Annotated in this window: 94 protein-coding genes and 2 pseudogenes (1 of these 96 running past the window's edge); 55 read left to right on the forward strand and 41 right to left on the reverse strand. The window is 71.9% G+C overall.

Annotation, left to right across the window (positions count from 1 at the left end; genetic code table 11):
• Positions 1-463: 463 nt before the first annotated feature.
• The 4 genes from ACFWPQ_RS08810 to ACFWPQ_RS08825 all read right to left on the reverse strand — a co-directional run bounded on the left by ACFWPQ_RS08810 (position 464) and on the right by ACFWPQ_RS08825 (position 5,119).
• Positions 464-1,216 (reverse strand): hypothetical protein, encoded by a 753-nt coding sequence (locus tag ACFWPQ_RS08810; RefSeq protein WP_384031398.1) that lies wholly within the window; start codon positions 1,214-1,216, stop codon positions 464-466.
• 11 nt (positions 1,217-1,227) lie between these two features.
• A complete protein-coding gene (locus ACFWPQ_RS08815; protein WP_384031400.1) occupies positions 1,228-1,692 on the reverse strand; it encodes a hypothetical protein in 465 nt (154 codons plus the stop codon).
• Between the two features lie 787 nt (positions 1,693-2,479).
• Positions 2,480-3,325 carry an alpha/beta fold hydrolase gene (locus ACFWPQ_RS08820; protein WP_384031402.1) on the reverse strand — a complete coding sequence of 282 codons (846 nt, stop codon included), beginning with the start codon at positions 3,323-3,325 and terminating at the stop codon, positions 2,480-2,482.
• 1,011 nt (positions 3,326-4,336) lie between these two features.
• Positions 4,337-5,119 (reverse strand): hypothetical protein, encoded by a 783-nt coding sequence (locus tag ACFWPQ_RS08825; RefSeq protein WP_384031404.1) that lies wholly within the window; start codon positions 5,117-5,119, stop codon positions 4,337-4,339.
• 570 nt (positions 5,120-5,689) lie between these two features.
• On the opposite strand from ACFWPQ_RS08825, the gene ACFWPQ_RS08830 reads away from it, so the two are divergent.
• From ACFWPQ_RS08830 to ACFWPQ_RS08880, 11 genes are all read left to right on the forward strand, one after another.
• Complete coding sequence (locus ACFWPQ_RS08830; RefSeq protein WP_384031406.1) at positions 5,690-6,841, forward strand: MFS transporter; 1,152 nt, start codon at positions 5,690-5,692, stop codon at positions 6,839-6,841.
• Between the two features lie 33 nt (positions 6,842-6,874).
• A complete protein-coding gene (locus ACFWPQ_RS08835; RefSeq protein ID WP_384031408.1) occupies positions 6,875-7,669 on the forward strand; it encodes a M15 family metallopeptidase in 795 nt (264 codons plus the stop codon).
• Positions 7,670-7,758: 89 nt separating this feature from the next.
• Positions 7,759-8,913, forward strand: a complete 1,155-nt coding sequence (locus tag ACFWPQ_RS08840; protein WP_384031409.1) for a D-alanine--D-alanine ligase family protein — start codon at positions 7,759-7,761, stop codon at positions 8,911-8,913.
• Between the two features lie 420 nt (positions 8,914-9,333).
• Positions 9,334-10,206, forward strand: a complete 873-nt coding sequence (locus tag ACFWPQ_RS08845; RefSeq protein WP_384031411.1) for a LysR family transcriptional regulator — start codon at positions 9,334-9,336, stop codon at positions 10,204-10,206.
• 271 nt (positions 10,207-10,477) lie between these two features.
• Positions 10,478-11,983: a GMC family oxidoreductase gene (locus ACFWPQ_RS08850; RefSeq protein ID WP_384031413.1), complete on the forward strand. Its 1,506-nt coding sequence runs from the start codon at positions 10,478-10,480 to the stop codon at positions 11,981-11,983.
• A gap of 573 nt (positions 11,984-12,556) precedes the next feature.
• Complete coding sequence (locus tag ACFWPQ_RS08855) at positions 12,557-13,561, forward strand: DUF4331 family protein (RefSeq protein ID WP_384031415.1); 1,005 nt, start codon at positions 12,557-12,559, stop codon at positions 13,559-13,561.
• 165 nt (positions 13,562-13,726) lie between these two features.
• Positions 13,727-14,443, forward strand: coding sequence for a hypothetical protein (locus tag ACFWPQ_RS08860; protein ID WP_384031417.1), 717 nt, complete (start codon positions 13,727-13,729; stop codon positions 14,441-14,443).
• Entirely contained in the window at positions 14,440-15,030 is a 591-nt protein-coding gene (locus ACFWPQ_RS08865) for a cytochrome c oxidase subunit 3 (RefSeq protein ID WP_384031419.1), read from the forward strand. Before ACFWPQ_RS08860 ends, ACFWPQ_RS08865 begins: the two co-directional genes overlap by 4 nt.
• Before the next feature lie 3 nt (positions 15,031-15,033).
• Positions 15,034-15,270: a cytochrome C oxidase subunit IV family protein gene (locus tag ACFWPQ_RS08870; protein ID WP_384031420.1), complete on the forward strand. Its 237-nt coding sequence runs from the start codon at positions 15,034-15,036 to the stop codon at positions 15,268-15,270.
• 274 nt (positions 15,271-15,544) lie between these two features.
• Complete coding sequence (locus ACFWPQ_RS08875) at positions 15,545-16,804, forward strand: MFS transporter (protein WP_384031422.1); 1,260 nt, start codon at positions 15,545-15,547, stop codon at positions 16,802-16,804.
• 82 nt (positions 16,805-16,886) lie between these two features.
• A complete protein-coding gene (locus ACFWPQ_RS08880) occupies positions 16,887-17,447 on the forward strand; it encodes a hypothetical protein (RefSeq protein ID WP_384031424.1) in 561 nt (186 codons plus the stop codon).
• Positions 17,448-17,485: 38 nt separating this feature from the next.
• Here ACFWPQ_RS08880 and ACFWPQ_RS08885 read toward each other — a convergent pair whose 3' ends face one another.
• Positions 17,486-18,115: a response regulator transcription factor gene (locus ACFWPQ_RS08885; protein WP_384031426.1), complete on the reverse strand. Its 630-nt coding sequence runs from the start codon at positions 18,113-18,115 to the stop codon at positions 17,486-17,488.
• 158 nt (positions 18,116-18,273) lie between these two features.
• Positions 18,274-19,545: a PucR family transcriptional regulator gene (locus tag ACFWPQ_RS08890; RefSeq protein ID WP_384031428.1), complete on the reverse strand. Its 1,272-nt coding sequence runs from the start codon at positions 19,543-19,545 to the stop codon at positions 18,274-18,276.
• Positions 19,546-20,037: 492 nt separating this feature from the next.
• Here ACFWPQ_RS08890 and ACFWPQ_RS08895 point away from each other — a divergent pair, with 492 nt between their 5' ends.
• Together ACFWPQ_RS08895 and ACFWPQ_RS08900 are read left to right on the forward strand one after the other, a co-directional pair.
• Complete coding sequence (locus ACFWPQ_RS08895; RefSeq protein ID WP_384031430.1) at positions 20,038-20,916, forward strand: LysR family transcriptional regulator; 879 nt, start codon at positions 20,038-20,040, stop codon at positions 20,914-20,916.
• 367 nt (positions 20,917-21,283) lie between these two features.
• Positions 21,284-22,816 (forward strand): protein kinase, encoded by a 1,533-nt coding sequence (locus ACFWPQ_RS08900; RefSeq protein ID WP_384031432.1) that lies wholly within the window; start codon positions 21,284-21,286, stop codon positions 22,814-22,816.
• Between the two features lie 373 nt (positions 22,817-23,189).
• On the opposite strand, the gene ACFWPQ_RS08905 is transcribed toward ACFWPQ_RS08900, so the two are convergent.
• Together ACFWPQ_RS08905 and ACFWPQ_RS08910 are read right to left on the reverse strand one after the other, a co-directional pair.
• Entirely contained in the window at positions 23,190-23,888 is a 699-nt protein-coding gene (locus tag ACFWPQ_RS08905) for a hypothetical protein (protein WP_384031434.1), read from the reverse strand.
• 230 nt (positions 23,889-24,118) lie between these two features.
• Positions 24,119-24,523 (reverse strand): DUF5994 family protein, encoded by a 405-nt coding sequence (locus tag ACFWPQ_RS08910; RefSeq protein ID WP_384031436.1) that lies wholly within the window; start codon positions 24,521-24,523, stop codon positions 24,119-24,121.
• A 739-nt stretch (positions 24,524-25,262) separates the two neighbouring features.
• On the opposite strand from ACFWPQ_RS08910, the gene ACFWPQ_RS08915 reads away from it, so the two are divergent.
• The 7 genes from ACFWPQ_RS08915 (at position 25,263) to ACFWPQ_RS08945 (ending at position 28,951) form a co-directional block, all read left to right on the forward strand.
• Complete coding sequence (locus ACFWPQ_RS08915; RefSeq protein ID WP_384031438.1) at positions 25,263-25,607, forward strand: hypothetical protein; 345 nt, start codon at positions 25,263-25,265, stop codon at positions 25,605-25,607.
• 509 nt (positions 25,608-26,116) lie between these two features.
• On the forward strand, positions 26,117-26,377 hold the full coding sequence (locus tag ACFWPQ_RS08920) for a hypothetical protein (RefSeq protein WP_384031439.1): 261 nt from the start codon (positions 26,117-26,119) through the stop codon (positions 26,375-26,377).
• Between the two features lie 94 nt (positions 26,378-26,471).
• Entirely contained in the window at positions 26,472-26,777 is a 306-nt protein-coding gene (locus tag ACFWPQ_RS08925; protein ID WP_384031441.1) for a hypothetical protein, read from the forward strand.
• A 284-nt stretch (positions 26,778-27,061) separates the two neighbouring features.
• Positions 27,062-27,496, forward strand: a complete 435-nt coding sequence (locus ACFWPQ_RS08930) for a DUF5994 family protein (RefSeq protein ID WP_384031443.1) — start codon at positions 27,062-27,064, stop codon at positions 27,494-27,496.
• Positions 27,493-27,969 (forward strand): STAS domain-containing protein, encoded by a 477-nt coding sequence (locus tag ACFWPQ_RS08935; RefSeq protein WP_384031445.1) that lies wholly within the window; start codon positions 27,493-27,495, stop codon positions 27,967-27,969. Before ACFWPQ_RS08930 ends, ACFWPQ_RS08935 begins: the two co-directional genes overlap by 4 nt.
• Positions 27,970-28,174: 205 nt before the next feature.
• Positions 28,175-28,513, forward strand: coding sequence for a MerR family transcriptional regulator (locus ACFWPQ_RS08940; RefSeq protein ID WP_384031447.1), 339 nt, complete (start codon positions 28,175-28,177; stop codon positions 28,511-28,513).
• A gap of 231 nt (positions 28,514-28,744) precedes the next feature.
• Positions 28,745-28,951: a cold-shock protein gene (locus tag ACFWPQ_RS08945; protein WP_067116135.1), complete on the forward strand. Its 207-nt coding sequence runs from the start codon at positions 28,745-28,747 to the stop codon at positions 28,949-28,951.
• 88 nt (positions 28,952-29,039) lie between these two features.
• Here the strand turns inward: ACFWPQ_RS08945 and ACFWPQ_RS08950 are convergent, their stop codons facing one another.
• Positions 29,040-29,321: a hypothetical protein gene (locus ACFWPQ_RS08950; protein ID WP_384031944.1), complete on the reverse strand. Its 282-nt coding sequence runs from the start codon at positions 29,319-29,321 to the stop codon at positions 29,040-29,042.
• On the opposite strand from ACFWPQ_RS08950, the gene ACFWPQ_RS08955 reads away from it, so the two are divergent.
• The 3 genes from ACFWPQ_RS08955 (at position 29,242) to ACFWPQ_RS08965 (ending at position 31,724) form a co-directional block, all read left to right on the forward strand.
• Complete coding sequence (locus ACFWPQ_RS08955; protein WP_384031449.1) at positions 29,242-30,777, forward strand: DEAD/DEAH box helicase; 1,536 nt, start codon at positions 29,242-29,244, stop codon at positions 30,775-30,777. The two genes, ACFWPQ_RS08950 and ACFWPQ_RS08955, sit on opposite strands and share 80 nt — an antisense overlap.
• 157 nt (positions 30,778-30,934) lie before the next feature.
• Positions 30,935-31,345: a hypothetical protein gene (locus tag ACFWPQ_RS08960; RefSeq protein ID WP_384031918.1), complete on the forward strand. Its 411-nt coding sequence runs from the start codon at positions 30,935-30,937 to the stop codon at positions 31,343-31,345.
• A gap of 91 nt (positions 31,346-31,436) precedes the next feature.
• The gene (locus ACFWPQ_RS08965) at positions 31,437-31,724 is read left to right on the forward strand and encodes an SCO5918 family protein (RefSeq protein ID WP_384031451.1); all 288 of its coding nucleotides are present in this window, start codon (positions 31,437-31,439) and stop codon (positions 31,722-31,724) included.
• A 160-nt stretch (positions 31,725-31,884) separates the two neighbouring features.
• Here ACFWPQ_RS08965 and ACFWPQ_RS08970 read toward each other — a convergent pair whose 3' ends face one another.
• The 4 genes from ACFWPQ_RS08970 to iolG are packed head-to-tail and all read right to left on the reverse strand — an operon-like array spanning position 31,885 to position 36,081.
• Positions 31,885-32,811, reverse strand: a complete 927-nt coding sequence (locus tag ACFWPQ_RS08970; RefSeq protein WP_384031453.1) for a sugar phosphate isomerase/epimerase family protein — start codon at positions 32,809-32,811, stop codon at positions 31,885-31,887.
• 4 nt (positions 32,812-32,815) lie between these two features.
• A complete protein-coding gene (locus ACFWPQ_RS08975) occupies positions 32,816-34,000 on the reverse strand; it encodes a Gfo/Idh/MocA family protein (protein ID WP_384031455.1) in 1,185 nt (394 codons plus the stop codon).
• Between the two features lie 15 nt (positions 34,001-34,015).
• Positions 34,016-35,065 carry a Gfo/Idh/MocA family protein gene (locus ACFWPQ_RS08980; RefSeq protein WP_384031457.1) on the reverse strand — a complete coding sequence of 350 codons (1,050 nt, stop codon included), beginning with the start codon at positions 35,063-35,065 and terminating at the stop codon, positions 34,016-34,018.
• 17 nt (positions 35,066-35,082) lie between these two features.
• Positions 35,083-36,081, reverse strand: a complete 999-nt coding sequence (iolG, locus tag ACFWPQ_RS08985; RefSeq protein ID WP_384031459.1) for an inositol 2-dehydrogenase — start codon at positions 36,079-36,081, stop codon at positions 35,083-35,085.
• 178 nt (positions 36,082-36,259) lie between these two features.
• On the opposite strand from iolG, the gene ACFWPQ_RS08990 reads away from it, so the two are divergent.
• The gene (locus tag ACFWPQ_RS08990; protein ID WP_384031461.1) at positions 36,260-37,318 is read left to right on the forward strand and encodes a LacI family DNA-binding transcriptional regulator; all 1,059 of its coding nucleotides are present in this window, start codon (positions 36,260-36,262) and stop codon (positions 37,316-37,318) included.
• Positions 37,319-37,381: 63 nt separating this feature from the next.
• Here the strand turns inward: ACFWPQ_RS08990 and ACFWPQ_RS08995 are convergent, their stop codons facing one another.
• From ACFWPQ_RS08995 to ACFWPQ_RS09010, 4 genes are all read right to left on the reverse strand, one after another.
• A complete protein-coding gene (locus ACFWPQ_RS08995; RefSeq protein WP_384031463.1) occupies positions 37,382-38,140 on the reverse strand; it encodes a GntR family transcriptional regulator in 759 nt (252 codons plus the stop codon).
• A gap of 56 nt (positions 38,141-38,196) precedes the next feature.
• A complete protein-coding gene (locus ACFWPQ_RS09000) occupies positions 38,197-38,988 on the reverse strand; it encodes an ATP-binding cassette domain-containing protein (RefSeq protein ID WP_384031465.1) in 792 nt (263 codons plus the stop codon).
• Between the two features lie 2 nt (positions 38,989-38,990).
• A complete protein-coding gene (locus tag ACFWPQ_RS09005; protein ID WP_384031467.1) occupies positions 38,991-40,052 on the reverse strand; it encodes an ABC transporter permease in 1,062 nt (353 codons plus the stop codon).
• A 91-nt stretch (positions 40,053-40,143) separates the two neighbouring features.
• Positions 40,144-41,232 carry a substrate-binding domain-containing protein gene (locus tag ACFWPQ_RS09010; protein ID WP_384031469.1) on the reverse strand — a complete coding sequence of 363 codons (1,089 nt, stop codon included), beginning with the start codon at positions 41,230-41,232 and terminating at the stop codon, positions 40,144-40,146.
• Positions 41,233-42,123: 891 nt separating this feature from the next.
• Here ACFWPQ_RS09010 and ACFWPQ_RS09015 point away from each other — a divergent pair.
• From ACFWPQ_RS09015 to ACFWPQ_RS09030, 4 genes are all read left to right on the forward strand, one after another.
• Positions 42,124-42,729: a flavodoxin family protein gene (locus tag ACFWPQ_RS09015; protein WP_384031471.1), complete on the forward strand. Its 606-nt coding sequence runs from the start codon at positions 42,124-42,126 to the stop codon at positions 42,727-42,729.
• 52 nt (positions 42,730-42,781) lie between these two features.
• Positions 42,782-43,171: a nuclear transport factor 2 family protein gene (locus ACFWPQ_RS09020; protein ID WP_384031473.1), complete on the forward strand. Its 390-nt coding sequence runs from the start codon at positions 42,782-42,784 to the stop codon at positions 43,169-43,171.
• A 31-nt stretch (positions 43,172-43,202) separates the two neighbouring features.
• Positions 43,203-43,904, forward strand: a complete 702-nt coding sequence (locus ACFWPQ_RS09025) for a type 1 glutamine amidotransferase domain-containing protein (RefSeq protein ID WP_384031475.1) — start codon at positions 43,203-43,205, stop codon at positions 43,902-43,904.
• A 221-nt stretch (positions 43,905-44,125) separates the two neighbouring features.
• Positions 44,126-44,998, forward strand: a complete 873-nt coding sequence (locus tag ACFWPQ_RS09030; RefSeq protein ID WP_384031477.1) for a helix-turn-helix domain-containing protein — start codon at positions 44,126-44,128, stop codon at positions 44,996-44,998.
• 227 nt (positions 44,999-45,225) lie between these two features.
• Here the strand turns inward: ACFWPQ_RS09030 and ACFWPQ_RS09035 are convergent, their stop codons facing one another.
• Positions 45,226-45,903 carry an SDR family NAD(P)-dependent oxidoreductase gene (locus ACFWPQ_RS09035; RefSeq protein ID WP_384031479.1) on the reverse strand — a complete coding sequence of 226 codons (678 nt, stop codon included), beginning with the start codon at positions 45,901-45,903 and terminating at the stop codon, positions 45,226-45,228.
• 167 nt (positions 45,904-46,070) lie between these two features.
• Between ACFWPQ_RS09035 and ACFWPQ_RS09040 the strand changes: the two genes are divergently transcribed.
• Positions 46,071-46,769, forward strand: a complete 699-nt coding sequence (locus ACFWPQ_RS09040; protein ID WP_384031481.1) for a TetR/AcrR family transcriptional regulator — start codon at positions 46,071-46,073, stop codon at positions 46,767-46,769.
• Positions 46,770-46,784: 15 nt separating this feature from the next.
• Here the strand turns inward: ACFWPQ_RS09040 and ACFWPQ_RS09045 are convergent, their stop codons facing one another.
• Positions 46,785-47,654, reverse strand: a complete 870-nt coding sequence (locus ACFWPQ_RS09045; RefSeq protein ID WP_384031483.1) for a helix-turn-helix domain-containing protein — start codon at positions 47,652-47,654, stop codon at positions 46,785-46,787.
• Positions 47,655-47,852: 198 nt separating this feature from the next.
• Here ACFWPQ_RS09045 and ACFWPQ_RS09050 point away from each other — a divergent pair, with 198 nt between their 5' ends.
• Entirely contained in the window at positions 47,853-48,869 is a 1,017-nt protein-coding gene (locus ACFWPQ_RS09050; protein WP_384031485.1) for a zinc-dependent alcohol dehydrogenase family protein, read from the forward strand.
• Between the two features lie 967 nt (positions 48,870-49,836).
• On the opposite strand, the gene ACFWPQ_RS09055 is transcribed toward ACFWPQ_RS09050, so the two are convergent.
• The 4 genes from ACFWPQ_RS09055 to ACFWPQ_RS09070 all read right to left on the reverse strand — a co-directional run bounded on the left by ACFWPQ_RS09055 (position 49,837) and on the right by ACFWPQ_RS09070 (position 54,755).
• Positions 49,837-50,508, reverse strand: coding sequence for a TMEM175 family protein (locus tag ACFWPQ_RS09055; protein WP_384031487.1), 672 nt, complete (start codon positions 50,506-50,508; stop codon positions 49,837-49,839).
• Positions 50,509-50,660: 152 nt separating this feature from the next.
• A complete protein-coding gene (locus tag ACFWPQ_RS09060) occupies positions 50,661-51,341 on the reverse strand; it encodes a hypothetical protein (protein WP_384031489.1) in 681 nt (226 codons plus the stop codon).
• Positions 51,334-51,852 carry a SigE family RNA polymerase sigma factor gene (locus ACFWPQ_RS09065; RefSeq protein WP_384031491.1) on the reverse strand — a complete coding sequence of 173 codons (519 nt, stop codon included), beginning with the start codon at positions 51,850-51,852 and terminating at the stop codon, positions 51,334-51,336. Before ACFWPQ_RS09065 ends, ACFWPQ_RS09060 begins: the two co-directional genes overlap by 8 nt.
• Positions 51,853-52,313: 461 nt before the next feature.
• A complete protein-coding gene (locus ACFWPQ_RS09070) occupies positions 52,314-54,755 on the reverse strand; it encodes an N-acetylmuramoyl-L-alanine amidase (protein ID WP_384031493.1) in 2,442 nt (813 codons plus the stop codon).
• A gap of 254 nt (positions 54,756-55,009) precedes the next feature.
• Between ACFWPQ_RS09070 and ACFWPQ_RS09075 the strand changes: the two genes are divergently transcribed.
• Positions 55,010-55,756, forward strand: a complete 747-nt coding sequence (locus tag ACFWPQ_RS09075) for a phosphotransferase family protein (protein WP_384031495.1) — start codon at positions 55,010-55,012, stop codon at positions 55,754-55,756.
• A 153-nt stretch (positions 55,757-55,909) separates the two neighbouring features.
• Here the strand turns inward: ACFWPQ_RS09075 and ACFWPQ_RS09080 are convergent, their stop codons facing one another.
• A complete protein-coding gene (locus ACFWPQ_RS09080) occupies positions 55,910-56,530 on the reverse strand; it encodes a PA14 domain-containing protein (protein ID WP_384031497.1) in 621 nt (206 codons plus the stop codon).
• 32 nt (positions 56,531-56,562) lie between these two features.
• A complete protein-coding gene (locus ACFWPQ_RS09085; protein WP_384031499.1) occupies positions 56,563-57,195 on the reverse strand; it encodes a TetR/AcrR family transcriptional regulator in 633 nt (210 codons plus the stop codon).
• A gap of 286 nt (positions 57,196-57,481) precedes the next feature.
• Between ACFWPQ_RS09085 and ACFWPQ_RS09090 the strand changes: the two genes are divergently transcribed.
• Positions 57,482-58,702, forward strand: a complete 1,221-nt coding sequence (locus ACFWPQ_RS09090) for an oxygenase MpaB family protein (RefSeq protein ID WP_384031501.1) — start codon at positions 57,482-57,484, stop codon at positions 58,700-58,702.
• Between the two features lie 109 nt (positions 58,703-58,811).
• On the forward strand, positions 58,812-60,323 hold the full coding sequence (locus ACFWPQ_RS09095; protein ID WP_384031503.1) for an MFS transporter: 1,512 nt from the start codon (positions 58,812-58,814) through the stop codon (positions 60,321-60,323).
• A 306-nt stretch (positions 60,324-60,629) separates the two neighbouring features.
• Here ACFWPQ_RS09095 and ACFWPQ_RS09100 read toward each other — a convergent pair whose 3' ends face one another.
• Together ACFWPQ_RS09100 and ACFWPQ_RS09105 are read right to left on the reverse strand one after the other, a co-directional pair.
• Positions 60,630-61,592: a CU044_5270 family protein gene (locus ACFWPQ_RS09100; protein ID WP_384031504.1), complete on the reverse strand. Its 963-nt coding sequence runs from the start codon at positions 61,590-61,592 to the stop codon at positions 60,630-60,632.
• Complete coding sequence (locus ACFWPQ_RS09105; RefSeq protein WP_384031506.1) at positions 61,589-62,389, reverse strand: RNA polymerase sigma factor; 801 nt, start codon at positions 62,387-62,389, stop codon at positions 61,589-61,591. The genes ACFWPQ_RS09100 and ACFWPQ_RS09105 overlap by 4 nt, the downstream gene beginning before the upstream one ends.
• Before the next feature lie 358 nt (positions 62,390-62,747).
• Here ACFWPQ_RS09105 and ACFWPQ_RS09110 point away from each other — a divergent pair, with 358 nt between their 5' ends.
• From ACFWPQ_RS09110 to ACFWPQ_RS09135, 6 genes are all read left to right on the forward strand, one after another.
• Positions 62,748-63,854, forward strand: coding sequence for a DUF3500 domain-containing protein (locus tag ACFWPQ_RS09110; RefSeq protein ID WP_384031508.1), 1,107 nt, complete (start codon positions 62,748-62,750; stop codon positions 63,852-63,854).
• On the forward strand, positions 63,854-65,641 hold the full coding sequence (locus ACFWPQ_RS09115; protein WP_384031510.1) for a HupE/UreJ family protein: 1,788 nt from the start codon (positions 63,854-63,856) through the stop codon (positions 65,639-65,641). The genes ACFWPQ_RS09110 and ACFWPQ_RS09115 overlap by 1 nt, the downstream gene beginning before the upstream one ends.
• Positions 65,560-66,318: a class II aldolase/adducin family protein gene (locus ACFWPQ_RS09120; protein ID WP_384031512.1), complete on the forward strand. Its 759-nt coding sequence runs from the start codon at positions 65,560-65,562 to the stop codon at positions 66,316-66,318. The genes ACFWPQ_RS09115 and ACFWPQ_RS09120 overlap by 82 nt, the downstream gene beginning before the upstream one ends.
• 284 nt (positions 66,319-66,602) lie before the next feature.
• Positions 66,603-67,115, forward strand: a complete 513-nt coding sequence (locus tag ACFWPQ_RS09125; protein ID WP_384031514.1) for a gluconokinase — start codon at positions 66,603-66,605, stop codon at positions 67,113-67,115.
• A 124-nt stretch (positions 67,116-67,239) separates the two neighbouring features.
• On the forward strand, positions 67,240-68,184 hold the full coding sequence (locus ACFWPQ_RS09130) for a DUF389 domain-containing protein (protein WP_384031516.1): 945 nt from the start codon (positions 67,240-67,242) through the stop codon (positions 68,182-68,184).
• Between the two features lie 157 nt (positions 68,185-68,341).
• The gene (locus ACFWPQ_RS09135; RefSeq protein ID WP_384031518.1) at positions 68,342-70,204 is read left to right on the forward strand and encodes a glycoside hydrolase family 15 protein; all 1,863 of its coding nucleotides are present in this window, start codon (positions 68,342-68,344) and stop codon (positions 70,202-70,204) included.
• Positions 70,205-70,243: 39 nt separating this feature from the next.
• On the opposite strand, the gene ACFWPQ_RS09140 is transcribed toward ACFWPQ_RS09135, so the two are convergent.
• The 5 genes from ACFWPQ_RS09140 to ACFWPQ_RS09160 all read right to left on the reverse strand — a co-directional run bounded on the left by ACFWPQ_RS09140 (position 70,244) and on the right by ACFWPQ_RS09160 (position 76,477).
• Complete coding sequence (locus tag ACFWPQ_RS09140; RefSeq protein ID WP_384031520.1) at positions 70,244-71,272, reverse strand: cytochrome d ubiquinol oxidase subunit II; 1,029 nt, start codon at positions 71,270-71,272, stop codon at positions 70,244-70,246.
• Positions 71,269-72,714, reverse strand: a complete 1,446-nt coding sequence (locus tag ACFWPQ_RS09145) for a cytochrome ubiquinol oxidase subunit I (protein WP_384031522.1) — start codon at positions 72,712-72,714, stop codon at positions 71,269-71,271. The genes ACFWPQ_RS09140 and ACFWPQ_RS09145 overlap by 4 nt, the downstream gene beginning before the upstream one ends.
• A gap of 53 nt (positions 72,715-72,767) precedes the next feature.
• Positions 72,768-73,562 carry an SDR family oxidoreductase gene (locus ACFWPQ_RS09150; protein ID WP_383702222.1) on the reverse strand — a complete coding sequence of 265 codons (795 nt, stop codon included), beginning with the start codon at positions 73,560-73,562 and terminating at the stop codon, positions 72,768-72,770.
• A gap of 230 nt (positions 73,563-73,792) precedes the next feature.
• Positions 73,793-75,373, reverse strand: a complete 1,581-nt coding sequence (locus ACFWPQ_RS09155; RefSeq protein ID WP_384031524.1) for a GMC oxidoreductase — start codon at positions 75,371-75,373, stop codon at positions 73,793-73,795.
• 117 nt (positions 75,374-75,490) lie between these two features.
• Positions 75,491-76,477 (reverse strand): cyclase family protein, encoded by a 987-nt coding sequence (locus ACFWPQ_RS09160; protein WP_384031526.1) that lies wholly within the window; start codon positions 76,475-76,477, stop codon positions 75,491-75,493.
• A gap of 399 nt (positions 76,478-76,876) precedes the next feature.
• Here ACFWPQ_RS09160 and ACFWPQ_RS09165 point away from each other — a divergent pair, with 399 nt between their 5' ends.
• From ACFWPQ_RS09165 to ACFWPQ_RS09175, 3 genes are read left to right on the forward strand one after another with little or no spacing between them, the layout of a single operon-like run.
• Positions 76,877-77,116 (forward strand): ferredoxin, encoded by a 240-nt coding sequence (locus ACFWPQ_RS09165; protein WP_361297125.1) that lies wholly within the window; start codon positions 76,877-76,879, stop codon positions 77,114-77,116.
• Positions 77,113-78,507 carry an NAD(P)/FAD-dependent oxidoreductase gene (locus ACFWPQ_RS09170; RefSeq protein ID WP_384031528.1) on the forward strand — a complete coding sequence of 465 codons (1,395 nt, stop codon included), beginning with the start codon at positions 77,113-77,115 and terminating at the stop codon, positions 78,505-78,507. The genes ACFWPQ_RS09165 and ACFWPQ_RS09170 overlap by 4 nt, the downstream gene beginning before the upstream one ends.
• 30 nt (positions 78,508-78,537) lie before the next feature.
• The gene (locus ACFWPQ_RS09175; RefSeq protein WP_384031530.1) at positions 78,538-79,758 is read left to right on the forward strand and encodes a cytochrome P450; all 1,221 of its coding nucleotides are present in this window, start codon (positions 78,538-78,540) and stop codon (positions 79,756-79,758) included.
• Here the strand turns inward: ACFWPQ_RS09175 and ACFWPQ_RS09180 are convergent.
• From ACFWPQ_RS09180 to ACFWPQ_RS09195, 4 genes are all read right to left on the reverse strand, one after another.
• The gene (locus ACFWPQ_RS09180; RefSeq protein ID WP_384031531.1) at positions 79,755-82,565 is read right to left on the reverse strand and encodes an AAA family ATPase; all 2,811 of its coding nucleotides are present in this window, start codon (positions 82,563-82,565) and stop codon (positions 79,755-79,757) included. The two genes, ACFWPQ_RS09175 and ACFWPQ_RS09180, sit on opposite strands and share 4 nt — an antisense overlap.
• Positions 82,566-82,652: 87 nt before the next feature.
• Positions 82,653-85,367: an ATP-binding protein gene (locus ACFWPQ_RS09185; RefSeq protein WP_384031533.1), complete on the reverse strand. Its 2,715-nt coding sequence runs from the start codon at positions 85,365-85,367 to the stop codon at positions 82,653-82,655.
• A 142-nt stretch (positions 85,368-85,509) separates the two neighbouring features.
• The gene (locus ACFWPQ_RS09190; protein ID WP_384031535.1) at positions 85,510-86,331 is read right to left on the reverse strand and encodes an SDR family NAD(P)-dependent oxidoreductase; all 822 of its coding nucleotides are present in this window, start codon (positions 86,329-86,331) and stop codon (positions 85,510-85,512) included.
• Positions 86,328-87,140: an alpha/beta hydrolase gene (locus tag ACFWPQ_RS09195; protein ID WP_384031537.1), complete on the reverse strand. Its 813-nt coding sequence runs from the start codon at positions 87,138-87,140 to the stop codon at positions 86,328-86,330. The genes ACFWPQ_RS09190 and ACFWPQ_RS09195 overlap by 4 nt, the downstream gene beginning before the upstream one ends.
• A 302-nt stretch (positions 87,141-87,442) precedes the next feature.
• Here ACFWPQ_RS09195 and ACFWPQ_RS09200 point away from each other — a divergent pair, with 302 nt between their 5' ends.
• From ACFWPQ_RS09200 to ACFWPQ_RS09230, 7 genes are all read left to right on the forward strand, one after another.
• A complete protein-coding gene (locus ACFWPQ_RS09200; protein WP_384031539.1) occupies positions 87,443-87,853 on the forward strand; it encodes a DUF6153 family protein in 411 nt (136 codons plus the stop codon).
• 74 nt (positions 87,854-87,927) lie between these two features.
• Entirely contained in the window at positions 87,928-89,568 is a 1,641-nt protein-coding gene (locus tag ACFWPQ_RS09205) for a multicopper oxidase family protein (RefSeq protein WP_384031541.1), read from the forward strand.
• 213 nt (positions 89,569-89,781) lie between these two features.
• Positions 89,782-90,897 carry a WD40 repeat domain-containing protein gene (locus ACFWPQ_RS09210; protein WP_384031542.1) on the forward strand — a complete coding sequence of 372 codons (1,116 nt, stop codon included), beginning with the start codon at positions 89,782-89,784 and terminating at the stop codon, positions 90,895-90,897.
• A gap of 158 nt (positions 90,898-91,055) precedes the next feature.
• Entirely contained in the window at positions 91,056-94,178 is a 3,123-nt protein-coding gene (locus tag ACFWPQ_RS09215; RefSeq protein ID WP_384031544.1) for an FG-GAP-like repeat-containing protein, read from the forward strand.
• 169 nt (positions 94,179-94,347) lie between these two features.
• A complete protein-coding gene (locus ACFWPQ_RS09220) occupies positions 94,348-97,926 on the forward strand; it encodes a BTAD domain-containing putative transcriptional regulator (RefSeq protein ID WP_384031546.1) in 3,579 nt (1,192 codons plus the stop codon).
• Positions 97,927-98,157: 231 nt separating this feature from the next.
• Complete coding sequence (locus ACFWPQ_RS09225; protein WP_384031548.1) at positions 98,158-100,002, forward strand: serine/threonine-protein kinase; 1,845 nt, start codon at positions 98,158-98,160, stop codon at positions 100,000-100,002.
• On the forward strand, positions 99,999-100,703 hold the full coding sequence (locus ACFWPQ_RS09230; protein ID WP_384031550.1) for a hypothetical protein: 705 nt from the start codon (positions 99,999-100,001) through the stop codon (positions 100,701-100,703). Before ACFWPQ_RS09225 ends, ACFWPQ_RS09230 begins: the two co-directional genes overlap by 4 nt.
• A 9-nt stretch (positions 100,704-100,712) precedes the next feature.
• Here the strand turns inward: ACFWPQ_RS09230 and ACFWPQ_RS09235 are convergent, their stop codons facing one another.
• The 3 genes from ACFWPQ_RS09235 to ACFWPQ_RS09245 form a co-directional block, all read right to left on the reverse strand.
• Positions 100,713-104,225: a BTAD domain-containing putative transcriptional regulator gene (locus ACFWPQ_RS09235; protein WP_384031552.1), complete on the reverse strand. Its 3,513-nt coding sequence runs from the start codon at positions 104,223-104,225 to the stop codon at positions 100,713-100,715.
• Positions 104,226-104,301: 76 nt separating this feature from the next.
• Positions 104,302-104,667: a GtrA family protein gene (locus tag ACFWPQ_RS09240; protein WP_384031920.1), complete on the reverse strand. Its 366-nt coding sequence runs from the start codon at positions 104,665-104,667 to the stop codon at positions 104,302-104,304.
• A 263-nt stretch (positions 104,668-104,930) separates the two neighbouring features.
• Positions 104,931-105,611: a PepSY domain-containing protein gene (locus ACFWPQ_RS09245; protein ID WP_384031554.1), complete on the reverse strand. Its 681-nt coding sequence runs from the start codon at positions 105,609-105,611 to the stop codon at positions 104,931-104,933.
• 136 nt (positions 105,612-105,747) lie between these two features.
• Here ACFWPQ_RS09245 and ACFWPQ_RS09250 point away from each other — a divergent pair, with 136 nt between their 5' ends.
• Both ACFWPQ_RS09250 and ACFWPQ_RS09255 read left to right on the forward strand, forming a co-directional pair.
• Positions 105,748-106,425 carry a response regulator transcription factor gene (locus ACFWPQ_RS09250; protein WP_361305257.1) on the forward strand — a complete coding sequence of 226 codons (678 nt, stop codon included), beginning with the start codon at positions 105,748-105,750 and terminating at the stop codon, positions 106,423-106,425.
• 61 nt (positions 106,426-106,486) lie between these two features.
• Positions 106,487-107,863: a sensor histidine kinase gene (locus tag ACFWPQ_RS09255; RefSeq protein ID WP_384031922.1), complete on the forward strand. Its 1,377-nt coding sequence runs from the start codon at positions 106,487-106,489 to the stop codon at positions 107,861-107,863.
• Between the two features lie 73 nt (positions 107,864-107,936).
• Here ACFWPQ_RS09255 and ACFWPQ_RS09260 read toward each other — a convergent pair whose 3' ends face one another.
• Positions 107,937-108,269, reverse strand: coding sequence for a hypothetical protein (locus ACFWPQ_RS09260; protein WP_384031557.1), 333 nt, complete (start codon positions 108,267-108,269; stop codon positions 107,937-107,939).
• A 110-nt stretch (positions 108,270-108,379) separates the two neighbouring features.
• On the opposite strand from ACFWPQ_RS09260, the gene ACFWPQ_RS09265 reads away from it, so the two are divergent.
• Positions 108,380-111,694: a BTAD domain-containing putative transcriptional regulator gene (locus tag ACFWPQ_RS09265; RefSeq protein ID WP_384031559.1), complete on the forward strand. Its 3,315-nt coding sequence runs from the start codon at positions 108,380-108,382 to the stop codon at positions 111,692-111,694.
• Between the two features lie 70 nt (positions 111,695-111,764).
• Positions 111,765-111,920 carry a hypothetical protein gene (locus ACFWPQ_RS09270; RefSeq protein ID WP_384031946.1) on the forward strand — a complete coding sequence of 52 codons (156 nt, stop codon included), beginning with the start codon at positions 111,765-111,767 and terminating at the stop codon, positions 111,918-111,920.
• 197 nt (positions 111,921-112,117) lie between these two features.
• Here the strand turns inward: ACFWPQ_RS09270 and snpA are convergent.
• Positions 112,118-112,774: pseudogene (gene snpA, locus ACFWPQ_RS09275) on the reverse strand (snapalysin); the annotation flags it as partial.
• A 1,101-nt stretch (positions 112,775-113,875) separates the two neighbouring features.
• On the opposite strand from snpA, the pseudogene ACFWPQ_RS09280 reads away from it, so the two are divergent.
• Together ACFWPQ_RS09280 and ACFWPQ_RS09285 are read left to right on the forward strand one after the other, a co-directional pair.
• A pseudogene (locus tag ACFWPQ_RS09280) lies at positions 113,876-114,274 on the forward strand (carbohydrate binding domain-containing protein); the annotation flags it as partial.
• Between the two features lie 216 nt (positions 114,275-114,490).
• On the forward strand, positions 114,491-114,537 hold the 5' end (the start) of the coding sequence (locus ACFWPQ_RS09285; RefSeq protein WP_384031560.1) for a BTAD domain-containing putative transcriptional regulator. Its footprint extends 742 nt past the window's final position; 47 of the gene's 789 nt are visible here — the first part of the coding sequence; the start codon lies at positions 114,491-114,493; the stop codon falls past the right edge of the window.

Here is a 114,537-nt window from a genome sequence, read left to right on the forward strand (position 1 = left end):
ATATCTCCTTTTCTTTTGGCGTCGGCTGGGTTTTTGTTTTATACCCCCCTGTCCTCCCGCTCCCGTGGGCGCACCCGCCCCCCCCGCCCCGCGCCGGCCGGGGGGGGGGGGCCCCCGGCGCACCGGGGCCCCCCACCCCCTGCATTCCACCACGCGTCCGCCCCTGGACGATGTGCGTCCGTGCCGATCACCCGGACTGGTCCGTTGAGCAAGTCCGCTCCGCAGCCTCCTTGACGGAATGCCGTGCGGTGCGAGGAAGGGCGGGTGAGTAAGCCACGGACCCGGGTACGCATCAAGGCACTGCGTCGCTGGCACGCGCAGTTCTACCCGCCCGGCCTTCCTCGCGCGCAGTCGGGCGACCTCACCTCGCCCGCCGGGACCCGGAGCAGCGGCCCGACAGGGAGCGACCAGGTATTTCTCCAGCGCCGCGGGATGCCCGCACAAGGCAACGGGGCGATCGAAATCAAGTAGCGATTTGCCTTGTTCGGGGCGCGGGCGGATCACGCCGGCGCCTGGGCGCCCTCACCTGCACCAGATCGTAGACGGTATGGCAGTACGGGTCGTGGACGTCCTTGCGCATGCGTTCCAGCTCGCCCAGCAGGAGGACCGGGAGTGCGGCGTGCACCGCTGTCACGCCGACCGTGACGGACCCTTTCTCGTCTTGGAGGGGGAGATCGATGCCGAACGGCGGTGCGTCCTGTGACTCGGGGGTGTCCAGGTAGAGGCGGCACCTTGTCCGGTCCAGGAGGAGGAAGCCGCGCAGGCGCAGTTCTGGGGGGTCTTCCGGCTCTGGAGAGAGGGAGAACGCGGCCGCTGCGGCGTGCAGTGCGTCCGGGACCTTGAAACGCGGCTCGGCGACGAAGGCGTGCACGAGGGTGGATGCGTCGATCACGGGGATCCCGAAGGCGTCGCGCGGTGCCTCCTCGATCTCGTGTTCCGGGCGGTCCGCTGCCACGTCGCGCAGGGCGGCGGCGAGATCTCCTGGGGGGATGTTTCCGCCCTGGGCGTCCGTGAGCGGCACGTCGAAGGCGACGGAGCTGTCGAGCCTCTGCCCGTCCCAGAGGACGACGCGGCCGGCGCCGGGCCGGTCCGGGGAGGTCACCACACCTCGGACGAGCCGGACGTCCGGTCCGAACGTGAAGGCTGTGACACGGCTCAGCATTTCGTGCGCCAGCTGTGCCTGCAGACCGGACAGGCCCGTCTCGTCCCATACCATCGAGTGCTCCGTCATACTCGGTTCAACGCGTCCGGGCATTTGTTGACACCCTGGCAGAACGCCGTGATCACGCCGATCCTGTCGTCGGTGTCGGCGAGCTTGTACTTGTGGTCGCTGGTCTCCCAGTGGTACTGCGCAATGACCTTGACCTTGGCGAGGATGATCCCGAGGCGGTCGTACAGCACAGCGCCGTACACCTTGCGGGTCTTCGTGCTCCCTCGTTCGGGATGCTCGTTCACCGCTGCCTGGATGACTTTCTCGCTGTGGATGTTGTGCGGTCCGGAGAAATGGACCCCGCCGAAGGACCGGTTCCCCTGACGGGTCGGGAAGTAGCGCCCGTCCTTGTCGTGGGCCACGATCTTCACCACGCTCCAGTGGCTGCTCGCGGCATCATCCTCTGCCGCCGTGTCACCTTCGCTGGTATCGGAGTCGGCCGTGGCGACGGCCTTGTCCGTGTCGTCCGCCGTGGCAGGCACACCGCCCGAAGACTCGCCTGGCCCACCCACCCTGGGCGGGCGGTGCGTGTGTGATGTGCAGAGATCAGGGTCGGCGGCGGAGACGTAAGGCGTCCTGGGCCGCTGGACGACACCGGCCGGAGCCGGCGGCGGGATTCGAACCCGCGTTACCCGCTTGGAAGGCGAAGTATCCGCTGCCTGCGCACCTGCACGACGATGACGGTAGCCGACCCGGCCGGTGCCCGGCATCCGGTTTTGGCCATGAGGGCCCGGTGGCCAAGGGGAGCGGAAGTGTCGGCGCGGGGCGTCGCCCTGACAGGCGCAGGCGTGCCAGGCCGCACATCGGGGCGGGGGCAGCGGGCCCTGAGGCGCCGGTAGAGGTCGCGGGCCACGTACACCTCCGGGCCGTTGAAGCCGACGCGGCCGTCGCGGCCGACGATGCCGACGCGGCCGTCGCCGGTGACGCCGGCGAGGAAGGGGAGGTGCTCCTTGCCCGTCCATGCCGTAGCCGCCCGAGCGCGAGATTCCGCGGTGCGGGCACTCGGACATGACGAGCCATTTGCGAACGCGGCGCTTATGCGCCGCGGTCCTGTAAGGGGACGAGGTCACCGCTGAGAGAACGGGAAAGCTCCCGCAGGCATTGGGTCTGCGGGAGCCGTCCGTTGTACTGCCTGCGGCTGCGAGTGCTGCACCGTCCGCTGCGGCAGTAGAGAGTCATCGCGAGTGCCTGTACAGCGGCGAGGAAGGCCATGACACGGCCGCCGGAAGCCCCGTGTCGGTCAAGTGGGCGCCCTGCTACAGGGGTTGATCAGTGCACGGAGTTGGCGGCGGCGACGATGGCACGGTCGACCGCTCCCGGGCTGATCGACGGAACATCGTGGCCCGAGCGGGTGTAGATGATGTGGGCGCCCACTCGGTTGGCCTCGAACTTCTGGGCGGCCGTCGGCACAGCGTGGTCCTCGGTCGAGATGACCGCCCACTTCGGTGTCTTCGCCGGCGGATTCACCGTGGCCTTGTCGGTGAAGGCCGAGAGGGCGACCGGCTCCTGAGTCACCGAGGCGACCTGGATGTCCGACTTCGACAGCCCGTTGCCGTACACAGTCCCGTACTTGTCGGCCTTGAGGTACACGTCGGTGTCGCCGCCGGGCAGGGGAACGGTGCGGAAGTTCTCCGAAACGAGCTGCGACCCGGGGAACTGTCCGATCAGGGAGCCGGCGGTTTCTCCCGCCTTGGGGATGAGAGCCGCCACGTACACGAGGGCCTTGACCTTCGACGTCTCTGCGGCGACCTGGCTGACGACCTCTCCCGCGTAGGAGTGGCCGACCAGTACGACCGGGCCCTTGACGGTCTTGAGCTGTGCCTCGACGTAGGCGCTGTCGAAGGCCAGGCCGCGCAGCGGGGTGTCGATCGCGAGGACCGGGTAGCCGTGGCGTCGCAGGTAGCCGATCTCGCTGTTCCAGCTGGAGGAATCGGCGAACGCCCCGTGGACCAGGACCACCGTCGGCTTCGCGCGGTGCGCCGTCTGCGAGGCGACGGCGTGGTCGTTCGCCTGGGTCGTGACGGCGCTCGCGTTCGTCGCGACCAGCGAGGCCACGACCGCGCCACTCACAAGCCCGGCAGTCGCCAGCGCTTTGATTCGAGCGGTGGACTTCATGTGGTGTTGTTCCTCTCGGGTTGTCGAGCCTGATAGGCAGAGGAAGCGGCGCGGTCCGCAGAGGCAGGGAAACCGTATTTGTTGCGGCCCGCCGCACTTCGCAGAATCGACTATGGCGGCCGCATCGGCGGAAGGCTAATGCCAATTCTGTTTCTTTCCATGTCGATCCGGCATGAGCCGGTGGACTCTCCCGCCGTTCTTCGATATTTCCAGCGCCGAATTTCTGACGCTTGAAGCGGGGAAGGCTGCTGGAAATTGGGCGGCGTCCGCGCTGTCCGGCGCGCTTGATTGCCGGTGTCTGTCCCACTGGTGGGGGTCGTCGCCGTGCTGGCGCTGACCACCGGGACACCTGCTTCCGGAGCGGCGGCCCCCGCGCGGCCTTTCGGAGCGGCGGCCCCCGCCCAGCCTGACTCCGGCTCACCCGCGCCTGATGCCCGGCACAGCGAGCGCGTGATTCCCGGCACCACGGGGGCGGCGGCTCGGAAGGAACTGCCCGCCGAGGTCTCCCGGCGGTTCCACGAGTTCAACGCCTCCCGGCACCAGGGCCCGGTCGGCGTCTACGAGGACGCGCCGTCCGCCACGGATGCCACCACCGACGCCTTGTCCTCCTGGACCGGGAAGTACCACGCCTACGGGGGCGTCCGGCAAGTGCCTCGACGGCACCGCCGATTACACCACCGCGCTCACCCGGCTCCAGATCACGAGCTGCACCAGCGCCGTCAACCAGCGGTGGAACATCCCCGCCTGACCATTCGCCGGGACGGCTTGCCGGAGGCGTGCTCAGGCACCCGGTAAGCCGCCCTGCGTGACGGTCGATGACACCGGACGCAACGCGGCTCCCGTCTCCTGCCTGTCCCTTCCGCCACCCCCTGCTGTCCAGGCGTTCAGGAGCGCGGCCCTCACCGCCTCCTGAGATTCCTCCGACTCCGCCTCTTCACCCGGTGTCGCCGCTCGCTCGTCCATGTTCACCTCTCCGTTGGTCTGTTCGTCTCCGAGGCGCGAAGCCACAGTTCAGTGGGTGGGTGGCGACTCATCCGTCCTGTGAATGGCCGGGGCCGTCCCGACCACGGGTGCGTCGGTGGCGATGGCCTCGGCGAGGCCCAGGAACGTCGTGCGCCCCCACTGGGTCGTGCAGTCGACCGACAGCCCGTCACGTGCGAGCCGCTCGTTGAGCCGCACGATTCTGCCCTGCAGCGCTCGGCGGCTCATCGGTTCCCCGGCTGTGCCGAGCAGCAGGCACAGGTCGTGACAGCACCACGGCCGCGAGGCGGAACCGAGGATGTCGAACAGCACCTGCTGGGAGTGCTGCTGGGGGCGGACAGCGCGAAACGGTGGGGATTCCGCGGCCTGCCGGCGCGGTGAGCGCCGCATGTCCAGCCATCGGCGCTCGGCGGCGATTCTGCCGGCGAGTTCCCTGGGCGGCGAGTCGCGGGGGAGGACATTGGCGGCACCCGCCCGCAGAAGCCGTACGGAATCCGTGTGATCCGGTACGAGTACGACCACGGACGAGATGTTGCTGAGCGCGCGCACGCGTTGCTCCAGACCGTCGCTCCACTGCGAACCGGGTACGTCCAGGACGGTGAGGCGAGGGCCGACCTCGTGCAGCAGGGCGCCGTAAGCCCGCTCGGAGCCCCAGGTGTGCGTCTGGGCGGGCAGTACCCGCTGACTGCGCATGGCGCGGAGCAGTGACGCCGTCTGCTCGCGCTGAAGCGTGAGCACGATGCTCACCGGAAAGGTGACGTCCTCCTCTTCCACGAGACCGATGGGACCTTGGGCGATGCTGAGGTCAGTCATCTTCGGTGTTCGTCCTCCGGGGTTGCAGCGCCCGGGCCTGGGCCTGGAGGCGTTGGCGAAGGCCGGCCTTCTCGGGCGTCGGCGGGTCGCCGGGCGGCAGAGGCGGACCCGGCCCGCCCGCCGATTCTCGGTCAGGTCCAGCCGATACCGCCCATACCGGCTGGGGCCGTTCCGATGCCGGATCGGCATGTCGCCAGTTCGTCGACGCCTCGTCCGCGACCCCTGCCGCGCCGAAGTGTCCGTTCGGCCCCTGCCCAGGTCCCGTTGGTGCCCGATGCGCTACGGCAGCCGTGAACACGTCACCCGGAGCCCTACGTTGGTCCCCGTCGGCCTCCCCCGGTCCCCCTCGGCGGGAGGCCGCCCTGATGCCCGCCGAGTCGCCCGCGGCGTCGGAGCCATGTCGGAGTCATGGAGAGCGCGGCCCCGGCGGTGCGTACCGCACTCCGCCCTTCCCGTACAGAGAGCCGAACAACGATGCTCGAAGAGCTTCATGCCAAGTCCGAGGCAAGGGCCAGGCCGCCCGGCGGGTGGGCCGACGACGCGGTTGTCCGCCGGAGGTCGGCTGTCTTCTTGTCCATCGTCCTCACCACGTTCCTCGTCGCCTCCAGCGCGCCCACTCCGCTCTACCGCGTCTACCAGGCGAGTTGGCACCTCTCCTCCGGCACGGTCACCGTGGTCTACGGCGTGTACTGCCTGAGCGTCCTGGTCGCGCTCCTGACCGTCGGCGCGCTCTCCGACCATGTCGGCCGACGGCCTGTCATCGGCGCCGCGCTCGCCCTCGAAGCACTGTCCATGCTGCTTTTCCTGCAGGCCGGCGGCGTGACCTCGCTGATCCTCGCCCGGACGCTCCAGGGGCTGGCCACAGGTGCCGCGACGAGTGCACTGGGTGCTGCCCTGCTCGACGTGACCAGGCGGTGGGGCCCGCTGTTCGTCAGCATCGCTCCGCTCATCGGCATGGCGTTGGGGACGATCGGCACGAGTCTGCTCATGGACCTGATCCCGGCTCACCTCGGCAGTGTGTACACGCTGCTGTTCAGCGCGCTGGCCGTACAGATGCTGGGTCTGGCCTTCCTTCCGGAATCGAGGCCGCCGAGGCCGGGAGCCTGGCCTTCGCTGCGACCACGGATCCGCGCTCCCCGGTCCAGTCGCCGAGCCCTCCTCGTCACCGCGCCCGTGTTCGTGGCCGTCTGGGCTCTGGGCGGTTTCTATCTGTCCCTCGGGCCCGATCTGGTCCAGGGCATCACAGGATCGGCGTCGTCGACCGCCGACGGCCTGACCGTGTCCCTGCTGACCGCCAGCGCGGTACCCGCCGTGCTGCTGACCCGGCATGCCGACGCCGGCCGAACGGCTCTGGGCGGCTCCCTGTTTCTGACGACGGGGGTGGCCGTCACGCTGCTGGCCGCGCACCGCGACTCCTCCACAGCCCTGTACGTGGGGACCGCGCTGGCCGGTGCGGGATTCGGCCCCGCGTTCCAGGGCGGCGTCCGGCTGGTGACGGCGAACGTCCTCGCGACGGAACGGGCGGGCCTGATGGCCGCCATCTACACCATCACCTATACGTCGATGTGCATTCCGGTACTGGTCACGGGTCTACTCGTCGGCGAATACGGTCTCCTGCACTGCACCCTGTTCTTCGGTGTTTTCGTCATGGTGCTCTCGCTGACACCGTTCGCGGGTCTGGGAAAATTCTCCGCCCATATATCAAGCCCATATATCAAGTAGAGGTAAGGCATAGTGATGATCAATAATGCGCGCATGCGCGTCCCCATGCTGCTGGCATTTCTGGCGGCCGTCCTCGTCACGGTGACGAGCACCTCGGTCACCGCGCAGGCCGCCGACACCGAAAGCAAAGCACCCGCCGATTTCGTGGCGCTCCACGATGTGGCCCCCGCGATTCTGCAGGAGATCCGCTACGCCACGCCTCACAACTTCATCGGCACGCCGATCAACGGCTACGCCGAACCGCTGTGCATCGTCACCGCCCCGACGGCACAGGCCCTGGCGAAGGCCGAGCGCTACTTCCTGACGCAGGGCTACACACTGAAGGTGTACGACTGCTACCGGCCGCAGCGCGCGGTGGACCAGTTCGTCGACTGGGCCCAGGACCTGACCGACCTGAAGATGAAGGACGAGTTCTACCCCCAGGTGGACAAGGCCGACCTCTTCGCCGACGGGTACATCGCGGCGAAGTCGGGGCACAGCCGTGGCAGCACGATCGACCTCACGCTCGTGAAGCTGCCGGTCCACCCGACGCGTCCCTACGTTCCCGGGGAAGAGCTTGAGCCGTGCTACGCGCCGGCGGCGCAGAGGTTCCCGGACAACTCGATCGACATGGGCACCGGGTACGACTGCTTCGACACGCTCGCGCACACCCTCGACCCGCGCATCGTGGGAGTCCAGCACAGCAACAGACTGCTGCTCAAGAACGAGCTCGAGTCTCTCGGATTCGTGAATCTCGCCGAGGAATGGTGGCACTTCACCTTCGCCGCCGAGCCCTACCCGTCCACCTATTTCGACTTCCCCGTCTCCCGGTCCTCGCTGACCGGCTGACCGGACGACCGAGGGCTTCGGTCCACCAGTGTGCGGCGCCGGCCATCCGGTCGGAAGGCCGGCGCCGCACAGCGAAGGAAGCAGAAACCATGACCGAACCATCCACCTCCCCTCCGTCCGGATCACGCCGCAGGCCGCTGGTGGTGCTCCTCTTCGGCGGCCGGAGCTCGGAGCACGGCATTTCCGTCGTGACCGCGGGCGCCGTGCTGCGGGCCATCGACCGGACGAAGTACGACGTCCTGCCGGTCGGCATCACCCAGGACGGGCGCTGGGTCCTGACGGCGGACGATCCCGAGCGCATGGCGATGGTCGACCGGCGGCAGCCCATGGTCGAGCAGCTCACGACTTCGGGCCGGGGCGACATCATCGTCTCCGTCGACCCGACCGACCGGACCGTCGTCCGCAGCGAACGCGGCACGGAGCCCAAGGTCCTCGGCGAAGTGGACGTGGTCTTCCCCGTACTGCACGGACCGTACGGCGAGGACGGCACCGTGCAGGGCCTGCTGGAGCTGTCGGGCATCCCCTACGTCGGAGCGGGCGTTCTCGCCTCGGCGGTCGGCCAGGACAAGGAGTACATGAAGAGGGTGTTCAGCTCGTTCGGCCTGGCGGTCGGGCCGTACCTGGTGATCAGACCCCGTGAGTGGCAGTCCGACGCGGCGGGTGCCCGCGCGAGAATCAGCCGCTTCGCCGACGTGTACGGCTGGCCGCTGTTCGTGAAACCGGCACGCGCAGGCTCTTCGATCGGCATCACCAGGGTCGACGGGCCGCCGGGACTGCAGGACGCGATCGCGGAGGCCCACCGGCACGACGCGAAGATCGTCGTGGAGGCGCTGGTGCAGGGCCGCGAGATCGAGTGCGGCGTGCTCGAGTTCCCCGAGGGACCGCGGGCCAGCGTGCCGGCCGAGATCCCGGCGCCCGAGGCACGTGCGTACTACGACTTCGAGGCGAAGTACCTCGAATCCACCCCCGGAGTGGTGCCCGCGGCGCTGACCGACAGCCAGACCGATGAGGTGCGCCGACTGGCCCTCAAGGCGTTCGAGGCGGCCTCTTGCGAGGGGCTGGTCCGGGCGGACTTCTTCCTCACCGAGGAGGGACGATTCGTGATCAACGAGATCAACACCATGCCCGGCTTCACCCCCGTCTCGATGTACCCGCAGATGTGGCAGGCCAGTGGCATCGAGTACGGCGACCTGGTGGATCTTCTGCTTCAGGCGGCGCTGCGACGGACCACCGGGCTCAGGTGATCCGAGCCGGATCGCTCCGCCGCGTCCCGGGAGGCGTACCCCACGAACCCCGCCTGGCCGTGAAATGAAACTCAGGGGTTTGCGTATTATCGCGCTGAGGCGGAGTGGAATTATTTCACGTCGGTGTCGATTTCCGGCTTCTTGCCGCGGCTCGCCGCCGTCAGAAGCGGAAGGAGAGCCCGCTCGCCTGCAGGTCGGCACCGTCGGTGCGTGGCGGAGAATGCGGGCAGGGCTGTGTTCATGGCAGGGCGACCATCCGCCGATGGGAGGCCGCTTTATGTCAGTCAATCATGGTCATGTATGCCTGGTGGCGCCAATGCCGATTCGCGCAGAAGTCATGCCGGTTGGGCATTACCGAAGCCCAAGACGCCTTTCCGGATCGCAGTTCGACAGGAAAAGCGGCGTGGCTAACATGGCGTCATGGATATCGACCTCCGGCGTCTCCGCTATTTCGTGACGGTTGCCGAAGAGCTCAGTTTTGTGCGTGGTGCCGAACGGCTGAAGATGACCCAGCCCGCACTGAGCCGACAGATCCGTGCCCTGGAGGACGATCTCGGAGCGTCGCTGCTCCAGCGCGGCCCGCTGGGTACGGCGCTCACTCGGGCCGGCGGTCAGCTGCTGGAGGACGCACGGCCGCTGCTGGCGGCATCGCTGGCTCTGCAGCGGCGAGTCCGGCTCGCCAGCCGTGAGGGGCACCACTTCACCATCGGCTTCATGCCAGGGGTCATAGTCACCCCGATCGTCAGGCAGTTCCGGGCGCTGGCGCCGGAGGTCAACGTGCAGGTGCTGCACACGGCGCCCACCGACCAGGTCGACTATCTGCTCGACGGTCGTGTCGATGTCTGCTTCGTCAGGCTGCCGCTGCCGGTCGACACCTTCGAGATCGTTCCGCTGTTCCCCGAGCCGCGGGTTGCTGCTCTCTCCGACGAACATCCGCTGGCACAGGCGCAGACCGTCCACATCACGGAGCTGACGCCGTACCGCTTGCTGCAGGAATCCGCCGACGTACCGGAGTGGCGCGGCACCGACTTCGACGCGGCGGCGGCGCGCGACCGTCCGGAAGCGGAACGGCCCACCTCGATCGAGGAGAGCCTGGAAGCCGTCGCGTCCGGCACCGGGTTCATCGTCGTCCCGGCCGGCCTCGCCGATTTCTACCGTCGCCCCGACATCCGTTACGTCCAGCTCACAGGGGTTGCCCCGCGCATGGTGGCGCTGGCGTACGCCAAGAACCGGAAGATGCCCTCCATCGACCAGTTCGCCAAGATCGTGATTGCGGCGCTCGGTTCGGCATAGCGACGCGCCCATGCGGGGGCAGAACCGTGCTGTCCTGTCGCCATGCCCGGTCGGCATGACGATTCGGGAAATCGGCATTGGCGCGACGAGCCGTGGCCCGCAAAGCTCATTGGCATAAGGAACCCAAGCTGACAGAAAAGGTTTTGACGATGCGTCATCGCGGCTTACTCGTGCGGGTTGCCGGGACAGATGTCCATGCATCTCAGTCCTGCGCCGCAGCGCGACAAAGCCGGAGCTCTCTCGGGTTGACCGGCCCTCGGGCGGGACAGAGATGACTGCCTACGACTATGTGGTCGTCGGTGGCGGAACGGCCGGCTGTGTTCTCGCGGCGCGCCTGTCCGAGGACGCGGCGGCCGAGGTGCTTCTCGTGGAGACCGGCTCGGCGCTCGGGCCGCCGGCCATGCACCTTCCGGTCGGGTTCCCGCTCATCCCGGCCAAGGAGATCCTCTGGTCACGCTGGACGACACCGCAGCCCGGGACGCTGTCGCGCAGTCACCACTGGCCCAGCGGACGGGTCCTCGGAGGATCGAGTTCGATCAACGCGATGATGCACGTCCGCGGCCACCGCGCCGTTTACGACGGATGGGCGGACAACGGCGCGAAGGGCTGGAGCTACCCCGAGCTGCTGCCGTACTTTCGCCGGACGGAGACGGCGATGGGCCGCAACCCCGCCCTGCGCGGTGTCATCGGGCCGGTGTGGGCGGCACCTACGACCCAGCTCGACGACGGGTCGCTGACCTTCCTCGGCGCTCTCACCGAGGCCGGTCACGATCTCACCGACGACATCAACGGTGAACGGCAGCACGGCGCCTTCTGGTGCGACCTGGCAGGGGCGGGCGGCCGTAGGCAGAGCGCCGCGGACGCCTATCTGGTGCCGGTGCTCGACCGGCCCAATCTGCACCTGGCCACGGAGGCGGACGTCAGCCGCCTGGTGATCGAGCACGGACGCTGCACCGGCGTGGAATACACGTCCTTCGGCACCGTGGAACGCGCCGAGGCACGCGGCGAGGTGATAGTGGCGGCCGGGACGGTGGGCTCCGCTCACCTGCTGCTGCTCTCCGGTATCGGTCCCGCGGCGCATCTGCGTGATGTCGGGATTCCGGTGCTGGCCGACCTCCCCGGAGTCGGCGCCAATCTGCACGATCACCTGCAGTGCCCCGTGGTCTTCGAGGCGGGGCGGCAACTGACCACCAGCCATGGTTTCAGTACGGTCGGTGCCCTGGTGCACAGCGGCGCGACAGCCGTTCCGGACGTCCAGCTGATGCTGCTCGACGCTCCGGCGGACATCGCGGACGTCGGGACGCCCGAGTGCGGACACACGGTCGCCTTCGCTCACACGGCGCCCGCGAGCCGGGGAACGGTCCGGCTCAGGAGCCCGAACCCGGGACGGCTGCCGTTGATCGACCCGAACTACCTCGCCGACAGCGCTGACGTGTCCGCCATGCTCGCGGCCCTCGGCGTCGCGCGTGAGATCGGGCGCATGCCCGCCTGGCGTCAGTGGGGTGCTCGGGAGACCGCTCCGGGAAAGGGAGACGACCTCGTCACCTACATCCGCGGGAACGCGGCGACCTTCCACAACCCCGTCGGCACCTGCCGGATCGGGATGGACGACCTCGCTGTCGTCGACCCGGACCTGAGAGTGCACGGCGTCGACGGTCTGCGTGTCGCGGACGCCTCGGTGATGCCGTCCATCCCCAACACCGGAGTGAACGCGACTGTCCTGGCCGTCGCCGAACGGGCTGCCGACACCATCCGACGCGATGCGAAACGGCCCTGAGAGCGCCCGCCGGATGTCCGGAGAAAGGCCGCGCGGCGGCCCCTGAACACGAAGGAACGGTAACGGTGAAGTTCTTGTGGCGCATGGTGGACGAAACGCTCGTCGGTGCAGTGATCTACGCACTCACGTGCAGGCTGCCCCGCACCTTGCCTCGTACGGACGTCACGCGTGCGGACACACAACCACCCCGGACGTCCGCACGGCGGGGCTGAAAGAGCAGCGGCACGGTCCCGTGTGATCCATCCCGAATTCGCGAACCTCGTCAGCCGCCTCACGTGCACGCAAGTGGACTGATGCCGAACCGGCATGCAGGACCAGCGGATAGGCATTGGCGACGAATGACCGCCCCGGGTCAGGATGTTCGACGTGACCCACTTCGACCTCGGGGCGCCCGGCGCAGCGGCGGTAACACACTGCTCGGCGTCGGTCTTGAGCGCCTGAGCGCGCTGGTACCGCAGCAGCTTCCTCGGGTTCGCAGAACCGGACCTCTCGATTGCTGTGCACAAAACAACTGTCAACTCGGCAAGGCATCGCCGTGCCCTGCCCCGCTCTGCCCTCACGGAAGGCCGATCGATGTCCCACCACCAGGATTCAGCTGCCGCGAAACAGGACCCCCGCCTGGACATCAGCGATGTCTACCTGTTCAGGGGACGGACCGGCACCGTCTTCGTCATGAACACCAACCCGGTGTCGGCCGACAAGGGCTTCCACCCCGAGGCGCTGTACGAGTTCCACATCGACACCGACGACGACGCGGTGCAGGACCTGACGTTCCGGTTCAGATTCCTCGCCACCGAGCCGGACGGCCGCCAGGGTTGGGTGCTCGACCGGCTCGCCGGTGCCGAGGCCGCCGACCGCAACGCCTCGGGAGCCCTCGTGGCAACCGGCAGGACGCAGGAGATCGTCACCACGTCGGACGGCGTCAACGTCTTCGTCGGCCGGGCCGGAGACCCGTTCTACCTCGACGGCACCGTCGTCACGGCGGTCCTGACCGCGCTCCGGAACGGCGCGGCGGTGGACCTCGCCGCGTTCGACCCGCAGCGGGCCTCGAACCTGTTCGCCGGCACCAACGTCACCGCCATCGTCCTCGAAGTGCCGGACGAGCTCATCGGATCGGGGACGATCGGCGTGTGGGCCACCACCGCGCTGGACGACCACCACGGCGGCTGGCTGCAGATCAACCGGTGCGCGACACCGCTCGTCAGCACGTTGTTCGACGTCACCGAGGCCGGCTTCGACGACTACAACGCCACTGATCCACGTGATGACCTGGCCAACTACGGAGACCTCGTACGCCGGAAGGTCGCGGGTCTCGTGTCCGCCAACGACACGCACTCCGACCCGGAGGGCTACGGCGCCGCGACACGGGACGTCATCTTCCCGGACGTCCTGCGCTACCAGGTGGGCACCGAAGCCGACTTCGGCGCGAAGGCCCGCAACGGCAGGGGGCTCACCGAGTCCGCTCCCGAGGCGATGTTCGAGATCGTGCTGAACGCTCCCGTCCCCATGGGCCTGGACGCCGGCCACGCCACCGGGATGCTGCGCGCCGTGTTCCCGTATCTGAGCGCACCCGCCTGACGCCGCCAGGACATCGGCCGGACGTCGAACCAGATCCGCGCAACACCCGGCCCGGCGGCCTTCCCGAGGCCGATCGCCGGGCCGGCAGTCCCACCCCTACGTCCTCAGGTCCGTGCAGCGAAGCCCGCTCCGTACCCGTCCCTTCCGGAACCAGGAGATTCCCTCATGTCCCGCCGAATCCTGACCGTCTGCGCGAGCTTCGGTTACCTGTTCATCGGATTGTTCTTCGCCGCCCTGCTGATCGCCCACTGGATACCGCCGATGGCGCCGAGCTGGTCGGCGGAGCGGGTGGCGGCCTTCTATACGGACCACGCCAACTCGATCCGTGCCGGCCTCGTGGTCATGCTCGTCGGTGCCGTGGCGACCGCACCTTTCGTCGCGGCGCTGTCGAGCCTGATCCGGCGTATCGACCCGCGGCTGGAGCCGCTGGCTTCCATCCAACTCGTCTGTGGTGCCGCGAACGTGGCCGCGATCTTCGTACCGGTCCTGATCTTCACCGCGACGGCCTACCGGCCGGACCGCTCGCCCGACATCACGATGGCGCTCAACGACACGGCCTGGATCACCCTGGTCATGAACGCCTTCCCGGCCATCGGGCAGGCCACCGTGGTCGGCGTGGCGATCCTGGCCGACAAGCGCCCGACGCCGCTCCTGCCCCGCTGGGCCGCGTACCTGAACTTCTGGATGGCGTTCCTCTTCCTGCCCAGCATCCTGCTGACCTTCTTCAAGACCGGCCCCTTCGCCTGGAACGGCATCCTCTCGTTCTGGGTCGCGGCCGGCGCCTTCGGTGCCTGGTTCCTCGTCATGACGTTCCTGATGGTGCGGGCCGCGGCCCGGGTGGACGACGACCGGGAGCCGGCCGTCCTGGAATCCGTGGCATGACCGTCACCGCGGCCCGGACCGAGCACCCGGTACCCCAGCACCACCGGCACATCCCCGGTGAGCCCGGTCTCTGGGTCTTCCTGCTCGGCGACATGATCATGTTCTCGGTGTTCTTCGGGTTCGTCGCGGTACTGCACGGCCGGTACCCGAGGATGTTCCGGGCTTCTCAGCAGGCCCTCCATCCGGACCTGGGACTGCTGAACACGCTCCTCCTGCTGACCGCGTCAGCGCTGGTGGCTCGCGGGCTGCGGCAGCTGCGATCCGGCAGACCCACCCGGACACCGCCATGGGCGCTCCTGTGCGCGCTCGGGTTCGCCGCCGTCAAGGCATTCGAATACGCGCTGGTGATTCGCGGTGGACATACACCGAGCAGCAACGACTTCTTCATGTACTACTTCGTGTTCACGGGCATCCACCTGGCCCACCTGGCGATCGGGACGGGCGCGCTGACGGTCCTCATCGTCCTGTCCCGTCGGCCGACCCTGAGCCGGGGCCAACTGCTCGTCGCAGAGGGGGCGGCCGCGTACTGGCACATGGTGGACCTGCTCTGGCTCGTCCTCTTCCCGCTCTTCTACCTGGTGGCGTGAGACATGTGGGTCTTTCCGGTACTCGTCCTGGCCACGCTGTCGAGCTGGCTGCTGGGCATCGAAGGCAGCACGTCGACCCTGATCGGCTGCGCGGTCGTGGCGATCGCGCTGGTCAAGGTACGCCTGGTCGGCCTGCACTTCATGGAGCTGCGCAACGCCCCGGCGGCCCTCCGCGGCGCCTTCGAGGTCTACGTCGTGGCCACGGGCGCCACACTGCTCACGCTCTACCTGATTCTCTGAATTCCCGATACCGGTCCGTCAATGCCGATCCGGTATGGGGGGCGACGATATCGGCATTAGCGATATGCGGCGGATTCCTCGATAATTTTCCCAGCGGCTCCCTTATGGAAGGGAGTTCATGAGCAGCGGAGGTGAGAGATGAAGAAGCAGCACTCCTGGTGAATTCATCGGCCGCTCCGGTTGTCTGTTCGGGTCCGGAGCGGCCGCATATTCCGCGCCATATCCGTCATCGCGAGAAACAGGATCCATCACCTTGCGGGCCCCTCGTCCTTCGGTGCCGGCGCCGCTGCGCCATGCCGCGTTCAGAAAGCTCTGGTCCGCCACCACTCTGGCCGCCCTGGGCGATGCCATCTCCTCGGTGGCCCTGCCGCTGGCCGCCATCGAGGTCCTGGGCGCCGACGCCGTCCAAAGCGCCGTCCTGTCGGCCGTGATCTGGCTCCCGAGCCTGTTCCTGGCCATACCGGCCGGCTCCTTCGCCGACCGTACCGGACACCACCGCAGGCTCCTGGCCGGCGCCAACCTCCTGCGGGTCGCCGCCCTGAGCAGCGTGCCGATCGCAACAGCCTTCGGCCTGCTCTCGCTCGTCCAGCTGGCCGTCATCCTGGCCGTCATCGGCCTGTGCACGGTGCTGTCGAATGTCAGCGAGAGCGGCCTGTTCGCCACCACCCTGCCGTCCGAGCTCTACGTGGCCGGGCAGGCGGCCTCCTACACGGGTCAGACCGCCGCGATCCTGGCCGGACCTTCCATCGGCGGACTTCTGGTCCAACTCGCCGGTGTACCGGCAGCGGTCGGCGTGGACGCGGCCACCGCGGTCACGGCCGCCCTGTTCCTCCTCCGACTGCGCCCGGTGGAGCGCCACCACGAACCCGGCTCCCCGGAGAGCCGCGACCGTCGCCCGGGCTTGGCCTTCATCCGACGAAATCCGCTGATCAGGACGGCCCTGTCGGTCACCGCCACCGGCAACTTCTTCAACATGCTCTTCTTGTCGGTGCTCGTCTGGTACTACGTCCACAAGCTGTCCCTGACCAGCGCCCAGATCGGGTTCGTCTTCAGCGTGCAGGCCATCGGCGGACTCGCCGGCGCTGCCCTGGCATCCCGGCTCGCCCGCCGTATCGGTCTGGGACGGATGCTCCTGGTCGGTTGCGTGCTGTCGCATGCTCCGCTCCTCGTGATCCCGGCCGTCGGCGCCACCGGAAGCCTCGTCTTCGCCCTGGTCCTGGCCTCGACACTGCTGGGCGGCGTCGGTGAGTCCGTTCAGGACATCTCGGTCGGCTCGGTGTTCGCGCTGGTGGTGCCTCCTCACCTCCGGTCACAGACCCGGGGTGCGTACCAGACCGTGAGCTTCGGCCTCCGGCCGCTGGGCTCGGTCGCCGGCGCCCTCATCGCCGCGACCGCGGGAATCCCCGTGGCGCTGTGGGTCGGCGCGATCGGCGGAACCCTTGCCTGCCTCTGGCTTCTTCCCTCACGCCTGCTGTCGTTCCGCGGTCAGGACGACCCGTCCGAGCAGCCGGAAGGCGCCCCCGCTCTCTCGTAATGAGGTAGAGACCCCCAGGGCGGGCGGCATGCCTGACCCGAGTGGGTAAGGTCCCGGCGAGCCGAACGGAGCCGGGGGCGGTATGAGTAGCTCAGTCAGCCAGATCATGGTCGCGATTCTGGGTATCGGCGGCACTCTCGCATCCGCCTTGTTCACGCAGCGCGGCGCCAACCGCGCCAGGGATCGTGAGCTGCAGCATGCGAGACAACTCCAGGCAGATGAGCGCGAATACATCACTCGGCAGACTCAGCTCGAAGCGCGGCGCACCTGCTACGCAGCTCTCAACGCTGGTACTCGCGACTTCGTCAACGTGATGACGAAGCTCGTCCACGCTCTCGACAGGGACGAGGTCACCGAGGAACTGCGGGCAGAACTGGACCGATCACGCCGGGACCATCGCTTGCGTCACGCGGAGGCCCAGATGGTGCTGCCTGACCCTGTCATGGCGGCAGCCAGCACCGCCAACCGTCATTTCGGTGATCTTTACGGCCTGCTGGTGCGGCTCGACAGAGGTATCGCCGAACCGGGAGAGAGCGTCGAAGCCGCCCGGGAGAGCATGAATCGGCTGTGGGACTCCCTATGGGAAATGCGCCACATCATGCGCGTCGACCTCGGGATCACGCCACCCGATCAGGGCTCGTAGACCCGTTTGCACGGGCCATCACGGCTCACCGGGCCGGCTCATATGAGTTTGTTGCGGATGGCGTAGGAGACGGCGTGGACGCGGTTGCGCAGTCCGAGGCGGTTGATGACGCCGTAGAGGATCTTCTTGATGTTGCGTTCGGAGTAGCACATCGTGTCGGCTATCTCGGCGAGGTCCAGGCCCTGCGCGACCAGCCGGAGCACGTCGATCTCCCGTGTGCTCAGACCGGACGGCGTCAGGCCCTTGGGTACCAGCACGTTGCGCTGGAGGCGGTCTGCCTGGTCGAGCAGTTCGCCCTGTACCGCGGACGGCAGCAGCGCTTCGCCGGCGGCGACCGCCAGCACGGCGCGGATCAGGGACTGCGGCTGTGCCTCGGCCCGCCAGAGCACGGCCCGTATGCCGCTGTGGGCCGCGACCGTCAGGTCGGCGTACCAGCCGTCGCTGACGACGAGCACGATCCGGGCCGGAGGCGGCATGGGCAGACCGCGCAGCGCTTCCAGCGTGGAGTTGTCGGCGGTCTGGATCGCGGCCACCACGACGTCCGCCTCCTTCACCGCGGTGAGCGCCACTTTCGGTCCCCGGCTCAGCCCGGCCGCCAGCCCGGCGTGTGTCACCGGGTCCGCGGCGTCCACGGCCACCGATACCGAGGCCGTGGGGAGCCGTCTCATGACGTCGGCGTGCGGTCGCGGGCCTGGTCTGGCCGCATGGTGCGGACGCCTGGTACGCGGCGAGTCGGTGGCTGCCGGACTGACCGGAAGACGCCGGTCCGATTCGACCTGGCGCTGCATCGGCACCGGCCCTGCCGGAGCTTCCAGCGGACGGCTTCTCATCGCTGCTCGCTTTCTGAAGTGAACGTGCCTGTTGGGTCGGCGCCGCTGGATGCAGTCGACAGCCAGTGGGTCCGCACGGAACGCGAGCCGGCCGGTCGGGAGGAGACCTGCGCCCAGAGGACCGCGAGCCACACCAGCGCGCGGTCGCCGTGCCTCTGCAGGTCGAGGCCGGTGAGCTTCTCGATCTGCTTGATCCGGTACAGCAGGGTGTTGCGGTGCAGGTGAAGGGCGGCCGTGGTGGAGGCACTGTCGAACTGGTTCTCGGCCAGGCAGGCGAGGGTCGCCGTCAGTTCGCCGTGGTCCCCGCCTGCCAGCGGGCCGAAGACACGGCGCGTCACCGCGTCGGCGAGTTCGGGAGAGCGCGCCAGGAGCAGCTGAGGCAGGAAATCCTCGGCCCGGACATGCCCACGCCGATGGGACCGCGATGCGACGACGACCAGCAGACGCAGGTTGTCGACGGCGGTCTGGAGGCCGGTCCGCCCGGTCGCCGGGTCCTGCGCCAGGAGCAGGCGTCGGTCGGCCATGAACGAGGACCAGTCGAACGCGAGCCCGGTGAGTCCGGTGACGCGGGCGTCCTCGACGAAGGCCAGGGCCCCGGCGGTGCGCAGGCGGGCCGCCAGCTCGGCGCGCTCGGCGGGGGCGGACGTGTCGAGCAGCACGACGAAGGGCACGTACGGAGGTGTCGGATCGAAGCCGAGCCGAGCGGCACGCTCCTGGTCCTCCACCGTGAGGGGAAGGTGGGCGCAGAGGCGCTCGAAGAGGGTGCGCGCCCGGCGGTCGCCCTGTGCGGACGGCAGGTCGGCCTGGTCCGCGTACGCCTGCGTGAACATCCGGGTGACCATGCCGAGGTAGCTGTCGAGGTGACGCCGCCCCTGGTCGGTCCAGTCCGCCAGGTGTCGGCGTTCCTCCTCGGCGGCCAGGCCGAGCACGGCGTCCCAGAAGGCGCTCGCAGCCCGGTGATGGAGGAGCAGGCCGCCGTCCAACGGCTGCCCGGCGGCGGCGCACTCCCGTGCCTGCTCGTACATCTCGGACAGGACGTACGAGTCCGGCGGTGTGCCCCGCACCATCCAGTGCAGGAGCAGGCCGGCGTGCCGGCGCAGCGCGGCACGAAGAGCGGAGGCCCCGCAGTCGCGCGCCGAGCGCACGTATTCGGGCGTGTGGCGAAGCACGGATTCCATACGCTGGACCACGGCATCGGCGTCGACGTGTTCCAGGACGTCGCGCAAAGCCGCTGTCGCGGCGGCGGCGCGCTCGGATCTGCCGGTCACGGTCATGCTGGACAGGCACGAACCAGGGAGAGAACCGACCGCCGTGCCGTGCCGTCGTGTGCCGCAGCGCTCGGGGTGTGTCCGGTGGACGGCGTGGCCGAGCCCCGGTGCCGGCGTAATCCCATGGTGATTCCTTTCGTGGGGGCGCATCGGCCCCGCAGGCCGGATGCGGGGCCGATGCCCGAAGGCGCGGGTGTGCTCCCGCGAGGAGACGGCCGTGTGACCGCGTCCACGCCTGACGGGCGAAGGGCCAGCCCGTCGCCCCGCGGCTGCTCCCGGTCGGCGGTGTGTGTACCCCGGCCCACGACGGTGGCCGGCTGTCCTCGCGAGCCCGGCGTCCTGCACAACTGCTGTGCCAGCGGCGGGCGTTGTGGCTTGTCCCCTCGGTCCGACCATGGTGGACCGGTCGAGGGGGACCGCGCCAATGCCTATCTGTTCGATTCTGAAGCCGTTTCGGCATATGCCGTGATGGGCGTGGCTACGATGAACCGCATGGACCTCGACATACGCCGGATGCGCTACTTCGTGGCCGTGGCCGAGGAGTGCAGCTTCGTGCGGGCGGCGAGCCGCCTCTACATGACGCAGCCGGCGCTCAGCCGTCAGATCCGTGCGCTGGAGGAGGATCTGGGCGTGGTCCTCTTCCTGCGTGACCGGCAGGGCACCGTACTGACGCGGGCGGGGCACCAGTTGCTGGAGGACGCCCGGCCGATGCTGGCGATGGCACAGGCGGTCCAGCAGCGGGTGCGGACGGCGAGCCGGGAGGTGAACCAGTTCACCATCGGCTTCATGCCGGGTGTCACGGTCACGCCCATCGTGCGGGAGTTCGCCCGGACGGCGCCGCAGCTGGACATCGATGTCGTCCACACCTCGATCACCGACCAGGTCGACTTCCTGCTCGACGGGCGGGTCGACGTCTGCTACGTCCGACTGCCCCTGCCCGAGGGCATGTTCGAGGTGGTCCCGCTCTTCCCGGAGCCCCGTGTGGTGGCGCTGTCCAGTGAGCATCCGTTGGCGGAACTCAAGGCGGTGCACGTCGAGGATCTGCGGGACATGACGCTGCTGCAGGATCCGCGGGACGTACCGGAATGGCGCGGACGTGTCCCGCTCGATCCGGTGGCGCCGCCGGGGGACGCCGGACGCTTCCCGGCGACGATCGAGGAATGCCTGCAGACCGTCGCCTTCGGGTCCGGGTGCTATGTCATGCCGGCCGGGATGGCCGGCTTCTACCGCCGTGACGACGTCGTGTACCTGACGCTGGAGGGCGTCGCACCGCGCATGGTCGCCCTGGCCTACTCCAAGCACCGGACCATGCCCGAACTGCTCCAGTTCGCCGAGCTCTCGCGTCGCATGCTCGGCCCGGGCCCGGACTGACGCCCGGCAGCAGGGCTTGGAGGACCAGCGCACCGAGTGGGCCGTCGACTACGCCGACCTCACACGGTGCGGCCTGACCGGCATCCGTAGGAGCAGCCGGTTGTGATGCGCGGCGTCCCCTGCATGCAGGGGACGCGAACGGAGATCGCGCCACCGGCAAGGCCGTTGTGCCGGTGCCCAAACAATGCAGATCATGTTGGTCCTGTGCACGTTGTGCACGGCTGCGTCACGCGTCGACACTGGCACGCAGGCATCTGCGGTCGCAGGACCCGGCATGCCGGAGGGGTGCCCGGCAAGGTGCCCCCGAGTCCGCCACCTCCTGGTCCGGTCGAATGTCGAACGGCAACTGCGCTGGAGTTCCGCCCTCATGTCAGCACTCGTCACTGTCGGACGTCACCGCCTGCAGCGCCTTTTGGGCTGCGGAGGTTTCGGCATGGTCTGGCTCGCCCATGACGACATACTCGAAGCCCCGATCGCGGTGAAGGTCATGGCGGAGAAGTGGGTGCACCGGCCGGACCTCCGGGAGCGCTTCCTGGACGAGGCCCGGCTGCTGCGCCAGGCCGCGTCGGACCGGGTGGTGCAGGTGTACGACATCGGTGAACTGCCGGACGGACGGCCGTACTTCGTCATGACCTATGCCGACGGCGGCACGCTGGCCGACCGGGTGGCCCAGGGGCCCCTGGCCGTCGACCAGGCGCTGCGGTTCGCGGTGCAGGCCGCACGGGGCGTGGCCGACCTGCACGCGGTCGGCATCGTGCACCGTGACATCAAGCCGTCCAACATCCTGCTCCAGACGGTGTCGGGCGGCCGTGAACGGCTGCTGGTGGCCGATCTCGGCCTGGCCAAGAGTCTGGCGCACGCCTCGGGACTGACGCAGGGCGTGGGATCACCCGGCTACATGGCTCCGGAGCAGGTCCCGGAGGACCGCTTGGTCGATGTCGACGAGCGGGCCGACGTCTACGGCCTGGGCGTACTCACCTACGAGCTGCTGACCGGGAGCCTGCCGGGCTCGTCGGAACAACTCGACTGGCCCGGGCCGCCGCGCCCCCCGGTGCCGGCGGCAGTCCGGCGCGTGACGCGACGCGCCCTCGAGCCCGAGCGGGAGGGGCGCTGGGCGGATGCCGCCGAGTTCGCGGACGCACTCGAAGCCGCCGGTGCCACCACCATCCGCAGCCGCCTGTTCCGAACCGCCGCAATCGGCAAGGGCACCGGCGCCCGGAGAGTGGGGGCCATACTCGCCGGGACCGCAGTCCTCGTGACCGCGGGGTTGGCCACACGCGCGGCCTTCGAAGCGGACTCCGCCGTCGACACGAGGCCTCGCGCGGGGGCCGGCAGCACAGCGGTCGCCGAGCCGTACGCGTCCTCCGCGGCCTCGGCATCACCGTCCCCGCACCGAGACCCCGCGGCGGAGGCTTCTTCGTCTTCATCCGCACGGACCGCCGCGCTGCCGTCATCAAGCCCCTCCGCCGGACTCGGCGCCGAAGTCACGAAGACGACGAAGACGACGGCACCTACGGGCAAGGCGACAGACCCGGACCCGAGCGAGACGGCATCGGCCTCGCCCCAATGGACGACGTTGACCGTGCGACGTGACCAGCAGTTGATGCCGGGCGAGTCCTGGCAGACCAACCGGACGACCATGACGATGCAGACCGACGGCAACCTCGTCATCTACGACGAGGACCACCACCGGCGCTGGTCCTCGGGCACCTCGGGCACGGGATACCGCGCCATCATGCAGGCCGACGGCAATCTCGTCGTCTACGACAAGGACACCTGGGGTGTCTGGAGCTCCGTCACCTCCGGGCACGACGGCGCCTGTCTGTACTTCGGTACCGACGGCGACGTCAGCGTGGTCTACCAGGGCACCACCCTCTGGTCCGCCGGCACCCAGCACTGAGCCGTCGCCGGTCGTCATGGCCCGACGCCGCCGACCCAGGCCCAGCGTTGGGAGCCGGCTTGCGGCATTGCGCTGATCGAGGCCATCACGAACCGCCCGCTTCTGGTCACCACGCGCAAGGAACGGCTGGGCTCCCTGCCTGGCCACCCGGCAGCGATCACGGCCGTAGCGACCGATCACACGAGGTCACGACCACCGACACGGTACGGCTGTGGAATCCTGTCCACGCCGATCGGGCACAGACGGGCGCCTGGCAGGCCCATCCGGAACTCGGCGGCCTGCGGCAGCCCATTCCACAGGAGGGCAGGTCAGCAGATTCACGCGCGACAACAGCCCTGGCTCACCGGGATGTGATCCATGAGGAGGCGGCCGCTCACGTTCCCGGAGCCAGTACCAGAAGGCGGAACGGACCGGGCGGCACGGCAAGTGGCACGGCCGGGAGGGTGTCGTCCCCCGCGTACCGCCAGCCCCAGGACCGCATGGTCTCCACCGTCCTGGCGTCCCGGGCGTCCACCAGCGTGACGCCGAGCGCTGCGCCGTGGCCGGCGAGCAACCGGCGCTGCAGGCGCCGGGCGAGGTTCCAGACCTGGTCCTTGTACTCCCGGCGCACGCGAGGCGGCACCACGATTCCGGAGACGACGAAGAGCCCGCCGGGGGCGGGGCGGCGCAGCAGACTTCCCCCGACGTGTCCGCCGGACCCCGCCCACCACGGACCTGCGCCGGCCGCGGGGAAGCCGTAGGCGTATCCGGTCAGAGCCGTGGTCTCCGCGATCAGCAGCGAGAACCCCGGTCGTCGGGCGTCGGCGGCGAGATGGAGCAGGAAGGTCGCCCGCGCCTGGTTCCACGCCCACTCATCTCCACCGGAGGTCTCCGCGTACAGGTCACCGAGCTCCTCCAGACGGTCCGCGACCTGACCACGGGTCAGCGGACGGACGCGTTCCGCCACCTCGGGCGAGGAGCGGCGCTCCGCCTTCACCGGGTCCGAGGCCGGCAGGCGAGTGCGCGGTCTGCCCCGTGCGGGTTGGAGCGCGGGGAGGGTCAGGGTTATCGGGAGGAACACGTGCGCGGGCATGAGCAACCCTGCCCCGGGCACGGGCGAAGGCCGACCCGGCGTCGTCGATCCCCGAGAACGGCACCGGCGTCGGAGGCGGTGCGCGGCATGCTCTCGGTGCCTCCACGGTACTCCCGGCCAGGCCCGCCCCGGCCAGGCCCGCTCCGGCGCCCCGGCGGTGGCCGGGAACATGGCCGGTGTGTGTGGGGGATCAGGGCGAGAAGGCCGGCGGGATGTCACGAATGCCAGGGTCAGCGCTCCCCGAGGTCGCCCGCCGCGGCCGCCATGAGAGGTTCGGCGGCGTCCTCGGCGGTGTCCGGAGGCACGACCACGAGGTCCCAGCGTCCTCGGCCGGGGGCGAGCAGGACGACGGTGTGCGGGGCGTTCGCCGCCAGGGCCGTGTGCAGTCGTACGACCTGGTTGGAGACGAGTATCCGGCCGGGCGCCGCGGACCACACCGCCCCGTTGACGGTGGCACTGGTGATATGGCCCCACTCGCGCGGCAACCCGGCCAGCAGTCGCGGGAGTTCCACGAGGAGGTCGTAGGAGCGCGGCCACCATGCTCCGTCGATGGACCGGGGCAGGTCGCTGCGGGGCGCCAGCCGCAGGCGGAGGACGGGGTGGGAGGGAAGCGGTGGTTGCAGTGCAGTGGTCATGAGGCTGCTGCCAACTTCCTTGGGCGGATGTGTGGTTGCCGTTGGGCGTGACGCCCGGCGATCCTGTCCGACATCGCCGGGCGCCGGCGCGGTCTGTGTGGCGGAGGTTGGGCCGGCCTACCCGGACGGAGAGCGGGACGAGGGGCACCGGGTGGTGGCTTCGTCGAAGGCGCCGTCGGGTGCGGGAGACGCTTTCACCGAGCGCGTGGCGCAGCGGATCGACGCTCCGGGCCACGTGCTGGAACGGCGCGATGCGGGCAACTCCCGCTCACGGCAGGGCGGTCGGGCCGTACGGAAGGGAGGCGCCGTCGTGGCCTCGGACCCGCGAGGCGGTGTCCGGCGGGGTGGGCGTGAATGGGGCTGGGGCGCATGGAGGGGTCCTCGGCCTCGGCGAAGGCCGCGGGGAGGGATGTGCGGCCGGGGTCACGGACTGCCCCTGGGGATGGGTGGTGTGCTGGTGACGGCCTGTCGGATAGGCACGACGCACCCTCGCTGCGCCTACCGTACTCCTCGGGCCGGAGATCCCCGGATTCCGTTGACCGGCGGCCTTCGGCCGGACGCACTCGGGCCGGTGTCGCGTTGACACGTACCGTCGCCGGACGTTGACTGGCGGGACGGCCGAGGGCCAGGAAGGGCAGGGTCGACCGGGTCTCCGGAAGCCTGAACCAGGCCGTCGGGAAGGCGAAGGGCGCCTTCAGGCGGTGACCCCCCATCGCAGACGGAAGCGGTACACACGACGATGTACGACCAGACACGCGCCCAGCAGCCCCCGGACCGGTCCCCGAGCCCGGGCGGACGCCGCACCACGGGCCCGGAGCCGCTGCTCCCTCCGGAAGAACGGGACGAGATCGTGCGCCGCCTCGGACACGCCGTCAACACCTTCGCGGACACCCCGCGCGAGGCGTTGGAGGAGGCCGAGGGCGCCTTCGACGAAGCCGCCGCCCAGCTGGCGAACGCCCTTTCGGAGATGCGGCGGTTGCTCCGCGCCGACTGGCAGGACCGGGACCCCGAAACGGACTCCGCCGAACTGCGGGGCGCGCTGCGGCAGTACCGGGAGCTCACCCAACGGCTGCTGCGCACATAGGCGGCGGCAGGCTCCCGCCGGAAAACGGTGGGGGTTCACGCCGCCCCTTCCCGGGCATCGCCGATCACCGAGAGGGGCCACGGTGTCTGAATCGATGCACGGGTACGCCCCGGCGTCTGCACAGTACGCCCCGGTGTGTGCACCTTGCTCCCGGCCGAGAGCGGGAGCCGCCCTCGCGAACGGCCTCTGCTGTCGGGCACGGGCCGACCGGCCGGCTCCGTTCGGTCACCGGGGGCGGGCAACCCGTGACGGACCGGACCACTGTCCGGAGCACGGTCCGGAGCACGGTCCGGGCCGCTGTCCGGGCCGTGCTCCGGGCCGCTGTCCGGACCACGGTGCGGTCGGCACGCACGGGCGGTCCTTCCCGGCATACCCTTCAGAAAAGGGGGTCGCTGGGCAACTCGGACGGGCCCGCGTGGAGACCCGCCGCAGCCGCCCCCGCACCGTCTCCCGGCATATCGGGCAGCGATGCCTCCGCGTTCTGCCCCGCCGCCCGCCAGGAGGTCCGTATGGATGACGACCCCTTGCCCTCCGAGAGCCACGCCGAGGTGCGCATCGTCGCGGCGACCCCGGAGGTGGCCCGGCGCGTGGCCGAGGTCCTCCGTCACTGCTTCGCCTCGACCGAGCAGCGCAGCTACCCCGCCGGGGCAGGCGGAGGCACCCGGCTCCATCTCACCCTCGACACCGACCGCACCGCGGGACCCGCACGGTCGTGGCTCGCGTCCACCGAGTCGACGGGGCAGGCGTCGGCACACGCCGATGAGGTGTGACCCGGGTCCGTGCGGCCAGGAGGGCCCCCGCCGTCCCGGCCGTCCCACGCGGCCGTCAGTACTTCGGAGAACGACACCTCGGAGAACGACAGACATGACGAAACTCCGCGAACGCAAGAACAACCGGAAGGCGGTCCTGCGATCCCTGTACGGGGCTGTGGAGGACAACCGCCCCGACGTCAGCGGATCGGCGCTCCGCGCCGAGCTGGGCCTGCCCGACGAGGACCTCTCCGCCGCCTGCGTCTACCTCGCCGACGAGGGCCTGATCAACGTGGAATGGACCTCGCACCGGACCCCGGCCGCCGTGTCGCTGACACACGAGGGCATCCGCCTGATGGAGGAGCGGGAGGAGGAACGGGAAGAGCGAGAGGTGCAGGAGCAGCGGGAGACACAGGAGTAGCGGGAGACACAGGAGTAGCGGGAGAGAACAGGAGCAGCGGGAGAGGCAGGAGCAGCGGGAGACACGGCAGCAGAGAGCCGGCTGAGCCGGCCCCGTCCGCTTCTCCGCGATCAGGAGTAGCCTGGCCGCACCGAGAGCTTTTCGCGCAGCGCGGTCGGCGGTGCCGTTCCCGGCGAGTGACGCGACGGGCGGCCGTTCCCTGGCGCCCGGGACGGGACCGCAGGATGGGAACCAGCCGAACGCCGGGTGCGGGCGCGTCCGCGGCCGACGCACACACGTATCGCATGCCCACGCCCCGACTGACGCTCACCCGGGACATCAGCCACGGCCCGCTGGACGGGGCCTGGTGGCCGCGCTGCGACGTTCTGGAACTCGAACTTCCCTCGCTCGTCGCCGCGTTGGAACCGGACCTGGACGCCGAGGTACGGGTCACCGTCGACCCCGCCGAATGGCCGGGCGCCCCGCACGCGGTCATGGCGCCCGGCCGGGCGATCACCGTGGAGCCGGCTGGTCCCGCAGACGGGGCGCACGTCATCACCCTGGACTGCGGCACCGTGGGACGCTGGGTGCTCCTGGTGGTCCCGCCCGACGAGTCCGTGGGAACGGCCGCCCGGCTGCTGGCCGCGGTCGACGACCCCGAGAACCCGCTGACCGCCGCGCGGATGCTGGCGCTCGCCCGTACCGGCCGCCTCGGGGGCATGCCAGGGAAGACGGGATGAGGGCCGCGTCCGCGGCAGAAGCCGCGGACGGGCAGGCCGTCCCGCCCAGATCCCCCTCAGCGCGCGATCCGTTCGCCGCTCAGGGCGAAGCGCACGCGCTCTTCGAGGAGTGCCGCATCGTCCGCGCGTACGGTGAACTGGACGCGCAGAGCGTCGCACCACTGGTCAGCGCCCTGGCCGAGGTCCGTGCGGCCCGGCCCGGACGGCTCCTGATCATCGTGGACCTGAGCGCGGTCACCTTCGCCGACTGCAGCATTCTGCGGCCGCTGTGCGAGGCGTGGTCCGACTGCCGCGCCCGGGGCGGCTGGATCCGCGTCGTCCACGACAGCCACACGATCGGCCTGGTCTTCCGCTGCACCGGCATGCTCGGCCGTTTTCCCGCCCACGCGAACGCACAGGACGCCTGGGAGGGACGAACGGCCGAGGCGACGGCGTACCGCGCCCGAATCGGGGCCGTCATCGACGGCCGGTGACGGGCGCGGCGGCTCGCCGGGCTCCGCGCGGGAGACCGGCGGACGGACATCGGGTGGACCCGGAAGGAAATCTGTCACGGCGAGGCCACATGTCCGTACCCGCCGGGGATAGGGTTGTGGCACGACGCAGATGGTGCTGATTCCTTCGGAGCACGGGTGCCACGCACCCCTGGGTCCTCCGCACCGCTCCCGGAACGAAGGTGTCATGCCCGCCGAGAACGACCCTGTCGTCGGCAACCTCGACGACGACGACTACCCCGCCTACACCATGGGCCGGGCCGCTGACGTGCTCGGCACCACCCCGGCCTTCCTCAGGGCCGTCGGTGAGACCGGGCTGATCACCCCCCTGCGCTCGGAAGGCGGACACCGCCGGTACTCCCGCCGCCAGTTGCTGGTCGCCGCCCGCGCTCGCGAGCTGGTCGGCCAGGGCACCCCCGTGGAGGCCGCGTGCCGCATCATCTCCCTCGAGGACCAGCTGGACGACGCCCTCCGCCTGAACCGCGAAATACGCCGGAAGCTGCACGAGGGCGACGCGAATATCTAGTTCCGCCGGTGCAGAAATTCCGGTTCCGGCGGGATGAGAACCGCCGGGCGGACGCGAAAGTGGATGGCCGGTTCCTCCCGGGCTGTGTTAGCGTGATAGGCGTTGCAGTTTTGGTTACCAGAGGTTTTTTCTTTGCATAGCTTTCCGGATCTTTCCGGAGGGGTGATCATCGCGGCGACTCGGCCCCGCAAAGTGCGGGGCCCGATTACTGCCCCCCAAGGGAGATTCAATATGGCATCTGGCACCGTGAAGTGGTTCAACGCGGAAAAGGGCTTCGGCTTCATCGAGCAGGATGGCGGCGGCGCCGACGTGTTCGCCCACTACTCGAACATCATCAGCAACGGCGGCTTCCGCGAGCTTCAGGAAGGCCAGAAGGTCAGCTTCGACGTCACGCAGGGCCAGAAGGGCCCGCAGGCCGAGAACATCGTCCCTGCCTGAGGCTGACTGACGCGCAGCGTCGCGAGTCAGTGGCTCGCATCATGTGGCTGGGGCCCGCGCTCCTGGGGTGCGGGCCCCAGCCATTGCGTTACCCGTACACCCCGACACCCTGATATTCGGTTTCCAGGGTTTCCGGGATCTTCGGGATCTCCGGATTGATGACAGCTCCGGCTTCGGTATCGAGAGGCCCGGCGTTCCGTTTTTTCTTCGGCTCATTCTTGTGATTCCTCGTACGGCCGCCCGCCGTCGGACGGAATTCCTCGATACGCCGTATCGAGGAAGGTTCCACTTTGAACCACACCCGTCGCACCAGCGGCACTTCCGGTCGCTCCCGCACGAACCGGAGTGCCGTGAACTCGACAGGCTCCACGCGCGGCAGTCGCTTCCGCCAGCAAGAGGTGGGCCACCAGGGTCCTCGTCCGGGCGTCGGGCGCAAGAACCGCCAGGGGGCGCCCTCCACCGCACGCCGGCAGGAGTTCGCTCTGCCCGTCACCCTGACCGAACCGCTGCCCGCGGTCGAGGCGTTCGCCGAACTGGACATGCCCGTACGACTGCTGGCAGCGCTCCGCGCCGAGGGCGTGACCGTGCCCTTCCCCATCCAGGCGGCCACCCTTCCGAACGCACTCGCGGGCCGGGACGTGCTGGGCCGGGGTCGTACGGGTTCGGGCAAGACGCTCGCCTTCGGCCTGCCGGTGCTGGCCCGCCTCGACGGGCAGCGTGCCCAGCCCCGGCAGCCGCTCGCCCTCGTCCTGGTCCCCACCCGGGAACTGGCCCAGCAGGTCACCGACGCGCTCGCGCCCTACGCCCGCGCCCTGGGGCTGCGGCTCGCCACCGTGGTGGGCGGCATGTCGATGGGCCGTCAGGCGAGTGTCCTGCGCGGCGGGGCCGAGGTCGTCGTCGCGACGCCCGGCCGCCTCAAGGACCTGATCGAGCGGGGGGACTGCCGGCTGGACCGGGTCGCCGTCACCGTTCTCGACGAGGCCGACCAGATGGCGGACATGGGCTTCATGCCGCAGGTGACCACACTGCTCGACCAAGTCCCGTCCGGCGGACAGCGGTTGCTGTTCTCGGCCACCCTGGACGGTGACATCGACCTCCTGGTGCGCCGCTACCTCCACGACCCCGTGGTGCACTCGGTCGACCCGCCGGCGGGCAGCGTCACTACCATGGCGCACCACCTGCTGCACGTGCGCGACGCCGACAAGGGCACCACCGCGACCGAGATCGCCGCCCGCGACGGCCGCGTGATCATGTTCCTGGACACCAAGCACGCGGTCGACCGGCTCACCGAGCACCTGCTGTCCGTCGGTGTGCGCGCCTCGGCCCTGCACGGCGGCAAGTCCCAGCCGCAGCGCAACCGGACGCTCGCCCGGTTCAAGGACGGCCACGTCACGGCCCTGGTGGCCACCAACGTCGCGGCCCGCGGCATCCACATCGACCACCTCGACCTGGTCGTGAACGTCGACCCGCCCGGCGACCACAAGGACTACCTGCACCGCGGTGGCCGTACCGCCCGCGCCGGCGAGTCCGGCACCGTCGTCACCCTCGTCCTGCCCCACCAGCGCCGAGCGGTGGACCGTCTGATGGCCGACGCCGGCATCACCCCGCGTACCGCCAGGATCCGCCCCGGCGAGGCCGAACTGCATGCCATCACCGGCGCGCGGACCCCGTCCGGCGTGCCGGTCACCGTTCCCGCGCCGGTCGCAGGAGAACGCGAGGCCAAGGGATCCGCCGGCCGTGGCCGCCGGGACCGGGCCGCCGGACGGGGCGGGAACGGCCGGGCCGCGACCCGAGCCCGGCGCTCCGCCCCGGGGCCGACCACATAGCCCGGCCACGGGGAACGCGCCCCCGCTCCCGGCAGCCAGGCCGAGACGCCGCCCTCCTGCCCGCCCCGACGAAGAGGAGAAGCCCTTGACGCCGAGTACGCCGATGACGCCGATGACGCCGAGCACGCCGGGTACGCCGATGACACCGATTCCGCCGATGACGCCGGCTCCGCCCCGGGCACACCGGTCGGGCAAGGCCGACGGCACCGGTCTGACCGCCCGCGACGCCATGCTGTACGCCCCCGGGCCGCAGGTCGACGACCACATGGCGGTCGACGTGGCCCTGTCCGTGCTCATCGGGGCCGGCGTCCCGCACCTGCTCCTCCAGGACGAGGACGGGCGGTGCGCGGGACTGGTCACCCGGGCCCAGCTCACGGCGCACCGCGGCGGCTCGTGGTTCAGCGACCGGACCCGGCTGCGGGACATCCCGCTCGACCGCGGACCGTTCACCGCGTCGACGGCCGTACTCGGCGACGCGGAAGCCGCCATGCGGGTACGGATACTGAACGTTTCCCCCGTGGTCGACGACCACGGCTACGCCTTGGGCGTCCTCGCGCTCACCCCCTGACCACCCCGTCCGGCCGCCGACGCTCGTCCGGCCGCCCCAGAGTCGTTCCCAGCGTTCCCCGGCGTTCCCACCCATCTCTGCGGAGGCATTCATGCGCTGTGTCATCGCCCGTTTCCCCTTCGACCTGACCAAGAGCGAGGTCGAGCAGTCGATGGACGGCATCACGCCCGAACCCGTCGCCGGCGTGTCCGTGACCATCGGGGGCCGGATCTACCCCGTGATGCAGGTCGGGGAAGTGATCACCAGGCAGAACCGCCGGGACTTCACGTCGTTCGAGATGCGCCGCGCCCTGACCCGGCTCGGCTTCACCTGCCACGACGCGCCCCCGGTGCAGCCGACCCGGGACGCGCGGTCCGACGAGGACGCGCTCGGCTGGTGACGATTTCCGGGGCCACGGCGATTCCTGTGCCGTTCGCCGGTTGAACGGCCGAGGACCTGGGACCCGGTCTGTGAGCGGGCCGGACTCGTGAACCAGGCGGTGTCGTGGTCCGCTGCCCCGTTCAGTGGTGCATGCCGAGGTGGGACTCGTCCTCCTTCGTTCAGCGCAGGAGGGCGTTGATGAAGTGGGCGGCGTCGGTGACGCCTTCGACGGCGTCCTGGACGGGGTCCTCGTTCTCGATGCTCAGGACGTCGTCGTAGCCGACCTCGGCGAGGGCATCGATGAAGGGGGCCCAGAACTCGGTGCCGTGCCCGTGGCCGACGGTGCGGAAGGTCCATGCGCGCTCGGCGGGGGTGGCGTAGGGGCGGTTGTCGAGGACGCCGGCCAGGGCCAGTTGGTCGGGGCGGTACTCGACGTCCTTGAGGTGGACGTGGTGGACGGCGGGGCCGAGCGCGCGGACGATCGCGGCCGGGTCCATGCGCTGCCAGAACATGTGGCTGGGGTCGACGTTGGCGCCGATGATCGGGCCGACCGCCTCGCGGAGCCGGAGAAGCGTGGGCACGTTGTAGGCCATGTGCAGCGGGTGCAGTTCGAGGGCGATGCGCTCGATGCCGTGGTCGGCGGCGAAGGGGGCGAACTTCTGCCAGAAGGCGATGGTCTCGTCCCACTGGCGGTCGAGGAGCTCGATGTTCTCCGGCGGCCAGGGGTAGAAGATCCAGTTGGTGAGCCGGGAGTTCGGTGACTCGCCGGGGGTGCCCGTCATCGTCACGATCTTGTTGACGCCGAGCTGTTCGGCGAGCCGTACCGCCGCCTCCATGATCTCGACGTGGCGTGCGCCGTGCCGGGGGTGCATCGGCCAGGCCGAGCAGTTCACCGCTCCCATGCGCAGCCCCCGGGAGGCGAGCGCGTCGGTGAACTTCCCGCGCTCGGCCGCGTCGTTGACGAGGGTGAAGACGTCCATGTGCGGGGCGCTCGACTGCCCGCCGGCGGCTATCTCGACGGCGGTGGCGCCGAGGCGGACGGTGAGGTCGAGGGCCTCGTCGAGGGTGAGGTCGGGCACCGAGTCGGTGTAGAGGCACAGTTCCATGGGGTCAGCTCCCGGCGGGGGTCGAGGTGGGGGTGGGGGTCAGTCCGAACAGGCCGCGTCGGCGTACGCCCGATGCGGCGGGTACGTCGAGTTCGGCCAGGCCGGTCACGCCGTGCCGGTGCACGGGGCCGTCGGCGGGCAGCGGGATGTCGACGCTCCGGCCGAGGGCGGCGGAGGTGTAGGCGGCGACGGTGGCTTCCAGGGTGTGCAGGGCGGCGCGTCCGGGGGCCGCGGGCGTCTGGCCGGCGGTGACGGCGTCGGCGAGGTCGGCGACGGTGGCGCGCAGCGCGTCCGCGATCAGCGGCGCGAGTTCCTGGCCCGGGGGGAGGTCGAGGGTCTCGGTGCCGGCGTCGGTGGTCACCTGCAGTGCCTCGAACGGGGCCCAGGGGATGGTGCCGTCGTCGCGGTAGCGCAGCACGATCCGTCCTTTGCTGCCGTTGATCCGGATGCCTCCGGGGCCGAAGCCCCAGCCGATGTTGACGAGGGCGGTGCGGTGAGCCGTTTCCAGGCGGCACAGGGCCAGGCCCTCCACCGCGTCGCCGGGGGTGGCCGCGTCGACGTGGGCCGATACGCGCTCGACGGGTTCGGCGACGAGGTGTTCGGCGAGGTAGACGCCGTGCAGCATGTCCATCAGCACCCCGCCCCCGGCCGCGGCGGGGTCGTGGCGCCACTGGGGGCGGTAGCCGGCGGCGCCGGGTGAGTCGACGACGCCGAGCATGTCGACGGCGACGGTGCGGACCTCTCCGATCGCGCCGTCGTCGATCAGGTTCCGGGCGGCGATGATCTCGGGGAAGAAGAGGTAGTTGTGTACGACGCCGAGCACGACGCCGGCCGCGTCCGCGGCCTCGACCATGGCGGCGGCGTCGGCGGGGGTGGCGGCCAGCGGCTTCTCGCACAGGATGTGCTTGCCCGCGGCCGCCGCGGCGACCACGAGGTCACGGTGCAGATGCTGCGGGGTGCACACGTCGACGACGTCGACGTCCTCGCGGGCGATGAGCGCGAACGCGTCGCTGTGGACCTGCTCGGGTGCCAGGCCCGCGCCGGTCCGGCCGAGTTCGAGCCGTTCGGGGGTGGGGTCGGCGAGGGCCGTGATCGTGAAGCGGTCGGGTAGCGCCAGGTAGGCGGGGACGTGGAAGTTCAGGGCGACATTGCCGCAGCCGACGATGCCGACGCGCAGGGGTGCAGTCATGGTGGGGCCGGCTCCTCAGGGACGTACGGATGGACGTACGGATGTCTCGGCGGTGACCGAGGCGGGCGGTTCGACGGGGTGGCCGAGCGCGGCGGACCGGCGGATCGCGTCCACCACGGCGGCCTGGTCGATCGCGTCGGCGCGGCCGAACAGCGGCGCCGTGCCGTGGGCGACGGCGTGCGAGGCGGCCTCGAACTCGATCCGGTAGGCATCGGTGTTGTCCGGATCGTCGGCGAAGGTCAGCCCGAACGCCCCGTCCGGGTCGACGGGCAGCCGACGGGTCTCGCCCGCGCGCTCCAGCTCGACGTATCCCCGGCGGCACAGCCACGGGTCCGGGACGGTGATCTTCCCTTCGGTGCCGATGACCTCCAGCTCGTCGCGCCTGGGGAAGTCCAGCGCGACGTCGAACTGGGCCAGTACGTCGTCCGGCAGCTCCAGCGTCGCCGCCAGTCGCAGGTCCGCGCCCTGGGCGCCCTCGGCCGGGTCGAGGACACGGGCGGCGTGCACGCGCAGCGGATGCCCGGCGAGCAGCCGGATCGCGCTGACGCAGTAGCAGCCGAGGTCCAGCGAGGCGCCGCCGCCGAGAGCGGTCGTACGACGGATGTCGCCGGGCGGGACGTCGACCGTCAACGCGGCCCGGACATGGGCCAGTCGGCCGATCGCGCCGTCGGCGACGAGCCCCCGGACGAGCTGGGTCTGCGGATGGTGCCGGTACATCAGACCCTCGACGCACAGCCGCCCGGCGGCCTCGGCGGCGTCGAAGCAGCGCGCGGCGTCGGCGGCGTCGAGGGCGAACGGCTTCTCGCACAGCACGTGTTTGCCTGCTTGCAGGGCCTTGATCGTCCACTCGGTGTGCATCGAGACGGGCAGGGGGACGTATACGGCGTCGATGTCGTCGCAGGCGAGCAGGTCGTCGTACGACCCGAAGCTCACGGCCGCACCGATGTCCTCGGCGTAGCGCCGGGCGCGTTCGGCGTCGCGGCCGCCGACGGCGACCAGGTCCGCGTGCGGCGAGGACGCCAGGGCCGCGGCCACCACCCGGCCGATCCCCGCGGTCGAGAGCATTCCCCAGCGGACCGCCTTCATCGGGTGCCCCCGACGGTCACGACTCGTCCGGTGCGCAGGCTCTGCTCGGCCGCGTCGGCCAGCACCAGAGCGGCCCTGCCGTCGTCGAAGCCGGGCCGGGGCGCCGTACCCTTCCCGACCGCTTCGATGAAGTGGTCGAGTTCGGCGCGGTAGGCGGGGGTGTAGCGGTCGAGGAAGAAGTCGAGGTAGGGCGAGGCGGCTTCGGTGCCGTGTGCGCCGTACGAGCGGATGCCGTCGGGACGGAGGTTGTCCACGGAGAGCATGCCGAGCGAGCCGAAGGCTTCCAGGCGCTGGTCGTAACCGTAGGTGCAGCGGCGGCTGTTGGTGATGTGGCAGAGCGCGCCGTCCGCGCCGCGCAGGGTCACCACCGCGCCGTCGATGTCGCCGAGTTCGGCGATGAAGTCGGCGACCAGGTTGCTGCCCATCGCCGAGACCTCGACGACCTCGCCGAGGAAGAAGCGCGCCATGTCGAAGTCGTGGATGGTCATGTCCCGGAACAGGCCGCCGGAAGTCGCGAGGTACTCCGCCGGGGAGGGGGCGGGATCCCGGCTGATGATGACCAGCTGCTCCAGCCGGCCGATCTCGCCGGCCGCGACGCGCTCGCGCACCGCGCGGAACGAGGGGTCGAAACGGCGGTTGAACCCGACCATCACGCGGGACGCGCCGTCGCCGATACGGGCCCGGCACTCGTCGACCTGTGCGAGATCGAGATCGATCGGCTTCTCGCACATCACGCCCTTGCCCGCCGCGACCGCCCGGGTCAGGAGGCCGACGTGGGTGGGGGTCGGCGAGGCGATGACCACCGCGTCGATGTCCGGGTCGGCGAGTACCGCGTCCACATCGCTGCCGGGGACACCACCGAACCGCTCGGCGACCTCCCGCGCGGCGGTCTCCATGGGATCGCAGACCCGGACGAGCTCGGCCTTCGGATGAAGGGCGATCGACTCGGCGTGCACCCGGCCGATGCGTCCGCAGCCGATGAGAGCGATGCGCATGGGACCCTCCTCTTGGATTCCTCTGGATCGGTCTATTGGATTCTCTTGGATCGATCTAAATGCCATGTAGCTGGAATGATGTGGCGCCTGATCCCCGCCGTCAAGAGTTAACTTAGATCGATCTACAATGCTAGAGAGACGGTGCAGCCGGGAGCCTCACCGCAGCCGAGGAGGTCGCATGTCCACCCGAAAGGCGTCCCGCCCCGCCGGTTCGAACGACGACCCGGCGGACGCGGGGACGGGAACGGGCCGGCGGCCGATCCTGCTGGACGTCGCGCGCCGTGCGGGCGTGTCCCGGGCGACGGCCTCGCTGGTCATGCGCGACGCGCCGGGCCCGAGCGCCGAGTCCCGGGAGCGGGTACGGCAGGCCGCCGCCGAACTCGGCTACCGGCCCGACCAGGCCGCCCAGCTGCTCCGGCGCCGCAACAGCCACCTGATCGGCGTGATGTTCAACGCCCAGGAGCCCTTCCACGCCGACCTGATCGAGAACATCTACGCGGCCACCGAAGAACTCGGCTACGACGTGGTGCTCAGTGCCACGGCCCCGAGCCGCGGCGAGCGCCGTGCCGTCGAGGCGCTGATCACCTCCCGCTGCGAGGCGCTGGTGCTGATCGGCGCGCGCGAGGCGTGCACCACCGACTTCGGCATCCGGGTCCCGGTGGTGGAGATCGGCCGCCCGCCCGGTGAGAGCCGGTTCGACGCGGTGCACACCGCCGACGACGAGGGCACCCGCCTGGCGGTCGACCACCTCGTCTCACTGGGGCACGAGGACATCGTCCACGTCGACGGCGGCGAACAGCCGGGCGCCGCGGAACGCCGGACCGGCTACCTGGACGCGATGCGCCACCACGGACTGGGGGGCCGGGCACGCGTGGTGCCCGGCGACTACACCGAGTCGTCCGGCTCGGAGGCGGCACGCACCCTGCTGGCCCACGGCCGGCTGCCCACCGCCGTGGTCGCGGGCAACGACCAGTGCGCCATCGGGCTGCTCGTCGAACTGCGGCACGCCGGGATCGACGTCCCCGGCGAGGTCTCGATCGTGGGGTACGACGACAGCCGGATCGCGCGGCTCGCGCACATCGACCTCACCACCGTACGGCAGGACACCGAGCAGCTCGCCCGGCTCGCCGTCCAGGCGGCCGTCGAACGGCTCGACAGGGAACTGGACGGCGAGGCAAGGGAGTTCAGCCTCGCCCCGCACCTGATGGTGCGCGGATCGACCGGACCGGCCCGCTGACGTACGCGGGTCGGTGACAGCGTCGCGGCAGCCCTGCGCGCGTGGTTCGGCCCGAAGGCTTCGTCACTCCTCGCGCCGGGCGAGGAGCCGGAACTCCCAGGTGCGCCGCTCCGCCGGACAGCAGTGGTGGGCGTGCTCGACCGCTCGCCCCGCCCGGTCGAAGAGCGTGCGCCGCATGGTCACCAGCGCGCTCCCCTCGGCGATACCGAGCAACTCGCCCTCCTGAGCGGTGGCGTTACGTGCTCCGACCGACTGCTGGACGGTGCGCACGGTGATTCCGGCCGCCCGCAGCACCCCGTACAGGCCCGCCGAGGCCAGCCGGTCGTCGTCCAGACGCAATCGGCCGGCGGGCAGATAGTGGCGCAGGTGGGCGACGCACACACCGTCCACGCGCTGCAGCCGCTCCAGCCGCGCGACCGTGCTGCCCTCCGGGACGGCCAGGGCTGCCGCCACCTCGGCGCTGGCCGGAACGTGCTCGTTGCGCAGGACATCGGTGCCTGTCGCCCGCAGGTCGTCGTACAGACCGGCCAGATCCACGGCACCGTCGTCCGGTCTGTCGGCGACGTAGGTGGCCACGCCCCGACGGCGCACCAACACGCCGTCGTCCGCGAGCCGTTGGACCGCCTGCCGGACCGTGACGCGCGACAGACCCGTCTGCTGCGCCAGCTTGATCTCGCTGCACAGCGCGGTGCCCGGGGCGAGGCGACCGTCATCGACGGCATGCCTCAGCTGTTCGGCGAGTTGCTGGTGGAGCGGCCGAGGGCTCGCGCGGTCCAGGTGGAACCCGAGGGCGCTCGCCTCCGGAGCGTGTGTGTCGGACATGGAGCCGTCCTGATGTACGAGGGCCGGGGGTGCGGTGATGAGCGGCCCCGTGCCGGTCAGGCGCCGGCTTCCAGTTGGGCGAGTTCGGCTTCCAGGTCGGCCATCGCCTCGCCGCCGGCCATCAGGTCGGTGATCTCCTCGCGGGTGCGTTCGCCCTTGCGGAAGTCGTCGGCCTTGCGGCCGCGGATGAGGACGGCGAAGTGGTCGCCGACCATCATGGCGTGGCGGACGTTGTGGGTGACGAGGATGACCGCGACGCCCTTGGCGCGGGCCTGCATGACGATCCGCAGGACGTGGGCGGCTTCCTTGACGCCGAGGGCGGCGGTGGGCTCGTCGAGGATGAGGACGTTGGCGCCGAAGTAGACGGCGCGGGCGATGGCGAGGGCCTGGCGTTCGCCGCCGGAGAGGCTGCCGACCAGGCGGTTGCCGTCGGTGACCCGGGTGATGCCGAGGGACTGCATCTCGCGGACCGCGATCTCACCGGCCAGTTTCTTGTCGAAGAGCCTGAACGGTCCGAAGCCCTTCGTGGGTTCGGCTCCCACGAAGAAGCACCGGCCGACGCCCATCAGCGGGAAGGTCCCGCCGAACTGGTGGACGGTGGCGATGCCCCGGGCACTGGCGTCGCGCGGGCTGTCGAACTCCACCGGCTCGCCGTCGACCTCGATGGTGCCGGAGGTCGGCCGGTGGAACCCGGACATGATCTTGATGAGGGTGGACTTGCCGGCGCCGTTGTCGCCGAGCAGGCACAGCACCTGTCCGGCATGCACTTCGAGGGAGATGTCCTCAAGGGCGTTGGTGCCCAGGAACGACTTGCCGATGCTGGTGAGACGGAGCAGAGGCGTGGTCATGATCAAGCCTTCTTCGCGGATCGGGGCTTGTAGGACAGGGCGAGCCGGCGGAACGTGTTGTTCATCAGGACCGCGGCGAGGATGAGGATGCCGAGGATCAGGCTGGCCCAGTCGGAGTTCCAGCCGGTGTAGTAGATGCCCTGGTTGACGATGGCGAAGGTCAGCGTGCCCAGGACGACGCCGACCACGGAGCCGTAGCCGCCGGTGAGCAGCACACCGCCGACGACCACGGCGATGATGGAGTTGAAGACGAAGGACTGGCCGTTGGCGACCTGCGCGCCGTTGTAGAGGATCGTCTGGATCACGCCGACCAGGGCGGCCCCGAAGCCGCTGGCCATGTAGAGGGCGATCTTCACCCTGTTCACGGGGATGCCGGTGGCGCGGGCGCTCTCCGTGTCACCGCCGATCGCGAAGATCCAGTTGCCGTACTTCATGAGCTGCAGCACCACGGCCACCAGGACCGCGATGCCGAGCCACCAGAAGATCGCGACCTCGAACTGACCGGCGACCAGATGCCCGAAGACCGCTTTGGAGAACGGGTCGGGGTTGAGTGGGACGCTGGTGGTGCCGGTCGTGACGCGGGACAGGCCGAGGGTGAGACCGGCCAGGCCGGAGAGCGTGGCCAGGGTGATGACCAGCGAGGGGACGTTGGTGCGGGTGACGAGGAAGCCGTTGAGCAGGCCGGTCAGCAGCCCGAGCCCGAGGGCGCACAGGATGCCGACGATCATGGGGGCGCCCCAGTGGCCGGAGACGATGGCCAGGGTCATCGAGCTGCCGGCGAGCACCGAGCCCACGGACACGTCGAGTTCACCGGCGATCATCAGCAGGCCGACCGGGATGGCGATGATGCCGAGCTCCGCGGCGATGTTCAGCCAGCTCGCGGCGCCCGCGGGGGCCAGGAACTTGGATCCGCCGAAGATCGCGAAGAAGACGAAGACACTGATCGTTCCGATGAGCGCACCCGCCTCGGGGCGGTGCCGAAGCCGGGCCAGCGGGCTCTCGGTTGGCTGCGGCGGGGCGGCCGGTGCCGCCTCGGCCGTCGTACGGGGAAGTGAGGTAGTCATCGGTCTGCTGTCACCTTCGTGAATCTCGGATGGGGGGCAGGGGCGCAGGTGCCGGTACGGCGGGGCGATATCGGCACCCGGCGCGGTGGGTTCAGCGGACGCCGGCCTTGGTGCCCGCGAGCGCCGCGTCGACGTTGTCCTTCGTGATCAGCAAGGGGCCGGTCAGCAGCGGGTTCTGCGGCAGGAGCACGCCGTAGGACAGGTACTGGTAGGCCGCCGACACCGTCTGGAAGCCCTGGAGGTAGGGCTGCTGGTCGATGGCGAACAGCTGCTTGCCGGACTTGATCCGGTCGAGCTGGGTCTGGGAGATGTCGAACGTCCCCAGCTGGACCTTGCTGCCGACGCCTGCCTGCTGGATCGCGGCCGCGGCGCTGTCCGCGTCCGAGACACCGATCGTCACGACCGCGTCGACGGAGGAGTCCTTGAGCAGCGCACCCTTGATCGACTGCGTGACCGCGGAGGGGTTGCCGTTCTGCGAGGCGGGCAGGGCCAGCTCACGGGAGGTGGATCCCTTGCTCTTGGCTCCGTCCTTGATGCCCTTGCAGCGGGCCTCCGTGTTGGCCGCACCGGGCACGCTGTTGACGCACAGGATGTTCTTGGCGCCGGACTCGGCGAACTTGGCGCCGCCGGCCTTGCCGGCCAGGTACTCGTCGGTCCCGATGTACTTGACGGCGCCGACCTTGTCGGCCGCCTCGACGCCCCCGGTGTTGTAGATGAACACCTTGACGCCCTTGGCCACGGCCTGCTTGATCGCCGGGTCCTCGCTCGCCGGAACCCAGTCCGGCACCAGGATCGCCGACGGGTTCTGCGCCAGAGCGGTCAGGACCAGCTTGGCGACGTCGGGGCCGAGATTGTCGTAGTTCGCCGGGCCGAGGAAGGTGACCGAGCCGCCGCCCGCCTTCACCTGCTTCGCCGCGTCGTCCACACCGCGCTTGACGGTGGAGAAGAAGGGGTCGTCGGTCTTGCCGCCGATGACGTAGATGGACACCTTGCCGTTGGTCTTCGCGGTGCCTTGCGCCCCTCCGCTGCTCGCCGTCGCCTGTGCGGTGTCTCCCGTCGCCTTGCCGCTGGCGCAGCCGGTCAGGACGGCGGCGGCCAGGGCGAGCGCACTGACTGCGGGCAGGGCTCTACGGGAGATGCGACGGCCGGGCAGGGCTCGCCGGATCTGAGTGCGTTCCATGTGCGGGGTACTCCTTCGTGGTGCTGAGCAGAGGGGAGCAGAGGGGAGCAGAGGGGAGGGGAGGGCAAGGCCCGCAGGGCCTCGAAGCACGGGTGGGCGACGTGATCCACGGGGGGGGGGAGGAGCGGGCGTGGGTCTACTGCGAGGTGGAAGGGCCGCCGCCTGACCGAAGAACGCCGATTGCCGGAACCGGGGGCTTGGGACGCCCTCGGTCACGAAGCCGGTGTCATCGGAGGCCGGGGCCGCCGGGTCGCCGGGGTGCGCACCCGCCTCTGTGTCGGCGGGGCTTCGGCGGCAGCCGGTCGGCCGCCGGTCGTCGCCCCCCCACCAGGACATGCGCCAGGGCGGTCTCGTGGCCTACCGCTGTTGCGCTGCCGAGGTTCGCCCGGGGGACCGGAGCGTCGGGTGCGGTCGATGGCCATAGGACGCTCCTGAAGGTCAAGGACGGTCGGCCTGCCGGCACGGAAACCCGCGCGTATGCCGCCGCCCATGAGCCTGATCCGACTCACTTGGATCGGTCTCTTAGATCGATCTAAGTAATGCGATGGAGCATGCTTGTGTTTCCGGGAGGTGTCAAGGCTTTGTTCTGAAATGCCGGGCCCGGTCCCGAAGGGCTACGCGACGGCCCATCCGCAGTGACCTCGCAGGCCGGAGAGGGTGGCGACGGCGGCCGGCCGTGGTCGGCGGTCAACTGCGGTGGGCGGTACGGGACGTACGCCCCCGGCGGCTCCCTTCCGCCGCTGCCGGCTCCGCGGCCATGAGGGACGGCATAGCCGTTCACCTCGGACGATCCCGTACGGGGGCACGTTTCCACCCCCTCACAGCGGGCCTTTCCGGTGCCAGGCTGGCAGCCATACCCCCGCAATCCCCTTTTCGAGGAGCACCATCAGCATGTCCGGTTCCGACCGTCCCGCCGTCACTGTCGCCATCGCCTTCCACTCCGGGTACGGCCACACCGCCGTCCTCGCCGAGGCCGTGGCCCGTGGTGCGGCTGGCGCGGGTGCCGAGGTGATCTCCGTCGCCGTGGACGCCATCACCGAGGAGCAGTGGGCGCAGCTGGACGCCGCCGACGCGATCGTCTTCGGCGCGCCCACCTACATGGGCACGGCGTCCGCCGCCTTCCACGCCTTCGCCGAGGCCAGCAGCAAGCGCTGGTACACCCGGACCTGGGCCGACAAGATCGCCGCCGGTTTCACCAACTCCGGTGCCAAGAACGGCGACAAGTCCTCGACCCTCGGCTACTTCTTCACGATGGCCGCCCAGCACGGCATGCACTGGGTCAGCCTCGGCGTGCAGCCGGGCTGGGCCTCCACCGAGGGCAGCGAGGACGACGTCAACCGCCTCGGCTACTTCGTCGGCGCGGGCGCCCAGACCCCGGTCGACGCGGGTCCGGAGGCCGTCCACAAGTCCGACATCGCCACCGCCGAGGGGCTCGGTGCCCGCGTCGCACGGCAGACCGCGTTCTTCCGCGCCGGCCGCGCCGCCCTCGCGGCCTGAGGCCTGAGGCCTGAGCCCTGAGAAACCCCGCAGACACCCTAGGAGCACTCTCATGTCCGACGCCCCGAACATCGCCCTCGTCCGCCGGCTCTACGCCTCCGGCATGGCCCCGGACGTGGTCGGCGAGGTCATCGACCCCGACATCGTCTGGGACATCACCCCCGGATTCCCCTACGGGGGCGTCTACCAGGGCTGGGCGAGCGCCGGCGCCGACTTCTTCGGCCGGCTCGCGCCCGGCTTCACGTTCTTCGGCGCGGTGGCCGAGGAGTTCTACGGCTCCGGCGACCACGTCTTCGTCCGCGGCCACTACCACGCCGTCTCCAAGTCCGGCCAGGAGTCGGACGCACGGTTCATCCACCTGTGGACGGTCGGCGACGGCAGGCTCACCCACCTCGTGCAGGCCGCCGACAGCCACGTCGTCCAGCAGGCCCTGACCGCCTGACCACCCACACCTCATCTCAGGGGAGAACCCCATGGCGAAGATCCTCTTCCTCGTCACCGCCGCCGACCACTGGACCCTGGCCGACGGGTACCGGCAGCCCGCCGGTTTCTGGGCCGAGGAGGCCCTCGGCCCGTACGCGGTCTTCAAGGAGGCCGGCCACGGGATCGCCGCGGCCACCCCGGGCGGTGTCCCGCCGACCGCCGACCCGCTCAGCCTGACCCCCGAGTTCAACGGCGGCGAGGAGGGCGCCGAGCGGATGCGGACCGCACTGAAGGAGGCGACCGAGCTGGCTGACCCGATGCGCATCGAGGACGTGGACGTCGACGACTACGCCGCCGTCTTCGTCCCCGGCGGCTGGGGGCCGATGGAGGACCTGTCCGACGACCCCGAGACCGGCAGGCTGCTCAGCGCCTGGCTCGCCTCCGGCAAGATCGTGTCGCTGGTGTGCCACGGCCCGGCCGCACTGCTGTCCACCGTGGACGCGGAGGGCACGTCCCCGTTCCACGGCTACCGCCTGACCGGGCTGTCCAACTCCGAGGAGATCCAGAACGGCCTCGCCGACCGTGCGAAGTGGCTGCTCCAGGACCGCCTGGTCTCGGACGTGGGCGCGGACTACCGCAAGGGCGAGGAGAACTTCGCCCCCCACATCGAGGCGGACCGCACCCTCCTCACCGGTCAGAACCCGGCCTCGGCCGTCCCCCTCGCCCAGGAAGTCGTCAAGGCGCTGAGCTGACGCCCGGCGCTGTCGCAGAGAGCGACGGGTCACAGACGGCAACGCAAGGAAGAGGCGATACGGATGGACAGCAACGCGACCCTGCCCGGCGTCGAGGCTCCCGTGACGGTCGGTGGTCCGGGGGCAGCGGTTCCAGGGCCGCCGGGGTGCGTTCCGGGGATTTGTCCAGGGACAAAACTCTCCCCCCTCGCGGCCCCCGATTCCGTGCAACGCTGGCAGGCATGAGCAGGGACCCGCATCTGAACGAACTCGGGGAGTTCCTCAAGGCTCGCCGTGCCGAGCTCAGCCCCGCCGAGCTGGGCCTTCCCGACAGCGGTCAGCAGCGGCGGGTACCGGGCCTGCGCCGCGAGGAGGTCGCGGTGCTGGCCGTCGTCAGCACCGACTACTACACCCGGATCGAGCAGGGCCGCCTCCAGCCGTCCGCCCCGCTGCTGGCCGAACTCGCGCGGGTGCTCCGCCTCAACGACGACCAGCGCGCCTATCTCTTCGAACTCGCGGGCAAGACCCTGCCGCCCCGCACCGGCGAGCGGCAGCAGGTGAATCCTCAAGTGCAGCGCATGCTCGACGATCTCACCACCACGCCCGCGTTCGTGATCGGCCGTCGCACCGAGGTCGTGGGCTGGAACCGGTCGGCCGCCGCCCTGTTCGCCGACTTCGGACAGATCCCGGAGCCGGATCGGCTCTACGTCCGGCTGCTGATCACCGATCCCGCCATGCGCCGGCTGTACGCGGACTGGGACGAGGTCACCCGGCTGGCCATCGCACAGCTGCGCATGGAGAACGCCCGCTACCCGGACGACCCGCGGCTCACCGCCCTGGTCGGCGAACTCTCGGCGCGGGACGCCCAGTTCAAGCAGTGGTGGGCCGCCCACGACGTCGCCCTGCGGACGGCGGGCACCAAGCGACTACGCCATCCCGTCGTCGGTGACCTCACCCTCGACTGGCACACCCTGGCCTGCACCACCGACCCCGACCAGCACATCATCGTCTGGACCGCCCCGCCCGACTCCCCGTCCCACGACGGACTGCGGCTCCTGGCGTCCTGGGCCGCCGACCAGAACCTGACGGCGTCCGGCAGCGCCGCCACCCCATAGGGCGTTCTGCCCGGGGGCCTCCTTGCGGCGGGCGTGGAAGCTCATGGGGAGGACCATGATCACGGGAATCCTCGTGGCGGCCAACGGCATGAGCGCGGTCGCGACGTGCAGCCCCCGACAGGATCAGCCGGAGGACGCCGGAGGCCGCGAAGGAACCTGCTCCTCGATCGCGCCGCGGCGCACGCACGCGGGGGCGCGATCGGGGTTCGACGGGACGGCTGGGCCGATCAGCCCTTGAAGACGAGCTCGGCCCGGTCGCGCTTGGTGGTGTGCAGATCCCAGTAGACGGGCGAGATGTCCTCGGGCTGGATCACCGGCGAGCCAGGGATGAGGGCGACGGCGATCGAGACGTCCAGTGCGATGTGGGCGGCCTGGATGCCGGTGCCGTCCAGTTCCTCGTGCAGGTTGACCGCCCAGTTGCGCAGCGCTGCCGCGGCGGCGTTGACGTTGCCGACGACCGGCACGGGGTCGAGGGAGCCGGCGCCCGTGGTGAAGAGCAGAGTGCCGGCGCCGGCCTCGCGCATGGCGGGCAGCACCGCCTTGGTGGCGGCGATCGCCCCGTACAGCTGGAACTCGATCTCGTGCTGCACGTCGGACGGGTCGCTCTCGGCGGGAGTGGTCAGGACGACCGAGCCGAACGTTCCGAGCGGGGAGTACTCCAGGACGTCGATCCGGCCGAACCGTGCGGCGGCGTCCTTGAGGGCCTGGGTGAGGGCGTCGCGGTCCAGTACGTCCGCGGGGAAGGCGGCGGCGGTGATGCCCTCGGCGGTGAGCGTGCCGACGAGGTCGTCGAGCTTTGCGCGGTTGCGGGAGATCAGGGCGACGTCGTAACCCTGGGAGCCGAAGGTGCGGGCGATGGCCAGACCCAGCTGGGGGCCGGCTCCGACAATGGCGATGCTGGTCACAGCGATCCTTTCGTAGAACGCCGTCGAGGAGAGACGGACGGCGTCGAGGAGGCGGGATGATTCGGAAAGGGGTATCCGTTTCATGATTCGGATAGGCCTTTCCGTTTCGATGTGCCCACCGTAGCACAAGAAATGGATAGGGCTTTCCGATTGCTAGACTGTCCGTCATGACCCCCGGCGACCAGCACTCCGACGCCCCCGCTGCCCAGCCTGTGCGCAGTGACGCCGAGCGCAACCGCGGCAGGATCCTCGCCGCTGCGCGCGCCGTGTTCGGACGCGACGGCCTGGGCGCCTCCATGGCCTCGGTGGCCCGCGAGACAGGCGTCGGGATCGCCACCGTCTTCCGGCACTTCCCCACGAAGGAGGCGCTGGTCGCAGCCGTCTTCTCGGACCGGATGGACGCCTACGCCGACGCGGTCGCCACCGCCCTCGACCACCCCGACCCCTGGCACGGTTTCATCGGGTACATCGAGACCGCCTGCGCGATGCAGGCCGCCGACAGCGGTTTCGCCGACGTCCTGACCATGACCTTCCCCACCGCCAAGGCCATGGAGAAGCGCCGGAACGAGGCGTACGAGGGCATGGTGGAACTCATCAGCCGCGCCAAGGCCACGGGCCGTCTGCGCGAGGACTTCGACCCCTCGGATCTGGTCCTGCTGCACATGGCCAACCTCGGCGTCGTCAACGCCTGTGGTGATGCCGCGCCCGACGCCTGGCGACGCGTCGTCGCCCTGATGATCCAGTCCTTCGAGGCCCCGGCCCGAGGCACCCTTCCCGCCTCGCCCGAGCACGACGCCCTCTACAGGGCCATGCTCCGCGCCGCCCCGGTGAGCGGTGCCACGCGGAAGCCGGAGCAGAGCAGCTGACCTCCCGAGCCCCCGTCAGCCGGCGGAGGGCGATGCCGGCAGGTTCTGGTCGGCGGCCCAGGAGGCGAGGATGCGCAGCCGGTCGTGGGTGGCGGAGCCGGGCGCGGCGGTCCAGACGGTCAGGTTCTGGTCCGGGTCGGTGCTGGCGGTGAGGGTGTCCCAGTCCAGGATCAGTTCGCCGACCACGGGATGGTTCAGGGTCTTCGTGCCGACGGTGCGGCCGGCAACTCGACGGTCGCTCCACCACTGGGCGAACTGCTCGTCCCGCATGGACAGTTCACCGACCAGCTCGATCAGTCGCGGATCCTCGGGATACTTCGCCGCCTCCATCCGCAGCTGCGCCACGGAAATCTGCGCGGACGTCTCCCAGTCGGCGTACAGGGTCCGCATGGCCGGATCGGTGAACTGGATCCGGGGATAGTTGCGATGCTTTTCCGGGACCCGGGAGAAATCTGTGACCAGCGCGGCCGCCAGCGCGTTCCAGGCGAGGACGTCGCCACGCCGGCCTTGCACGATGGCCGGGGTGGCGGTGAGGTCGTCCAGAACCCGCTGAAGTCGAGCCTGGACCTTCTGCCTGCCTCGGCGCCGGGTGCGGCTGACGGTCCTGCCCGCGAGCTGGAAGAGGTAGCTCCGCTCGTCGTCGTTCAGGTGGAGCACCCGGGCCAGAACGCCCAGCACGGGCGCGGACGCCTGCATACGGCCCTGCTCAAGGCGCGTGTAGTAGTCGGTGCTGATGCTGGCGAGCTGGGCGACCTCCTCGCGGCGCAGCCCGGCCACCCGGCGGGGCCTGCCGGACTCGGGCAGGCCGACCGTGCGCGGGCTCAGCTCGGCGCGACGCTTCTTGAGAAATTCTCCCAGCTCATTGAGGGGGACGGTGCCGGTCATGCCACCCAGCATGGCATCGATCGCACGCGAGAAAGGGGGAGGAATTCTGCCCAGGATGTTTCCCTCCCCGGATGGATTCCTCCGCTTTTCGAGCCTTCCCGTGCGTGTGAGGCTCGATGTCGGGCCGCTGTTCAAGCCCCCTGAACGCGGCACCTCAGCCCCTCACACCCGAACCCTCGCAGTGAAGGAAAGACCACCATGCGCGGAGCAGTCATCCACGCCCCCGGCGACGTGCGCTTCGAGACCCTGGACGACCCGAGGATCAGCCGCCCCACCGACGCGGTCATCCGCACGGTCGCCACCTGCGTGTGCGGCTCGGATCTGTGGCCGTACCGCGGCCTGGAGCCCATCGGCGACCCGCACCCGATGGGACACGAGTACGTCGGCATCGTCGAGGAGGTCGGCGCCGAGGTGACTCACGTCAAGCCGGGCCAGTTCGTGGTCGGCTCCTTCGCCACCTCGGACAACACCTGTGCGAACTGCCGTAACGGCTGGCAGTCGAGCTGTCTGCACCGGGAGTTCATGAGCACCTGTCAGGCCGACTTCGTCCGCATCCCCAACGCCCACGGCACCCTGGTCGCCACCGACGAGCACCCCTCGGGCGACCTCGTCCCCAGCCTGCTCGCCGTCTCCGACGTGATGGGCACCGGCTGGTACGCCGCCCTCGCCGCCGAGGTCGGGCCGGGCTCGACGGCCGTCGTGGTCGGCGACGGAGCGGTCGGCCTGTGCGGCGTCATCGCCGCCAAGGAACTCGGCGCCGAGCGGATCATCGCGATGAGCCGCCACGAGTCCCGGCAGAAGCTGGCCGCCGAGTTCGGCGCGACCGACATCGTCAGTGAGCGCGGTGAGGACGGCGTCGCCCGGATCAAGGAACTGACCGGCGGCATCGGCGCCGACTCCGTCCTGGAGTGCGTCGGCACCGCCGAGTCCATGCGCCAGGCCCTGCACTCCGCCCGCCCCGGCGGCAACGTCGGCTTCGTCGGTGTCCCGCACGAGGTCGCCGTCGACGGCCAGGAACTGTTCTTCTCCCAGGTCGGCCTCCGCGGCGGCCCGGCACCCGTCCGCCGCTACCTCCCCGATCTCATCGACCGCGTCCTCTCCGGTCGCATCAACCCCGGCAAGGTCTTCGACCTCACCCTCCCCCTGGACCAGGTCGCCGAGGGTTACCAGGCGATGGACGAGCGCCGCGCGATCAAGGCCCTCCTCAAGCCCTGACCGTCGCCACCCCGGTGCCCCCTTTTCGCCCCCGGGCCGCACGCCGGCGCGTGTGCGGCCCGGGCCCGCGCCACACCCGGGGCCCGGCGGCACCACCGCCCCGCTCACGCTCACCCCCGACCCGGGCGACTTCCCCCACACGGAGCGAATCATCGACGTGCCTCGTCGGCCCACCACCTGCGGCGCACCGGATTCCGCCGCGGCCGAGGCGGCGGCCTGGCCTACAACGCCCCTGGGGCAACCTGGCCCTCTACCACCATGACGGCGGCGCCGACCCCGACGCCGGACCGGTCATCCCCGGGCGGGTGGCCGACGGCGCTGCCAGGCACCTCGCCATCGCCACCGAGGTCACCGTCGAAGCCGCCTCCCCTGACGGCCTTTCCTTCCCTCTCCCCTCCAAGAAGGAACACGGCACCTCGTTCGCCCACGGGTCACAGCGTGAGTACCTGTCCGGTGGGCAGGATGCGCACGTCGGTGTCGGGAGCCAGGTCGCGGCAGCGTCCTTGTGGTGCTCGGGATGGTTGCTGTCTTGCTTCACGCGGATCCGGTCGCCGATCGCGCCGGAGGCGGAGGCGGAATGGATCGGGACCGCCGGCCTGGGGCGCAACAGGGCGGTGGGTTCTGCGGCCTGAGCCGGTGGTCAGCAGGAGCCAGAAGGACTGCCCGTCCTCGGCTCCGAGAACAACGGACCCCTTGTTGAACGCGGCGTCGATCCGCGGGTCCTCGGGGCCGGCGCTCTCGTCGTCCTCCCAGAGCCAGGCCGCCTCCAGGGGGAAGGGGGGTCCTGCATGTCGCGGGCCGAGGTCGGGCCATGTGTCGGGCAGCCGGCCGAGTGGCTGGAGACCGCCGTCGCCGGCGGGGCCCAGGCTCGCAGGAAGCCGAGCGTGGTTTCGGCGGGACGCTGATCAGGTGTGTCTGTCACGGCCGCATGCCGGCACGAGGGGGCTGACAGCCCGTCGCGGCCGCCTCATCCCGGATCCGCGCCGCCACGTCGGCGCTTCACCCTGGCGATCTCGCCCGCGATGGGCAGCCAGTAGTAGAGGATGAAGGACGCGATCACGGCCATGCCGGCCGCGGGCAGCAGGGCACCGAGCAGGGTTCCGGTGCCGAGCCAGACGAGGGCGAGCCGGAAACGTCGGCCGATGGCTGTCGCCCCGGCCGCGTCGATGCTGGTGGCGAGCAGCCGACGGTCGTGACAGGCGTACCACCAGATGACGTTGAAGAGAACGGCCGCGAGTTCGAACGTGATGCCGTGCAGGACGACGGCGGTGCGCTGCCCGTGCCCGTCGCGGAGTGCTGCGGCCAGTACGGAGGCCGCGAAGGGCAGGAACGCGACGTCCATGAGCAGCACGGTGTTGAGGAAGAGCACCACCCGGTCGGCGCTGCGGATGTGGTCGAACATGATGTGGTGGTTGGCCCACACCTGCCCGATCAGCATGAAGGTGACCGCGTAGGCCAGGTAGGACGGCCAGAGCGCGGCGAGGCCGTGCAGCAGGTGGCTGGTGTCGTGCGGCGGGTGGATCTCCAGGACGAGCAGTGTGATGGCGATGGCGATGACGGCATCGCTGAACGCGACCACCCGGGCTGGGTGGCGCTCCAGACCGAACGGCTCTCCTGGTTCCTGAACAGGCTCTGTCATCGCCCCAGCCTCTGGCACCGGACGCCACTTCGCGAGCAACCGTGTGGCATTTCTCCGGCGGTGCAGGCCGGCGCGGACCATCGTGAAGGAGGGCCGGCGAACGACGGGCACGGGCCTTCACCTCCTGCAGGACCGGTCAGGGCCGGGCCGGGTCAGCGCCCCGGCGTCCCGCCGGATTCCTGCACCACCGAGAGCCATCGGGTGCCGTACTCGACGACGGTCCGCGCCACGCGCTGATCGACGGTCCCCGTGTACGTCTCGACGGTCCGGCCCTGAGGACCCGCGGACGCGCCCTTCGACGTCAGGCCACAGCCGGAGAGCGCCTCGCGCAGCCGGGAGAGGTCGGTGGTGAGGTCGCTCCGGCCGCCGTACTCGATGTACGTGTGCCGCGCCTTGGCCCCCCGGTCTCCCCGGAAGTCCCGGTCGTAGCTCCACGTGCTGCTCGGTCGCTGCAGAACCTGGTCCACCGACAAGCACCCTCCCACCGACCCGAGGGCCGGGTCGTCGCTCCCGTCCCCGCTCGCCCGCCAGTGCCACTCCTCGTACAACGGCAGCGCCTTGGCTGCCTTGAGCTCTATCACCCCGTTCCTCTGGTACGGGGTGATTCCCACCGCGGCCGACTGCGAGGCGGTCGGCGTCTTCGCCGGACGCGTCTCATGCGTACCGTTCCCCGGCAGGACGGCCCAGGTCACCACCCCCGCCACCGCGACGACGGCCGCGGCCACGGCACCGGACCGCCGACGGGCGAGCCGCCGGTCCCCCCGGGCGCGCAGTTGAGCCGCGGCGGGCATGCGCACCGTGACCTCGTCCAGCAGTTCCTCGACTTCAGCCATGGCTGGCCGCCCCCTCGGCAATGGAAGTGGGATCGCTCTCGGCGAGCCGCTCGCCGAGGATCTTGCGGGCCCGGCTGAGCCGGGTGCGTACGGCGCCGTTGGAGGCGCCGGTCTCCCGCGCGACCTGCTCCACCGGCAGGTCCAGGAGATGGTGCAGGACAACCGCCTGCCGCTGGTCGGGGGTCAGTTCGCGCAGCGCGGCCACCAACGCCACACGGTCGCCCGAGAGTTCGGGCACATCCGGCTGCGGGCCGTGCCGGAAGTGCGCGCGCAGCCTCCCCCTGGCCCGCCGCCATGTACTGATCGCCAGCCGCATCGCCACCGTGCGCACCCACGGCAGTGGATCACCCTCACGCGTGAGCTTCGCCCAGCGCTGCCACGCGCGTACGTACGCCTCCTGCACCGCGTCCTCCGCCTCCCCCAGGTCACCGGTCATCGCATAGACCACGGCAACCATGCGTTTGGCGGTGGCGGAGTAGAACGCGTCGAATTCCTCCGGCTGCGTCGCCATCCCCGTCGTCCCCCGTCCGTCGGGCACGTCCCCGTGCCGCGTACCTGCTCATGTCCAGGACACGCTCGGGGCCGGCGGGATGTTACGCAGGATCCGGACGGATCTGGGGAACGAACGGGCACGTCGTCCCGGCGGAGTCCCTGTCAGGGCATGGCGTTCGGCAGCATCACCGGGGCGCCGCGCCAGATCGATGAGCAGCACTCGCCGCGCCCTGCGTCCCACACGGCGAGGCCTCCGGCCGGGGAAGGTGCGCCGGAGGGCCGCTGCTTTCTCGCCGGGGGGCGGGTTCGTGGTCAGCCGATGTAGCCCTCGATGCCGGCGACGACGTCGGGGGACCTGTTCGCGTTGTGGATGTGGATGGTGCCGTTGGTGTCGACGGGAAGCGGGATGTGCCTGAAGGGAGCCCCTGCCTGCGGACTTCCCGCGGGCAGAGGGCTCCTTCGTGCGGTACGGCCGGCGGTTCAGCCGATGGTGGCGATGCCGTCGGTGGTGACGGTCGGGCGGCCCGCGGTGCCGACCACGACGATCTTCAGGGTGTGCTTGGCGGCGGCCGACCAGGTCTTGGTCCAGATCGCCTGGCGGTAGAGGGTGGTGGAGGACTTCAGGTCCACCGTGGTGACCTTGGTGCCGTCGACGTAGACGTACGCCTGGCCCGAGGTGGAGGCCCGCGAGACGATCCAGGCCACCGAGCGTCCGGTGAAGGTCCAGCTGATCGAGGCCTTGGCGGACGAGGAACCGTAGGAGTACCCGCCCAGGTAGCTGGTGCTGCTCTTGCGCGTCCAGCTGCCGGTCCGCGTGGTGGAGGTCTCCTGGACGATGTTCGGCGTCCGGTGGACGGAGGCGGCGGTGGCGTTGCCGGCCACGTCGTACGCCTTCAGGGCGAACAGGTCCGACGTGCCGGGCTTGGCGCTGGTCGACCAGGAGGTCGCCGTCGGGCCGAAGGTGGCCGAGGACGGCGAGGTCGCCGTGACCTTGGCGAGCGCCGCGTTGTCGGCGGCCTTCCAGGTCACCGTGACCGGGACGGAGGTGGAGCTCACCGTGCCGGTGCGCACCCGCACGCCGGGAGCGGTCGGGAACGTGGGCACGGTGGTGTCGCCGACCAGGGTGACCGAGCCGGACAGGGTGGTCGAACCGCGGACGTGGGTGGCGCGGACCTGGACGGTGTGGCTGCCGGCGGTCACCGGGACCGAGGCGGAGCGGGCGGAGCCGGAGGTGTGGGCCACGGCCTTGCCGTCGACCAGGACGTCGAAGCCGGAGATCACCGCGGACGGCGTGGCGGTCGTCCAGCTCACCGTGGCCGCGCCCTTGGTGTAGTAGCTCGTCCCGGATTTGGCCGCCCCGCCGGACATCCCGGTGACGGAGACCGCGCCGACCGGGCCGGCCGCGTAGGAGCGGATCGTGCTCAGGGCGTTGTAGAGCTGGTTGCCGGGGCAGTCGGTGGCGAAGCCGTTGCGGTGCCCGGAGATCGCGTTGAAGCCGTAGCTCTTGCCCAGGGTGAAGCCGTAGCTGTCGGAGGAGCCCTCGGGCAGGGACGCGGTACCGGTGCCCGGGTTCACGCCGGTCATGCCGAACTTCCAGGCCGCGATACGGGCGATGGAGCCCAGCATCGCCTGGCTCGGCGCGGCCCCGGTGAAGGTGCTGGCCGTGGAGTCGCCGCCGCTGAGGTCGGTGTACGTGCCGATGGCGGCCACGCCCATGCTGTTGGTGTTGAACCCGTAGGTCTGGGCGCCGACGACGGGGAGCGCCATTCCGCCGAAGCGGCCCTCGAAGATGGTCCCGCACTTGTCGACGAGGAAGTTGTACCCCAGGTCGCGCCAGCCCTGGTTGAGGTGCTCGGCGTAGATGCCGCGCACGATCGCCGGGGAGTCGGCGCAGGAGTAGTCGTTGGTGGTGTCCGTGTGGTGGACGAACATCACCTTCACCGCCGAGCCGTACGACGGGTAACCCGATTCCCGCGCGCACTCGTCCGCGCCCCAGCCGGCCCGGGTCACCACGGTGGGCGGCGCCACCGTCGAGACGGTCGCGGACGGCATCGGGTCGGGCGGGGTCGCCGACGCCGACGCGGACGGGCCGGACGAGGAGGTCGTGCAGGACGGGTACGCCTCGGACGTCGTCGGAAGCTGGCTGGGCCAGGTCGTCGGGGACGCGCTCGGCGAGGTCGAGGTGGTGGCGGAGGTGGAGGTCCCGGTGGACGGGGCGGCGGAGGTGGAGTCCGTGGCGGTGGAGGTGGCCGTGGAGGTGTCCGTGGGCGACGCGGAGTCCGTCGCGGTCGGGGTGTCCGAGGCGCCGGTGCCCGTGGTGGCCGGCGCGGTGTCGGCCGGGGCGGAGGTGTCCGTCGTAGCGGTGGTGTCGGTGGCCGCCGGGGAGGCGGTGTCGGTGGCCGTCGCATCCATGGCGTAGTCCGCCAGACCCATGCCGGAGTCCGGTGTCCCGCCGGTAGCGGGCTTGCCCGGGTCGACCAGGTCCACCCGCAGCCCGGCGGGCAACGCGGTCGTCCGGCCCGCGCCGGTCGCGCGGACCTGGATTCCGTTCGACGGCCCCGACCACATCGGGGACATCCCGCCGCGCACACCGGGACGGTTCAGCTCGGCGGCGTCGGGGAGTTCGTCCGGCTGCTGCATCTTCAGCCACCGGGTCCACCGGCCGTCGGCGGCGGAACGGGTCCGCACCTCCACCGTGCCGCGCAGCTCGGCGTGCGCGCCGTTCCAGGTGACGCCGACCATGCTGAACGGAGCCGTGGACCGGGCCCCCAGCGTCCTGAGCGACGCATCGGCTCCGGTCAGGGACAGCGAGTGGACATGCGTCTTGATCGGTCCCTGCGCGGCCGGCGCTCCATGGCCTGGTGAGCCGGCCGTGGCGACGGTCGCCACGGCCACGCCGCCGCCGGCGACGAGTGCCCCCAACGCGACCCACGTCCGCTTCTTCGGACCAGTTCGACGGCGACCGCGCCGAACGCTCTGTTCAGTTCTCATGCCCACCCGGAAGCCCCGTTGTCGTTGTCATCGGCCATCGCGGGGCACAGCCGTCACCGGAGTGCCCTGAGATACCAGCGCACCCGAACGATCAAGCGTCACATTCCCGGACCGGCGTTCGGCCGTGATGTCGCAGGCGACAAAGCCGGCGACGTCGGCGATCGTCCCCGGGATACTGGGTGCCCATGGATGAGGTCGAGGTCGTCGTCGCCCATTCCGAGCGCGCGACTCTGCGCGTCGGCGACGTGTTCCTGAAGGTGGACGCCGATCAGACGCGCATCGACGTCGAGGTCGAGGTGATGTCCCTCGTGCCGGTCCCGACCCCGGAGGTCCTGTGGCGCAAGCCGCCCGTGCTCGCGCTCGCCGCGCTCCCGGGGACGACGCTCGGGAGCCTCGGCGGGCCGTCGACCGGGTCCCCGGCGGCGTGGGCCGCGGCGGGCGCCGCCATCCGGAAGCTGCACGACGCGCCCCTGCCGCCGCGGCAGGGCCGGGCCGGGCGGAGTGTCGTCGCGCTGGCGGCGGAACTCGACGACGAGTGCGAGTTGCTCGTGACGAACGGTGTCCTGCCCGCCGACCTGGTCACCCGCAACCGCCAGGTCGCCGAGGCCGCGCTCCGGTCGTGGACTCCGGCGTTCACGCACGGCGACCTGCAGATCGCGCACGTCTTCGTCGACGGCGACGAGGTCACCGGCATCATCGACTGGTCCGAGGCGGGCCAGGGTGATGCCCTGTACGACCTCGCCACGTTCACGCTGGGACACGAGGAGCACCTCGACGACGTCATCGCCGGCTACGGCACCGCCGTCGACCTCGACGTGATCCACGCGTGGTGGTCGTTGCGAAGCCTGCTGATCGTCCGCTGGCTCGCCGAGCACGGCTTCGACCCCTTCGCGCCGGGCTGCGAGGTCGACGTGCTGAGATCCCGGATGTGAGGCTGCACGGGCCCGAGTGCCACGATTCCGGGAACCTTCGGCAGGTCCCGGTCCAGAACGATCATGCGCATGCGTCTCCCCGCGCAGCCGTTCCGAGGTCGCGTCGGCGGGCAACGGCTCCGGCCCGCAGCAGTTCCGTCGGCCCCGTGCCGGCTAGACGCGGTAACCGGCGAGGTCCATCTCCTTGTTCGCGGCCCAGCGCAGGGTGGTCTTCCCGGTGTCCCGGTTGTACGCGGCGGTGAAGCCGGTCGGGGCGAGCGGCTTGACCTTGTCGACGGCGGCATCGGTGCGCGGGGCGTACGTGATCGCGGCGTTGGCGGTGCCGGTCCAGGCGACGTAGTCCACGCGCAGCGTGTGCTTGCCGGCCGGGACGGTCAGGTCGACGGTCTTGCGGGCGGTGGTGGAGACGTTCTTCCACAGGTCGATCTTCCGCACGCCGCCGACGTAGACGCGCATGCCGTCCTGCGTGGCGGCGGAGAGCCGGAAGGGACCGCCGGACCCGAAGTCCCGGGTGAGGGACCAGCGGACGGAGAAGTTGTCCCTGGGGAGTGTGACGCCGGGCGGGTCGCCGTAGCCGTAGTTCTCCGCGATGGCGGAGTCGCAGGCGGTCAGCTTCGGCGTACCCCTGAAGGCGGAGTTGCCGAAGTACTGCGCCTTCCAGACGGGAGAGGCGCAGGTGACGGCTGCGGAGGCGGGGGAGGCGGTGATCAGGCCGCCGGCAGCGGCGAACGCGGCCGTCGCGGCCATCACGGTCAGCCGGGTACGAGTCGTCACAGAGAGCGGGCCCCTTCGGGGAACGACCCCGCTCACGCCTTCGCCGGGGAACCGCTCTCCGGCGCCGTCGCGAGCAGGCCGTTGACCACCAGGGATGCCAGCAGCTCCGCCGTTGCGCCGAGTTGCTCCGGTGAGGTGGCCTCGGGCCTCCCCAGGCGGCGGGCCAGGGGCATCTCCACCATGCCCGATACGGGGCCGACGACGACGAAGAACAGGACGTCCGCCGGGACGGGTGCCATGCGGCCCGCGGTCACGAGACTCTCGACGTCGGGCAGGAGGCGCTGCATGAGCGGCGCGATGTACCGCTCGTACAGGTAGTCCAGACGCTCGCTGTCACGGGAGAACTCGTCCACCATGATGCGTCCCACCAGCGGCGTCTCCACCGCGGAGCGGTAGAAGTCGGCCATCAGCCGCCGCAGGCGCTCCGCTGCGTCCGCCGCGGGATCGGCCTCCGTCAGGAGAGCCAGCTGTGAACCGAGCGCGTGGTCCACCACGGCGCGCCAGAAGGCCGCCTTGGACCCGTAGCGGTCGTTGATGAAGTTGTGGCTCACGCCCAGCCGGCGGGCCAGTTCGCGAGCCGAGGCGCGGTCGTAGCCCAGCTCCGCGAAGGCTTCCAGCCCGCGCTGCAGGATGCTCTGCTCCTCGGGCACCGCGGGAGTGTCCACGCCTGGACGTCCCGGCCGCCGAGCGGATCCGGTTGCTGCTCCCACCCTTGCCTCCCTTGTTTTCGGTCGTGCCAGCGTACGCACTCCCAGCTTACTTGACGCCTGTCAGATTATCGGTAATCTGACAGGCGTCAGGAAGTGCTCCGGTGTGATGCGTGCCTGCCTGACACGGACGGCCGCAGGTGACCCTCCAGGAGAGCCGGAAAGTGAGAGCGACATGACCGCACACCCCGCACACCCCGCACCCCCCTCGCAGCCAGCGCATCCCTCGCAGCCCGATCGCCGCATGCCACCCGCACCCGTGCTCACGTGCGCCGGCGGTGGTGCGCTCGCCGGCGGCGATCCCCTCGCCGACGCGGTCATCGCCGAGCTGGACCTCCACGGCGACCGGGTCCGGCACGCCCTCGCCGCCGGACTCCGGTGCGGCGCAGCCGGCCCGGACGTCCTGGACTCGCCTCTCCCGGCCGCCGTCGCCGCGCTGCTGGAGCAGGTGGAGACCGTCCCGGCCGGGATCGATCCCCTGACGCCGCACCGGGGCGACATCACGACCCTGTCCGTGCCGCCCCTGTGGTTCCAGCTCTGCTCGGTCCCCGCCGCCCTCGCCCACCTCTACGCGTCCCCGGCCGTCGCGGGGCAGCTGGTCCGCGCGGGCGGTCCGCAGGACCTGGCCACGCGCCGACTCGTGGAGACCGGGGTGTGGATACGGCAGGCGCTGCGGCCGGGCGGGCTGCTGCGCGGCGCCCCGGGATACGTGGCCACGGTCCGGCTCCGGCTGCGCCATGCCCGGCTACGGGCCTCGGCGACGGCCGGCGGCCGGGACACGTCCGCCGGGGGAGTCCCGGTGAGCCAGGCGGACACGGCCCGCCTCTGGCTGGGCTTCACCCTCGTCGCGTACGAGGCGCTGGCCGCCGTGGGCATCGAGATCAGCGGCGAGGAGGAGCGCCACCTGTACGCGTACTGGTCGTACGTCGCCCATCTCCTCGGCATCGACGACAGCCTTCACCAGGGCGTCGCCACCCACGCCGACGCCCGTCGGCTGCGGGACCTGCTGGACTCCCGGACGGCCGCCCCCGACGCCACCTCACGCGCGCTGACCGCCGCGACGGTCGACGCCCAGGCCCGTGCGATGGCCGGCGCGCCGGGGATGGCCCTGTCCGAGGAGCAGGTGCGCATCCTCATCCACCGCGTGCTCCGCCAGGCCCTCGGGGACGGACCGGCCGAGCGGCTGGGGCTGCCCGCCCCCGCCCCTGCCGTCGCCCCCGCCACGACCGACCTCATGCCGCTGATCGGCGAACTCAACCGCCAGGCACGGTACTGGCAGACCTTCTCCGCGTCGTCGGCCGCCGAGGCCCGGCGACGCGCGCTCGCGGAGCCCGGATCCGGATCCGGATCCGGACCCGGATCCGAACCCGAACCGGTCACCGGTGTCCTGCGCGGCGTCACCCACTGCCTGCCGCGGCGCCCGGCGCCCCCGCGGGGCACGCGCATCGGCGCTCCCGCGGCCTGACCCGGGATTCTCCAGCTCCACTCCAGCCGGCCCCTGCTCACTCCTGCTCCCCCCTGCTCACCTCCGCCCGCTTCTGATCACCTCTGCTCACCCCTCCAGGAGCTTCGTCATGCCCAAAACCTCCGCCTCGACACCGTCGAGCGGGACCACCGTCTCCGCCCTTCCCTCCGCCGACGCGCCGCCTCCCCATCGCTGGTGGATCCTCGCCGTCATCGGAGTGGCCCAGCTGATGGTGGTCCTGGACGGGACGATCGTGAACATCGCCCTGCCCTCCGCCCAGAAGGACCTCGGCTTCTCCGACGGCGACCGGCAGTGGATCGTCACCGCCTACGCCCTCGCCTTCGGCAGCCTGCTGCTGCTCGGCGGCCGGATAGCCGACCTGTTCGGCCGCAAGATCACCTTCCTGGTCGGGCTGGTCGGCTTCGCCGGGGCCTCCGCGCTCGGCGGTGCCGCCGGCAGTTTCGAGCTGCTCGTCGGCGCCCGCGCCGTCCAGGGCGCGTTCGGCGCACTGCTCGCCCCGGCCGCCCTGTCCCTGCTGACCACGACCTTCACCGACGCCAGGGAACGTGCCAGGGCCTTCGGCGTCTACGGCGCGATCGCCGGCGCCGGCGGGGCCATCGGCCTGCTGCTCGGCGGTGTCCTGACCGAGCACCTCGACTGGCGCTGGACCCTCTACGTCAACGTCGCCTTCGCCGCGGTCGCCTTCGTCGGCGGCGCCGTCCTGCTGCGGCGCGCCACCCGCGACAGGAGCGCCCGGATCGACGTCCCCGGCGCGGTCCTCGTCTCCGGCGGACTGTTCTGCCTGGTCTACGGCTTCTCCAACGCCGAGACCCACGACTGGGGTTCACCGGCCACCTGGGGCTTCCTGCTCGCCGGGGCCGTACTGCTCACCCTGTTCACCTGGTGGCAGACCCGGGCCGCCCACCCCCTGCTGCCCCTGCGCGTCCTGCTCGACCGCAACCGCGGCGCGTCCTTCCTCTCCGTGCTGATCATCGGCGCCGGCATGTTCGGGGTCTTCCTCTTCCTCACCTACTACCTGCAGCAGAGCCTGGGATACAGCCCGATCAGGACGGGACTGGCCTTCCTCCCGATGATCGCCGGGCTGATGCTCACCTCGACCCTCGCCACCACCGTCCTCGTCCCCCGCATCGGCCCCAAGCCGGTGGTTCCGCTGGGCATGGGCATCGCGGCCGCCGCCATGGTCTGGCTGACCGGTCTCGACCTGACCAGTTCCTACGCCACCGACATCCTGCCGCCGCTGGTCCTGGCCGGCCTCGGCTTCGGACTCGTGATGGCGCCCGCGATGGCTCTGGCCACGGACGGCGTGCGCACCGAGGACGCCGGTGTCGCCTCCGCCGCCGTCAACACCATGCAGCAGGTCGGCGGCTCCCTCGGCACCGCCCTCCTCAACACCCTCGCGACCAGCGCCGTCACCGACTACCTGGCGGGCCGCAACCTCAAGGACCCGATGGTCCTGGCCCACGCGAGCCTGGAGGGATACTCCACCGCCTACTGGTGGTCGGCCGCCTTCTTCGCCGCCGGCCTGGTGGTCAGCGTGCTGCTGTACCGGCGCGGCGCACCGGTCGCCGACCCCGACAAGGCACCCGCGGTGCACATGTAGGCGCCGTGCGGCGCGAGTTCGGTCGCGCCACCCGCCCCATGGGGAAGGCCCAGGTCATGGACCCGGGCCTTTTCGCTGTCCGCCGCGGTCAGTTGTCGCATGCCAGATGCCGTCATTGCCGGTTCGGCCGGCCCCGGGGGATACGAAAGTCGGGGGTCGGGTTCCTCGTTCAGGGCGACGATCCGCGCGGAGTGCCGGAACAGACTGCTTGGGCGACGTCAGGAGGACGTCGGTATCCCCATATCCAAGGAGTTCTGTCATGGGCGTCGTCGGAAAGATCCTGGTCGGAATCCTGGGAGTCGTCGTTCACGTGGTCGACGTCTCGCCTGCCCTGTCCGTGACCCCGACCTCCAGCAGTGCCTCGTCCGCCGAGCCCAGGAAGCCGAGGGACTTCCTGTCGAAGACCCAGACGGTGCGGCCGTCGCGCTCCCTGAAACTCAGGCCGATGCCGGAGCGGCCGGTGTAGTCCCTGGCGTCGGCGACGACCGAGACACCCGGGATCTTCGCGGCCGCGCGATAGAGCGCGGCGTCCAGTTCGGGCAGGAGCGTGGCGTCGGGCAGCAGGTCGCCGATCTTCTCCAGCGCCGCGCTCTGTCTGGTCTGCCCCTCTCCTCCCGTGCCGGCATAGATCTTCTCCAGCAGCGCATCGGGGTCGGTGGGCAGCGCCTGGAGCTCACGGAACGTGGTGACGTTCGGGTCGGGGTTCAGCTTCATGTCGTGCGTGCCCTTGGAGTAGGAGGAGAACGGGTCCCGGGCCCGGAACGGCGGACCCACCAGCACCGTGACCCGGCGCAGTCCCGCGCGCCTGCCGTCGACGGCGGTCCAACTCGCCTCGCGCAGAACCCGGATGTCGGTGTCCGAGAACTTCATGGCGCCCTGGGTACGGACGTAGACGTACTGGTCGTCCCTGACGGGCACGGCCTTCTGCGCGGCGGCCACCTCGGCGATGCGTTGGAGGAGGTCGACGGCGTCCGGGTCGGTCGCGGCGGTCCTGGACCCGACGGCGCCGGCGAGCAACGCCGCGACGGTCGCCGCCGCCGTGGCGAGGGGTACGGCGATGACCGCGAACCGGCGACGCGGGGCGCGCGCTCGCCGGCCGGGTGCTGTCGCGGTCTCCGGGAGCTGCGGGGCTTGCTCGGTGAGCTCTCTCATCAGTCGGTCCTTCAGCAGGTCGTGGCGGTGGGTCGTCAGGACCGGCTCGCCCGGGCTCGGCAGCAGCCCGGCCAGTTCTTGGCGCTCTTGGCGCTCTGCGCGTTCTTCGGGGCTCATCGGTGCTTCTCCTGTGTCGACCGGGCCGTCTCGGGACGGCCACCCGGTACCTGTCCGGTGCGCGGGCCGAGTCCCGGCCTTTTCTGCTGAGGGGAGACATCCGGTGTCCGAGGAGGAACATGCGGTGTCCGAGGGGGAACCTGCGGTGGCGCGGCGGTACTCGGCTCCTCCGCGTGCCCGGTACGCCGCTCGGCGGAGGCGCGCCGGGCCAGCTCCGCCTCCGACAGGGCCCGTAGCCGCTGCCTCGCCCGGGCGAGCCGGGACCGTACGGTGCTCGTCGGCACGCCGAGGGCCTCAGCCGCGGCCGCGTAGCTCAGTCCCGACCAGACGCACAGGGCGAACACTTCGCGTTCGGCTCTGCGCAGCCGGCCGAGCGCGGTACGCGCGGCGGCGAGCCGCTCCGCCTGCTCCATGCGGTCGACGAGGTCGTCGGCGAAGTCCGGCAGGGTGTCACGGTCCGCCGCGCGGTCGGGGAGCCGGGCGAGCGCGGCGCTGTGCCGGCGGGCGGTACGGCGCGTGTTGCGCAGGACGTTGGTGGCGATGCCGTACAACCAGGGGCGCAGTCCGTCGCCGTCGGGCACGTCGGCGTCTCCGTCCGGGGCGGCGGACTCGGGTCTCAGCTTCTCCCGGAGCCGCCAGGCCTCCAGAAAGGTCAGGGACACCACGTCCTCCGCGGTGCCCCGGTCTGCCGACAGACGGGCCGCATGACCGTAGACGGCCTGGGCATGCGCGCCGAACAGTTCGGCGAAGGCTTCCGGATCGCCGGCGCGTATCCGGTCACGCAGGGAAAGTTCCACAACCAGCCCTGTCCGCTCGGCACTTGACGTCTCTGTGGCGACGATCACACCACGGGCTCGGATCCGGCCGAGCGGCCGATCGGTCCGTCCGGCGGCGAGAGGAGGGCCAGGAGCAGGGACTTCAGGTTTCCTGGGTGAACTCACAGGTTGCTCAGATTGTCTTTAGAGGCGGTGCACAGCAGCGTTTCCTGCGCTCCAGCGCATTCGGACGACAGCGCGGGGGTTCCCGAATTTCCTCTCCGGCCCGGCATGAGATGCGAGTTGCCGTTCGCCATTGTCATTGTCAGGTTCATGACTAACGGTCGGGTGGGGGCAGTTCCCGGAAGCCCTGCGGACTACTACCGAAGGGACCGTCGAGGTGCCAGAGAACAGCACACGCAGCAGACTGGCGGGGAGATGGCAGCGGACGGGCGTGGCCTTCACGGCGGCCACCGCCTTCCTCTTCACAGGGGCCTACGTCCACGCGAACGCCGCGACCGCCCAGAGCGACCCGGCCGGCACGTCGGCCACCACGTCCGTGTCGACCGCGGCCGTCTCGGACGTGGTCACCGCGGCCAACACGTTCCTGAACACCCTGTCCACGAGCCAGAAGTCGTCGGTGCTCCTCAGCTTCACCAAGGCCAACGCCATCGCCTGGTCGAACCTCCCGTGCGGCTCGACCTGCCGCGTCGGGATCCAGTTCAGCACGCTCAGCAGCACCCAGCTCGCCGCCGCCAAGGCGGTGGTCCAGGCGGCCACCGGCACGGGCAGCGGCACCGGGTACGACCAGGTCTCCCAGATCCTGGCCGCCGACGACTACCTCGGGAAGACCGCCAGCGGCTACGGCAGCGGCAACTACTACCTGGCGTTCCTCGGCACCCCGAGCACCACCGGCACCTGGCAACTGCACTTCGGCGGTCACCACCTGGCGGTGAACCTCACCTACAAGAACGGCGCGGTCGAGGGCACCACCCCGTACTTCGTCGGCGTGGAGCCGTCGAGCTGGACCTCGAACGGCACCACGTACGCGCCGCTGAACGGGCAGCGCAGCGCGATGCTCGCCATGCTCAGCAGCCTGAGCAGCAGCCAGCTCTCCTCGGCCAAGCTCTCGACGTCGTACAGCGACGTGCTGCTGGGCCCGGGCAAGGACGGCCAGTTCCCGACGACCAAGCAGGGCCTCGCGGTCAGCGGGCTCTCCAGCACCCAGCAGGCGCTCGTCCTCGCGGCCATCACCCCGTGGGTCAAGGTCGCGGACGACACGACCTCCGCCTCGCTGCTGAGCACCTACCAGTCGGAACTGTCCAGCACCTACATCGCGTACTCGGGCAGCAGCGCCCTGACCAGCCAGGGTGACTACGTGCGCATCGACGGCCCCGGTGTCTGGATCGAGTTCGTCTGCCAGAACGGCGTCGTCTACAGCGGCGTGCACTACCACACCGTCTACCGCGACCACACCCGCGACTACGGCGGAGAGTTCACGTTCTGATGAACCCGACGATCCGCTCACCGCTCTCGCTGTCGTCGGTGCTCCGCATGGCGGTCGGGTCGGCGGTGGCGGTCCTGGCGGCGCTGCTTCTGGCGGCGCCGCCTGCCGCCGCGCATCCCATGCCGCACTCGGTGCTCCTGCTCGACGTGCACGAGGCGTCGGTGACCGCCGAACTGGAGCTGCCGCTCAGCGACTTCTCCCGGGCCGCCGGCATCGCCCTGGACGACACCACCACGGCGGGGCGACTGGCGGCACGGACCCCCGCGATCCGCCGCTACCTGGCCGCCCACGTCCGCCCCACCACCGTCGGGGGCAAGGCATGGGCCGTCGCGTTCGGCGCCCTGGCGCTGAGCCGGGCGGAGCAGACCTCCACCGGCGTCTACCGCGAGCTGACCGTCCAGGCCACCCTCACCCCGCCTCCCGGCGGGGACGTGCGGCGGTTCGTCCTCGACTACGACGCCATCGTCCACCAGGTCGTCACCCACACCGTCCTGGTCTCCGTCCGGCAGGACTGGGCCACCGGCAGAGTGGCCGGCGGCGGCCGGGACGGCGCGACCCAGGTCGGCATCATCCGCATCGACACCCGGACCATGACCATCGCCCCCCTCACCGTCGACCTGGACGGCGGCAGCGTCTGGAGCGGGACCTACGCCATGTTCCGGCTCGGCGCCGACCACATTCTCGAAGGCACCGACCATCTGCTGTTCCTGCTCATCCTGCTGCTGCCCGCGCCGCTCCGGGCGGCCGGGAACCGCTGGCGCGGCTCGGTGGGCACCCGCACCGCCCTCGGCCGGATCGCCCGCACCACCTTCGCGTTCACCCTCGGCCACTCCCTGGCGCTGGCCGCGAGCGCTTTCGGCCGCCTCGACATCCCGGCCCAGCCGGTCGAGGCGTTCATCGCCTTCAGCATTCTGGTCGGGGCCGTCCACGCCGTTCGCCCGGTCTTCCCGGGACACGAGGCCGTCATCGCCGGGGTCTTCGGGCTCGGACACGGCCTGGCGTTCTCGCTCACCCTCGCCGAGATGAAGCTCTCCACCACTCAACTGACCCTCAGCCTGGCGGCGTTCAATCTCGGCATCGAATGCATGCAGCTCCTCCTGGTCCTGCTCGCCCTGCCGGGACTGATCTGCCTGGTCCGGTTGCGCAGGCACTCCGCCGTGCGCAACGCCTGCGTGCTGCTGACCGCAGGTCTGGCCCTCGGCTGGCTGCTCGACCGTTCGGGCCTGCCCAACCCGGTCGCCCGCGCCGCGGACAGCGCCGGAACGCACACGTCGCAACTGCTCCTCGTCCTCTTCTCCACCGCCCTGCTCGCCTCGCTGTGGATGATCACCCACCGTCGCGGCCGGGACACCGGGGACGCGCCGACGGGCAGGGTGTGGACGGTGAGGTGGACGCCCTGGTCGGGGGCGTGGCTCGCCGCCGCCGTACGGCCGCCGTCCCGCCGCAGGGTGTGTACGGCGAGGTCGCGCAGCAGGTCCGCGGCGGCGGGGCGGCGGCCCGCCGCGAGGAGTTCGGTGCCCCGGGCGTCGTACAGGACCGACCACGCCCCGGTGTGCGCGGCGAGCTGGCCGAGGACGGAGCGGAGGGCGTCCGGACGGGCCGCGGCCGAGGCCAGCGCCGACTGGGCCCGGGAGATCTCCCGCACCGCGCACCCGCGCCCCGCACCGGCGCCCGCACGTGCCCGTACCTCGATGAAAGGTCCCCGATGCCCACCCCCGCCTCGGAAGAACTCCGTCTGCGCCGCGAACTCGCCGCCGTCTACCGGCTGGTGGCCCACTTCCGGATGACCGACCTGATCTTCACGCACATCTCGGTACGGCTCCCGGGCCCGGAGCACCACTTCCTGATCAACCCCTACGGTCTGCTCTTCGAGGAGATCACCGCCTCGAACCTGGTGAAGATCGACCTGTCCGGCAACCCGGTGGAGGAGACCCCGCACCCCGTCAACCCGGCCGGGTTCGTCATCCACAGCGCGATCCACGCGGCCCGCGCCGACGCCCAGTGCGTCCTGCACACCCACACCAGGGCCGGCTGTGCGGTCGCCGCGCAGGAAGAGGGGCTGCTCCCGCTCAACCAGATCTCCATGGAGTTCCACGGCAGGCTCGGCTACCACTCCTACGAGGGTGTCGCACTGAACCTCGCCGAGCAGCGGCGGCTGGTCGCCGATCTGGGTGGCCACCCGGCGATGATCCTGCGCAACCACGGCCTGCTGACCGTCGGAGAGACCCCCGGCCAGGCGTTCCTGCGCATGCACTACCTGGACAAGGCCTGCGAGATACAGACCGCGGCCATGGCCGGGGGCGCGAAGCTCGTCCTCCCCGACCCCGAGGTCCGCGAGCTCACCGCCCGCCAGCTGGCCGGGGAGGAACACGACTCCGACCTCCAGGACGACAAGGCCTACGACCTCGCCTGGTCGGCACTGCTCCGGCTCGTCGACCGCATCGCCCCCGACTGCATGGACTGACGGGATCTCAGGACGTGCTGCCGGAGCGGTCGGCCGCGTGGTCCGGTTGCCGCTTCTCGGCGCAGTTGCCCGGCCAGGCCGACGATGATGCCCTCCGGGCCGCGCAGGCAGCAGAGCAGAGGCAGCGCGCCGGACTCCGGAAGATCCGGATCCCGGCCGGCTGCCAGGACCTACCGTCGGCTGCCCCGGTCGGGAGTGCGGGTGATAGTGGAGTCATGCATGCCGTCCGCAGGTCCGGGAGGACAGTCGGCCGAAACGGTGGCGGTTCGCCTGTGGTGATCGTGATGGGTGTGTCCGGGTCGGGCAAGTCCACCGTGGGAGCCGGGCTCGCGCAGCTGCTCGGTGTGCCGTTCCTGGAGGGGGACGACCTCCACTCGGCGGCGAACCGCGCCAAGATGGCGGCCGGACACCCCCTGGACGACGCCGACCGGCGGCCCTGGCTGGAGGCGGTCACGGAGTGGATCCGGGCCACCGCGTCGAGTGGGCGCGGAGGCGTTGTCGCGTGCAGCGCGCTCAGGCGCGCGTACCGCGACCGGTTCCGGCGCACGGACGCGGACGTGTGGTTCCTGTACCTGGCCCTCGACCGTGAGGTGGCCGAGCAGCGGATGGCACGCCGGAAGGGCCATTTCATGCCGCTGGAGCTGCTCGACTCCCAGTACGCCACGCTGGATCCGCTGCACGCCGACGAACCTGGCGTCACCATCGACATCAACGAGTCGGAGAGCACGGCGGAGGTCCTGGAGGCCGCGGTGCGGGCGGTGCGGGTGGTGCGGGACGGGGCCGCGCCGGATCGGTGACAGCCGCCGGCCCACTCCGACGGCACGGTCCCACGTCGAGGGACTCGCAGCCGGCCCGTCCCGTCCCGCCGGGGCCCGGCGCCGTCCGTGATCACGTCGGATCCCGCCCCCCGGGAGGTTTCGGATGGATCTGATCCACTTCCGTATGGTCATGCCCTCCGCGCTCACCGAGGAGGCCGTCGCACTGCTCGCCTCGCACGACCGCGTTCTCAACCTCGTGGTCCTGCGGGAGGCCCACCTTCCGGGCGGTGACGCGGTCGAGTGCGACGTGCTGAAGGGTGCCGCGAACGGCGTGCTCGGCGACCTGCGCGAGCTGGGGGTCGACCGTACGGGGTCGATCGCCGTCGCCGACGTCGACATGATGTTCTCGCAGTCGGCCGAGCGCATCGAGGTGGCACAGCCGAGCCCGCTCGTCCACACACCGCTGTGGGCCGCGGTCGAGGCGCACATCCGGGCGGCGGGGACCTATCCGCCGTCGTTCTACCTGTTCCTGGTGATCGCCGGACTGATCGGCTCGGTCGGCATCATGACGAACTCGCAGATCCTCATCGTGGCGGCCATGGTGGTCGGCCCCGAGTACAACGCGATCACCAGCATCGCCCTGGGGCTGGACCGCCGCGGCCGCCGCAGGGTCCGGGAGGGGGCGCGGGCGCTGGCGGTGGGGTTCGCCCTGGCCATCGCGGTCACCCTGGGTTTCGCCGCGCTGGCGCGCGCGGCCGGACTGCAGTCCACGGCCTTCGACCTGGGGCTGCGGCCCGTGTCCCATCTCATCGACACCCCGGACTTCTTCTCGGTCGCCGTCGCCGTGCTGGCCGGCATCGTCGGGATCGTCTCGCTCACCGAGGCGCGCGCCAGCGCCCTGCTCGGGGTGTTCATCTCCGTGACCACCATTCCCGCCGCCTCCGACATCGCCGTCTCGCTCGCCTTCGCCGACTGGCACGAGGCACGGGGCTCGCTGGTCCAACTGCTGCTCAACGTGGCGGTGCTCGTGATCGTCGGGGTTCTCACGCTGCGCGTGCAGCGCCGTCTGTGGCACCGGGCGGCTCGCCGGGCCGGCGCGCAGCGGTAGGCGCGCAGCGGTGGGCGTGCAGGGACAGGGCGCACGGGGACAGGCGCACAGCGACGAAGGCCTGGGAGCCTCGCCCGACGAGCCGGAGGAGGAGCTGCGGCATACGCTGATCGAGGGGGTGCAATCGGGTGAATCGCATGCCGGAAGGGGCGCCCCGATGGACGAATACCCGCTCATCGAGAACCACGGGCTGATCGGCGATCTGCAGACCGCGGCGCTGGTGACCACCGACGGGGCGATCGACTGGTTCTGCTCCCCGCGCTTCGACTCGCCGAGTGTGTTCGGGGCGCTTCTGGACAAGGACAGGGGCGGCCACTGCACGGTCCGGCCGGCGCACCCGACCCATTCGACCAAGCAGTTGTACCTGCCCGACACCGCGATCCTGGTGACCCGGTTCATGACCGAGGCGGGCGCCGGAGAGGTCGTCGACTTCATGCCCGTGACGGGTACCAGGACCACGCGCCGGCACCGGCTGGTGCGCCTGGTGCGCTGTGTCCGCGGCACCATGACGTTCGACGTGGAGATCGCCCCGCGGTTCGACTACGGGCTCACCAAGCACGAGGTGCACATCACCCAGCACGGAGCCGTCTTCGTCGCGGAGGACGGCACGGAACTCACCGTGAACCCCATCCGGGAGCCGGACGACGAGCGGATCGCGGACATTCTGACGCACCGGGACGCCGACGTGCAGGTCACGCTGACCCTGCAGGCCGGCGAGCAGCGCGGGCTGATCCTGGAGATGGGGGCCGACGGGCCGCCCAGGGAGATCCGCCGCGAGGAACACGAACGGCTCTTCGAGGAGACGGCCGAGTTCTGGCGCACCTGGCTGGCGCAGTCGACCTACGTCGGGCGCTGGCGGGAGGTCGTCGAGCGGTCCGCGATCACGCTGAAGCTCATGACCTTCGCCCCCAGCGGCGCCGTGGTGGCCGCTCCGACGGCGGCCCTTCCGGAGCAGCTGGGCGGCGAGCGCAACTGGGACTACCGCTTCACCTGGATCCGGGACGCCTCCTTCTCCGTGTACGCCCTGCTGGGACTGGGGTTCACGGAGGAGGCCAGGGCGTTCATCGTCTGGCTGAGCGACCGGGTCAAGGAGCGGGCCGGCAGCGAGGGGAACACGGGCCCGCTCAACATCATGTACAAGGTCGACGGCTCCTCCGACCTGAACGAGCAGATCCTCGACCACTGGGAGGGCTACGAGGGTTCCGCCCCGGTCCGGATCGGCAACGGCGCCGCCACCCAGCTCCAACTGGACATCTACGGCGAGGCGCTGGACAGCATCTACTTCGCGCACCAGCACGGCTTCCAGGTCGGGTACGGGGGCTGGACCTCGCTGCGGACGGACCTGGAGTGGCTGGCCGGCCACTGGGACCAGGCGGAGGAGGGCATCTGGGAGACCCGCGGCGGCCGCCAGGACTTCACGTACGGGCGGGTGATGTCGTGGGTGGCGTTCGACCGTGCGCTGCGGCTCGCCGAGTCGAAGGGGTGGCCGTCCGCGTCCGGACGCTGGCAGGCCGAGCGGGACGCCGTCTACGAGCAGGTCATGGCCAAGGGCTGGAGCAAGGACCGGCGGGCCTTCGTCCAGCACTACGGCAGCGACGTCCTGGACTCCTCGCTGCTGCGCATGGCGACGGTCGGGTTCGTCACCCCCGGGGACCCGATGTGGTCGGCCACCCTGGACGCCATGGAGGAGGAACTGGTCAGCGACAGCCTGGTCTACCGGTACAACCCCAGTGCCTCACCCGACGGCCTGCGCGGCTCCGAGGGCACCTTCTCGCTGTGCACGTTCATGTACGTCGACGCGTTGGCCCGCGCCGGCCGGACCGACCGGGCTCGGCTGGTGTTCGAGAAGATGATGGGGTACGCCAACCATCTGGGCCTGTACTCCGAGGAGATCGACCCGACGGGCCGTCAGCTCGGCAACTTCCCGCAGGCGTTCACCCACCTCGCCCTCATCGACTCGGCGATCACGCTGAACGACGCCCTCGACGGCCGGAAGTCCGGGCTCGCCCAGCACGCCTAGCCCCCGGGACAGCCCCTGGGAAAGCCCCTGGGAAAGCCCTTAGGCGCTGTCCCGGCGCAGGTCGGCGTCGGTGAGGCCCTCCAGTTCGCCGTGGGTGTCCAGCCAGTACAGGAAGGCGACCGCGGGGATGACCAGGACGAGGGCGACGAGGGTGACCAGTCCCAGCCAGCGCAGTGTGGTGTGGGCGCCCGCGCCCTCGGCGACGGTCAGCGAGGTCGGGACGAGGTAGGGGCGCTGTGCCATGCCCCAGCCGATGACGGCCGAGGCGACCACGCCGACCGCCGTGACCCGGGACCAGGCCCCGGCGGGGCGGGTCAGCAGCCAGGCGGTGGCGAGGGTGGCCAGCACCGCCACGACGACGAAGACGAGACCGACGCCGTGGGTGAGGCCGTGCCAGACATGGGGCGCGTCGCCGTGGGTGACGAAGAGGGTGACGACGGCGAGTACGGCCACCGCCGCGAGGGCGGCGAGGGCCCGCCTGCGGAAGTAGCGGTCCAGGTCCGGCGCGGCGAAGCGGCGGGCGTCCGCGGCGAGGAAGACGGCGCCGAGCATCGCCGTGGCGGCGACGGCCAGCAGGCCGAAGAGCAGGGAGGTGGGGTTGGCCCAGGCGTCCGTGGACGCCGTCGCCGTGGCGGTCGCCCGGCCCGAGGCCACTCCGCCGGCCGCCGCACCGAGGAAGAACGGCGTCAGCAGCGAGGCGACGGCGAAGACCGCCCCGTACAGGCGCCGGCCGGCCAGCCGCCGGACGGGCTTGCGCAGGGCGAAGCCGGCGCCGCGCAGCACGATGCCCACGGCGGCCAGCGCCAGGGGCAGCCACATCGTGGTGAACACCCGCTGGAAGAGGACCGGGAAACCCGTCCACATGATCACCAGGACGAAGATCAGCCAGACGTTGTTGACCTCCCAGACGGGCTCCATCGCGTGGTCGATCAGCCGGCGCGGGCGCTTGCCGCGCTCGGTGCCGCCCGCGGTCAGGTCCCAGAAGCCGGCTCCGTAGTCGGTGCCGCCGCCGCAGGCGTAGGCGGCGATCGCCAGGAGCAGGACGACCGCGATGACGCCCGCGATCACAGCCGGCTCCCGGCGGAGCGCGGCCCGTACGGCGTGTCCGTCTCCGGTGTCCCGGGCTCCGGGGTCTCCTTCGGCGGCCGGGGTCCGCCCTGCTCGTCCTCGAACCGCCAGCGCGAGCGCATCTTCAGCAGCACCGCGAGGAACGAGCCGAACACGAGGACGTACACGACGACGATGACCGCGAACATGATCCAGAGGCTGGTGGAGCGGGTCGCCGTCACCGCCTCCGCCACCCGCATGTTCTGGTAGACGATCCAGGGCTGGCGGCCCACCTCGGTGGTGATCCAGCCGCACTCGACGGCGGCCACGGAGGCGACGCCCGCGCACGCGGCGGCGCGGAAGAACCATGGGGAGGCGGGCAGCCGCCGGCGCCACAGCCACAGGACCCCGTACCAGAGGGCGAGCAGGAGCAGCAGGGAGCCGATCCCGACCATGGTGTCGAAGGCCCAGTGGGCGATGGTGGCCTGGGTGGGCGTCGGCCGGTCGGCCGCGGGGACCGAGGTCAGTCCGGTGACCCGGGTGTCCGGGCGGAAGCCGGCCAGGACGGAGTCGAGCCCCGGGATCCCGATGCCGCCGGTGACGGTGCCGTCCGGGTGCAGCCGCCCGTACAGGTACTCGGTCTGGTGGGTGGCGGTCTTCCAGACGATCTCCATGCCGGCGAACTTCACCGGCTGCTTCTGGAAGACCTGCCGGGCGATGGAGTCGCCGAGCACGAACTGCACGGGTGTGCAGACGGCGGCGAGCGTGAAGGGGACGGTGAAGCCGAGCCGGTGGTAGTGGTCCCGGCGGCCGCGCAGCCGTCCCGTGGCGTAGACGCCGGCCACGACATAGCCCGCCGTCACGAACATCGCGAAGACGAAGTGCCAGTACTCCGGGCCGAACATCGGGGTGAAGACGGCCTTCCAGATCTTCACGTCGACCGGGTTGCCGGCCGAGTCGAGGGTGAAGCCGCGCGGGGTGTTCATCCACGAGTTGGCGGCCAGGATGCCGAAGGCGCCGAGCAGGGCCACGAACGGCAGCGGCAGTCCGAGCAGGAAGTGGGTCCGGGAAGGGAGGCGCCGCCAGCCGTAGAGGTAGATGGCGATGAGGACGGCCTCCAGGAAGAACGCCCAGGCCTCGACGCCGAAGCCGATACCGAAGACGTCGCCCCAGCGGCCCATCATGCCCGGCCACAGCAGTCCGAACTCGAAGGACAGCACCGTGCCGGTGACCACGCCGATCGCGAACTGCACCGCCATGACGGCCGACCACCGCCGGGCGAGCAGCAGGGCGGTGGCGTCGCCGCGGCGCAGGCCGTAGCCGTGCATGGCGAGCGTGATCAGCGGCAGCGCGACGCCCAGGGGCACCAGGATGATGTGGGAGGCGAGGGTGAAGGCCATCATCGACCGGGCCGGCAGCGTCTGCGCCGGTGCGTCCGCCAGCAGCAGGACCGTGTGGACCATGGGTGTGCCGTCTCTCCGGGGCCGGCGCGGATGGGTCGGGTCAGCCGCCGGTGTCAGCCGCCGGTCGCGAAGCCCGGGAAGAGCGTCATCCCGCCGTCGACGTAGAGGGTGGCGCCCACCACGTAGTCCATGAGGTCGGAGGCGAGGCCCACGGCCGCGTAGCCGATGTCCTCGGGGTCGCCGATGCGGTCGTAGGGGATCAGCCGCAGCAGGTCCTCCCGGGCCTCGGGGGTCTCCCAGGCGCTGCGGTTGATGGGGGTCTTGATGGCCCCGGGGGCGATCGCGTTCACGCGGATCTTCTTCGGGGCGAGTTCCTGGGCCAGCGTCTCCATCATCATCTGCACCCCGCCCTTGGAGGAGGCGTAGTTGACGTGCCCGGCCCACGGGATGATCTGGTGCACCGAACTCATGCAGATGATCTTTCCGGCCGCCCGCGACACCTCGGGCACGACACCGCGGCGCAGGAACTCCTTCGTGGCCTCGCGGGCGCACAGGAACTGCCCGGTGAGGTTGACGTCCAGGACCTTCTGCCACTGGGCGAGGGTCATCTCGGTGAACGGGGCGTCCCGCTGGAGGCCCGCGTTGGCGACCAGGATGTCGATCGTGCCGAACTCCCGGACCATCCGGTCCATCATGGCGACGACCTGGTGCTCGTCGGAGACGTCCGCCTCGTAGGCGGCCGCCCGGACGCCGAGTCCGGTGATCTCCTCGACCACCTGCTCGGCCTCGTCCTTGCCCGCCACGTAGTTGACCACGACATCGGCGCCGGCCCGGCCCAGGGCGACGGCCGTCGCCCTGCCGATACCGGAGTTCGCGCCGGTCACCAGCGCCTTCTGGCCACGCAGCAGATGGGCGGGGATCACGCCCTGGGATGTCCCGGGTGCTCCGGACGTCCCCTCGGTGGAACTCACGATGTCCTGCTCCTCCACTGCGTGCCCGCTTCCTGCCGGGCCCGTCGCCCGGAGGTCCAGGCCTCAGACAAGCACCGGGGCGGGAGGGCGGCACGCCCCGGCGGACCGCGTTGCGCTGCCCGGCGGAGGAACTTCGCCCGGTCGGGGGCAGAGCGGCTCCCGGCGGCTCAGCCCAGCCGCTCCAGCAGGTGGTCGCCCACCCGGAGGGCGTTCGCGATGGCCGTCAGGGACGGGTTGACCGCGCCGATGCTCGGGAAGAAGCTCGTGTCCACGACGTAGAGGTTGTCCAGGTCGTGGGCCTTGCAGTTGACGTCCAGGGCCGAGGACGCCGGGTCGGTGCCGAAGCGCACCGTGCCGGCCTGATGCGCGGTGGCGCCGATCGGCATCCCCTTGTGCAGGTAGATGCTGCGGGACAGCAGGTGGTGCTCGCGCATGCCCAGGTGGCCGAGCAGGTGCTGCAGTTTGTGCCGCAGGCGCTGGAGGCCGGCGATGTTGTTGCCCTCGTCGAGGGTGAGCCGGATCCGGCCGTCGTCCTCCAGGGTCACCCGGTTGTCCGGCTGCGGCAGGTCCTCCCCGCACAGCCAGAAGTCGACGGCGTGATGGGCCAGGACCTCGAACGGCATGTCCGGCGCGATCGCCCCGGCCCAGCGCGGGGCCTCGCCGTGGATCTGGTCGGCGTCCGACTTGCCGAGCATCTGGATCCCGCCGAGCGGGTACTCCCAGTCGTCCGCGCCCAGGTACCAGTCGTGCAGGGCGAGGGTCTTCTGGAATCTGGTGTCGTTGGGTTCCTCCGAGACGGCCATCAGCGCCATGTTGTTGTGGCGCATGTAGTTCCGGCCGACCACGTCCGAGCTGTTGGCCAGTCCGTTCGGATGCCGGTCGTTCGCCGAAGCCAGCAGCAGCGCCGCCGAGTTGACGGCTCCGCAGGCCACGACCACGACGTCGGCCGAGAACCGGGCCTCCCGTTCGCCCGGGAGCTGGGCGACGACGGAGGTGACGCTGCGTCCGGTGGGGTCGGTCTCCAGCCGGGTCACCCGCGCGTTGGTGACCATCTCCACGTTCGGGTGCTCCAGGGCCGGTTCCACGCAGATCACCTGGGCGTCCGACTTGGCGCGCAGCAGGCAGGGGAAGCCGTCCACGCGGTCGCAGCGGATGCAGACGCTGGAGTGGGTGGCCCGGCCGTCCTCGTCCTGGGTGAGGTTCACCCCGATCGGCAGGTGGAAGGGGTGCAGCCCCTGCTTCTCCAGGTCCATGCTCAACTGCTCGATGCGCGGCTCGTGTTCGACCGGTGGGTACGCGTACTGGGCGCTGCACGGCCCTTCCCAGGGGTCCTCGCCGTGCCGGCCGTGCACCAGGTAGAGGTGCTCCGCCTGGGTGTAGTACGGCTCCAGGTCGTCGTAACCGATGGGCCAGGCCGGGGAGATGCCGTCGTGGTGGCGGAGTTCGCCGAAGTCCTCGGGGCGCAGCCGGAACAGGGCCGCGCCGTAGAACTTGGTGTTCCCGCCGACGTAGTAGTTCACCTCGGGCGGGAACTCGTTGCCGTGCCGGTCCAGCCAGAACTCCGGGGCCCGGTACTTGGCCTTCACGAACACGGCCGTGGAGTCCCAGTTGTCGCGTTCGCGTGGCAGGTAGTCGCCGCGTTCGAGGACGAGGATCCGTCTGCCGGACGGGGCGAGGCGGTGGGCGAGGGTGCCGCCGCCGGCACCGGTGCCGATGACGATGACGTCGTACGGGGGCAGGGCGTCCATGGCAACCACCGTCCTTGTTCGCGCGGTCCGCGGCCGGTGCAGGTCCCTTTCCTCGAACGTACGCGCCGTACGGGGGCGCGGCACCCGGAGCCCGCCCGGCGCTCCGGCGCGGTCCGGTCAGAGCACGGCGATCGGGTTCACCGGGGAGCCGGTCGCCGCCGGGAGCCGCAGCGGGGCGATCACGCACAGGAAGTGCCAGCGTCCCTGCTGCTCGCACACCGGTACCAGGTCCTCGAAGTCCAGCCAGTCCAGCAGGTGCAGCCCCATGGCGTTGACGGCCAGCGCGTGCACGGGGAACCCGACTTCGGGGACGGCGCTGGGCGCGGCGTCGCTGTTGCCGTCCGAGCCCAGCACCGACACGCCCCGCTCGGCCAGGAAGTCCATGGCCGTCGGGTGCAGGCCCGCGCGGGCCCGGGTCACGTCCCAGGGGCCGAGGGTCCGGCGCCGCAGGCGGTGCCCCACCCGTACGAACAGCAGGTCACCCGGTCCGACCGTGGTCCGCTGGGCGGTCTCGGCCGCGGCGAGGTCCCCGGCGGTCACCTGGTCGCCGGGCTCCAGCCACCGCACCCCGCGCAGCCGCGGGACGTCCAGGAGGACACCCCGGCCGACGATGCCGTCCCGCACCAGGTCGAGGGTGAGGGCTTCGGCGCCGTCGGGTGTCACGGTGCTCGACGGGACGCCGCCGTACAGCTCGCCGTCGAAGATCACGTGGCACAGCGCGTCGAGATGGCTGTCGACGTCGCCGTGCACGTTCATGGCGAACCGGTCGCGTGCGAAGGCGAGTCCGGGGGCGGCGGTCTCCCCGGGGGCGGGAGCCGTCATCCGGTGCGTCGCGGGCTCCGGGTCGTCCGGAGCGCTCCGCGTCTCCACGGGCGCGGCCAGCGACACGGTGCGCCCGGACCGGACCTCGGCGGCGGCCGCCACGACCCGCTCCGGCGTCAGCCGGTCCAGCGCGCCCCGGCGGCCCGCCCTGCCGTCCCGGGCCCGGCTCCGCAGCCGGTGGTACAGGTCGCGGAACGCCGCTTCGGAGAGGGGCCGCGGTGCCGGCTGCGGCGTCGGCCGCGGGGTGGTGGCACGGGAGGGGACGGGCTGGTCCGAGGCCATCGGGAAACCTCCTGCTCCGGCGGTCGCCCCGGCCGGGCGCTTCTCCCGACACCGAACCATCGGGACGCCCGCGCCACCCGCCGGGCACGGGCGGACCGCGCCGGTCGGCCGCCCGCGGCCGGGCCGTGAGCAGCGGGTCTCTCCGGGTGCGGGCGATGTGCGCCCGGCATACGCTGATCGGGTGAAAGGTCAGGATCTCCGGGCGGTCCTACCGACGCCGGTCGCCTTCGCGTGACGGCGGATTCCTTCTCACGATCCGATCACCCATTTCCTTCTCGCGATCACCCATTCTTCCTGCGGAGACCCGACAGGCGCGGTGCGCCGTCCCGCCGTGCGTGGCGGCGGACACGGCGGGACCGGCTCCGGGGCCCGCAGCCTGCAGCCCCCGTGGAGGTCGGGATGCGAGTCGTCGTAGATCTTTCCCGATGTGAAGGGTATGCGCAGTGCGCCTTCCTGGCTCCGGACGCGTTCCGGATGCACGGCGAGGAAGCGCTGATGTACGACCCGGACCCGGACGACGCCCAGCGCGACCGGGTACTGCGCGCCGCGGCGGCCTGCCCGGTCCAGGCGATCCTGGTGGACCGGCTGGAGGGGCGGGCGGCGGAGCGGGACGTACCGGTGACGGCGGCGAGGTCATGACCAGCGCCGACAACCTGCGCGCGTTCCGGCGCGACGGCCGCATCGTGATCGTCGGGGCGTCGCTGGCGGGACTGCGGGCCGCGGAGTCCCTGCGCGACGAGGGGTTCACCGGATCGCTGACGATGATCGGCGACGAGCTGGGCGAGCCCTACGACCGTCCCCCCTTGTCCAAGCAGGTGCTGACGGGATGGGTGCCCGCCGACGGCACCACGCTGCCCCGACGCCGTGACATCGACGCGGAGTGGCTGCTCGGCGTGCCCGCGAGCGGTCTCGACCTGGCCACCGACCATGTCCGTCTCGCCGACGGACGCGAGATCCCCTTCGACCGGGTGCTGATCTCCACCGGGGTGCGGGCCCGCCCCTGGTTCGTGCCGAGCGAGGCGGAACTGGACGGCGTGTTCGTCGTACGGACCCGCGAGCACGCCGAAGGCCTGCAACGCGCCCTCGCCGCAGGGCCGTCCCGGGTGCTGGTCATCGGTGCCGGATTCACCGGCTCCGAGATCGCCTCCATCTGCCGGGAGCGGGACATCCCGGTCACCGTCGCCGAACTCGCGCCGTACCCGCTGGTCGGGGCGCTCGGCGCGATGATCGGCGAGGTGGCGGCCGACATGCAGCGCGCCCACGGAGTCGACCTGCGGTGCGGGGTCAAGGTCACCTCGCTGGAGGGCGACGCACAGGGGCGGCTGCGCCGGGCCCACTTCGACGACGGCAGCGCGATCGACGCCGACGTGGCGGTGGTCGCGCTCGGCGGCATCCGCAACACCGAGTGGCTGCAGGGCTCGGGACTGGCGGCGGGTGTCTGGGGCGTCGCCTGCGACACCGGCTGCCGTGCCATGGACCTCAACGGCCTGATCACCGACGACGTCTTCGTCGCCGGGGACGTGGCGCGCTGCCCGAACCCGGTCTACGAGTACCGGCTCATCTCGCTGGAGCACTGGGCCAACGCCGTGGAGCAGGCCGAGATCGCGGCCCACAACATGGTCCACGGCCAGGCGGAGCGCTGGCCCCACCTGTCCATCCCGCGGTTCTGGTCGATCCAGTTCGGCGTCAACATCAAGTCCGTCGGCGTGCCGACCTTCGCCGACGAGGTGGTGGTCAGTCAGGGGTCGGTGTCCGACCACCGCTTCGTCGCCGCGTACGGCTACCAGGGCCGGGTCACCGCGGCGGTGACCTTCAACAACGCGAAGTGGCTCGACCACTACCGGCGTCTCATCGAGACGGCCGCGCCCTTCCCACCGCCCTGCCCCACGCCCGACCAGCCCGTCGACACGAAACCCGTGCCCGTCGACTTCCCCGGCCCCACGCTGCTCGCCCAGGGCGCCACCGTGGTCGTCACCGGGCACGACCCGGGCGAACGGCGCGTCACGGCCGCACACCAGCACCACCGGTAGGCCCACCGGCAGGAGGGAAAGGCAAGCGAGATGACCACGACCGAGATGCCCGACACGCTGCACCGGATCCTCGACTACTCCTCCCGGGCCGACCCGTACCCGCTCTATGCCGAGCTGCGGAAGACGCCGGTGGCCCGGCAGGACGACGGCAGCTACGTCGTCAGCACGTACCGCGAGCTCGCGGACATCCTCCACAACCCGCACCTGAGCTCCGACGTCCGCAACCTGTCGCATCCGATGCCCTCGGCCGAGGGCGCGGCCACGCCGGCGTTCATCAACATGGACCCGCCCGAGCACGACCGCCTGCGGCGGATGGCGATGCGCCACTTCGGCCCGCCGCACACCCCGGGGCTGGTGACCGCCCTGGAACCCGACCTGACCGCCACCGTCGGCGGTCTGCTCGACGACTGCGCGGGCAAGGAGCGGATCGACATCGTCGACGACGTCGCCTACCCGTTCCCCGTGTCGGTGATCTGCCACCTGCTCGGTGTGCCGCGCGAGGACGAACCGAGGTTCCGGGTGTGGGTGAACGACCTCATCAACTCGATCGACTACGACCCGAGGACCGACCCGAAGGAGAAGCTCGAAAAGGGCGTGCAGGCCCGCAAGGACCTGCGCGAGTACCTCGGCGGGCTGGTGGAGCAGCGCCACGGCCACCCCGGCGACGACCTGCTGGCACGGCTGGCCAACGACGACGGGCCGGACGGGCGGATGACCGACGAGGAGATCATCAGCACCGCCAATCTGCTGCTGATCGCCGGTCACGAGACCACCGTCAACCTCATCACCAACGGCATGCTGACGCTGCTGCGCCACCCGCAGATCCTGGAACGGCTGCGCGGCGAACCGGACCTGGTGGTGCCGCTGGTCGAGGAACTGCTGCGCTACGAGCCGCCCGTGCACATCATTCCCTGGCGGGCCGCGTACAGCGAGGTCACCGTCGGCGACACCGTGATCCCCAGGGGCTCGCAGGTCATGCTGATGCTGGCCTCGGGCAGCCGCGACCCGGAGCGCTTCCACGATCCGGACCGCTTCGACCCCGACCGGCGCGACAACCAGCACCTGGGCTTCGGCAGCGGCATCCACCTGTGCTTCGGCGGCCCGCTGGCCCGGCGGGAGGCCCAGATCGCACTGGGCGAGCTGGTACGCCGCCTCGACCACCCCACCCTGGTCGCCGACCCGCCCCCGTACCGGCGCAGCCCCGTGCTCCGCGGGCCGATCCATCTGGGCGTCGAGCAGAACGGCGGTTAGCGGCTCGCACCGGGGTCGGACCCCGGTGCGCCGATCGTGCGGGGTATCTGCCTGCGGGAGGTGACGCCGAGCTTGCGGAACACCTTGTTCATGTGGAACTCGACGGTCGAGGTGGTGACGAACAACCGCGTCGCGATCTCCGCGTTGGTCAGCCCCGCGACGGCCATGGCGGCCACCTGCCATTCCCGCGGGGTGAGATCGAACCGGGTCTCCTCCGTCCGCCTGCGCGCCGTCTCGCCGGTGGCCAGCAGCTCGGTCCGGGCCCGCTCGGCGTAGGGCACCGCACCGAACGCGTCGAAGCTCCGGTACGCGGCCCGCAACTGCGCCCTGGCGTCGGAACGCCGCTTGCGGCGGCGCAGCCACTCGCCGAACAGCAGCCGGGACCTGGCCTGCTCCAGAGCCAGCGGGACCTGCCCCAGCAGCTCGACCGACTCCTGGTAGAACTTCTCGGCCTCGTCGCCGTCGGCCGTCAGCGCCCGGCCGAGGGCCAGGGCGCCGAGGGCCCAGGGCGTGCCGGCCAGCGGGGCGCGCTCCTCCAGCCGGGCCAGGGCCGCCGCCGCGGCGGCCCGGTCGCCGACGCGCACGGCGGCCTCGACGAGCAGCGGGAGGGCGCGGTTGCCGCACGAAGGGGGGTCGTCGTCGAAAACCGCCCGCGCGTGCTGCAGCGCCTGCCGGTAGTGGCCCTGCCCCAGCTCGAACAGGGTCAGCGCGTGCTGCGCCAGGAGCTGGTGCAGGCCGAGGCCGACGCCTCGCAGCTGAGCGGTCCGCCGTACCGCCGCCCGTAGTTCGGGCTCCCGGCCGGTCAGGGCGAACAGGTGGAGCCGGTTGATGTCGCCGCCGCCGAGGAAGCCGGTGCCGGCCGTGATGTCGTCGGACTCGGCGTAGCGGACCTCCGCCTGCGTGAACCGTCCGTCCCAGAGGTCGCAGGTCGCCTCGACGAGCAGCGTGATGCTCAGCGCGTACAGCGCGCCGGCGTCGCGGTTCGCCGCTGCCAGGCGCTCGCTGAGTTCGCGCCCGGCCCGGATGTCCCAGAGATCGTCAAAGGCCATGGCGAGCATCACCGCGAACGGGCTGTTCGCGTCCCCTATCTCGGCGCCGCCCCGCAGCCGGTCCAGGGCGGTGCGCAGCACGGGCGCGCCGTGTTCCCAGCCCTCGGCCACGCGCCGGGCCAGGCCTTCCATCAGCAGGTCCCGGCCGTGCGTGGCGGTGTCCGGGGCCGGGTCGTGCCACGCGGCGGCGACGGCCGCCGCGACCTCGGTCAACGTCGTGTCCCGCGTGGCGTCGTGGGCGACGAGGGCGGCATGCAGCGCCTCGCAGAGCAGTTCCCAGGTCAGCCGGGGGTCCCGCGGGCCGAGCCTGGTCACGGCGTTCATCAGCAGCGCGGGGACGTCGGCGACGCCGAGCTGGAACATCTGCGCCCTCGCCCGTATCTGCAGTTCGCGCGTGCGCATCACCGGGCCGCGGATGTCGGCGCCCGCCAGGTCCAGCGCGGTCCCCGCCGCCGACGCGTCGCCCGACATCAGGTGGGCCTGCGCCGCGTCCAGCAGCCGCTCGGCCCGTTTGTCCGGGTCGCCGGTGAAGTCGGCGGCGCGCGACAGGAACAGGGCCTGCTGGGAGTAGCCGCCGCGGGAGCGGGCCCGCTCGGAGGCGGCCTCCAGGTCGTCGGCGACCTCGTCGGCCACGCCCTCGGCGGCCTCCGCCCGGTGCCAGGCGCGGCGGTCGGCGTCCTGTACGGCGTCGCAGGCGGCGGCCAGTGCCGTGTGCACCCGGCGGCGCTCGCCGGGTGCGGCGCCGGCGTACACGGCCGAGCGGATCAGCGGATGCCGGAAGGCCGTCGGCATGCCCCGGCCGAGGACGCCCGCGGCGACCGCCGGTTCGACGGCGCGGACCGACAGGCCGAGCCTCCCCGCGGCCCGCCACATCAGCCCCGTGTCGTCCGAGGGGGCCGCCGCGAGCAGCAGCAACAGGGTTCGGGTCGCCGACGGCAGGGCCCGGACGAGGTGCTGGAAATGGTCCTCCAGCAGCCGGCCCACCGGCAGCGGATCGGGCAACGGGGCGATACCGGTCAGCTGCTCGGCGGTCAGGGCGTCGGTCAGCTCCAGCAGGGCGAGCGGGTTGCCGCCGGTGCCCACGACGATCCGGTCGGCCACGGCCAGGTCCACCCGCCGGGTGCCGGAGGTGAGCAGGATCCTGGCCTCCGACTCGGGCAGACCGGGCACGCGCTGTGTGCTCAGCGCGTCGAACAGGCCTCTGTCCCCGAGCCCTTCGCGGACGGCGACGATCAGGCCCAGGGAGTCGGCGTGCAGGCGGCGGGCGGCGAACGCGAGCGTCTCGGCCGACTCCCGGTCCAGCCACTGCCCGTCGTCCACCAGGAACAGCAGCGGCTCGTCGGCGGCGGCCCCGGAGAGCAGGGTCAGCGTGGCCAGACCTACCAGGTAGCGGTCCGCGGGCAGCCCCGACGCCAGGCCCAGGGCCGCGTCCAGCGCGGCCCGCTGCGGTTCGGGGAGCTGCGCCGCCCGGTCCAGGAAGGGCCGGAGCAGCCGGTGCAGCGCGCCGAAGCCGAGACCGGTCTCCTGCTCGACCGCGGTCAGCCGGACCACCCGCAGTTCCGCGGCCCGGTCCGCGGCGTACTCCAGCAGCCGGGTCTTGCCGATGCCGGGTTCGCCGGTCAGGACCAGGACTCCGCTCAGGCCGTCGCGCACCGCGTCGAGCAGCCGTCCGATCGCCTCCCGTTCGGCGTGCCGGCCGACCAGGGCCGTGGGCCGCCCGGATGCCTGCGCTGCCTGATGGCCGCCGTTCCAGGCCATGGGACCGCTCCCCCCACTCGTCGACAACCCCGCACAGGGAACGCTAGGAGCCCCGCCCGGACGGCAGCGAGCGTCATGTGACGGTGGTCAGTGCAGTGTGCTGACCACCGTCCGCAGCTCGGCGCGGGAGACCACGCCCAGCTTGGGGAAGATCCGGTGGAGGTGCGAGCTGACGGTACGGTGCGACAGGTAGAGCCGCTGGCCTATCTCACGGTTGGTCAGTCCCTCGGCGGCGAGCCGGACGATCTGCAGCTCGTGGGCGGTCAGCCGGTCACGGGCGTCCGGCGTCCGGCGGCGGCTGGTCTCGCCCGCGGCACGCAGCTCCCGGCGGGCCTTCTCCCCCCAGGGGATGGCGCCGAGCGCGTCGTACATGTCGCGGGCCGCCCGGAGGTGGTCGCGGGACTCGACGCTACGACGCCGGCGCCGCAGCCATTCGCCGTAGGCCAGGTGGGTCCGGGCCCGGATCAGCGGCCAGGCGCTGAGGTCGGAGCCCAGCGCGGCCGTGAAGAGCGGGTCGGCGTCCTCGTCGGCGGCCAGCAGGGCCCGGGCCAGCCGCAGGTCGGCGTGGAGCACCGGGGCGGGGGTCACGGCGGCGACCTCCTCCAGCTCCGCCACGGTCGGGAGCACGGCGTCCGCCCGCCCGCAGTGCGTCGCCGCGTCGACGAGGTCGCCCACGGTGGTCAGCCGCAGGGCGACCTGGAAGGCCGGGTCCGCCGGGTCGTGCAGCCGGCGGAGATGTCCGAAGGCCTCCTCGAAACGTCCCGCGCCCAGCGCGGCCAGCCCGCGTGCCGTCGTCGCGGTGGCCAGCACCGGACGCGCCCCGACCGGAAGCCCGATCTCCTCCGCCTCCTCGGCCAGCCGCAGGGCGGCGTCCACCTCGCCGCGCAGCGCGGCCAGCTTGGCCGCGGTGGCGGTCATCAGCCCGTACATCGTGGTCTGGCTGGTCTCGCGCGCCAGTCTCCGTGACTCCTCGGTCGCGGCGATCGCCGCACCGAGGTCGCCGGTCACCAGGGCGCTCCACGCGTCCGCGCCGACCGTACGGGCCAGCAGCCCCAGGCGTCCCTGGGCGCGCAGCGGCGCGCCGCCGGCCGCCGAGTACACCCGGGCCAGGTCGAAGCCGCCGGCGAGGAGCGCGGCGGTGCTGAGCATGCGGTAGGCGCGCCCGTCGTCGCCCTCCTTCGGCGTGACGTGCCGGGCCCGGTCCAGGACGTACCCGCCGCGGTCGACCGGCGCGGCGTAGGCGCAGACGGCCAGCCGCCACGGATCGAGTTCGTCCAGTCCCATCCGCTCCACGGCCAGCAGGACCCGGCGGCGGCCCTCCTCGCCCGGTTCGGACCAGAAGCACAACTGCGCGGCGCTCCACAGGATCCGCAGCGCCAGCGCCTGGTCCTCCGCGGCGATCTCCTCGGCGAGTGCCGTCAGGGAGACGGCGCCGGACGAGTGGCTGCGCAGCCCCTCGTCGAAGCTGCCGCGCAGCCAGACGACCGTGGCGTGCTGCCGCCGCGACAGCGGCCCGGTGAGCGCCTGGTCCAGCAGCCGGGTCACGGTCTCGGGGCGGCCCAGTTCGACGGCGAAGTCGGCCGCGCGCAGCAGCCGTTCGGCTCGGCGGTCGGTGTCCTCGCTGAGCGCGGCGGCCTGTTCGAGGGCCGTGACGGCCGCCGCGATGCCGCCGCGGCGGGCGGCCCGGTGCGCGGCGTCCTCCAACGCGGCGGCGACCGTCTCCTGCGGGCGGTCGGTCGCCGCGGCCCGGTGCCGTAGCTGCCGGTCCGGGTCCGCGTCGAGCACGGCGGCGAGGGCGGTGTGCGCGGCGTGCCGGACCTCGGTGGGCATGGTCTGGTGGATCGCCGACCGCATCAGCGGATGCCCGAACCGCAGTTCGGTGCCGACGACCTGGACGAGCCGGGCGCGCACGGCCGGGTCGAGTTCCGCGGCTCCGGCCGTCGTACCGGTCAGCTCCCGGGTCGCGCGGTAGATCTCGGGGAGCGACGGGCTGTCGTCGAGGGCCGCGATCCGCAGCAGGTCGCGGGTGCTGTCGGGCAGGGTCTCCAGGCGGTCGGTGAAGGCCCGTTCGAGCCGCTCGGTGAGGGGCAGCCGGGAGATGTGCGGGTCTGCGGACGCGCCGAGGGTGCGCGACAGTTCGGTCAGGGCCAGGGGGTTCCCGGCCGCTTCGGCCAGGAGCCGGCGGTGCGTGGTGGGACGCAGGTCCGGGGCGCGGTCCGCCAGGAGCTCCGTGGCCTGGCCGTCCGTGAGCGGGTCCAGGACCACGGAGGTGAGTTCGTCGGGGTTCAGCCGCGACCGGTAGCCGTCGCGGGCGGCTCCCACCATGACCACCGGCTCCGTGCCGATCCTGCGGGCCACGAAGGCGAGGACGCCGGCCGTGGCGTCGTCGAGCCACTGGACGTCGTCGGCCAGGACCAGCACCGGCGCGACCGCGGCCGCGTCGGCCAGGAGGTTGAGCACCGCCAGACCCACCAGGAAGACATCGGGGACACCGGCCTCGGCGTGCCCGAGAGCGGTGTCCAGGGCCTGCCGGTGCGGCGCGGCGAGCTGGGCGGCCGCCGCGCCCAACGGGCGCAGGACGAGCTGTAGACCGGCATAGGGGATGTCGCTCTCGGCCTCGACACCGCTGGTGCTCAGCACCCGGTAGCCGAGCCGCTCGGCGAGCGCGGCGGTCTCGGTGAGCAGCGCGGTCTTCCCGATGCCGGGGGCCCCGCGGAACAGCACCGCGCTCCCGTGGCCGCGCGGCTCGGCCAGCAGCCGGCGCAGCAGATCCAGCTGATCGGACCGGCCGATGAGCTCCACGATCCCCCCATCGCCCGGGCCCTCGTGCTCGGGCTGCCCGGAAGATCAGGGTACTGCGCCGCGGCCGGCGATCTGAGGAGGAAACCAGGATGCAACGAACCGCTGTTCGAGATCGAGCCGACGGTTCGTCGGAGGGCGCGCGTCAGAGGGAGTCGGTCATGCCTCCGTCGATCACGAAGTCCGCGCCGGTGGTGTTCCCCGAGCGCCGGCTCGCCAGGTGGAGCACGAGGCCGGCGACCTCGGCAGGGGTGCTGAACCTGCCGGTGACCGCCGCCCCGGCCGCGTTGCGCGCCACCTCGCCCGGATCGACGCCCAGCGACCGGCCGACGGTGTCGGCGACGCCGCCCGCACCCCGCCACAGCGCGGTCTCGACCGGCCCGGGACTCACCGTGTTGACGCGGACGCCCTGGGGACCGACCTGCTTGGACAGGGCCTTGCAGAAGTTCGTCAGCGCCGCCTTGGCGGCGCTGTAGTCGATGACCAGCGGATCGGGCAGGCGGGCGTTGACCGAGGAGACGGTGACGATCCGTCCGTCGCCGCTCGCGATCAGGTGCGGCAGCGCGGCCCGGGTGGCCCGCACGGCGGTCATGAAGTTGATCGTGAACGCCCAGTCCCAGTCGGCGTCGGAGACGGCCTGGAAGCCGTCCACCCGTGGCCGCACCGCGCCGACGTTGTTCACCAGCACGTCGACACCGCCGTACCCGGCGACCGCCTCCGCGACCAGCGCGGCCGGGGCGTCGGGCTCGGTCAGGTCCAGCTCCACGACGGTGAGTTCGGCACCGCCCTTGACCAGGGAGTCGAGGCCGTCCGTACGACTTCTCGAACCGGCGACGACGCGGGCGCCGGCGCCGAGAAGGGCCTCGACGACCGCCAGGCCGATCCCGCGCCCGGCCCCGGTGACCACGGCGCTCTGCCCCGCCAGACCTGGATCGAAGCCGCCGGGTCCGGAAGCGTCGGACGTCATCCCGCGGCCCCCAGGTTCTGCCGGCCCAGCCAGGCCAGGACCGTCTCGGCGACCTCGTGCCAGCCGCTGTCGATGGTCAGGGAGTGCCCGCGGTCGGGGAAGTTGATGATGTCGGTGACGGCGTCGGAGTGCCGGTACTGCTTGAGGGTGGCGCGGGTGACGGTCTCGGGAACGGTGTGGTCCTTGCCGCCCGATATCAGCAGCAGCGGGCCCCGCCCGGAGTTCCCGGTGGCGACCTTCGCCGGGGAGTGCGGGTTGAAGTTGGCCGAGGCCGCCTCGTAGAGCGGCTTGCCCGGCGCGGGTATGGTCCAGCGTTCGTACAGCTCCGCGGACTCCTCCTCGGAGATCGCGTTGCCGAAGGCGAACCGGAACTGCTCCGAGGTCAGGGACACCGCACGGCGCTTGTTCGCGGGGTTCTTGAACACCGGGAGCGTGGCCCTGAGCGCGGACAGCGGCACCGGCAGGACGCCCTTGATCTGCGCGGCGTCGATCGCGACGGCCGCCGCGGCGCGGTCCTGGCCGAGCAGCTTCTGCGCGATCATCCCGCCGAACGAGTGACCGATCAGGACGGGCGGCGCGGGCAGTTCGGCGATCAGCGCCGCGTAGTGCTCGACGACGTCGTCGATGCCGTGGTCGGCGATGCTCTCCGGGTTCGCCCGGGCATCGGCCACGGTGTCGGGGTCGCCCGGCCAGCCCGGGGCGGACGGGTCGTAGCCCTCCTGACGGAACAGGTCGGTCCACGGCTGCCAGGAGGCGCTGTGCAGCCACAGCCCGTGGATGAAGTAGACGGGGATCGGGGCGGCGGTCATGGCTCGGCCCTCCTGCGTGACGACGTGTCGTTCCTGCGGCGCCTCACTCAACCCGGTTCCCGGCGCGCTCGAACCGTGGTGACACCCCAGTCCTTCACGGGTGGACGCCGAGCGGCCCCGGGATCCCGGCGAAGGCAGCCGCCGGCCGCCCCGCTCCGGCCGTCTCCCGGTCGGCGGAGAGATACCCCCAGCGGTATTCTGTGGGCGTGGTGCCCCGCACCCGGATCAGTGCCCCGGCGCCGCGCCTCGGTACCCCCTGGGGGTAATGTGTCAGCTGTCCATCACGGCGACGGGCGGAGCGTATGACGATCCGGGCAGCTCGCGGCGGCACAGCCGTCCGCTGGACGTACGGGGTGTTCCTCACCCTGTGCGTCGTGCTGGCCGTGTTCGCCCACCACGGGACGCCCGCGATGGACTCCGCCGCCATGTCCGGCCCGATGAACGCGGCACACGCGATGCCGCCCGGCACGGCACCGTCCCTCCCGGGCGCCACCGCCCACAGCGCCGACGACTGCACCTGCACCGGCGCCATGCCGGGCATGCAGCACTGCAGCGCGGCCGGCGTCGACTCCGTCCAGCTCGCCGCACCCGACCGGACGGCGTTCGACCCGCTGGCGAAGCTGCGGCAGGCCGCCGCCGGGCGGGTGCCCGGTGCCGCCGCGACCGGCCGCGCCCCGCCCGACCTGTCCGTCCTCTCCCAACTGCGTATCTAGGCCGCGCCGGACGGCGCGCGATGTGCCGTCCCTCCGCGACCACATCGGCTTCTTGCAGCAGAGGACACCACCCCATGAACAGCATCGACCGTCGCTCCGTCCTGCTCGCCGGGCTGGGCGCCGCGGGTGCCGGCGCGCTCGCCGCGTGCAGCAGCGGCTCCGGTTCCGGCGGCTCGGCCGCCCTCGTCGACCCGTCCGGCCCGGCCGTCGCCGCCGCCGAGAAGAAGCGCCGCGGCACCGGCCGGGAGCACCGGCTCACTCTGACCGCGGCATCCGCCGTGATCGACCTCGGCGCCGGTGTCACGCCCCGGACCTGGGCCTTCGACGGCCGCACCCCGGGCCGGGAGGTCCGGTTGTCCGTCGGCGACACCCTGGCCGCCGAGTTGTCCAACCAGCTCCCCGGCAAGACCGGTACGTCCGTCCACTGGCACGGCATCGCCCTGCGCAACGACATGGACGGCGTGCCGCCCGCCACCCAGCGGACCGTCCGGGCCGGCTCCACGTTCACGTACCGCTTCGTCGCCGACGCCCCGGGAACGTACTTCTTCCACCCCCACGTCGGCGTCCAGCTCGACCGCGGCCTGTACGCCCCCCTGATCGTCGAGGACCCCAAGGAGCCCCTCGCCTACGACGACGAGTGGGTCGTCCTCCTCGACGACTGGGTCGACGGTGTCACCGGTACCCCCGACGAGGTCTACGCCGAGCTGGAGCACGGCATGGGTGGCATGGGCGGGATGAGTGACATGAGGGGCATGAGTGGGATGAGTGGGATGGACACGGGCGGGACGGACACGGGCGGGACGGACACGGGCGGCGGCTCCGGTTCTCCGTCCCCTTCCCCCACGGCCTCTGCCTCCTCCGACGGCGGCATGTCGACGAGGTTCATGCTCATGGGCGCCACCAGCAAGCTGCTCGGCGGCGACGCCGGGGACGTGAGGTATCCGTACCACCTGGTCAACGGCCGGGTGGCCGCAGACCCGGACGTCTACACCGGCAAGCCGGGCCGGAAGGTCCGGCTGCGGATCGTCAACGCGGGCTCGGACACCGCCTACCGCGTGGCGCTCGGCGACCACAGGATGACCATCACCCACACCGACGGTTTCCCCGTCCGGCACCAGGAGGTGGACGCCCTGCTGGTCGGCATGGGCGAGCGGTACGACGTCCTCGTCACCCTCGGCGACGGCGTCTTCCCGCTCGTCGCCCTGGCCGAGGGCAAGAACGCGAGCGGCCTGGCCCTGGTGCGTACGGGGGCGGGGAGCGGGCCGGCGGCGACCGTCCGCCCGAAGGAACTCGACGGCGTGATCATGAGCGCGTCCCGGCTGCGCGCCGGCGACGAGGCGCGCCTGAGGACGGCCAGGACCGACGTGACGCACCGGATCAGGCTGACCGGCGGCATGATGAGGTACGACTGGGCCGTCAACGGCAAGCGGTTCGACATGAAGCATCCCCAGGCGAACGCGATCCTCGTCGAGCAGGGCCGGCGCGTACGGCTCGACTTCGTCAACGACACCGACATGTGGCACCCGATGCACCTGCACGGCCACACCTTCCAACTCGGCGACTCCGGACCGCGCAAGGACACCGCGATCGTGCTGCCGAGGACGAGGCTGTCCGTGTTCTTCGACGCCGACAACCCCGGTCAGTGGATGCTGCACTGCCACAACGCCTACCACGGCCAGGCCGGGATGATGGCGAACGTCGCCTATCGCGCCTGATCCCGCGGCGCCGCCCCGCTCGGAACGGCCGGCGTTCAGCCGCGCAGTGGTTGCGCCGGCCGTCCCGGCAGCCTCGCGACCGGGGCCGTCAGCGCGGGCACGGTGTCGGGACGGACGAGCGCAGGTTCCGGTCCCGGGGCCGCAGGACAGTGCCGGAAAGCGGACGTCGGTCGTCCGCCTTCCCCGGGATTCCGGATCGCGCGAGACTGCACCATGGCATTCCTGGGACGGCCGTCGCCGCCTCCGTCGCGGGGGGCGGCCGCCACCCTCAGCGGGCACGGCAGAGCGGTGAACGCGGTGGCGTTCAGCCCGGACGGGCGGCTGCTGGCGTCCGGAAGCAGCGACAGGACCGTGGCCCTCTGGGACGTCACGGACGTGTCCCGCCCGATCCGGGCCGCCGCACTCACCAGCCATCGCAGAGCGGTCAACGCCGTGGCGTTCAGCCCGGACGGACGGCTGCTGGCGTCCGGAAGCACCGACTGGAGCGTGCTCCTCTGGGACGTCACGGACCGGGCGAACCCGACCCGGCCGGTGCCCCTGGTCCATGAACGCCCCGGCTGGCTGTCCCGCGACGGCTGGCGGCAAGGCGGCGTCCACGCGGTGGGTTTCAGTCCGGACGGACGGTTCATCGCCTGCGCCAGCGACCGCAGAGTGGTCATCTGGGACATCACCGACCCGGCACGGCCGAGCCCGGGCACCACTGTCACCAACCATCGGCATGCCTGGCGGTCGGGTCCCGTCAGGACGGTGGTGTTCAGTCCGGACGGACGGTTACTGGCCACGGGCTCCGACGGCGACAAGGACACCGCAGTCCTGTGGGACGTCGGCGATCCGACGCATCCGGTCCGCACCGCCGCCGTCCGACCGCAGGCCCGCGACTGGTTCAAGTCGTTGACCTCGGGCGGCGCGCCTGCCGTTCATTCGGTGGGATTCAGCCCGAACGGGCGGCTGCTGGCCACCGCCAGCGGGGATCTGGGCGTTGTCTCCGGCACCTACGGGTCGTGGCAGCAAGGAGCCGTCATGGTGTGGGACGTCACCGACCCGGCGCATCCCGTGCGGACGGACACCGGCACCCTTCCCCTGGCCCGCCTTGGGGGCACCGGGCAGATGTACGCGGTGGCGTTCAGCCCGGACGGCCGTTTGCTCGCCTCCGGATGCGAGAACGCGATCGTGACCCTGTGGGACGTCACCGACCCCATGCACCTGACCGCGACCGTCCATCTCACCGGCCACCGCAAGGCCGTGCTGGGTCTGGCGTTCAGTCCGGACGGACGGCTGCTCGCCGGCTGCGGCGTCGACAGGACAGTGAGGTTGTGGGAGACGCGCTGACGGCATGCGCCGTTTCCCGTGCTTCGAGAGCTTCGAGAGCCACGGCGGGACTCCGTCGTGTCGGGCGGCCCCTTGCCGTCACCGCCCCTCGGTAAGGATCAGGTAAGATCCGGCCACTTGTGCGAGGGCGGGGACCCTCGCAGGGGAGGGAACTTCACGTGGGCAGACACGCCCTGAGACGGGGCGGTCTGGCCGCCGCCGTCTCCTCGCTCGCGGTCGCCGTCGTGGCCGCGTCCGTCGCCGTCCTGTCGGAGAGCGGCGGCTCCGCGGAAGCGGCCGAGACCGACACCACGGCGATCACACTGGTCGACCCCAGCTCGACCACACCACGCACCGACCGCCCGTACGTCGCGGGCGACACCGGCTTCCTGCACCGGCAGACCGGCAGGACCGGACTGCTGTGGACCGACTACACGACCGGGAAGACCGTCACCGTCGAGAACGCCGCCGGCGTCTACACCCCGGGCACCGGCTGCACGAGCATCGGCTCCGCCTGCCGTCACGCCTGGTACGGCTCGGACAGCGACCTGGTCGCCCTGCCGACCACGGCCAACGACGCGTACGCCACCCTGTGGGATCCGGCGACGGCCACCTCCAAGAAGGTGAGCTGGAACGGCTCCACCCAGTACGGGCAGGGCTACTACCGGGCCCTCGCCGGCGACACGATCGTCACCACCAACTCCCTGATCGACAAGGTCGACGGCGAGTGGCGCACCCGCAAGGTCACCGGTGACGCGACGAACGTCGGGAGTGAGGACGTGCTCGCCGCGGACCCCGCCGGTGTGTTCGTGTCGGAGAGCACCTTCGGCACGCTCCACTACACCGACATCGCGTCGGCCGTGAGTACCACCGTGTTCACCGACGCCACCTACGCCTCGCACTACGTGATGAGCGAGGACCGCATCGGCTGGTACCAGTCCGGCACCGCCGAGCTGCACCTGAAGTCCCGCACCGACCTCACCGCCGCCGAGCAGGTCGTCACGCTGCCCGCCAACCCGGGCACCCTCGACGGCGACCCGGTCCTGGTCGGCGACTGGCTGCTGCTGCCGCTGTCCTCCAACGCGCTCGGCTCCCAGCTGCTCGCGGTCGATGTGGACGACCCCTCGGTGCAGCAGACCCTGCTGGCGAGCGCCGGCGCGTACACACTGGCCGCGGGGGACGGCAGCGCGCTGGTCACCGGCGGCACCGACGCCACCGACTGGTGGGTGCGCCGGGTGAGCCAGGCCGCGGACGGCACACCGCAGCTGACGAAGGTCCAGCAGTCCCCGGCGCTGGAGAACGCCAAGACGGGCATCGCGCTCAGCCGCGGCCGCCTGCGGGTCGCCGAGGACGACCCGAACGCCACCGCGGACACCACGTCCGTGCGCACCCTCACCACCGACGGCTCCGCCACCCTGACGGCGTCCGAGGCCACGGCGAGCGGCTCGATCTACGAGGCCCTCTGCCCGTACGAGGGCACCACGTGCTCGGCGCTGTGGGGGAACCTCGACGCCCGGGACGTCTACCTCGACGCGAACGGCGGCACCGACGAGGGCGAGAGCCTCGGCGACGACCGGCTGGTGGAACTCGGCGGCAACGACCTCGACTTCGGCGGCCAGGGCGGCCACATCGTCGACGTCTCCGACAAGTACGCGGTCTTCGACTCCGGCGGCACCAGCCCGGCGCAGTACGTCGGCGAGTTCGGCCAGGGCCAGAAGCTGAAGCGGTCCGTGCGCGCCGCCGCCCTGAACGGCTCCACCCTGTGGAGCGCCACCACCACCGCCGGCAAGCTCACCTCGTACAGCATCCCGCTGGCGAAGACGCTCACCACGGTGACCGTCCCGGGCCTGGCCTGCGTGCCGAGCGAACTCCAGGCGGCGGGCCGCTGGGTGTACTGGGCCTGCGGGACGGACTCGGCGGGCGTGTACGACACCAGGGCCGGTACGGCGACGGCGGTCACCCCCGGCGACGTGCTGCTCGGCGACGGTTTCACCGTCCGCCACGACCACGGCGCGGACACGCTCGTCCGCACCGAGGCGGCCACCGGCACCACCCGCACGATCGCCTCCGGCCTGGCCGACAAGGGCCTGACCGTGGACCGCCGTTACCGCTGGACGGTCGACGAGTACACCGGTCTGGTCGCCTGGTTCGACGACTACGAGCGCACCCACGTCACCACCACGGGCATCGCCCCGTCCGCCGTGACGGCCTTCGAGACGTCGGCCGGCAGCTACGTGGACCCCGGAATGCCCTTCGAGGGCGCCTGGGTGCTGTCCCGCCCGGCCACCTCCTGGTCGCTCACCCTCACCTCGGTCCAGAGCGGCGCGAACGGCAAGGCCACCCGCACCCTCGTCGGCGGCGCGACCGCGGCCCGGGTGTCGGCGACCTGGAACGGGAAGACGGCGAGCGGGAGTTACTTCCCCAACGGCGAGTTCACCTGGACCCTGAAGGCGACCGGCCTCGGCACCGCCACGCCGGACACCGTGATCAGCGGCGACGGCTTCCTGGAGCGCGGGGCCGCGGTGCGCCGCGACTTCGTCAGCCCGGATGGCCCGGACGGCCGCGGCGACCTGCTCACCCTGAACTCCTCGGGCGGGCTGACCTTCCACAGCGGTACGGGGACGGGCAAGCTCGGCGACAAGTACACGGGCACCGGCTGGCCGAAGACCGTCACGGCGATCCCCTTCGGCGACCTCAGCGGCGACCGCTGCAACGACGTCCTCGTCCGCTACAGCAGCGGCGCGCTGCGGCTGTACAAGCCGGGCTGCGGGAAGGCGGTCAAGCCGTCGACGTCGTACACGACCCTCTCGACCGGCGGCTGGACGCAGTACAACGCGCTCACCTCGCCCGGCGACGTGAGCGGTGACGGTCGCCCGGACCTGATCGCGCGGAACTCCTCCACCGGAGCGGTCTACCTCTACAAGGGGACGAGCACCGGCAAGCTCTCCGCCCGGGTCAGGCTCTACGACAACTGGAAGGGCTACAAGAAGATCGTCGGGGTCGGTGACATCACCGGCGACGGCAAGCCCGACCTCCTGGCCCAGGACACCTCCGACAACGTCTACCGCTACAACGGCAAGGGCGACGGCACGTTCGCGGCCCGCGTCAAGGTGCTGTCGAACTGGGGCGGCTCGTACAACGCGGTCGTCGGGGTCGGCGACATCACGGACGACGGCAGGCCGGACCTGGTCTCCCGCGACACCGGCGGCAACCTGTGGCGCAACAGCGGCGACGGAAAGGGCTCGTTCGGCGCGCGGGTGAAGATCGCGAGCGGCTGGAGCGGCTACAAGATCCTTTCGTAGGGGCTGGGTTCGGTTCGGCCCTCGCAAGGCGCCCGGAGACGTGATGTCTCCGGGCGCCTCCGTGCTTCCCGCGTCACGGACTCACGGCCATACCGATACGAACAGGGCATGTCCATCGGCTTCCCGGCATGGTCCAATCGGTTGTACGGCCGACAGCGAGTGGGGACGTATGGAACACGCCGACGACGGAGAGGGGCCGAGACCGAGCCCCCCGGGACCCGAGCCCCGCGGGGCCGCCGGGCTCCGGGTCGGTGTCCTCGGCGGTCTGACCGTGACCCACGACGGGCGGGCCCTGAGCCTCGGCGGGCCCCGGCCACGCGCGGTCCTCGCGCTGCTGGTGCTGGCTCGGGGCGCCGTGGTCACCGGCGACCGGCTGATCGACGCGGTGTGGGGCGAGGGACCGCCGCCGAGCGCGGTCGGCGCCCTGCAGGCGTACGTCTCGCGGCTGCGCAGGGAACTGGAACCGGCCCGGCCGGCCGGCAACCGCAGCGGTGTCATCGTGTGGGAAGGCGCCGGTTACGCGATCCGTCTCGCCGCGGACCAGGTCGACGCCTGGCGGTTCGAAGCGCTGCTCAGACAGGCCGGGCAGGCCGAGCCGCCGGCGCGGAGGACGGCCCTGCTCACCGAGGCGCTCGGCCTCTGGCGGGGCCCGGCCTTCGCCGGGTTCGCGGACGGGCCGTGGGCACGGGCGGAGGCGGCGCGCCTGGAAGAACTGCGTGAGGTGGTACGGGAACAGTTACTGGCCGCCCGCCTGGAGTGCGGGGAGCACACCGAGGCGCTGCTCGCCGAGGCCGAGGACCTGGTCGCCGGACAGCCCCTGCGCGAGGAACGCTGGTCCCTGCTGGCCCTCGCCCACCATCGCGCCCATGGGCAGGCCGACGCCCTCTCCGTGCTCCGCCGCGCCCGCCGCACCCTCGCCGACCGGCTGGGCATCGACCCCGGCCCCGCGCTGCGCGGCATCGAGGCCGAGATCCTGTCCCACGCGCCGCGTCCCGCCGCCGCCCTGCCGTCCGCGCAGCCCGTGCCCGCCGCTGCGTCCGGGGACGCGGGCGGGTTCGGCCAACTCGTCGACCGGGAAAAGGAGTTGGCCGAGCTGCGGCACTGCCTGGCGGACGCGGTCGCGGGCCACGGCGGGCTGGTATGCGTGCGCGGCCCGGCAGGGATCGGCCGGAGCGCACTGCTGGCGGAGGCGGGGCGGCTGGGCAGGGAGTGGGGCGTACGGGTGCTGGACGTCGGTGGGGGTGGGGAGGCCTGCACGGGTGCGGAGGCCTCCCCAGGTAGCCGCCCCCGCCATCCCCACGACGTCGTGCGCCGGTTGCTCGACGCGGTGGCCGCCGGGCATGACGGCACGCTGTCGGCCACGGGCACTGCCACGGGCACGGGCACGGGCACGGCCACGGTCACGCCGGTTGTGGACGGGCGGACCGCCGACGGGGCCGACGGGGCCGACGGTTTCGACGTCCTGCACGGGCTCTACCGGATCGTCGAGCGCCTGGTCACCGACGACCACCCGGGACGACGGCCGCTGCTCCTCCTCGTGGACGACCTCCAGGCGTGCGGCACGGCGTCCCTGCGGTTCCTGGCCCATCTGCTGCCGCGTGTCCAGAACCTGCCGATCCTCGTCGTCACCGCGCTGCGCGCCGGGGAGCCCCCTGCCCGGAGCGAGAGCGAGCAGGTGCTGGCCGACCTCGCGCAGGACCCGACGGTGGTGCACATCCGGCCCGAGCCGCTGAGCGCGGCGGGCGTCGCCCGGCTGGTACGCCGGCTGCTCGGCGGCACGGCGGACGAGGAGGTCGTACGTGCCTGCCGACGGGTCTCGGCCGGTCTGCCGCTGCTGCTGACCCAGGTGCTCGGGGCCTTGGAGACGGCGGGGGCAGGGGCGGGGGCGGGGGCGGACCCGCGCACCGTGGCGGAGTCCGGCGTCCGTGCCGTCTCCGACCTCGTCCTCACCGCGGTGGACCGGCTGCCGTCCGCCGCCATGGCCGTCGTGCGGGCGGTCGCGGTTCTCGACGGCGGCAGCGTGGACGGCGGTGACGGCGGTGACGGCGGTGACGGTGGCAGCGGTGACGGCGGGGCCTCGCTGCCGGCGGTCGCCGCCTTCACGGACCTGTCCGAGCAGGACGTGGCCACGGCGACGGCGGCCCTGGTACGGGCGGAAGTGGTCCGTGACCAGTACCCGTTGGCCTTCGTCCATCCCCTGGCCGGCGAGGCCGTACTGCGGACGGTGCCGCCGGCCGAGCGTCCGGCCCTGCACGAGAGGGCGGCCAGGCTCCTCGACCGTGCCGGTGCGGCCGAGGAGCGGACCGCCGCGCATCTGCTCCTGGTCCCCTACCGGGGCGACCCCTGGGCGGTCGGCGTCCTGCGCACCGCCGCGGCCCGCGCGACCGCCCGCGGCGCGCACGACGCGGCCGCCACCCTGCTCACCCGCGCGCTGCTGGAGCCGCCCGCGCGGGACGTCCGCCCCGAGGTGCTCCTCGAACTGGGGCGGGCCGAGGCACTCGTCGACGGGCCCGCGGCGGCCCGGCACCTGCGGGAGGCGTACGAGACGTCGTCGCCCCCGCGCGTCGACGCCGCGTGCCTGCTCGCACAGACCCTGATCTACACCGGCAGGCCCGGCGAGGCGGCCGAGTTCGCGGCCCGGGCGGCCACGGAGCTGCCCACCGGGCGGACCGCCACGGAAGGTGCCGCCGACGGCGGGGTCGACGGCGGGGTCGACGGCGGGGTCGACGGCACGGACGACGAGCGGCAGGGGCTCGTGGCCCTGGCGCGGCTCGGCGCCTTCACGCACGGGCTGTACACCGTGGGCACCGGCGGCACGGACGTCCCGGTGCCGCCTCCCGTCGGGGACGGGCCCGGCGCCCGCATGCTCGCCGCCGAGGCGGCGAGGGACGCCACCGCGTGGGGGCTCGACCGCGCGGCGGCCGTCGCCGCGGCCCGGTTCGCGCTCACGGACCGGGTGCTGCTGCGCGGCGGAAGGGTGCTCTCGTGGTGCACGGCGGGCGTCGTCCTGCACCTGGCCGACGAGGACGTCAGGCTGCTGTGGGACGAGACGCTGACCTACGCCGGGCAGCGGGGGTCGCTGGTCGGGACGCTCTCGGCGCACCTGTGGAACGGGTTCACGCAGTGGCGGCACGGCGAGCTGCACCAGGCCCGCCGGTCACTCGGGACCGCGCTCGAACAGTTCGGCGCGTGGGGGGTCACGCCCGGTGCCCCGCAGTGCCGCGCGTTCCTGACCGGGGTGCTGCTGGACCTCGGGGACATCGCCGGCGCGCGTGCCTGCCTGGAACGGATGAGGGCGAGCGCCAAGGGCGCCGAGGGGGCGCGGTTGCGTGGGGAGAGCGAGGCGCGGGTGCTGATCGCCGAAGGCCGGTACGCACCGGCGCTGGCGGCGCTGGACGGCGTACGGCATCTCCAGCCGGACGTGGTGAACCCGGTGTGGTGGGACGGGGATCTGCTGCGGGTACGGGCGCTGACCGGGCTGGGGGAGCGGGACCGGGCCGAACGGCTGGCGCGGGAGCAGCTGTCGCTGGCCCGCCGGTGGGGCGCGCCCGGCACCGTCGGCCGGGTGCTGCGGCTGTGCGGCGAGGCACGCGGTCCGGACGGCGGACCCGAACTCCGCGAGGCGCTCGCCCTGCTGGCCGACGGCCCGGCCCGCCTCGAGTACGCGCGTGCCCGGCGGTCCCTGCACGCGCTGGCCGGTGGGGAGAGCGTGCAAGACGGCGTCGTACGCCGATTCCCCCCTGCGTGACCGGCGTACGACGCACGGTCGGGACGAGAATCCGACGGCCGACTTGCGATCGGCTTGCAAGCGGTTCGCAAGACCGATGGCGCATCATCCGTTCCGCGCACGAAACAGGCACACCGCGACCACGAACCAGACACACCACGCGGCACAGAGCACAGAGCACAGAGCACACAGCACACGCACCGCGACCAACCGACGGGGGCGGTCCGGGGGACGGGCCGGGGGGCGAAGGACATGGGCGACGCGACACGCGCCGGGGACCAGTGGGCGGTCTCCGGCTACACACAGGAGAAAGAGCTGGGCTCCGGGGCCAGCGGGCGCGTGGTCCTGGCCACGCACGACACGACCGGCACCCGGGTGGCGATCAAGTACCTCGCCGACCAGCTCCGTGACGACCCGACCTTCCGCGAGGTGTTCCGCGCCGAGGCCCGGCTGCTGGGCGAGCTCCGCTCCCCCCATGTCGTGGAGCTGTACGAGTACGTCGAGAGCCCGCGCGGCGCCGCCATCGTCATGGAACTCGTGGACGGCGTCCCGCTGCGCAAGCTGCTGCGGGAGCACGGCGCCACCACCCCCGAGGCCGCGCTCGTCGTCCTCAGGGGCTCGCTGCTCGGCCTCGCGGCCGCGCACGCGGCGGGGGTCGTGCACCGCGACTACAAGCCGGACAACGTCCTGGTCGCCGCCGACGGTTCGTCCAAGCTCGTGGACTTCGGCATCGCCGTGCAGAGCGGGGTGGCCGCGAACGCCTCCGGCACCCCGACCTACATGGCACCCGAGCAGTGGACCGGCGGCGCGGCCGCACCGGCGACCGACGTGTACGCGGCGACGGCGACCTTCTTCGAGTGCCTGACCGGCACGAAGCCCTACCCGGGCAAGACGCTGGCCGAGCTGGCGATCCAGCACATCGAGGCGCCGATCCCGGACGAGCTGGCTCCCGAGCCGGTGCGCCCGCTGATCCGCAGGGGCCTGGCCAAGACCCCCGAGGAGCGCCCGGAGAGCGCGGCGGCGTTCGTCGCGGAGCTCGAAGCCGTCGCGGGGACCGCCTACGGCGAGGAGTGGGAGGAGCGCGGCCGGCGCGAACTCGCCGCGCTCGCCGCCCTGTTCTTCCTCTCCTTCCCGACGGCGGACGGTGCCGCCTCGGGTACGACGGCCCTGGCCACGACCACCCTCGGGGCGGGCGCCCGCCGGATGCCCCGCCGGAGCCGGAGGATGCTGGCCGGACTGACGGCAGGGGTCGTGCTGGTGGTCGGCGGGATCGCGGCGACGGCGGTCGCCACGGGCGCGGGCGCCGGGCACCACAGGACGGACGACGCCGGGTCCGCATCCAGTACGGGACCGGACGGATCCGGCGACGGGACCGCTCCGAGCGGGTCGGACGGCTCCCCCGAAGGGAGCCCCTCGGCGTCGGACGGTTCCTCGTCGCCCTCGGCGAGCGGGTCGCCCTCCGCGTCGGCGTCGGCGTCCGACGGCGACAGCGCCTCGCCCGCCGGGTCCGCCTCCGGTGGCACGGGCGGTGGCACGGGAGGTACGGCCGGCACCGGTGGCGGCACGACCACCACGGGCGGCTCGGGAACCGCGGGTGGCGGCACTTCCGGTGGCAGCACCTCAGGCGGCGGCACGACCACGACGGGTGGCGGCTCCACGGGCGGCGGTGGTACGACGACGAGCGGCGGCGCCACGACGACGTCCGGCGGCTCCACGAGCGGCGGCAGCACCTCCGCGCCGCCCGCGCCGACCCTCGACGTGAAGTCCGTGCAGATCAACGTGGTCGGGCCGATGTCGGCAGCCTGCACCATCGTGGCCTCCGTGAGCGTGACGACGGACGGCGCCGCCGACGGCACGCTCTATCTCAGCTGGTACACCGGCGACTCGCCCCGTGTGGTGGGGACCGTCGTGGCCACCGACCCGGTCGCGCTGCCCCAGGGGAAGACGCAGATCTCGGGCCGCTACACCCACGCCTTCGCCATCCCGACGCGCGACGCCTACCTCGGTGTCAGGGTCACCACCGACCCGGCCGCCGACTCGGGCAACGGTTCCTTCCAGGCCACCGCGGCCCCCGTCGATTGCGACCCGCCCCGATGAGCACACCTCCCGAGGACCCCCGACTGCGGTTCGTCCGTACCGATCCGGCGGCGTCCCGCCCCCGCCCCGACGACCCCGATCTCACGGTCACCCTCCCGCCGGCGGAACCGGCCGCGACGCTGCACCTCCCGCCTTCGGCGGCGGGAGCGGGACCGGCGGCGATCGCGGCCGAGGGGGAGACCCGTTTCGGGCCCGGGGTGCCCGGTACGCAGGGCACGGCCGACGACCGTGCGACGGGCATCTGGCGGGGCACGCTCCCCCCGGAAGGCCCGTCGGGGGCGACCGTCCGGCGCCGTCGGCCGTGGTGGCGGCGCGAGCTGCCGTCGCTGCTGGTGGTGGTCGCCGTCGTGGTGGCCGTCGTACTCGGCATGCGCTCCTGCACGGCGGCCCGGTCACCGCTGCACGTGGTGGGGGCCACGGTCACCGCGCCCGAGGTCGGCCGCTGTGCGAAAACGGTCGTCGTCACCGGCGTCCTCAGGACCGACGGCAACCCCGGCACCGTCGACTACCGCTGGAAGCGCAGTGACGGCACGGCCTCCGCCGTCCTCCACCAGGAGGTCGGCGAGAACGTCCGGAGATCCGAGGTCGTCCTGCGCTGGAGCTTCGACGGCCACGGCACCATGAAGGCCACCGCCACGCTCGAAGTGCTGTCGCCGGACCCGGTGACGGCGGCGACGAGTTTCACGTACGCCTGCTCCTGACCGCCGGTTTCATGCGCGGCTGTCTCCGGTGGTCTCCGTGGCCTCCGTGGCCGCCGTGACGTCCATGGCGGCCACCAGACCCGCCGCCCCGCACTCCCGCGCGATGGACCGCCCCCGGCTCAGGAGGGCGGCGGACGCCCCCTCCGGCGCGTGCCCGGCGAGCGCGTACAGCGCACGGGCGTGCTCCAGGCGCGCCGGACCGGGCGCCAACAGGGCGACCGCCTCGCGGAGTTCGGGCCCGCCGTCCGGACCGCGCAGCTCTCCGGCGATCCGCAGCACCCGCCCCACCGTGCTGGGCGCTCCCCACCCGCGGGCGACCGCCAGCTGCTCCTCGGCCAGGGCCAGCGCCTCGGTCCGCCGGCCGGCGCCCGCGAGCGCCCGCACCCGCAGCAGCGACCACGGCCACCACGCGGGGTTGGCCACGGCGGGCTGGAGGTGCCGTACGTCGTCGAGGGCGGCCAGCGCCTCCTCGTACCGCCCCTCCGCGCTCAGCACGCGCGCCTCGCTCTCCCCGAGCAGCCGCCGGCCCTCCGCGCCCCGGATCCAGCCGCGCATCCGCTCCAGGCAGGCGCGGGCCCCGGCGGTGTCGCCGAGGTCGAGCAGGACGGCGGTCAGGAAGGTACGGCCCTGCGGGGCGCCCGGGGCGAGGCCCCAGATCTCCGACTGCCCGACCGCGGTCTCCAGGGAGCGGCGCGCCGCGAGCAGGTCGCCGTGGTGCCACTGGGTGAAGCCGCGCCACAGGTGCGTGGCGAGCACGGAGAACAGCGAGCCGCGCTCCACGGCGCGGGCCACCGCGACGTCCCAGAGCCCGCCGACCTCCTCGTCGGCGAGGTGCAGCACGATGCCCGCGGTGTAGAAGAGCATCTCCTCCCCGGCCGCCTGGAGCACGTCGTCGGCGACGGCGAAGCGGGCGAGCGCGACGGCCCGGGGCCGGTCGCTGCCGTCCGAGGCCAGCTCCCGGGCGAGGTTGGCGGCGAGCATCCGGGCGCCGGGGCCCTCGCCCTCGACCACCGGGTCCTCGACGGTCCGCCACAGCTTCTGGTCCAGGCCGTGCATGAAGCCGCTGATGCGCTCCAGCGCCAGCAGCCCCTGCCGTTCGTCGCTCAGCCCGGCGGGCAGCTCCGCCGCCGCCCGGCGGGCGAACTCGGTCGCCTGGCCGTGGCCGCCGGCGAAGACCAGGATCCGGGCGAGCAGCAGGGCGGCGGCCGCCCTGCGCCCCGGGTCGGTCAGGGTGTCGTACGCCTGGCGCAGATGCTCCACGGCGGCCGGACCGTTGCCGAGCATCTCGGCGCGCCCGAGGTCGAGCAGGACCTCGGGGCGGCGGTCGGGGGCGGGCGGTTCGTCGAGCGCGCGGGTGAGGTAGGTGGCGGCGGCGTCGGGGGCGCCCCGGCCCGCGGCCTCCCGGGCCGCCGCGCGGAGGACCTCCACCACGTCCGGGTCGCCCCGGTGCGGGGCGAGCAGCAGCTGGGCCGCCGTGCGTTCGGGCGGCGCACCGGCGGCGGACAGCGCACGGGCCGCCCGCTCGTGGCACAACTGCCGTTCTCCGGGAGGCAGTTCGCGGTAGACGGCCTCCCCGACCAGGGGGTGTACGAAGGCGTAGGGGTGGCCCTCGCGCAGGATCTCGGCCTGGACGAGCGGCTCGATGGCCTGTGCCGACTCCGCCTCCGGCCGTGCCATGAGCGCCGCCACCCCGGCGAGCGTCGCCGCCCCGTCCCCGAGCACGGCCACGGCCTGCGCCGCGTCCCGTGCCGCTGCGGGCAGCCGCGCCATCCGGCCGAGGACCAGCCCGGACACGGCCTGAGCCCCGGCCTCCGCGACCCCGCCGCTGTGCGCGGCGTCGGGCCGGGTCCCGCGCGCGTGCAGGGCCCGCAGCAACTGGCGCAGCAGCAGCGGGTTCCCGGCCGTGGCGCGATGGCAGGCCGCCGTGAACTCCTCCTGCGGCTCCTCGCCGAGCGTCCGGCGGACGAGACCGGCCACCCCGCTCGCCGTCAGCGGGGTGGGCCTGATCCGCACCACCGAGGGGTCCGTCGTCAGCGCCTCGGGCAACTCCTCGCCCTGCTGCGGCTCCCCGGTGCGCAGGGTGACGGCGATGAGCACCGGCAGCCCTTCCAGGCGGCCCGCCAGATACGCCAGGTACCGCACCGAGCCGCTGTCGCACCACTGGAGGTCGTCCACGGCCAGCACCAGCGGCCCTGCCGTCCGGACCAGCTGCCGCGTCAGCTCGTACAGCCCGTTCAGCACCGCGAAGCTCTGCGGCTGCGGCCCGCGCACCGCTCCGAAGACCGCCCCCGCGGCGACGGCGGCCCCGGCGAGGAGCGACTCCCCGCCGTCGCTCACCACCCTTTCGAACAGCTGGCGTACGGCCCCGTAGCCGTAGTCCTTCTCCCGGGGGCTGCCGGTCGCGGTCAAGGTGGTCACCTGCCGCGCCGCCGCCAGCTCGGCGACCTCGCCCAGCAGGCGGCTCTTGCCGATGCCGGCCGGGCCCTCGACGAGCACCACGCGGGGCTTGCCGTCCAGCGCCGAGCGGAGGCTGTCGCGCAGCTCGGCGAGCTGGGGGTCGCGCTCCACGAGTGGGTCGGTCCGTGGGGCGGTGTGCGGGGCGGTCCGCGGGGCGGTCCGCGGGGCGGTGTGCGGGGCGGTGTGCGGGTCGGTCCGTGGGTCGGTCCGCGGGGCGGTGTGCGGCACCCGGCGGGCCAGGGAGTCGAGGGCGGGGGTGCCGGAGGCCGGGGTGCCGGTGGCCGGGGCGTCGAGGGCAGGGTCCTGGGCCAGGATTCCGGCCTCCAGATCCCGCAGGGCGGCCCCCGGGGCGGTGCCGGGTCCGGCGGGCAGCAGGTGCCTCGCGCGACGGAGCGTGTCGAGGGCGTCGGCCTGGCGGTGGGCGCGGTAGAGGGCGAGGGCGAGAAGACGGCGGCGTTCTTCGCGGAGCGGGTCCTCGACGACCAGGGATTCGAGTTCGGGGACGAGGACGGCGTCCTCGCCCCGGGCGAGGCGGGCGGCGAGCAGCCGTTCGCGGGCCAGCTCACGCAGGTCGGCGAGGCGGGCCGCCTCCCGGTGGGCCCAGGGTTCGGCGGCGTACTCCGCGTAGGCCGGGCCCCGCCACAGCGCGAGCCCGGACTCCAGGACGGCCACGGCCTCCGACGGCCGGCCCGCGTCGGCGTGCGCGGCGGCGGACCGCAGCGCCTCCTCGAACCGCCAGGCGTCCACCGCGTCGGGCGCCAGCCGCAGCGCGTACCCCGCCCGCTCGCTGACGATGACGCCCCCGCGGGCCCTCGCCGCCCGCTCCGGCTCCAGGCAGCGCCGCAGATGCGAGACATGGGCCTGCAGCGAGGCGGCGGCGCGGCGCGGCGGCGCGCCGCCCCAGACCCCTTCGACCAGCCGGTCCCGGGTCACGACCGAGCCCCGGGCGACGATCAGCAGGGCGAGCACGGCCCGTTGCCGTCGCCCGCCCAGCTCCAGCGGCCGGGCCCCGAACGCGGCCCCGACCTCACCGAGCACCGACATGCGCAGTTCGTGTGGCGACACACACCGCATCAAACCAGAACATCCATTCGCCGCTGCCGCACGTGTTGCACGGAGGTCCGGCGATCGACCTCGGCGGTCAACCGGGCGCGGAATCGGCGAAGACGAACAGCCGCAGCACCAGGAACCGTCCGGCTCCGGCGAGCGCGGCGGCGCCGAGGTAGACGGCCTGCTCGGAAAGGATCCCCGGCGACGGCCGCACCATGTGCAGAACGGCGGTCGCGGCGCAGGTCACCGCGTAGGAGGCAGCGGCCGACCCCGCGGACTGCCAGTGCCGGCGCCATCCGGCGCGCCGCCCCGCCCCGAAGGTGAAACGTGCGTGGAGCTCCGTACACAGGACGGTGGAGGCGGCGGTGATCAGTGCGTTCGCCACCATCCAGGACATCAGGGCGGCGCACAGCGACACGGCGGCACTGGAGGCGACCCCGACCCCGCCGCCGCACAGGACGAAACGGGCGAAGGCGGTGGCCGGACCGGGAACGACCGGTTTCCACCGTGCGTCGCTCCGGTCGGCCGCCGTGCCCGCCTCGTGCCTGCCCGTCCGCCCCGTCCGCCCCGTCCGCCCCGTCCACGCTGCGCGCGGCGTGACCCGTGTGCCGCACCGTGATTCGCGCACCGTCTCCGGCCTCGCCGCGAGCGGCGACTTCATGGGTTTCCTTCCGGGCGGGGCAGCTGCTGACCTCGGGGGAGATGGGGCGGGCGGGACCGTCAGCTCGTGGTGTCCGAGGTGGCCGGTGCGACGGTGTTGCCGGTCACCGTGCCGGTGGCGCCGTCGATGGTGACCAGGTGCCGGACGCCGTCGGTGCCCAGCACCTCGACCTCCCACGCGCTTCCGCCGCCCTGCTCCGCGACCACGCGCAGCGCCTCCGTCCTGCTGCCGGGCACCGCCTTGCCGGCCGCCTCGATCGCCGCCGTGGCCGACACCGTCGGAAGCGGCGCAGGCGCGAGGGTCCCCGAGGTGCCGCTCCGACCGCCCTGACCGCCCTGGCTGCCCTGGCTGTTCTGGCTGCTCTGACCGCTCGCGGAGCCCTGTCGGCCGTCGCCACCGGGTCTGGACGCGCCGTTCCGGCCGTCGTGTCCGCCTCGTGCCTGCCCGTAAGCACCCTGCCGGCCGTCGCCGCCGCCCGCCTGCCGGTGGTCTGCCGTGAACCTGCCGTGGTCGCCCTTCCCGCCGTGGTCGTGGAAGACGACCGCGGCGGTACCGGTCGCGGCCGCGGCCGCCAGGAGAACCGCGACGCCGAGGACGGCCCCGCGGCGCCGGGTGACCCGGGGGAGGCGCGCCCGGAAGTTCTTGACCGGCTTGGCCGGCTCCGGCAGCGCGACCGGCGCGTCCGCCGTCGACTCGGGCTGCGGCTGCGGCTGCGGCTGCGGCGGTTCGGGTTGGGACATGCGCGGGCTCCTGATCGCCTCGACCGGCCCGGTGCCGGCGGCTGCGCTCAGCTTGGAACGCCGTTGCTGAAGCCAGGCTGAAGGTCGCTGAAGACGTCTTCAGCCACCGCAGGCCCGCCGTGCGAGGCTGTATGACGTGCGCGTACTGGTGGTCGAGGACGAGAAGCGGCTGGCCGCCGCCCTGCAGCGGGGTCTCAGGGCCGAGGGGTTCACCGTCGACGTCGCCCACGACGGGAACCAGGGACTCTGGCTCGCCCTGGAGCACGACTACGACGTGATCGTGCTCGACATCATGCTGCCCGGCCTCAACGGCTACCGGGTCTGCGCCAGGCTGCGCTCGGCCGGGAGCGACACACCGATCCTGATGCTCACCGCCAAGGACGGGGAGTACGACGAGGCCGAGGCGCTGGACACCGGTGCCGACGACTTCCTGTCCAAGCCGTTCTCCTACGTCGTCCTGGTCGCCCGGCTCCGCGCGCTGCACCGCCGTACCGGCCACCGGATCCCTCCGGCGTTCCGGCTCGGCGACCTGGTGATCGACCCGGCGGGCCACACCTGCGTCCGCGGCGGCAGCGAAGTCCGGCTCACCGCACGGGAGTTCGCCATCCTGGAGTACCTGGCCCGGCGGGCCGGCGAGGTGGTGTCCAAGCGCGAGATCCTCGAACACGTCTGGGACTCGGCCTTCGAGGCGGACCCCAACGTCGTCGAGGTCCACGTCAGCGCCGTACGCCGCAAGATCGACACCGCCTTCGGGCGCTGCGCCCTGGAGACCATCCGCGGCGCCGGCTACCGGCTGGCGGCCGACGGTGGCTAGACGATTCGTCCCCCATGCCGGCGAGGTACCGGCAGCGGCCCGGCGGCTGCGCTTCGCCGCCGTGAAGCTCGTACGGCACCCGTGGCCGGGGTCGGTGCGGGCCCGGGCGACGCTCGGGGCGACCGCGGTCGTCGCCCTCGCCCTGACCGCGGCCTCCTTCGCGCTGTTCGCCCTGCTGCACTCCGACCTCCAGCGCAACGCCAACGACGCGGCCACCGCGCAGGCGGACACCGTCGGTCAGCTGGCCGCCGAGGGCAAGCTGCCCGACCTGCTGCCGCTCTCCCACGGCGCCGACTTCATCCAGGTCGTCGACAGCAGTGGGCGCGTGGTGGCCGCCAGCCAGAACCTCGCCGGCCGCCCGGCCGTCGCCCACCTGCGCCCGCACGAGGGCAGGCTGCGCGCCACCTGGTCCGGCGAGCCGTTCGGCGAAGGGCACCGCCAGCGGATCGTCGCCGTCACCGCCCGGACCCCCAGCGGCACGGTCACCGTGTACGCGGGTACGTCGCTGCGGGACGCGGACGCGGCCGACGAGATCACCAAGGCCGCGCTGGGCATCGGCACCCCGCTGCTGCTGGCCACGGTCGCCCTGGTCACCTGGTGGGTGACCGGCCGGGCCCTGCGTCCGGTGGAGGCCATCCGCTCCGAGGTCGCCGAGATCACCGGGCACGCGCTGCACCGCCGCGTCCCGGTGCCGGCCGCCCAGGACGAGGTGGCCCGCCTCGCCCGCACCATGAACGCCACCCTCGACCGCCTGGAGGACGCCGACGTCCGCCAGCGCCGGTTCATCGCGGACGCCTCGCACGAACTGCGCAGCCCCATCACCGTCCTGCGCACCCAGCTGGAGGTCGCCCTCGCCCATCCGGACCCGGCCCTCTGGCCCGACCTGGTCAGTGACGCCCTGGAGGACACCGTCCGGCTCCAGGACCTCGCCGCCGACCTGCTGCTCCTCGCCCGCCTGGACACGGCCGAGCCGGTCAGCCGCGTCCCGCTGGACCTGGCCGAGCTCTGCCGTACGACCGTTGCCGCGCGGCACGGCGACCGGCTCCCCGTCGACACCAGCCTGCAACCCGGCGTCACCGTGGAGGGCCACCGCGGCTGGCTGGTCAGACTCCTCACCAACCTCCTCGACAACGCCCAACGGCATGCCGACCGCCGTGTCGAACTGGTGCTGCGCGCCGACCCGGACGCCGGGACGGCCGTACTGGAGGTGACCGACGACGGCCCCGGCATTCCGGAGGCCGACCGCGAGCGGGTCTTCGAGCGCTTCACCCGCCTGGACGACGCCCGCAGCCGGGACCACGGCGGAGCCGGCCTCGGGCTGGCCATCGCCCGCGACATCGCCCATCAGCACCACGGCACCCTCCGCGCCGAACCCCGCCCGCACGGCGCCGTCATCGTCGCCCGCCTCCCGCTGTCGCCGTCCGGAGCGCGCCCTTGAGACCGGCCGACCCCGGCCGCCCCCGACCCCGGCCGACCCCGGCCGACAGCGGTCCGAATCGGCCTTCTCGCCGTCACGGTCCGACCGCGTCCACGACGACGTGCCCTGCCCGGCGGTCCGCGCGGAGCACCGCGCGGGCCGCCCCGAGGATCTCCTCGTCCATCTCCGGCCCGGAGGCCAGCACCCCGAGCAGCCGGGTCCGCCACACATCGGGATCCGTCTCGTACGCGTGCAGCACCCGTAGGCCGTATCCGCCCCGCACGCCGTCGGCGCCCTCGGACAGCCGTCGTCGGACCGTCTCCCGCAGGACGGCGTGGAGGTCGTGGACGACTCCTCGCGAGGTGCCGGTCAGTCCGGCCGCCGCCCCCGTGGCCAACGCGGTCGCCACCAACTCCACTTCGGTCACGTGGACCCCCTTCGGTTGTGCGGGTTGTGCGATGTCGTGCGCATCACCGTGTCCGGGGGTGCTGCAATTCTGATGAAATTCCGATGACGCGGGCGGGCGGAGGCGCAGGGGTGGACGACGGGTCTCCTCAGGTGCTGCGGTTCGAAGTGCTGGGGCCGTTACGGGCGTGGCGGGGCGGGACGCCGCTGGAGCTGGGGCCGGTCAAGCGGCAGACCGTGCTGGCCGCGCTGCTGCTGCGCCGAGGGGCCGTGGTGAGCCATACGCGGCTGCTCGACGCGGTGTGGGGCGAGGAGCCGCCCGCGGGCGGCCACAAGGTGCTGCCCACCCATGTCAACTCGCTGCGCAGGGTGCTCGATCCGGGACGCACCCCGCCCGCGGAGTCGGTGATCCGCAGCGGCAAGGGCTGGTACCGCTTCGTCGTCGACGGGGTCGGGCTCGACACGGCGGATCTGGACGAACGGGGCGGCGCGGCGCTGGGTACCGTCGCATCGGGCGACCTGGCCGCCGCGGCGGAGCAACTCTCCGCGGTCCTCGGCCTGTTCCGGGGCGAGCCGCTGGCCGGGCTGCCGGGACCGTTCGCGCAGGAGGAGCGGCAGCGGTGGGAGGAGCGCCGGCGGACGTTCCGGCTTGAGTGGCTCAAGTGCCTGGTCCTGCTGGGCCGGTTCGGCGATGCCCTCGACGACCTGAGCGGGTTGTCGGCATCCTCGGCATCCTCGGCGTCCTCGGCCGCCGACCGCTACGACGAGTCGCTGACGGCCTTGCGCATCCGGGCCCTGTACGGCCACGGACGCCGGGCGGAAGCGCTCAGAACCTACGAGGACCTGCGCATACGACTGCGGGACGAACTCGGAGCCGATCCCGGCGAGGAACTGCGCCGGGTGCACGAAGCGGTACTCCGCCAGGACGACACCTTCCTCCTGCACCCACCTCCGTCGGTGCACGCCACGTCGCGCGAGGGCGCCGTGCCGGCCGAACTCCCGCACGACACCCCGGGTTTCGCCGGCCGCAGCGGCGAACTCGACCGGCTCCACTCGCTGCTTGCGCCCGCGGGGGCACACGGGACGGCGAAGACCGTGGTCATCTCCGCCATCGGCGGCGCCGCCGGCATCGGCAAGACCGCGCTGGCCGTGCACTGGGCACACCAGGTCCGCGACCGCTTCCCGGACGGCCAGCTCTACGTCAACCTGCACGGGTTCGACCACGACCGGCAACCCCTCGAACCCGGCGAGGCCCTGGAACTGCTGCTGCGCAGCCTGGGGCTCGCGGCGGCGGAGATCCCCCCGCACCACGAGGCCCAGAGCCGGGTGTTCCGGACCCTGCTGGCCGACCGGCGCATGCTCGTCCTGCTGGACAACGCGGCCTCCGCCGATCAGGTACGTCCGCTGTTGCCGTCCGGCCAGGCCTGCTGCGTCCTCGTCACCAGCCGCAACCGGCTCGGCGATCTCGTCGCCCACGACGGTGCCCATGCCCTGCCGCTGGACCTCCTCCAGCCGGACGAGGCCCGCGCGCTGCTGAGCCGGACCCTCGGCACGGACCGGGTCGACGACGACCGGCACGCGGTCGACGAACTGATCCTGCTCTGCGGCAGCCTCCCCCTGGCTCTGCGGGTGGCCGCCGCCAGGTTGGCGGACGACCCGGTGCTGCGGACGGCCGACCTCGTCGCCGAGATGACCGAGGGCGGCAAGCTGGAGGCGCTGGAGCCGGACAGCGACGCCAACTCCCCTTTGCGTACGGCGTTCTCGGTGTCGTACCGGGTTCTGGCGCCCGGCGCGCGCCGGCTGTTCCGGCTGCTCGGCCTGTTCCCCGGGGCGGAGTTCACCACCGAGGTCGCGGCGGCGCTCCTGGACGCGCCGCTGTCGCAGGCCCGGAGGCTGGTCGGTGCACTGGTCTCGGCCCACCTGATCGAGCCCGCGACGGCGGGCCGGTACCGGTTCCACGATCTCCTTCGTGAGTACGCGCAGGAGTGTGCGGTGGCGGAGGAGGCGGCGCCGGACCGTGCAGCCGCCCTCGAACGAGTCCTGATCTGGTACCTGCACGCCACCCGGACCACCGCGGGGGCCGGGCTCTTTCCCGAACTGCCCGACGGTCTCCGTCCCGGCAGGCACCCGGGCATGCCGTCGGCCGTCGCCGCCGGGCCGTGGCTGGACGCGGAACGGGCGAATCTGCTCGCCGTCATCAACCATGCCGCCCACCACGGCCCCCGTCCGGTCGCCTGGTACCTGGCCTCCGCGCTGTTCAGCGACTTCTGGATGCATCTGCCACGGAAGACCTGGCAGACCACCGCGCAGACGGCGCTGGAGGCGGCCGAGGCCGAGGGGGATCCGTTCGGCCAGGCGGCGATGCACTCCAGCCTCGCCGCGGCACGGTGGGACCGGGGGCATGTCCGGCAGGTGATGGAACACGCCTCCCGCGCACTGGACATCAGCCGGGAGCTCGGCTGGGCGACGGGCGAGGCGTCGGGGCTCGGCCTCAGGGGCTTCGCGCAGTGGAGCATGGCGCGCCTCGACCGTGCGCACGACGATTTCACCACCGGTCTCCGCCTCTTCCGCCAGACCGGGCACCGCTACTTCGCAGGTTTCGGGATGGTCGGCCTCGGTATGGCCTGCCGGGATCTGGGCCGGCTGCACGAGGCCGCCGGACACCTCGAACGTGCCGTCCGCCTGGAGGCTGAGGTCAGCTGGTGGAACGCCAGCTCGGCCCTGCAGATCCTGGGCGGGGTGTACTGGGAACTCGGCCGTCTCACCGACGGACTCGACCTCCTCGGCCCGGAGGTGGCCTCCGACCGGCGGGCGGGCTACCGCGACGGCCACGCGATGATGCTCGCCGCCCTCGCGAAGATCAGCATCGAACTCGGCCGCCACGAGGAAGGGCTGGAGCAGGCCGAGCGCGCGTACGCGCTGGTCGAGGAGACGAAACGGCACTGGGTCCAGTCCGGCATCCTCAACACGGTCGCAGCGGCCCGGCGACGGCTGAGGCAGCCGGACCTGGCCGTGCGGGTCGGCGAGCAGGCCCTCGCCCTGGCCCGCGAGGCACGGTTCGCCCGGGCCGAGGCGGACAGCCTCCTGTGTCTCTCCCTCACCCACCACGAGACGGGCCGGTACGACGAGGGCCGCCGCCATGCCGAACAGGCGCTGGCCCTGGCCCGCGCCCACTCGTTCCGGGTGGTGGAGGGCCAGGCCCTGACAGCCCTGAGCGAGACGGCGGAGGCCCAGGAAGCACACGGCAGGGCCGTCGAGCTCGGCCGGCAGGCGCTGGCCGTGCACCGCGAGACCGGCCACCGGCCCGGCGAGGCCCGCACCCTCTTCTCGCTCGCCCGCGCCCACCGGAGCACCGACGGCGCCGCCGCCGAACTGATGGGACGACAGGCAAGGACCATCTTCTCGGACATCGGCGTGCCCGAGACGGAGTACGAGGGCGGTGCGTAGGGCGCGACCTGCCCCGGTCATGGCTCGCACACGTGTCTAGGCGGGTGGCCACCACCGAGGGAGCTGCACCGTGTCCGTCCGCCCCAGCCTGCTGTTCGTGACCGATCTCGCCTACCAGGCCCGCGGGCGGCGCCACTGCGACGAGGACATCCACCTGATCTCCCGGCTGCGCGACGCCTTCGACCTCGCGCTCTGCCACCCCCTGGACGCCTCGCCGCGCGTCTGATCCGAGACGACGGGCCGGTATCAGCTCCAGGGCAGGCCGAGGAGCACGCGCCACGGACCCTGGCCGGGCATCACCAGCGTGGGTACCTGCTGTGCGGTGCCCGGCTGGGTGGAGGGCTGCTGGGTGGTGGGCTGCTGGCCAGTGGGCTGCTGGGTGGTGGGCTGCTGGTTCGCCGTGGTGCCCGGGGCCTGCGCGGCTCCGGTGGCCCACAGCTGGTCGACACGCGAGCGCTCGGCGGCGTTCGGGTAGCGGTTGGTGCAGGACGGGCCGGCGCCGCCGCCCGACATCAGCTCACTGCACGGCCCGCTGTAGTCGTCCTGCAGGCCCAGTACGTGCCCGGTCTCGTGGGCGACGACGCGGACCGAGTCGTACTGCCGGCTCTGGGTGTAGTCGATGAAGATGTAGCCGCTTCCGTGGCCGTTGGTGGAGGCGTAGGACCCGCGCTGGTCGTTGCCCTCGTAGTAGGAGAAGTCGGCGCCGCTCGAAGCCTCCTGCAGCTTGACGTTCGACTCGGAGCTGTTCCAGATCGAGGCCGCGCTCGCTATCTGCGAACGGAAGCTCGGTGCCCGGGAGTCGTCGTAGGTGATGGTCACCGCCTGCGCGTTCGGCTGGGCGGCGCGCTTCGCGGCGACCGACTTGAGCACGGCCTCGAAGAACGCCTTGTTGTTCGCGGCCTCCTCACCCGATCCGTCGTACCGCGCCACGGAGGCACCGGCGGAGGTGGTGGGGGCGGTGGGGGCGGCGGCCGTGCGGGCGCTCGCCGGTGCCGCCGCGCCCAGTCCGCCGGCGGCGAGACCCAGGCCGAGGGCGAGAGCGAGACCCAGGGGTCTCGCGGACGTTCGGGACGAGTTCATGTGGGGGGCTCCTACTCACTCGGTGACGCCTGGACCCGGTGCATGGTCGGCTCTGCGTGCACACCGGTTCCGAACTGCGGCGACGTCCTGTGGGTCGACATTCTTAGGACGGCTTCACAGGGAGCGCAAAGGGGTCTCGCCACTACCTCGCTTCGTAGGTCCCGGAGCCGTGCCGGGGCGGTGTCCGGGTCTCCGGTCCGCACCGCGCGGCGGGAGGAGGAGCTGAGGTGACGTCAGAAGCCTTGCGGGGCAGGGTGGTGGGCATGTGAGACGGCCGGGTGGAAATCCGGGGCATGAGCCAGGGTCCGCATTCACGCCAAGACGGACAAATGGCTAAATGTCTGCCACCTCGCGTCTACTAAGCACGCCGGTGGATTGACCGAATGCTGTGACCGACGTCATAGAACATGGTCTTCCGGTTATTTCGTGCTTTACCGGCCCCGGGTCGGACCCCCCGGGCGCGGCCGTCGGCTGAACCCCGGGAGCGGGCGGTGCGTATGAATTTCCGCGGGGGCAGCTCCGGTCTCTGCCCCGGGTCGGAAGGAGAGCGCCGTGCCCACACCGCCCGCGTCCGAGGCACCGGACGACCGCACTGCGCTGGAGCCCATCCGCGTGCTGCGCCCGCGCAACACCGACGCGCTGGCCCAGCTGCTCGTCGACATACGCCAGGACAAGGACTACCGCGGCCGCGCGACCGCGACCGCGGCTGCACCCGCCGCCCCCACCCCGGCCGACGGCGAGACGGAGGAACTCCCGCCCGTCCGCGCCGGTGAGACGGCGGAACTTCCTCCCGTCCCCGGCAGGAAGGCGGAGGAACGTCGCGCACCCGACGGCCGCACCCGCCCGTCGCGTCCGGCGGACCGCCCGCGCCTGGGACCCGGACAGCGCCGGGCGGCCGTGGTGATCGGGGTCGCCGCGGCGGCCGTCGTCGGCTTCGGCTGCTCCCTCCTGGTCCCCGGCCGCACCGAGGCCACCCCGGCCGCTCCGTCGGCTCGCGCGTCGGCCGCCCCGACGTCGGCCGCCCCGACGTCGGCCGCCCCGACGTCGGCCGCCCCGACGTCGGCGGCCCCGACGTCGGCCGCCGCGGGCGCGGTCGGGACCGCCGGCGTCCTGGCCGACCCCGGCTTCGAGTCGGGCGGCCTCTCGCCGTGGAACTGCGCCGGCAACCCGGGCTCGATCGTTTCCTCCCCCGTCCACTCGGGCTCCAAGGCCCTCCAGGGGACGGTGAGTTCGAGCGACACCGGGCAGTGCGACCAGACCGTCGCGGTACGGCCGGACACCGCCTACTCGCTGAGCGGCTGGGTCCGCGGCTCCTACGTCTACCTGGGCGTGAACGGCGGCGCCTCCACCTGGGCCGACTCGCCCTCCGGATACAGCCGACTGACCGTCTCCTTCACCACGGGCGCCGCCCAGACCAGCGTGACGATCTACGTGCACGGCTGGTACGCACAGGGCGATTACCTCGCCGACGACATCACCCTGGACGGACCCGGCGACGGCCACACCTGAGCGCTCGGCCGACACAGCGGTGACGCCCCTGTGACGGCACCCCGTTCCCCGACCGACCAGGACCCGCCCGGTCCGCTGAGCGGAAAGAGGCATGACACCCGCCCCCGGCCTGGTCACGCTGGCTGCCTCAGGCACATGCGGACGGCATGGCAGACGGCACCGGCCGCTCGACCTGCGGCCGCGACACGGGGGAACGGACGACGACTGATGGCCCGGAACGAACGGACGGCGGAGCCGCGCGGAGACCGTACGAC

It is taken from the genome of Streptomyces sp. NPDC058464 (assembly GCF_042721035.1).
Lineage (GTDB): Bacteria > Actinomycetota > Actinomycetes > Streptomycetales > Streptomycetaceae > Streptomyces.

Excerpts from the sequence above, each read along its gene's own strand:
- ACFWPQ_RS08810 (WP_384031398.1), bottom strand. The coding sequence starts at position 1,216 with ATGGTATGGGACGAGACGGGCCTGTCCGGTCTGCAGGCACAGCTGGCG.
- ACFWPQ_RS08820 (WP_384031402.1), bottom strand. The coding sequence starts at position 3,325 with ATGAAGTCCACCGCTCGAATCAAAGCGCTGGCGACTGCCGGGCTTGTG.
- ACFWPQ_RS08825 (WP_384031404.1), bottom strand. The coding sequence starts at position 5,119 with ATGACTGACCTCAGCATCGCCCAAGGTCCCATCGGTCTCGTGGAAGAG.
- ACFWPQ_RS08835 (WP_384031408.1), top strand. The coding sequence starts at position 6,875 with ATGCGCGTCCCCATGCTGCTGGCATTTCTGGCGGCCGTCCTCGTCACG.
- ACFWPQ_RS08840 (WP_384031409.1), top strand. The coding sequence starts at position 7,759 with ATGACCGAACCATCCACCTCCCCTCCGTCCGGATCACGCCGCAGGCCG.
- ACFWPQ_RS08845 (WP_384031411.1), top strand. The coding sequence starts at position 9,334 with ATGGATATCGACCTCCGGCGTCTCCGCTATTTCGTGACGGTTGCCGAA.
- ACFWPQ_RS08850 (WP_384031413.1), top strand. The coding sequence starts at position 10,478 with ATGACTGCCTACGACTATGTGGTCGTCGGTGGCGGAACGGCCGGCTGT.
- ACFWPQ_RS08855 (WP_384031415.1), top strand. The coding sequence starts at position 12,557 with ATGTCCCACCACCAGGATTCAGCTGCCGCGAAACAGGACCCCCGCCTG.
- ACFWPQ_RS08860 (WP_384031417.1), top strand. The coding sequence starts at position 13,727 with ATGTCCCGCCGAATCCTGACCGTCTGCGCGAGCTTCGGTTACCTGTTC.
- ACFWPQ_RS08865 (WP_384031419.1), top strand. The coding sequence starts at position 14,440 with ATGACCGTCACCGCGGCCCGGACCGAGCACCCGGTACCCCAGCACCAC.
- ACFWPQ_RS08870 (WP_384031420.1), top strand. The coding sequence starts at position 15,034 with ATGTGGGTCTTTCCGGTACTCGTCCTGGCCACGCTGTCGAGCTGGCTG.
- ACFWPQ_RS08880 (WP_384031424.1), top strand. The coding sequence starts at position 16,887 with ATGAGTAGCTCAGTCAGCCAGATCATGGTCGCGATTCTGGGTATCGGC.
- ACFWPQ_RS08885 (WP_384031426.1), bottom strand. The coding sequence starts at position 18,115 with ATGAGACGGCTCCCCACGGCCTCGGTATCGGTGGCCGTGGACGCCGCG.
- ACFWPQ_RS08895 (WP_384031430.1), top strand. The coding sequence starts at position 20,038 with ATGGACCTCGACATACGCCGGATGCGCTACTTCGTGGCCGTGGCCGAG.
- ACFWPQ_RS08900 (WP_384031432.1), top strand. The coding sequence starts at position 21,284 with ATGTCAGCACTCGTCACTGTCGGACGTCACCGCCTGCAGCGCCTTTTG.
- ACFWPQ_RS08905 (WP_384031434.1), bottom strand. The coding sequence starts at position 23,888 with ATGCCCGCGCACGTGTTCCTCCCGATAACCCTGACCCTCCCCGCGCTC.
- ACFWPQ_RS08910 (WP_384031436.1), bottom strand. The coding sequence starts at position 24,523 with ATGACCACTGCACTGCAACCACCGCTTCCCTCCCACCCCGTCCTCCGC.
- ACFWPQ_RS08915 (WP_384031438.1), top strand. The coding sequence starts at position 25,263 with ATGTACGACCAGACACGCGCCCAGCAGCCCCCGGACCGGTCCCCGAGC.
- ACFWPQ_RS08920 (WP_384031439.1), top strand. The coding sequence starts at position 26,117 with ATGGATGACGACCCCTTGCCCTCCGAGAGCCACGCCGAGGTGCGCATC.
- ACFWPQ_RS08925 (WP_384031441.1), top strand. The coding sequence starts at position 26,472 with ATGACGAAACTCCGCGAACGCAAGAACAACCGGAAGGCGGTCCTGCGA.
- ACFWPQ_RS08930 (WP_384031443.1), top strand. The coding sequence starts at position 27,062 with ATGCCCACGCCCCGACTGACGCTCACCCGGGACATCAGCCACGGCCCG.
- ACFWPQ_RS08935 (WP_384031445.1), top strand. The coding sequence starts at position 27,493 with ATGAGGGCCGCGTCCGCGGCAGAAGCCGCGGACGGGCAGGCCGTCCCG.
- ACFWPQ_RS08940 (WP_384031447.1), top strand. The coding sequence starts at position 28,175 with ATGCCCGCCGAGAACGACCCTGTCGTCGGCAACCTCGACGACGACGAC.
- ACFWPQ_RS08945 (WP_067116135.1), top strand. The coding sequence starts at position 28,745 with ATGGCATCTGGCACCGTGAAGTGGTTCAACGCGGAAAAGGGCTTCGGC.
- ACFWPQ_RS08960 (WP_384031918.1), top strand. The coding sequence starts at position 30,935 with ATGACGCCGGCTCCGCCCCGGGCACACCGGTCGGGCAAGGCCGACGGC.
- ACFWPQ_RS08965 (WP_384031451.1), top strand. The coding sequence starts at position 31,437 with ATGCGCTGTGTCATCGCCCGTTTCCCCTTCGACCTGACCAAGAGCGAG.
- ACFWPQ_RS08970 (WP_384031453.1), bottom strand. The coding sequence starts at position 32,811 with ATGGAACTGTGCCTCTACACCGACTCGGTGCCCGACCTCACCCTCGAC.
- ACFWPQ_RS08975 (WP_384031455.1), bottom strand. The coding sequence starts at position 34,000 with ATGACTGCACCCCTGCGCGTCGGCATCGTCGGCTGCGGCAATGTCGCC.
- ACFWPQ_RS08980 (WP_384031457.1), bottom strand. The coding sequence starts at position 35,065 with ATGCTCTCGACCGCGGGGATCGGCCGGGTGGTGGCCGCGGCCCTGGCG.
- iolG (WP_384031459.1), bottom strand. The coding sequence starts at position 36,081 with ATGCGCATCGCTCTCATCGGCTGCGGACGCATCGGCCGGGTGCACGCC.
- ACFWPQ_RS08990 (WP_384031461.1), top strand. The coding sequence starts at position 36,260 with ATGTCCACCCGAAAGGCGTCCCGCCCCGCCGGTTCGAACGACGACCCG.
- ACFWPQ_RS08995 (WP_384031463.1), bottom strand. The coding sequence starts at position 38,140 with ATGTCCGACACACACGCTCCGGAGGCGAGCGCCCTCGGGTTCCACCTG.
- ACFWPQ_RS09000 (WP_384031465.1), bottom strand. The coding sequence starts at position 38,988 with ATGACCACGCCTCTGCTCCGTCTCACCAGCATCGGCAAGTCGTTCCTG.
- ACFWPQ_RS09005 (WP_384031467.1), bottom strand. The coding sequence starts at position 40,052 with ATGACTACCTCACTTCCCCGTACGACGGCCGAGGCGGCACCGGCCGCC.
- ACFWPQ_RS09010 (WP_384031469.1), bottom strand. The coding sequence starts at position 41,232 with ATGGAACGCACTCAGATCCGGCGAGCCCTGCCCGGCCGTCGCATCTCC.
- ACFWPQ_RS09015 (WP_384031471.1), top strand. The coding sequence starts at position 42,124 with ATGTCCGGTTCCGACCGTCCCGCCGTCACTGTCGCCATCGCCTTCCAC.
- ACFWPQ_RS09020 (WP_384031473.1), top strand. The coding sequence starts at position 42,782 with ATGTCCGACGCCCCGAACATCGCCCTCGTCCGCCGGCTCTACGCCTCC.
- ACFWPQ_RS09025 (WP_384031475.1), top strand. The coding sequence starts at position 43,203 with ATGGCGAAGATCCTCTTCCTCGTCACCGCCGCCGACCACTGGACCCTG.
- ACFWPQ_RS09030 (WP_384031477.1), top strand. The coding sequence starts at position 44,126 with ATGAGCAGGGACCCGCATCTGAACGAACTCGGGGAGTTCCTCAAGGCT.
- ACFWPQ_RS09040 (WP_384031481.1), top strand. The coding sequence starts at position 46,071 with ATGACCCCCGGCGACCAGCACTCCGACGCCCCCGCTGCCCAGCCTGTG.
- ACFWPQ_RS09045 (WP_384031483.1), bottom strand. The coding sequence starts at position 47,654 with ATGACCGGCACCGTCCCCCTCAATGAGCTGGGAGAATTTCTCAAGAAG.
- ACFWPQ_RS09050 (WP_384031485.1), top strand. The coding sequence starts at position 47,853 with ATGCGCGGAGCAGTCATCCACGCCCCCGGCGACGTGCGCTTCGAGACC.
- ACFWPQ_RS09055 (WP_384031487.1), bottom strand. The coding sequence starts at position 50,508 with ATGACAGAGCCTGTTCAGGAACCAGGAGAGCCGTTCGGTCTGGAGCGC.
- ACFWPQ_RS09060 (WP_384031489.1), bottom strand. The coding sequence starts at position 51,341 with ATGGCTGAAGTCGAGGAACTGCTGGACGAGGTCACGGTGCGCATGCCC.
- ACFWPQ_RS09065 (WP_384031491.1), bottom strand. The coding sequence starts at position 51,852 with ATGGCGACGCAGCCGGAGGAATTCGACGCGTTCTACTCCGCCACCGCC.
- ACFWPQ_RS09075 (WP_384031495.1), top strand. The coding sequence starts at position 55,010 with ATGGATGAGGTCGAGGTCGTCGTCGCCCATTCCGAGCGCGCGACTCTG.
- ACFWPQ_RS09090 (WP_384031501.1), top strand. The coding sequence starts at position 57,482 with ATGCCACCCGCACCCGTGCTCACGTGCGCCGGCGGTGGTGCGCTCGCC.
- ACFWPQ_RS09095 (WP_384031503.1), top strand. The coding sequence starts at position 58,812 with ATGCCCAAAACCTCCGCCTCGACACCGTCGAGCGGGACCACCGTCTCC.
- ACFWPQ_RS09100 (WP_384031504.1), bottom strand. The coding sequence starts at position 61,592 with ATGAGCCCCGAAGAACGCGCAGAGCGCCAAGAGCGCCAAGAACTGGCC.
- ACFWPQ_RS09115 (WP_384031510.1), top strand. The coding sequence starts at position 63,854 with ATGAACCCGACGATCCGCTCACCGCTCTCGCTGTCGTCGGTGCTCCGC.
- ACFWPQ_RS09120 (WP_384031512.1), top strand. The coding sequence starts at position 65,560 with ATGCCCACCCCCGCCTCGGAAGAACTCCGTCTGCGCCGCGAACTCGCC.
- ACFWPQ_RS09125 (WP_384031514.1), top strand. The coding sequence starts at position 66,603 with ATGGGTGTGTCCGGGTCGGGCAAGTCCACCGTGGGAGCCGGGCTCGCG.
- ACFWPQ_RS09130 (WP_384031516.1), top strand. The coding sequence starts at position 67,240 with ATGGATCTGATCCACTTCCGTATGGTCATGCCCTCCGCGCTCACCGAG.
- ACFWPQ_RS09135 (WP_384031518.1), top strand. The coding sequence starts at position 68,342 with ATGGACGAATACCCGCTCATCGAGAACCACGGGCTGATCGGCGATCTG.
- ACFWPQ_RS09145 (WP_384031522.1), bottom strand. The coding sequence starts at position 72,714 with ATGGTCCACACGGTCCTGCTGCTGGCGGACGCACCGGCGCAGACGCTG.
- ACFWPQ_RS09155 (WP_384031524.1), bottom strand. The coding sequence starts at position 75,373 with ATGGACGCCCTGCCCCCGTACGACGTCATCGTCATCGGCACCGGTGCC.
- ACFWPQ_RS09160 (WP_384031526.1), bottom strand. The coding sequence starts at position 76,477 with ATGGCCTCGGACCAGCCCGTCCCCTCCCGTGCCACCACCCCGCGGCCG.
- ACFWPQ_RS09165 (WP_361297125.1), top strand. The coding sequence starts at position 76,877 with ATGCGAGTCGTCGTAGATCTTTCCCGATGTGAAGGGTATGCGCAGTGC.
- ACFWPQ_RS09170 (WP_384031528.1), top strand. The coding sequence starts at position 77,113 with ATGACCAGCGCCGACAACCTGCGCGCGTTCCGGCGCGACGGCCGCATC.
- ACFWPQ_RS09175 (WP_384031530.1), top strand. The coding sequence starts at position 78,538 with ATGACCACGACCGAGATGCCCGACACGCTGCACCGGATCCTCGACTAC.
- ACFWPQ_RS09180 (WP_384031531.1), bottom strand. The coding sequence starts at position 82,565 with ATGGCCTGGAACGGCGGCCATCAGGCAGCGCAGGCATCCGGGCGGCCC.
- ACFWPQ_RS09190 (WP_384031535.1), bottom strand. The coding sequence starts at position 86,331 with ATGACGTCCGACGCTTCCGGACCCGGCGGCTTCGATCCAGGTCTGGCG.
- ACFWPQ_RS09195 (WP_384031537.1), bottom strand. The coding sequence starts at position 87,140 with ATGACCGCCGCCCCGATCCCCGTCTACTTCATCCACGGGCTGTGGCTG.
- ACFWPQ_RS09200 (WP_384031539.1), top strand. The coding sequence starts at position 87,443 with ATGACGATCCGGGCAGCTCGCGGCGGCACAGCCGTCCGCTGGACGTAC.
- ACFWPQ_RS09205 (WP_384031541.1), top strand. The coding sequence starts at position 87,928 with ATGAACAGCATCGACCGTCGCTCCGTCCTGCTCGCCGGGCTGGGCGCC.
- ACFWPQ_RS09210 (WP_384031542.1), top strand. The coding sequence starts at position 89,782 with ATGGCATTCCTGGGACGGCCGTCGCCGCCTCCGTCGCGGGGGGCGGCC.
- ACFWPQ_RS09220 (WP_384031546.1), top strand. The coding sequence starts at position 94,348 with ATGGAACACGCCGACGACGGAGAGGGGCCGAGACCGAGCCCCCCGGGA.
- ACFWPQ_RS09225 (WP_384031548.1), top strand. The coding sequence starts at position 98,158 with ATGGGCGACGCGACACGCGCCGGGGACCAGTGGGCGGTCTCCGGCTAC.
- ACFWPQ_RS09230 (WP_384031550.1), top strand. The coding sequence starts at position 99,999 with ATGAGCACACCTCCCGAGGACCCCCGACTGCGGTTCGTCCGTACCGAT.
- ACFWPQ_RS09245 (WP_384031554.1), bottom strand. The coding sequence starts at position 105,611 with ATGTCCCAACCCGAACCGCCGCAGCCGCAGCCGCAGCCGCAGCCCGAG.